Origin of the sequence: Pantoea sp. AS-PWVM4, from assembly GCF_000468095.1 — a bacterium.
GTDB lineage: Bacteria > Pseudomonadota > Gammaproteobacteria > Enterobacterales > Enterobacteriaceae > Pantoea > Pantoea phytobeneficialis.
In genome coordinates this window covers 57672-173014 of the sequence record NZ_ASZC01000016.1, presented here as the reverse complement: position 1 = coordinate 173014, position 115343 = coordinate 57672, and the positions used below count along the sequence as shown (strand labels likewise).

Genomic DNA, 115343 nt, shown 5'->3' with positions numbered 1-115343 from the left:
AGCAGTTTCCTCACCCAGTAGCGATTCGGATTCAATGCCGCCAGGGTAGTGACATCCAGCGGCTGCGGCTCGCCACTCATCTGTGCCGCCAGCACTTCTGCGGCCAACGGTGCGCTGCACAAACCGCGCGACCCCAACGCCCCCAGCACAAATAATCCCGGGTACAACGGCGCGGTGGCGATAGTTTCCCCGCGTGCCCGCTTTTCTGCCAGCGTGGCGTACTGCGTCAGGGTGGCGTCATAGTTCGGCGCGCTACCGACCATCGGTAGATGGTCACGCGTGGCGCATCGAACGCCGATACGCGCCTCGCTGCCGCTGACGTCGACTTTTTCAGGCCAGTCGACGCCAGGCAGGCAATTGATCAATCGCTGACGATTTTCCAATTGATCATCGGCACGGTAATCCGTCGCGGTATCGCCACGATGGTAGCTGGCCCCGATACAGTGGGTCGCATAATTTGGACTGACCGGCGTGAGATAACCGTCATAGCACAACACGCTGCGTAATGCGCCCAACGCCGGGTGGGTCGGCACATGGCTGACCTGGCCCGCCACCGCATACACCGGTAGATCCTGGCTCTGCTCAATATCCAGCAACGCGTGACCATTTGCCAGCACCACCTGTTGATGCCGGACATCGTGCTGTTCAGCAAAACTCAGTGTCCAGCCGTCATCCTGCGATGTCAGCCGGGTCACACGATGCAGCCAGTGCACGCGTAATCCCAGCATTTGCGCGTATTCAAGCAGGTTGCTGGTCAATTCTGACGGTGACAGCCAGCCACCGTGCGGGTAGTAAATACCGCCCATGCCCAGCTCAACGCCTGCCAGCGCTTCTGCTGCTTCCTTATTAACACCGTAAGCGATGTCGTGCGGTAGCCCCATACTCAGCATCTGAGCGATTTTGTCAGCACTTTTCTCGTCCCAACCGAGTTGCAGCACGCCGCTCCAGTCATGTTCGAACGCCACCGGCAGTGCATCATAGATACGGCGGGCAAAGCTGAATGCGGCGGGGAAAAAGTTAGCCAGCGCCGGATCATGCTGATTGAGCAGCGGATACAGCGCTCCCTGACGATTACCGGATGCACCCAGCGCGGCCGCGGCATCGGCACAATAAAGGGTGACGTGCCAGCCACGGCGCAACAGCGCCAGCGCCAGTACCGCGCTGGCGACGCCACCGCCAATCAACGCCACCTCCTGGCCCGCCGCCTGCGGGCGTGCATACCAGGGCTGGCGCTGAGGCAGGGCGGGGGCATCAGGGAGTTGGCCGGTCAGCATCTCGCGTTTATGACCAAAACCTTTGCGTTTGCTGACGTGAAAACCCGCCTCCTGCAAACCGCGACGCACAAAACCGGCCGAGGTGAAGGTCGCCAGCGTACCGCCAGGACGTGCCATGCGTGCCATCGCGGCAAATAATCCTGCTGTCCACATCTCCGGATTTTTCGCCGGGGCGAAGCCATCGAGGAACCACGCATCTACCTGACGATGCAGACTGTCATCAAAGGTATCAATTAGCGCGTTAATATCGCCTAACCACAGGTCCAGGGTGACCTCACCGCCGCCAAACAGCAGACGCTGGCAACCCGGCAATGGCGCGGGCCATTGCTGCTGCAACAGTTCGGCCCAGGGGTGAAGTTCTGGCCAGTGCGCATGCGCTGCGACCAGATCCTGCTGCGTCAGCGGGAATTTCTCACAGCTGATAAAGTGCAGGCGTTTCAGGTGGGCTGTTGGGTGCTGGCGGCGAAAATGGTCGAATGCTTGCCATAAGGTCAGGAAGTTAAGCCCGGTGCCAAAGCCGCTTTCCGCCACGATAAACAGGTCGCGATCGTGATCGTGGAAGCGTTGCGGCAGGCCATTGCCATCGAGAAACACATAGCGAGTCTCCTCCAGACCATTGTCGTTGGAGAAATAAACGTCGTCGAAGGCTTGCGAAACAGGTGTACCCTGTTCGTTCCAGTTCAGTTGTGCGTGTTCAACCGGGGATAACTTCAAGGGAAAGGCTCATTTTTCAGGCAGTGGCGTGATTTTAGCGAGTGCCGTCACATGACGCAAATTTACAAAAGGAAATGGCTGATCGGACTTGTTCAGCTTACAACTGTAAGCTAGAGTGCACGTCAATCCAAAAGAAGTGGAATGAGGACTATTTGAATGAAACGTGCAGTGATTACTGGCCTGGGTATCGTTTCCAGCATTGGTAATAACCAGCAAGAGGTGCTGGCATCTCTGCGTGAAGGCCGTTCTGGCATTACTTTCTCCGAAGAGATGAAAGAAGCCGGTATGCGCAGCCACGTATGGGGTAATGTAAAACTGGATACGAACGGGCTTATCGATCGCAAAATCGTGCGTTTTATGAGTGATGCCTCTATTTACGCTTACCTTTCTATGGCCGAAGCGATCAAAGATTCTGGCCTGACTGAAGAGCAGTATCAGAGCAACCCGCGCGTGGGTCTGATCGCCGGTTCTGGCGGCGGTTCTCCGCGTTTCCAGGTGTTCGGTGCTGACGCGATGCGTAGCCCGCGTGGTCTGAAAGCCGTTGGCCCGTACGTGGTGACCAAAGCGATGGCCTCTGGCGTTTCCGCTTGTCTGGCAACACCGTTCAAAATCCACGGTGTTAACTACTCAATCAGCTCCGCCTGTGCTACCTCGGCACACTGCATCGGTAACGCGGTTGAGCAGATTCAACTGGGTAAACAGGATGTGGTATTTGCTGGCGGCGGCGAAGAGCTGAGCTGGGAAATGGCCTGTGAGTTCGATGCGATGGGCGCACTCTCCACCAAATACAACGAAACCCCGGAAAAAGCCTCCCGTACTTATGATGCGAACCGTGATGGTTTCGTTATCGCTGGCGGCGGCGGTATGGTGGTGGTTGAAGAGCTGGAGCACGCACTGGCGCGTGGCGCGCATATCTATGCCGAAATCGTTGGCTACGGCGCAACTTCTGATGGCGCGGATATGGTCGCCCCGTCAGGCGAAGGCGCAGTGCGCTGCATGAAGATGGCGATGCAGGGTCTTGATACCCCGATCGACTACCTCAACAGCCACGGTACTTCTACCCCGGTTGGTGATGTGAAAGAGCTGGGTGCGATTCGTGAAGTGTTCGGTGACAACACGCCGTACATCTCCGCTACCAAAGCCATGACCGGTCACTCACTGGGTGCGGCGGGCGTGCAGGAAGCGATCTACACCCTGCTGATGCTGGAGCACAGCTTCATCGCACCAAGCATCAACGTGGAAGAGCTGGATGACGCGGCGAAAGGCATGAACATCGTTACTCAGCCGACGGAAAAAGCGTTGACCACCGTGATGTCCAACAGCTTCGGTTTTGGTGGCACCAACGCCACCCTGACGATGCGTAAATATCACGCATAAGATTCAGTATCTGAATGCCACGAGGGCCGGTTAATCCGGCCCTCGCTGTTTTGACATTCTCCGTTTCGCTTGCCACAATCTATCCCCTCATCGCGTAATACGTAAGCGTTCACGTTAACCAACGCACCCGTTTCTGTTAATCACAGAAGACGTGCGTGTGTCTGGTTTTCGCCTGCATGGCACGTCTCAGAACAAGGAGTTACGTCCATTATGTCTACTGCTGCCGATGCGCAGACGCAATCTGTGTTTCCTTTAGCCTGCACCTCCTTTGCGGTGTTTCTCACTTATCTGACGGCGGGGCTCGCGCTGCCGGTCATCCCGCTGTATGTCCACCAGGAGCTGGGCATGAACAACGTCATGGTTGGCGTGGCGGTGGGGATTCAGTTCTTTGCCACCTTGCTGACACGCAGTTTTGCCGGACGGCGGGCCGATCAGCACGGTGCCAAGCTCACAACCCAACATGGCATGATCGCCATTGCGCTGGTCGGCGTGGCCTATCTGGCGGCAGCGCTGTTGCCGGTGTCGCCGTGGGCAAAGTTTGGCCTGTTGGCGATTGGCCGTCTGCTGCTCGGTTTTGGTGAAAGCCTGCTGCTGACGGGTAATCTCACCTGGGGCATGGGATTGGTTGGCAGTCGGCGATCCGGACTGGTGATGTCGTGGAATGGTATGGCGATTTATGGGTCGCTGGCCGCCGGTGCGCCGCTTGGGTTGCTGGTTCATCAATATGCCGGATTTGCCGCACTGGGGGGGGGGCGCTGTTGTTGCCGTTACTGGCGCTGGCATTAAATAGCTGGATTGCCCCGGTACCGGTGATGGGCGGGGAACGACCTTCGCTGTTTAGTGTGGTGAAAACCATCTTTCAGCCTGGGCTGGCGCTGGCGTTGCAGGGCACCGGCTTTGCGGTGATCGGCACCTTTACCTCGTTGTACTTTGCCGCCCAGCAGTGGGGCAATGCCGGTCTGGCACTCACCGCCTTTGGTTGTGCTTTTGTGCTGGTGCGGGTGTTCTTTGGCGGCCTGCCGGACCGCCACGGCGGAGTGCGGGTGGCGATGGTCTCGCTGTTGGTTGAAGCCGCGGGTCTGACGCTGTTGGCACTGGCCGGACAGGGCTGGGTAGCCCTGCTGGGCGCTGCGTTAACTGGCAGCGGTTGTTCGCTGATCTTCCCGGCACTGGGTGTTGAGGTGATAAAACGCGTCTCACCGCAGATTCGCGGCACCGCGCTGGGTGGTTTCTCTGCGTTTCAGGATATCGCTTACGGGGCCAGCGGTCCGTTGACCGGTTTGCTGGCAACGGCGCTGGGCTACGGCTCGGTCTATGCGGCGGGTGCCTGTTGTGCGGTGCTGGGTATCGTGGTCACCTGGCGTTTTGCCCGCAGCGCGACAGCAGCGTAACCAGCTTGTCACAGGCGCTGACGATCTCGCCGGGCGTCAGCGCGGCAAAACCCAATATCCAACCCGGCTGCCGCGTCTGTCCGGCATAGAGCGGGGACAGGCGCGGCAGCAACAATCCCTGCGCTTGTCCCTGAGCGGTTAATGCTGCTTCATCCCCCTGCAATAACCGCACCGTCAGTTGTAAACCGCCCGCTGCTGGCAACGGTGTCAGCCAGGGGGCGCAGCGTGTGGTGAGTTGTTGCAACAGCACATCACGACGGCTGTGGTACAACTGGCGCATCAGGCGCAAATGGCTGGCGAAATGTCCCTGCTGGATAAATTCGGCGGTGATCGCCTGCGGAAGCAACGCGCTGTGTCCATCCAATACGCTACGCGCGCGGCCCAGCGCATCTACCAATGCAGGAGGCACCACCATCCACGCCAGACGCAGCGAAGGAAACAAGGTTTTGGAAAAGGTGCCAAGGCTGATTACCCGGCTATCCGCTTCCAGCCCCTGTAACGCGGGTTGAGGGCGTTCGTCGTAGTGAAATTCGCTGTCGTAATCATCCTCAATCAACCAGCTATCCTGCTGACGCGCCCAGGCCAGCCATGCAAGGCGGCGCGCCAGACTCATCGGTGTCCCGGTCGGATAATGGTGTGACGGGGTGAGATAGACCAGCTTTGCGCTGCCCTCGAGTGGCACGGCTCCGGCTTCATCCAACGGCATCGCCCGACAGCGGGCTCCGGCAGCGAGAAACGCATTCCGAGCACCGGGATAGCCCGGCTCCTCCAGCCAGACATCGTCGCCGCTATCCAGAAACATCAATGCCAGCAGTTGCAGCGCCTGTTGTGAGCTGGTCAGAATCAACACCTGTTCGGCGCTACAGCGTACTCCGCGTGACAGCGCCAGATAATCGGCCAGTGCCTGCCGCAGCGGAGCATAACCGCAGGGATCGCCATAGCCCATGACTTTGCTGGCGAGTGAACGTTGCACGCTGGCGCTGATACGCCGCCACTGCGTATGCGGAAAGGCGCGCAATTCCGGTGAACCAGCGGCAAAAGCGTGGGGAAAGGGCGGGTCCTGACAACCCCCGGTCGCCAGCACCTGGCTGCCGCGCGCCGAGAAACGCAGGCCGTTGCGCGGCTGGACGGTCGGTGCGCGCTGTGGCATGGCAATCGCGACAAACGTACCGCGTCCACTATGGCGTTGCAGATAACCTTCACTCTCCAGTTGGGCATAGGCGGCTTCGACCGTCACCCTGGAGAGGCCGAGGTCAGTGGCGAGCTGGCGGCTGGAAGGGACTTTCTGGCCGTAGCGCAGATGACCGCTGGCAATTGCCTGACGCAGCGTGCCACATAACCGATCGCGCAGACCGCCCTGGCTTTGATGGCTGAACAGGGTCAGCAGAGGTGAAGAGGTCATTGTGGTCTTATCGTCTGATGAAAAGTGGTATCAATATGCAGACCACTTTGCCTTACACTGAAGGAAATTCAAAGCAGGAGAATACGATGTCATCTGTCTTAGCCTTCCCCCCGGCCAGCCCCTCTGCCAGCCTGGCGTATCTGCAACATAAGCTGGCGTATTACACCGACGCCTGGGACTTAGCCGAAGATATGGCGAACGGTTGTGAGGCGATCGTGGTGTTTGATGCCCGATCGGATGCGGTGTATCAGGCCGGGCATCTTTGTGGCGCGATCTCGTTCCCGCACCGCACGATCAACGCCGCCACCACCGCGCATCTGGATCGGCAAAAAGTCTACATCACCTATTGCGACGGCATTGGCTGCAATGGCTCGACCAGGGCGGCGCTGAAGCTGGCGGCATTAGGCTTTCAGGTGAAGGAACTGATTGGCGGGCTGGATTTCTGGAAACGTGATGGTCACCCGATGGCATGGGGCAGTGCGCCGGGCGAATGGCCTGCGGCGGCACCGGCTGCATCGTGCGGCTGTTAAATCACAGAAAAACCCATAGCAGGAAAATAAACACCACCAGCGCCAGGCTCAGGGTCAACGCCGGGCGCTGCGCCAGCGGCGCAGGCAGTTGGCTAACCCACGGCGCCCAGATCGGTTGAGGGCGCAGTTCGCTGCCAGCCAGCGGCTGTTCCAGGTTTTTCTCGGCGCGACGGCTGAACAGCAGATTCAGTAAGTCCTGGGTTTGCGCCGGGGTCAGTACCATCTGCGGTGTGGCCTGGAAACGTTGTTGGCTGTAATCCTCCAGCAGGCGTTGTTCGCTGGGGGTTAACGGCTGTTTGAGCGAGCTTTCCAGCATGTGCAGCGTTGGTGCGCTCTGTTGGCTCAACGTTTGCCGCACCTGTAAATATTGCGTCAGCAGTGGGAAGTGACGTGACGGGATCGGGTCGCCACTCTTCAGATTCACCAGTTTCAGCACATCTTCCAGCACTTTAACCGGCGATTCGCCGGTACTGGCGGCAAGACGCGTTACTTGCTGATTCAGCGCCTGATGCTCAGCCGGCAGCAGGGTGCGATCGCTGCTGCGCGTTTGTTGCGGCTGCGGGATGGCCATCTGACCGTTTTGCAACATGGTCAGCACCTGACGCAATTGATCCGGCGACAACGCACTCAGCACCGTCTGATTAAACTGCTGGCGGATAAAGTCGCTCACCGCCTGACGGTTATTACCCTGCGGCAGTTTTTCCAGCAATTGTTGCAACAGCTGGCGCGTGGCGTGGCTGTCCTGCACTTGCGTCAGGCGGCTGTTGAGATGCTGCTCAGCAGCGGGAAAATGGCGCGATTGCAGTTCCGCATCATTCTTTACGCCAACTTCATGACGGACGCCAGCCCACAGTTCCGGGGCTTTCAGGGTGCTGAGCGACATGATACGCACAATCAGACGTTCCAGTGTGGTGCGCTGGGCAGGGCTTAATGGCTGCTCGCCAGCGGGGCCACCGGGACGGCCAGTTGCGTTGGTGAGAGGGGAACGATCGCCCGCGGGCACACCGGGACCGCTAATAGGTTGCATGGCGGAATCCTTGAAAACCGAGTCAGATCCGGGTGCGCCGGAAAAACGAGGCCATATGATAGCAAATGCCCCCGGGAAATCCACGGGGGCAGCAGAGGGCAGGGAATTATTTTACCTCGACCAGTTTCACACGTTTACGTCGCCAGCGTTTCCAGATGGGGGGAACGATCAGCACCGCCACGGCCAACACCAGCAGCACTTTGCAGATCAGGCTTTCCCACAGAATCGGCAGGTTGCCGTTGCTGATCGACAACGCGCGTCGCAGGTTTTGCTCCAGCATCTCCCCCAGCACAAAGCCAAGGATCAACGGTGACATCGGGAAATCCATCTTGCGCAGGATGTAACCAAAAATCCCCAGCCCCACCATCAACAGTAAGTCAAAGGTGGTACTGTGCACCGCATAGACGCCCACCGCGGAAATTGCCGCAATCGCCGGCACCAAAAACCACAGCGGAATGGTCAGCATGCGCGCGAACAGGTTAATCATCGGGATGTTCATAATCAGCAACATCACGTTGCCAATCAGCAGCGCGGCGATCAATCCCCAGACAATATCCGGCTGCTCGGTGAACATCGCCGGACCGGGGGTGATGTTGTACAACGTCAGCGCGCCGACCATCACCGCCGTGGTGCCGGAACCGGGAATGCCCAGCGTCAGCATCGGGATAAACGAACCGCAGGCCGAGGCGTTATTGGCCGCTTCCGGGGCGGCCACGCCGCGAATGTCCCCTTTACCAAACTGATCGCTGCCGCTGATCTTTTTCTCGGTCATGTAGGCGATGGCGCTGGCAATGGTTGCTCCGGCACCGGGTAACACGCCGACAAAGAAGCCGATAAAAGAGGCACGCAGGGTCGCTCCGGTCGACATCGCCGCCTCTTTCATGTTGAACAGCATCCGGCCGCTGGCGCGCACCATCTTCTGACCGCTGCTGGTGGATTCCAGCATCAGCAGAATTTCGCTCACCGAGAACAGGCCAATCACCACCACCACGAATTGAATACCGTCGGAGAGATGCACGCTGTCGAAGGTGAAGCGATAGACGCCGGTGTTGGCATCAACGCCCACTGTTGCCATTCCCAATCCCATCAACGCGGCGAGGAACGACTTCAGTGGGTTGTGGCTCATCATGCTGCCGAGGCAGGCGATAGCGAACACCATCAAGGCGAAATACTCCGCCGGACCAAAGGCCAGCGACCAGTTTGCCAGCAAAGGGGCGAACAGGATGATGCCGATGATGGCGATGGTGGAGCCAACAAACGAACTGACGGCCGAAATCGACAGCGCCACCCCGGCTTTGCCCTGTTGCGCCATGGGATAGCCATCCAGCGCAGTCATAATCGCTCCGGCATCGCCCGGCACATTCAGCAGAATCGACGAGATGCGACCGCCGTATTCACAGCCGATATACACCGTCGCCAGCAGGATCAGCGCCGATTCCGCCGGTAAGTGCAGGGCAAACGCCAATGGCATCAGAATCGCCACGCCGTTAATTGGCCCAAGTCCCGGCAGCAGTCCGACAATGGTGCCGATAAAGCAGCCGATCAGGGCGATCATCAGGTTTTCCGGCGTCATGGCGACGGCGAAACCCTGCATCAGAAAATACCAGGTATCCATCATAATCTCCCGTTAACTGAACCAACTGCCGACCGGCAGCGTGACATCCAGCAGATGATCGAAGGCGTAAAACAGCGCGATGCCCATCACGCCACCAGAAATCACCGCTGCCCACCAGCGTGCGCCAAACAGCAGACCGATGCCGAAGGTCAACAGGGTGGTGCAGAGGGCAAACCCCATACGTTCAAACAGCCAGCCATACAGCATCAACATCAGACACAGGACAATAAGTTTTCTCAGTGTGGCTGGCGCGGGCCAATGTATGGCATCCGGTTGGCGCAACAGCATCAACACCGAACACAAGGCCATCAGGCCGAGCAGCAGCATCGGGAAGGGGCGGGGCCCGACCGGTTCGTAGCTGTATTCGCTTTGAATCTGCCAGGCGATAAACAACCCGGCGATACACAGCAACAGCCAGACGGAGGCAAAAATACGATCGCTCATATTGCCCCCTTATTTCGCCAGACCGAACGATTTAGCCTGTTCACGATAGGTGGCGACCTGTTTTTTTACATACGCGTCTAACTCGCTGCCAAACATGTTGAACTCAAACAGGCCGCGCATATCACGCTGCTGCTGGAACTCTTTGGTGGTCACCAGCTTTTTGAACGCATCCTCCCACCATTGATAATCGGCATCGCTCACTTTTGGCCCCAGGTAGTAACCACGGATAATCGGCCATTCAACGTTGAAGCCCTGTTCTCTGGCGGTGGGGATTTGCGCCAGTTCGCCCGGCAAACGTTTGTCAGCCATCACGGCCAGAACACGCATTTTGCCACCCTGCAAATGGGGTACCATTTCGCTCATATCGCCGGAGACCACCTGGATATGGTTGCCGAGCAACGCCGTGACGGGCTCACCACCGCCTTCAAAGGCGACATAACGCATTTTGCGGGGATCGATACCGGCTTCACGCGCCAGCAGCGCGGTTTTCATCCAGTCCTGGCTACCAATGGAGGCGCCAGCGCCTACCACCACTTTGGTGGGGTCCTGTTTCATTGCTTCCATCAATTCACCGAGGGTTTTCCACGGCGCATCGTCGCGCACCGCGACCATGCCGTAATCGGTGCCAACCGCCGCCAGCCATTTCACGTCGTCCACCGAATAACGACCAAACTTGCCTTGTGACAGGTTAAGCAGAGACCCCCCTGAGTAGGCGACAAGGGTGCCCGCTTCTGCCGGACGCTGGGCAATGATGGCGTTATAGGCGACGGCACCCACGCCACCAGGCATATAGGTCACGCGCATTGGTGTGGTGATTTGCCCGGTTTCTTGCAGGGACACCTGCAACAATTTGCAGGTCAGATCAAAACCGCCACCCGGTTTCGCGGGGGCGATACATTCAGTGCGTTCTGGTGCAGCGGCAAAAACTGACGACATTGACAAGACCAGCAGGCCTGCGGTGAGGCTGGTGCGAATAGTATTTTTCATTGGTCGCTCCATAGTAGGTTTCAGAGTGTGATACCCGCCGAAGAATCGCGGTTAATGAATTGTTAAGGCCCGAGCCTTTCATTTACCTTTCATTCATCGGGAAAAATGGCGGGGTGTGACATGCGTCTCTTACTGGTGGAAGACACGGTTGAGCTGGCGGGTTGGTTGCAAAAAGCGCTGACGCAAAAAGGATTTGCGGTAGATTGGGTCGCCGATGGCGTGGCGGCAGATCATGTTCTGCAAACCGAAGAGTATGCGTTGGTGGTGCTGGATGTGACGTTGCCGCGGATGAATGGTCTGGAAGTCCTGGCGCGTTTGCGTCGACGTGAGCAGAAAGTGCCGGTTCTGCTGCTGACTGCCCGTAGCGCGTTGGCGCAACGGGTGCAGGGTTTGAATGCCGGTGCAGATGATTATCTCACCAAACCTTTTGAGCTGGATGAACTGGAGGCGCGCTTGCGCGCTTTGCTGCGGCGCGGCCAGGGGCAGTTAGCGCAATCACAGGTGATTGGTCAGTTGGAGCGGGATAACCAGGGCTGCTTCATGTTGAACCGTAAACCGCTGCGCCTGACGCCACGCGAAGCGAGTGTGCTGACGACCCTGATGCGCCGACCGGGTCATCCGGTATCCCGCCAACATCTGTATGAACAGACCTTTACGCTGTGTGATGAAGCCAGTCAGGAGTCGATTGAGTTATATGTCCATCGGGTACGCAAAAAACTGGCGGGCAGCGATGTGGCGATCGTGACGCTGCGCGGATTAGGTTACAGCCTTGAGTGCCAGCAATGCGGTTGATCCACTCGTTACGCGGCGAGTTGTTGTTGTGGCTGGGGGTCCCGCTGTTGCTGCTGTGGGGATTATCGGTCTACACCCACTATCAAAGCGCGTTGCATGCTGCGAATCAGGCTTACGACCGCTCCCTGCTGGCCTCGGCACGGACCGTTGCGGAACGGTTGGAAGTGCGGGAAAAGCGTATTCGCGTCGATGTCCCCTGGGTGGTGCTGGATAGCTTTGAACGCAATATGAATGACCAGTTGTTCTATCAGGTGATCTCGCCAGAGGGGGAGACGCTGTCCGGTTACGATGATCTACCCCCGTTACCCGCGACGGCCCCGCGCTCAGACGCTTTTCCGGCGCTGGTGCATTTCTATGACGCGCGTTATCACCTGCAACCGATTCGTGTTGCTGCCCTGTGGCAACCGGTTAGTGACGAGGGCGTGCAGGGCATGGCGCTGGTACTGGTGGCGGAGACGCTCAATTCACGCCATGCCTTTGCGGAAGGCTTGCTACGTACGGCGTTGATCAGCCAAAGCATTCTGGTGCTGATAACCTTGCTGTTGGCGGGGTGGCTCCTGCGCAAGGTGTTGCGGCCGCTGCGGCGCTTGTCGCGACTGGTGTTGCGGCGTGCTCCCGGTGAACTGACGCCGCTGCCGTCGCTGCTGCCGTGGTCGGAGCTACAACCGCTAATCATCGCCTTCAACCGTCATCTGGAGCGTTTACGCGGCCTGCTGGCACGCCAGGAACGCTTCAGCGCTGATGTTTCACACCAATTACGCACCCCGCTGACCATTCTGAAAACGCAGGTGGGGGTGGCGTTGAACAGTGACGATCCACAGCAATGGCGCGAAAGCCTGCAAGGCATGCGCCACACGCTGGATGACACCGTTCAGTTAACCGACCGGTTGTTGCAACTGGCGCAGATCAAGGCGCGCCACGGTGAAGATAAATCGATGGCGCGTGTTGAGCTGGCGGCGATTGTGCAGCAGGCGTGTTTTAGCGGCTATGCGGCGGCGCGGCATAAACAGATCGATCTGGGGTATGAAGGGGCCAGTCAGCTCGAGGTACAGGGCGACGTGTTGCTGCTGGCGGAGTTGTGCGCCAATTTACTGGATAATGCCATCAAGTACACACCGGCGCACGGCACCGTCACGGCAAGAATCAGTGCGATGGGGCTGGAGATTGAAGACAGCGGTCCGGGGATTGAGGAAGCGGACCAGCAGCAGGCGCTGCAACCGTTTTCCCGGTTGGATCATGGTCAGCAGCAGCCTGGTGCGGGGATCGGGTTGGCGTTGGTGAAGGATATCTGCACCTGGCACGGGGCGCAGTTGACGCTGGATCGTAGCCCGCAGTTGGGCGGGCTACGGGTGACCATCAGTTTCCGCTGACGGGTGGCGTCACGGCGCGGGCGCGGCGCAGTGGCGTACGCAGGCGTTGTGCCAGAATCACCCCCACCAGCGTCATGCCGCCGCCAATCCAGTGATACGCATGCAGTTGTTCATGCAGGAACAACACGGCAATGATGGCGGTGAACACCGGCACAAAATTCATAAAGATGCTGGTGGTGCTGGCGCCCAGACGCTGCACGCCGAGGATCCACAGGAAGGGGGCGATGATCGACGCGAACAGCCCGGCAAACAGCACCAGTGGGATATTGTGCGTGTTGAGTGACACATCGGGCGTGCGCAGAAAACCGGGCAACAGCAACAACACACCAAAGAAAATCTGCACATACAGGCTTTGCCAGGTGGGCAACGGGATCGCCCAACGTTTGGTGAGCACACCGTACAAGGCGTATGAGGTTGACGCCGCCAGCATCATTAACTCCCCGTTGCCGAGGCGCTGATTCAGCAGTTGCGCCGGATTTCCGGCGCTTACCAGCCACACCAGACCGACAAACGACAACAGCCCGCCAAACAAAATGCCGCGCGTCGGTGCCAGGCGCAACACCACCAGGCTGAGCAGAATGGTCAGCAGTGGGATAGTCGCGCCCAGAATCCCCATCATGACCGCCGACACGCTGTGCGCAGCATAATAGGCAAGGCTTTGATACAGCACCATGCCGAGCAGGCCGAGTATCAGTAAACGCCCGCTACTGGCAACAATCTGGCGACGATGACGCCAGACCCCCGGTAGCGCAAACGGGGTCAACACCGCCAGCGCCAGAATCCAGCGATAAAACGAGATCGCGGCAGGATCGATGCTACCGGCGGAGAGTTTGCTCACGATGGTGTTGATTGACCAAATCAACACCGCCACCAGCGGAAACAGAAAGTTCATCGTACAGCTCCTGAAAGTAAACGCGAACAGTTTACGTTTGACCGGTTTAGAACAGATAACTAAAATCGGACAAAAATCATTAATGACCGGACAGAATGAATTTACAGGTTGAGTATCAGCCACCCGTCGATGCCTCGCAGCTGCGCTACTTTATGCGTTTCGAACAGGCCAATGCTAAAACCGAATATCTGCCGCACGCCCACGCTTGGGGACAGGTGATTTTCGTTAAAAGCCATGTATTGGAGATGGAGGTGGAAGGGGAACGCCTGCTGACGCCAGCAGATATGCCGATCTGGATCCCTTCGGGCCAGCGCCACAGCAGCTATAACCATCGTCAGTCGCTGTTCCGCACGTTCAATCTGGCGGCGGATTTGTGCGACGGCTTACCCCAACAGGCCTGCCTGCTCAATGTTGATGCCATTGTTCATGCCATTATGGACGAGTTTGCCCGGCGTGAGCTGGAGCAGCCGCACAGCGCAGCAGACTGGCGTTTGTGTGAGGTTTTAGTGGATCGGCTACGTCTTGCGCCGGTACATAAAAGTTACCTGCCTGGCTCAAATGACAAACTGCTCGCCCCGATCCTGCACGCCTTGCAGGCACACCCCGGTGATAACACCACGCTGGCACAATGGGCGAAGCGCGTGTTTACCACCGAGCGTACGCTGGCGCGACGTTGTCAGCAGCAGCTGAATATGTCGTTTAGCGAGTGGCGGCAGCGCCTGCGTTTTTTACGCGCTATCACCCTGCTGGAGCAGGGCATCAGCGTGCAGGCCATCGCCCATGAGCTGGGCTACAGCTCCGCTTCGGCGCTGATTGTGATGTTTCAGCATCAGGCGGGCACAACACCGGATCGCTATCGCAGCCGGTTAGGTTAATCAAAGGCTTTGTGCCAGAATATGGCCCTTGCGAATTTACAGGACAGCCGTGGTGAAAATTCTCGTCGATGAAAATATGCCGTACGCCCGTGAACTCTTTAGCCGCACCGGTGAGGTGCTGGCGGTGCCGGGGCGTCCGTTACCGGAAGCCGAACTGGCGGATGCCAGCGGGTTGATGGTGCGCTCGGTCACGAAAGTTAATGCCGCGCTGCTGGCAGGAACACCGGTGAAATTTGTTGGCACTGCGACGGCAGGCACCGACCATATCGATGAGGCCTCACTGGCTGATGCAGGAATCGCGTTCTCGGCAGCACCGGGCTGCAACGCCATCGCGGTGGTGGAATATGTCTTCTCCTCGCTGTTGTTGCTGGCGGAACGTGATGGTTTTGCGCTGCGCGATCGTACCGTGGGGATTGTCGGTGTCGGTAATGTCGGTGGCCGCCTGCACAAACGTTTACAGGCCTGGGGGGTGAAAACCCTGTTGTGCGATCCGCCGCGTGCCGATCGTGGCGATGCGGAAGATTTTCGCTCGCTGGATGAGGTGGTGGCACAGGCGGATATCCTGACCTTCCACACGCCATTGTTTAAAGACGGTCCGTATAAAAGCTGGCATCTGGCCGATACTGCGCTGTTGATGGCGCTGAAACCCAACACCATCCTGATCAATGCCTGCCGTGGTCCGGTGGTGGATAACGCCGCGCTGCTGGAAGTATTGAAAGTACGACAGGATCTCAGCGTGGTGCTGGATGTGTGGGAGCCGGAACCGGAGCTGTCGCTGGACCTGCTGGATAAAGTTGATATCGCCACCGCCCATATCGCCGGTTATACCCTGGAAGGGAAGGCACGCGGTACCACGCAGGTGTTTGAAGCCTGGTGCGCATTCCTCGGTCAGCCGCAACAGGTGCCGTTGGATAGCCTGCTGCCTGCGCCAGAGTTTGGTCGCATTACCTTACATGGCAAGCTCGATCAGCCGACGCTGAAACGTCTGGTGCACCTGGTGTATGATGTGCGCCGCGATGATGCGCCGCTGCGTAAAGTGGCTGCGCTACCAGGTGAGTTTGACCGCCTGCGTAAGCAATATGAGGAGCGCCGCGAATGGTCGTCGTTGCAGGTGATCTGTGATGATGCAGAGGCGGCAGCGATGCTGAATCAACTCGGTTTCCGTGCCAGTTTGCAGCAGAGTTAAACTGTCCCTCGCGGGATAAATCTTAATTCCTGGGCGGTGAAGATCACCGCCTTCTGTTTTTATGTCATTGTCTGGAGTAAACCAACATGTCTGACGGCTGGAATATTGCGCTATTGGGCGCGACAGGCGCAGTAGGGAACGCTGTACTGGAACTGCTGGCGGAACGCCAGTTCCCGGTTGGTGAGATATATCTGCTGGCGAGCGAGAACAGCGCAGGCGAAACTCTGCGTTTCGAGGGGCGTTCGGTGCGGGTACAAGATGCGGCGGAATTTGACTGGTCGCAGGCGCAACTGGCGTTTTTCGCTGCCGGTCGCAGCGCCTCGGCGCGTTACGCCGAAGAAGCCGCCAGCCAGGGCTGCCTGGTGATCGACAGCAGCGATCTGTTCGCGCTGGAGCCGGATGTGCCATTGGTGGTGCCGGATGTGAATCCCCAGGTGCTGGCGGATTACCGCAACCGCAACATCATCTGTGTGGCGGATAGCCTGGTCAGCCAGTTGTTAAGCGCCATCAAACCGCTGGTGGATGCTGCCGGTCTGGGGCGTTTGCAGGTAACAAACCTGATGTCAGTCTCCAGCGATGGTAAGAGCGCGGTGGATGCGCTGGCGGGCGAGAGCGCGCGTCTGCTGAACGGCGTACCGGCGGATGAACATTATTATGGTCGTCAGCTGGCGTTTAACCTGCTGCCACAGCAGGTGGACAGCAACGGCAGCGTGGAGAGCGAACGTCGTCTGGTGGATCAGGTGCGCAAAGTGTTACAGGACGAAGGCTTACCGATTGCGGTGAGCAGCGTGCAGGCCCCGGTATTTTACGGCAATGCGCAGATCGTCCATGTGGAAAATCTGCGCCCTTTGTCTGCTGAAGAAGCGCGAGATGAACTGGCGCGTGCCGAGGATATCCGTCTGAGCGACGAAGGCGATTATCCGACTCAGGTGCAGGATGCGTCCGGCAACGGCGAATTGAGCGTTGGCTGCGTGCGTAACGATTACGGTATCCCTGAGCTGCTGCAATTCTGGTCAGTGGCTGACAACATCCGCTTCGGCGGCGCGCTGATGGCGGTCAAAACCGCTGAGAAGCTGGTGCAGGAGTATCTGTATTAATGTTGTCTGAAGGTAACACGCATAAGCTGGCGCTGGGTATTGAGTACGACGGCAGCCGTTATTATGGCTGGCAGCGGCAGCAGGAAGTGCGCAGCGTGCAGGAAAAGCTGGAAAAAGCGCTGTCGAAAGTCGCTAACCATCCGGTTAGCGTGTTTTGCGCCGGACGTACTGATGCCGGGGTACATGGCACCGGGCAGGTGGTGCATTTTGAAACCACCTCACAGCGTGCCGAGGGGGCCTGGACGTTGGGCGTCAATGCCAACCTGCCGCCGGATATCGCCGTGCGTTGGGTTAAAGCGGTGCCGGATGAGTTTCATGCTCGTTTCAGCGCTACAGCGCGTCGCTACCGTTATGTTATTTATAACCAGCGGCTGCGTCCGGCGATTTTGGGCAGCGGCGTGACGCACTTTTATCATCCGCTGGATGCAGAAAAAATGCAGCGCGCCGGACAATGCCTGCTGGGCGAAAATGATTTCACCTCATTTCGCGCCGTGCAGTGTCAGTCACGTACCCCGTGGCGTAATGTGATGCATCTTAACGTTACGCGTCAGGGACCGTACGTGATTGTGGATATCAAAGCGAATGCGTTTGTACACCATATGGTGCGCAACATCGTTGGCAGCCTGATGGAAATTGGCTGCGGTAATCAGCCTGAAACCTGGATGGCAACGTTGTTGGCCGCGAAAGATCGCACCCTTGCCGCAGCGACCGCCAGAGCCGAGGGGTTGTATCTGGTGGCGGTGGATTATCCGTCCCACTTTGCGTTACCTCAGCCTGCGCTGGGACCACTGTTCCTCGCGGATTAATTGTTACTCGAAGGATGTAAGGAGCCTGGCTTTATGGAGTTCATCCATTTTATCGTCGATTTTATTCTGCATATTGATGTGCATTTGGCCGAACTGGTGGCGCAGTACGGTATCTGGATTTATGCCATTTTGTTCCTGATTCTGTTCTGCGAAACCGGTCTGGTGGTCACGCCGTTCCTGCCGGGTGATTCTTTGCTGTTTGTTGCTGGCGCATTGGCCGCACTGCCGAGTAATGACCTCAATGTGCATATGATGGTGGCCCTGATGGTGATTGCGGCCATTCTCGGTGATGCCGTTAACTACACCATTGGTCGTCTGTTTGGCGAGAAGCTGTTCAGCAATCCCAATTCGAAGATTTTCCGCCGCAGCTATCTGGATAAGACCCATGCGTTCTACGAGCGCCACGGTGGTAAAACCATAATACTTGCGCGCTTTGTACCAATCGTGCGAACCTTTGCCCCCTTTGTGGCAGGGATGGGACACATGTCCTATCGTCACTTCGCGCTCTTTAACGTTGCGGGTGCGCTGCTGTGGGTGTTGTTGTTCTCTTACGCCGGTTACCTGTTTGGTGATTTGCCGGTGGTGCAGGAGAACCTGAAACTGCTGATCGTCGCGATTATCGTGGTGTCGATCCTGCCAGGCGTGATTGAAGTCTGGCGTCATCGTCGTCAGGCACGTCAGCAGAAATCCCAGTAAGCCCAAAACCAGATTTTTATCCACAGCGAGAAGCGGTTGTGGTTTAATGAGCGACATTTACGGCCTGCTGAAGGTGATTTCAGCAGCAATGAGAAGACTGGACCAGGTCGGTTTTAAACAGAAAGGTCATCAATGAGCTGGATTGAACGCATACTTAACAAAAGCAATATTACGCCGACGCGCCGCGCCAACATCCCGGAAGGGGTCTGGACCAAGTGCGACAGCTGTGGCCAGGTGCTGTATCGCGCCGAGCTGGAGCGTAATCTTGAGGTCTGCCCGAAGTGCGACCATCACATGCGCATGCACGCCCGTGAGCGCCTGCATAGCCTGCTGGATGAAGGAACGCTGGTAGAATTAGGTAGCGAGCTGGAACCCAAGGATCTGTTGAAGTTCCGTGACTCGAAGAAGTACAAAGATCGTCTGGCGGCGGCTCAGAAAGAGACCGACGAGAAAGACGCTCTGATCGTCATGAAAGGCCAACTGCACGGTATGCCGATCGTGGCTGCGGCGTTTGAGTTCTCCTTTATGGGCGGCTCAATGGGTTCAGTAGTTGGTGCGCGTTTTGTACGTGCGGTTGAGCAGGCGCTGGAAGATAATTGCCCGCTGATCTGCTTCTCCGCCAGTGGCGGTGCGCGTATGCAGGAAGCGCTGATGTCGCTGATGCAGATGGCAAAAACCAGTGCCGCACTGGCGAAAATGCAGGAACGCGGTCTGCCGTATATCTCGGTACTGACTGACCCGACCATGGGTGGCGTTTCTGCCAGCTTCGCGATGCTGGGCGATCTCAACGTGGCGGAACCGAAAGCGTTGATCGGTTTTGCCGGTCCGCGTGTTATCGAACAAACCGTACGTGAAAAACTGCCGCCGGGCTTCCAGCGCAGTGAATTCCTGATCGAAAAAGGCGCGATCGATATGATCATCCGTCGTCCGGAGATGCGCTTTAAGCTGGCCAGCCTGCTGGCGAAAATGATGAACCTGCCAGCGCCGCTGCAGGATGGTGATCAGCCGATTGCGGCTGAGCCGGAGAGCAACGAGGCCTGACAGGCAACGGAAAGGCGCAGAAATGCGCCTTTTCACCAATGCACCGTATAAAGTTAGTTAACGGGACACATGGACACTCTTCACCTTCCCCAAGCCACGTCGCCTTTAGCTACGTGGCTTCATTATCTTGAACACCTGCATTCTCAGCCCATTGAACTGGGGCTGGATCGTATTCAACGCGTCGCTTCACGTCTTGACCTGCTCAAACCCGCGCCATTTGTTTTCACCGTTGCCGGGACTAACGGCAAAGGCACCACCTGCCGTACGCTGGAAACCCTGTTGATGGCGGCGGGATACCGCGTGGGCGTCTACAGCTCACCGCATCTGGTGCGTTACACCGAGCGGGTGCGCGTCCAGGGCGCGGAGCTGGATGAAGCGTTGCACAGCGCCAGCTTTGCCGAGATTGAAGCCGGACGTGGCGATATTTCCCTGACCTACTTCGAATTCGGTACCTTATCGGCACTCAATCTGTTCCGTGCTGCCGGGCTTGATGTGGTGATCCTTGAAGTCGGTCTCGGGGGGCGGCTGGATGCCACCAATATCGTTGATGCGGATATCGCCGTTATCACCAGCATCGCACTGGATCATACCGACTGGTTGGGACCGGACCGCGAAAGCATTGGCCGCGAGAAAGCAGGCGTGTTTCGTGGTGGGAAACCCGCAGTGGTGGGTGAGCCCGATATGCCGCACACCATTGCCGAGGTTGCAGCAGAGAAGGGCGCGCTGTTGTTGCAGCGTAACCGTGACTGGCAATGGCAGCAGCAGGGCGAGAGCTGGAGTTTGCAGGATGCGCAGGGCGAATTGCGCGATCTTCCCCTGCCAAAGGTGCCGCTCCCCAATGCTGCCACCGCGCTTATTGCGTTGCGCGCCTCGGGTTTATCGGTAAGCGAAGCGATCATTCGCCAGCATCTGCCGCTGGCGATTTTACCAGGCCGTTTTCAGACGGTGAGCACCTCGCCGCGTGTGATCCTCGATGTGGCGCATAATCCCCATGCCGCTTATTATCTGGCTTCACGTCTGGCTGAATTGCCGCGTACCGGTAAGGTTCATGCGGTGGTCGGGATGCTGCATGATAAAGATATCGCCGGGACACTGGCGGCGCTGGCACCACAGGTGGATAGCTGGTACTGCGCACCGCTTGACGGCCCGCGCGGTGCGACGGCGGAGCAGTTGATTGCTCACCTGGCAAGCGGTGAGGCATTTGCGACCGTAGACTCAGCATGGCAGGCTGCGCGTCAGCAGGCCCGGCCCGAGGATGTGATTCTGGTGTGTGGTTCTTTCCACACCGTAGCACAGGTAATGGAATCGATGGCAGCGGAGAACGGCAGTGGCAAGTAAGTTTCAGAACCGTTTAGTGGGCACGGTAATCCTGGTGGCGGTTGGCGTCATCGTGTTACCAGGCCTGCTGGATGGCAAGAAAAAGCACTACAAAGAGGAATTCGCTGCAATTCCGCTGGTGCCAAAACCGGATGATCAACAGGACAGTGAGATGGTGCCCCCGGTGACGCAGTCGCTGCCGGCCCAGCCGCCGGAAGGCGCAGGTGCGGCGCAAAGCGAAGCCAGTGGTAAAACCACCACCCCGGTCGAGTCTGGCAGCGCGCAGCCAGTGGAGAACAACGAACCCACGGTAGTGACACCTCCGCCAGTGCACCAGAGTGCGCCGGTGCAGACTGCGAAACCGAAACCGGTCGAGCAACCTAAGCCGAAACCGGTGGAGCAGCCGAAACCAAAACCGGTTGAACCGAAGCCGGTCGAGCAGCCGAAGCCAGTAGAAACCGCTAAACCGGTTGAAACGCCGAAGCAGAGCGAAGCGGAAGCCCCGGCGGGCCAGGCTTATGTGGTCCAGCTCGGTGCGTTGAAAAACGCGGCTAAAGTGAATGAGATCGTCGCGCAGTTGCGTCTGTCGGGATATCGCGCATTTACCGTGCCATCCACGCCGGTTCAGGGGCAAATTACCCGCATCTACGTCGGGCCTGATGCCTCAAAAGCGAAGATGCAAGCCGCACTGGGTGAACTGAAAAACCTCTCCGGACTCGGTGGAGTGGTGAAACCCTACAGCACGCGCTAAACCGTTGATAAGCCGCGCCGATGGCTGAAAAAGGCGCGGCATAGCACGGAGTGTTCACCGTGATGTTGGCTAAAAAATTACTATATTTCAGTGGATTACAGCACTGAATTGTCTCAGGGCGAGGAAAGTTTTTTTCATCGCCCTTTTTATGGATGCAGAACCGGAAAACCCTACGCAAACGTTTTCTTTTTCTGTTAGAATGCGCCCCGAACTGGATGCAGGGGTGCAATCGCGCTGGCGCTGGAAGAGTTCATGATCTGGATTGATTACGTCATTATTGCGGTAGTTGGTTTTTCGGCCCTGGTCAGCCTGGTTCGTGGGTTTGTCCGGGAAGCCTTATCTCTCGTTACCTGGGGATGCGCGTTTTTTGTCGCCAGTCACTACTACGCCTACCTTGCAGTCTGGTTTACAGGTTTTGACGACGAACTGGTTCGCAACGGTATCGCTATCGCGGTGCTCTTCGTTGCCACCCTGATTGTGGGTGCCATCGTGAACTATGTGATCGGCACGCTGGTTGAAAAGACCGGTCTGTCGGGAACCGACAGGGTGTTGGGGGTCTGTTTCGGGGCGTTGCGTGGCGTGCTGATCGTTGCCGCTATTCTCTTCTTCCTCGATACATTCACCGGCTTCTCGAAAAGCCCGGACTGGCAGCAGTCCCAACTCATTCCCCAGTTCAGTTACATCATCAGGTGGTTCTTCGACTATCTGAAAAGCACGTCCAGTTTTTTACCCCGGTGACGCCATCGGGAGTGCGGCTAATGAGGAAATGACAACATGTGCGGTATTGTTGGTATCACCGGTTTTATGCCAGTAAACCAGTCGATCTATGACGCGTTAACGGTGCTACAGCACCGCGGGCAGGATGCCGCCGGCATTTGTACCATCGATGCGCTGAACTGCTTTCGTCTGCGCAAAGCCAACGGGCTGGTGAGCGATGTCTTCGAAGCACGCCACATGCAGCGTTTGCAGGGCAACATCGGGATTGGTCATGTACGCTACCCGACAGCAGGCAGCTCCAGCGCCTCTGAAGCGCAGCCTTTCTATGTGAACTCCCCTTACGGCATTACACTGGCGCACAACGGCAACCTGACTAACGCACACGAGCTGCGTAAACAGCTGTTCGAAGTGGGTCGCCGTCACGTCAACACCACCTCAGATTCCGAAATCCTGCTGAACATTTTTGCGCAGGAGCTGGACCGTTTTCAGCATTACCCGCTGGAAGCTGACAACATTTTTGCCGCAGTGGCTGCGGTGCACCAGCAGGTGCGCGGGGCTTACGCGGTAGTTTCGATGATTATCGGTCACGGTATGGTGGCCTTCCGCGACCCGAACGGCATCCGTCCGTTGGTACTGGGTAAACGCGTGATTGCTGATGGTCGCACCGAGTATATGGTCGCTTCCGAGAGCGTCGCGCTGGATACGCTGGGCTTTGAATTTATTCGTGACGTAGCGCCGGGCGAAGCGGTGTACATCACCGAGCAGGGCCAACTCTCGACCCGCCAGTGTGCTGAGAACCCGAAAAGCAATCCGTGTCTGTTCGAGTACGTTTACTTTGCGCGTCCGGATTCCTTCCTTGATAAGATCTCGGTTTACAGCGCGCGTGTCCGTATGGGCACCAAGCTGGGTGAGAAAATTGCTCGTGAATGGGAAGATCTCGACATCGACGTGGTGATTCCGATTCCGGAAACCTCAACCGATGTGGCGTTGGAAATCGCCCGTATTCTCGACAAACCGTATCGCCAGGGTTTTGTGAAAAACCGTTACGTGGGCCGTACCTTTATTATGCCGGGGCAGCATCTGCGCCGTAGCGCGGTGCGTCGTAAGCTGAACGCCAACCGTGCCGAGTTCCGTGACAAAAACGTGTTGCTGGTGGATGACTCCATCGTGCGCGGTACCACCTCCGAGCAGATTATCGAGATGGCGCGTGAAGCGGGTGCTAAGCGTGTCTATCTGGCTTCAGCCGCACCGGAAATTCGTTTCCCGAACGTCTACGGTATCGACATGCCGAGCGCAACTGAGCTTATCGCTCACGGTCGTGAAGTGGAAGAGATTCGCCAGCTGATCAAAGCTGACGCGCTGATTTTCCAGGATTTGGACGATTTGATTGAAGCGGTTCGCGAAGAGAACCCGGATATCGCACAGTTCGAGTGTTCGGTGTTTAACGGTGTTTATGTCACCAAAGACGTTGACCAACGTTATCTGGACTACCTCCAGTCACTGCGTAACGATGATGCAAAAGCCATTGCACGTCAGACTGAGGTTGAAGGTCTGGAACTGCATAACGAAGGTTAAGTTTTATTGCCCGTTTTTAATTGATGATTAAAAACGGGCATATTCCGCAAATAATTTCACTGCTAACATTTCTCACCTCTCTCCCGGGCGTTTAATTGCCGCCTGTCCGACTATTTATTCTTAATTGCAGTAGTAAAAAACTGATAAGCCTTGATTGGGGAATGACTAATTCCTGATTATTCTTTTTTCTTGCCCTGATTTTTAGTGATTGGTTTAATTAAAAAGTATACATTAATTTAAACATATCATTTTCATATTGTTAATAACTCAGAAGGAAATAGGTTTTATTTTCAGTTTCTTATCAGGATTGTTATGCCTTGTATTCCTAATTATCAATAGCATAAATGGTTAATGGCTGATTTTTGAGATTTTACTTGTCGATGTGCTTATGAGTGAGAAAAATAGCCTGTCCGCGGCGATTTTTCTCATCCATAATTATTCCGCGTAATCTCATTAACGATTTTTTCTCACTGCATTGAAAATTTGCTGCGGTAAAGCTCGAAATAAAACAGCGATTTTTATTCCGGGCGATATTTTTCAGGCGTTTTTCAATCACTGGGTAAATCTTAATGCAATTTAAAAAATTTAAGCTATCGGCTATTTATACTGCAATTTTTATGCAGCTATCAGTTTCGACATTGGGTATGCCCATTGTTGCTCAAGCGAGTACTCAGCAGGACATGAAGGTACAGTCCACGGTGCTGAAAGCGGGTGAGAGTGTCGCAGACGTAGCAAAACGCAATAAGGTATCTGTCGATCATCTGTGGGAAATCAACTCGTTTGCGTTCAGCGATAAAGCCACTTTCCTGGCGGCTTCTGCCGGTCAGGCTATCTGGATACCGGCTGGCAAAGCAGCAACCTTACCGTTGGAAAGAGCGACCCAGCAGGACACAAAAGCGAATAAATCAGCACAGCAGGCTGATGTTAAAGTAAATGACAAAACCACCGATGCACATCAGTTCGGTCAGAACCAGCTCAACTCGATGGCGGGCCAGCAAGCCGAATCCTGGCTGAACGGTTTTGGTGGGTCATCGCGTGTTTCCATCTCCTCTGATAAGAACTTCTCTAACTACAACTATGCCGGTGATGTGCTGGTACCGTTGTGGGACAGCCGTGATTTTATGATCTTCAGCCAGTTGGGTGCGCGTCATGCTGACGAACGTACCACCGGCAATATTGGCTTCGGTTCACGCTATTTTGTTGATGGCTGGATGCTGGGTAATAACGTCTTCTTTGATAACAATTTCAGCGGTAACAACCGTCGTATTGGTCTTGGTGCAGAGATCTGGACTGAAGCGCTGCGTCTGGCTGCTAACGGCTACTACGGACTTAACGGCTGGCATCAGTCTAAATTGCTGGCGGATCATGATGAGCGTCCGGCCAATGGCTGGGATATCGAATTGGCGAGCTGGCTGCCGATGTATCCGCAGCTCGGAGGTAAGGTTAAATACGAACAATACTATGGCGACAACGTGGCGTTGATGAGCCGTAGTAACCTGCAAAAGAACCCGTCAGCCGTGACGATGGGTGTGAACTGGACGCCGGTACCGCTGGTGACTGTTGACGCGGGTCATCGTAAGAGCATGCAAAGTGGCGGAGACACCACCGTTGGCCTGAACCTGAACTGGAACTTCGGTCAATCACTTGACTGGCACCTTTCGCCGGAAGCGGTGGCCGATCAGCGCAGCCTGGTGGGTTCACGCTATGAACTGGTATCACGTAATAACGAGATTGTGATGGATTACCGTGAGCAGACCGTGATTACCTTCTCACTGGCGAGCGCGATCAAAGGTGTGGAAGGCACTTCACAGCCGCTGGGTGTCAGCGTCTGGGCGAAGCATGGCTTGGGCAAAATTGTCTGGGACGATGCCGCATTGGTGGCGGCGGGCGGTAAAATTACCGGTGCCGGTACGAACTCAGCATTGGTGTTGCCATCGTATAAAGAAGGTGGGAACAACAGCTATAACCTGAGTGCGGTAGCTTACGACAGCAAAGGCAAGGCTTCTCCGCGTGCACAGGTACAAATCACGGTAGAAAAAACGGAGCAGATTCCTGAGCAGCCGGGCCAGCCGGATGCCGGACAGACCACTTTGACCCTCATCAATGGGCAACTTGTGGCCAATGGTACAAGTAAAACCGAGTTGGTGGTCGAGCTGAAAGATAAAGACGGCAAGCTTATTAGTGGCAATGCCGGTAATTTGCGTCTGGACGCGCAGATGCAGAATAAACTGACTCGTGCAGCTAATAGCGGTGTGACTGTCGGCAAATTCCGTGAAGAAGGTTCAGGGCGTTACGTGGTGGATCTGACCGCAGGTACTGAAGCCGGTGTAGTAATGCTGACGATGTATCATGGCAGCACGCAATTGGGTCAGCTGGAACTGACGTTGAAGGCGAAAGGATCTGAGGCGGGAGATGTTGCACAAATTAACTTCACTTCTATTGAAAATCAATTTGTTGCGGGTCAGAGCTTTACCTATACCGTAATTGCTACTGACAGCGAGGGTAAGCCCGTTTCAGGTGCAGCCCTTGAATTTAATGATCGAGAGGGAAATGCCATCATTGCTGATAATGGCGGCATAACGGACGCAGAGGGCAAAGTATCTTTAACTCTGATGAAAGAAAAAGCGCAACACTATAACATCGCCATTCGTGTTGCTGGCTCTGATAAATATTTGGTTGATAAACCTTATATGGTGATGGCAGATGTGGCTTCAGCGCAAGTTGCTCAGAGTGAGATCACGGCTGGAAAATTTAAAACAAATAATGGTGTAGTACAAATGATTACACCAGCAACCTTTACTGCCATAGTGCAGGATCGGTTCCAAAATCCACTTATTTATCAAACTGTCGTTTTTGAGGCGGAACAAAATGGTAATCAGATCAAAATTACAGCGAACGGCGCTGGTAAGACCAATGAACATGGTGAGGTGAGCGGAACCGTGACATTGCAGGTCCCTGTAGAAGAGACCACAGTAACCTATAACCTTTATGCCATGATTGATGGTAAGCGTGTTGAAGGTAATGTTAAACCAGTGACGATGGAGCGTGTAGCCAGTGAGCCTGCCAAAATTCGCTTCGAGAATAACGATCAGGTATTCGTTGTTGGCAGCGAAGCAAGCTTCCCGGTTGTTGTGACTGACAGCTATGGTATTCCGGTTCCAGATGCAACGGTTGAGTTCTTTAATCAAGCGAACAACATTATCGACAGGGTTAAAACTAATACACAAGGTCAGGCGTCTACCACGATGAGGATGCCAGAAAAAGAAAGTGTTGGAACTAATCTGATCCTTGGCGTTCGTGTTCAAGGCTATAGTGAAGTAATGCAACAAAGACCTTATATGGCGATAGCTGATATGGCTTCGGCACGAGTTGTAAGTGGTGAGTCCACACTGGGCACTTACAGAGGGGTAGGAACCGCTGGAGTAGAAACAGTGACACCAGCAACGTTTGCCATTGCTTTGGCGGATCGCTTCGAAAATGCATTGATTAACAAAACGGTAACTGTTGTAGCAGAACCAAGATCTAGTATCTTGCCGACAATTACTATTGTAAACAACAAGACCAATGGGGATGGTGTGGTCATTGGTGAGGCAACATTGTCTGGACATACTCAGTCGTCGAATGCTTATTACGACCTGTATGTCATGATAGACGGTAAACGTCTTGATGGTCCCAGCACTACGATGGAATTTACCAATGTCAATTAAATAGCAGGGGAGTCCACTCTTCTCCTTTAAGGCAACCACTCCGGTGGTTGCCTTTTTTCTGTTAGTAGCAATGAGGATATGCTGATTCTTGTTGTTATTTTATTAATGCAAAAGAAAAAATAAAATTATCGCCCATTGCATCATTATCAGCCTCGATAAGTTACTTTTATTGTAACCTGTTGGCGACTTCTTGTAGTAGATCATTTTTCCACTGGTTTTTTTCTTGATAAAGATATTAATGGTTCAGGTTTCAGGAGTGTGATATCGGGAAATCAGGAAATAAATTTCAGGATAAACTCATCATAAATTTCTGTGAAAAATCTCATTACCGTTTTTTGCGAACTGACCAGAGAATGCCCGGCGAAAAAAGCATAGGCGGAAAAATGATTGCCCTGTGCTTATTGATTACATGCGTCTTCACTTTGCTGGGTTTTTATTAAATGAGATTTAAGAAGTTTAAGTTTTCCGCTATTTATACCGCGATTTTTATGCAACTGGCTGCGTCAACAGTGGGTGTCACCGGAGTTGCTCATGCAAGGAGCACGCAATATCAGGATATGGCGGTTGAATCTACCGTACTCCAGCCTGGTGAGAGCGTGGCGGATATTGCCCGCAAAAATAACCTGATGGTTGATCATCTCTGGGAAATTAACTCCTTTGAATGGAGTGACAAAGCGGCTTTCCTGGCGGCAGGTGCCGGGCAAACCATCTGGATTCCGGCAGCTCCGGCCGTAAAAGCCTCCACGTTGCCGCTGGCGCACGCCACCGTACAGACACCAAAAACCAATAAGACGGATGTCAAAGCCAACGACAAAACCACCGATGCCCGCCAGTTCGGCCAGGACCAACTTAACTCGCTGGCCAGCAAACAGGCGGAAACCTGGCTCAATGGCTTTGGCGGCTCTTCCCGTGTCGCCATCAGCTCGGCGAAAAATTTTGCAAAATACAACTATGCCGGTGATGTGCTGCTGCCTCTGTGGAACAGTCGTGAAGATTTTATGATTTTCAGCCAGTTAGGTGTGCGTCACGCGGATGACCGCACCACAGGCAACGTCGGTGTTGGCGCGCGTTATTTTGCTGATGGCTGGATGCTGGGTAATAACGTCTTTTTTGATAACGATTTCAGCGGCAATAACCGCCGTATCGGTATCGGTGCTGAAGTCGGGACTGATGCCATGCGGCTGAACGCCAACGGCTATTTCAAACTCAATGGCTGGCATGATTCGCGGTTTATCGCCGACCATGACGAACGTCCAGCCAATGGCTGGGATATTGAGCTGTCCAGTTGGTTGCCGGTCTATCCGCAGCTCGGTGCGAAAGTAAAATATGAACAATATTATGGTGATAATGTTGCACTGATCAGCCGTGATCGTCTCCAGCATAACCCATCGGTCGCGACTGTCGGGGTAAACTGGACACCGGTTCCGTTGGTCACGATTGATGCGGGACATCGCATGAGTATGCAGCGCGGAGAGGACACCACCATAGGGCTGAACCTGAACTGGAATTTTGGCCGCTCTCTGGACTGGCATCTGTCACCAGAAGCCGTAGCAGCGCAGCGCAGTCTGGCCGGTTCGCGCTACGATCTGGTGTCGCGTAATAACCAGATCGTGATGGACTATCGCGAGCAGACGGTGATCACCTTCTCGCTGGCAAGTGCGATTCAGGGCGTTGAAGGCACGCAACATTCACTTGGCGTGAGCGTCTGGGCCAAACATGGTCTGGACAAAATTGTCTGGGATGACGCGGCTTTGGTCGCAGCGGGCGGAAAAGTTGTCGGTACTGGCGCCAATTCGGCGCTGGTGTTGCCAGCCTATAAGGAGGGTGCGGATAACCACTATACCCTGAGCGCCATCGCTTATGACAGCAAAGGGAAAGCCTCGCCACGCGCCCAGGTACAGATTACGGTAGAAAAAGCGGAGCAGACTCAGCCTGAACAGCCCGCCCAACCGGCACAACCCGATGCGTTAAGATCCACCCTGAAACTGGGTGCTGATGAGCTGATTGCTAACGGTACTGACCAGACCCATGCGGTGATTGATCTGAAAGACAAAAATGGCAATCCGGTCAGTAACGAAACGGATAATCTGCGTCTGGAAGCCACGTTGCTGGATACGAAAATGCGTGCCAGTTCCCGTGTGACCATCGGCCAGTTCCGTGAATTAGGTAAGGTGCAGGGCAACTACGTGGTGGATCTGACCGCAGGTCATGAAGACGGTATCGTGACGTTGACGTTGTATCACGGCAACCAACAGTTGGGACAACCGCAAACCCTGAAGTTAAAGGCCAAAGAAGCGGAAGTGGTTAAGGTGACCAACCTGGCATTTGTCAGCAAGGAAAACAGATTTGTCGCAGGCAGCAATGCCACCTTTACGGTGAAAGCCACGGATATTAATGGCAAACCGGTTAAGGATGCGATCATCACCTTCACCGACCAAAATGGCAAAACTATCGCTGCGGCGAATGACGGGAAAACTGATGCACAGGGTAACGTGTCAGCAACGCTGGTAGAGAAAAAAGCGGGTAACTACAGCGTAACCGTGCGTGTTGCGGGTGAGAAAAAACCGGTAGCAATGAAGCGTTTCACCGTCATAGCCGATGTCAATTCGGCTCAGATTTGGAAAAGCCAAACCACAGACGGAAAAATTAAAGCCGGGTCGGTTCAGATGAGTAAACCGGCTGGCTTTACCATCACGCTGCGCGATCGCTTCGAAAACCCGATTATTGGCGAGAAAGTGTCTGTGCTGGCGGTAGAAGATACTGCGGGTAAATTGGTCAATATCCAACTCCTCAACCAGAACAAGACCGATATAAAAGGTAACGTAAGCGGCTCTGCGGCGATTGCTACTCCGCACTATAAAACAACCACTTATACGTTGAAGGTGATGATCAATGGCAAACGTGTTGACGGTCCGAAACCTAAAATTATGTTTGTTCGCTGTTAATCAGCCCACGTCATTAAAGATGTTTTGATCCTGCAAGGTAATCGCTTCGGCGATTACCTTTTTTTGTTTTCTTTTCTCGCTGCGGGTTATGATTAGGGTTTACCTGCATAACAAGATCATTATGAAACGACTCATCATTGGTATTTCCGGTGCCAGCGGCGCCATCTACGGCGTGCGACTGTTACAGGTGCTGCAACCGCTGGCAGAGGTGGAAACCCATCTGGTGATGAGCCAGGCGGCACGGCAGACGCTGGCGCTGGAAACAGATTTTAATCTGCGCGATGTGCAGGCGCTGGCCAATGTGGTGCATGATGTGCGCGATATCGCCGCCAGTATCTCGTCCGGTTCTTTCAAGACCCTTGGCATGGCGATTCTGCCGTGTTCAATGAAAACCCTGTCCGGCATTGTGCACAGCTACAGCGATAGCCTGCTGACGCGTGCCGCCGATGTGGTGCTGAAAGAACAGCGCAAACTGGTGCTGTGTGTGCGTGAAACACCGCTCCATGTTGGACATTTGCGTATGATGACCACCGCCGCAGAACTGGGTGCGGTGATTATGCCACCGGTACCGGCGTTTTATCATCGTCCACAAAATATCGGAGAACTGGTGGATCAAACGGTCAACCGTGTGCTGGATCAGTTCGATATTGAGTTGCCACAGGATCTATTTACCCGCTGGCAAGGCGCTTAAATGGTGCAGTTGCGCACAAAATTGGTGCAAAATATCGCGTCCGATCACTCTTCGTGCATTTCATGCACCAAAAGTTAACAATGTCGCTTTTTCCTGCTCACTTCGCTGTTATATTTCCCTCACAAACTAAGTGCTTGCGCCCCTGGTGGACGCAGTATTTAGTGCGCCTGTACAGCGTTTCGCCAATTTGCATAACTGGCATGAAACATGCACATTAATCAGCGCAAACACATCACGCAGCACATAACAAAAAGCACTTCACTTGAGGGTTACCTATGAAAAAGCGAGTTCTGGCTCTTTCTCTGATGCTGGCCATGTCCAGCGCCGCGAGCGTGTTCGCGGCGGTACCGCATACGCTACGCATCGGGACTGACCCGACTTACCCGCCGTTTGAATCGAAAAACGCGCAAGGACAGTTAGTGGGTTTTGATATTGATATGGCTAACGAAATCTGTAAACGCATCAAAACCAAATGTACCTATGTAGAAAGTGATTTCGATGCACTGATCCCGTCGCTGAAAGCGAAGAAGATTGATGCCATCATCTCTTCTCTCTCCATTACTGAAAAACGTCAGGAAGAGATAGCTTTCTCTGAAAAACTCTATGCGGCCAACGCCCGTCTGGTGGCACCGAAAGGTTCAACCATTCAGCCGACTGTTGAATCGCTGAAAGGCAAAAACATCGGCCTGTTGCAGGGCACCACCCAGGAAACCTACGCTAACGAATACTGGCGCCCGAAAGGTGTAACGGTCACGCCGTACGCCAACCAGGACCTGGTCTACCAGGACCTGAACGCGGGTCGTATTGATGCGGCATTCCAGGATGAAGTGCAGGCGAGCGAAGGCTTCCTGAAGCAGCCGGTTGGTAAAAACTACGCGTTTGCTGGCCCGGCAGTAAAAGATGATAAAATCTTTGGTGTTGGCACCGGTATGGGCCTGCGTAAAGATGATGCAGACCTGAAAGCCGCTATCGATAAAGCCTTCGATGCGATGCGTAAAGACGGTACTTACGACAAGATTGCGAAGAAATATTTTGATTTTAATGTTTACGGTGACTGAGTAAAACCTGTCGACCAGACTGCCCGCCGCGTGCGGGCAGTGCTTCGTTAATTACCCCCACGACAGGATCAAATTCATGCTGTATGGCTATTCTGACGTCATTCTGAAAGGCACCCTGGTCACGCTGGAACTGGCGCTCAGTTCAGTGTTGCTGGCCGTTGTGCTCGGTTTAATTGGCGCTGGCGCCAAACTTTCCCGCAGCCGCCCTCTGGCGATGCTGTTCGAAGGCTACACCACGTTGATCCGTGGCGTGCCGGATCTGGTGCTGATGCTGCTGATTTTCTACGGTTTGCAGATCGCCCTGAATGCCCTGACTGATGCGCTGGGTGTGGCGCAGTTCGATATCGACCCGATGGTGGCCGGTATAATCACGCTGGGCTTTATCTACGGTGCCTATTTCACCGAAACCTTCCGTGGTGCCTTCCTCGCAGTGCCGAAAGGGCAGATTGAGGCCGCTACCGCCTTTGGCTTTACCGGTTCGCAAACCTTCCGCCGCATTCTGTTTCCGGCGATGATGCGCTTTGCGCTGCCGGGTATTGGCAACAACTGGCAGGTAATCCTGAAGGCGACGGCGCTGGTGTCGCTGCTGGGCCTGGAAGATGTGGTAAAAGCCACTCAACTGGCCGGTAAAAGTACCTGGCAACCGTTCTACTTCGCGATTGTTGCCGGAGTGATTTATCTGGTGTTTACCACGCTGTCGAATGGCGTGTTGTGGTGGCTTGAACGCCGCTACTCGGTAGGTGTGAAAAGGGCAGAGCTATGATCGATATTATTCACGAGTATTGGAAATCCCTGCTCTGGACCGATGGTTACCGTTTTACCGGTGTCGCCATTACCCTGTGGCTGTTGATTATTTCGGTGGCGATCGGCGGTTGCCTTGCGGTGCTGCTGGCCATTGCCCGCGTGTCACCTAATCGCTTCGTTTCCACCCCGGTGTGGTTGTTCACTTACATCTTCCGTGGTACGCCGCTGTATGTGCAGCTGCTGGTGTTCTACTCCGGTATGTATACGCTGGAAGTGGTGAAGGGCACCGAATTGCTTAATGCTTTTTTCCGCAGCGGTCTTAACTGTACTTTGCTGGCGTTTACCCTCAACACCTGTGCTTATACCACCGAGATTTTTGCCGGCGCGATTCGTGCCGTGCCGCACGGGGAAATTGAAGCGGCGCGTGCCTATGGCTTCTCCACCTTTAAATTGTATCGTTGCATCATTCTGCCGTCGGCGCTGCGCACTGCGCTGCCTGCGTATAGCAATGAAGTGATCCTGATGCTGCACTCCACCGCGCTGGCGTTCACCGCCACGGTGCCCGATCTGTTGAAAATCGCGCGTGATATTAACTCGGCGACCTATCAGCCGTTTGTTGCGTTTGGCATTGCCGCAGTGCTGTATCTGATTATCTCTTACGTGCTGATTAGCTTGTTCCGTATGGCGGAGCGCCGCTGGCTAGCGCATGTGAAACCCTCTTCATCGCATTGAGTAACCTATGTCTGAAAATAAATTAAGCGTTACCGAACTGCATAAGCGTTACGGTGAACATGAAGTCCTGAAAGGTGTGTCATTACAGGCAGATGCCGGGGACGTTATCAGTATTATTGGCTCGTCAGGTTCCGGGAAAAGTACCTTTCTGCGCTGCATTAACTTCCTCGAAAAACCGAGTGAAGGCACCATTGCCGTCAATAATGAGCAGATCAATCTGGTACGCGATACCGATGGTCAGTTAAAGGTGTCGAACAAAGAGCAGCTGCGTTCCTTGCGTACCCGCCTGACTATGGTGTTCCAGCACTTCAACCTGTGGAGCCATATGACGGTGCTGGAAAACGTCATGGAAGCACCAATCCAGGTTTTAGGATTGAGCAAAGCAGAAGCGCGCGAACGTGCCATTAAGTATCTCGATAAAGTTGGTATTGACGAGCGCGCCCGTGCGAAATACCCGGTGCATCTCTCCGGCGGTCAGCAACAGCGTGTGTCCATCGCCCGTGCGCTGGCAATGGAACCTGAAGTGTTGTTGTTTGACGAACCAACCTCAGCCCTCGATCCTGAGCTGGTTGGCGAAGTGCTGCGCATCATGCAGAAGCTGGCCGAAGAGGGCAAAACCATGGTGGTGGTGACGCACGAAATGGAGTTTGCCCGTCATGTCTCCAGTCATGTGATTTTCCTGCATCAGGGTAAAATTGAGGAGCAGGGCGCGCCGGATGAGGTGTTTAACAATCCAAAAAGCCCACGCCTGCAACAATTCCTGAAGGGTTCATTGAAATAATTGATCCCGCGTAGCGGCGCGATTTATCGCGCAGATTTTACCGGCAGTGCGCACGGAATTGCGCGATAAATCGCGCCGCTACCAGGGGTTATTATGTTTACGCCGCCGTATCCTCCAGCGCCTCCTGCAAGTCATACCAACGGAAGCCAAATCCCGACTCTTCCAGTCGTTTCGGCAACACATGCTGGCCGCCCAGTACCAAAACCGCAGACTCGCCCATCATTAGTTTGATGGCGCTGGCAGGCGTGCGCATAAAAGCGGGGCGATGCATCACATGACCCAGCGTGGCGGCAAACTGTTCGTTGCGCACAGCGTAGGGGGAGACCAGGTTAAAGGGGCCCTGTAACGGATTATCAATCAGCCACCAGATAGCGTTGACCAAATCATCAATATGAATCCACGGCAGATACTGCTTACCGCTACCAATCGGGCCGCCAACGCCGAGTTTAAACGGCAACTTCATCTTCGCCAGTGCACCGCCTTCTTTCGCCAGCACCACGCCAGTTCGCAGCAGGCATACTCGGGTACGTACACTCTGAGCCGCCTGGGCCAGTTGTTCCCAGCGGGCACACAGTGTATGGGTAAACTCTTCGTGTCCGGGATCATCCTCTGTAAGTACCAGATCGCCGGTATCACCATAGAATCCGGTCGCTGAACCGGAGATCAAAAATTTCGGTGGCTGGCTGCTGGCATTGATGAGAGCGACGATTCGTTCAGTAATCTGCCAGCGACTTTCACACAGCCGCTGTTTTTGTTCGGCGGTCCAGCGTTTATCAGCAATGGGTTCACCGGCAAGGTTAATCACGCCATCCACCCCATTTAAATCCTGCTGTTGCGCCAGACCGGACCAGATAGCGACGCGCGGATCCAGCTTTTCGCGCGCGGCGGCGACGTCGCGCGTGACCACGCTGACCTGCTGACCCAGTTGCAGCAGACGCGGGATCAGATGGCGACCAATTAAACCGGTGCCGCCAGTAATAAGCAGATGCATGTTGAGCCTCCTTGTGCTTGTTATGTGCTCAGTTTCAGCATAGAAGAGAAGCGTATAACTGGCGTGACCGCGCCGACGCTTACGATGAAAAATCCGCAGTCTTAACTGGTCTTACCGCCCCAGCAACTGGCCTGACTGCCATTGCCTAATGCGCGAAAAATCGGTAAACATGAAGCACTCCTGATGCATATCCGAGGCAGCCGATGAATTACCCGAACATGACGTTGTGGTCCGATGCTTCTTTCTTTAGCCCTTATGCCATGTCGGTCTACGTAGCACTGACCGAAAAGGGCATCCCGTTCACCCTGAAACGCGTTGACCTGTCGCGTAATGCGCAATGGGATGATGAGTATCGTGCGTTGTCACTTACCTGCCGGGTGCCGACCTTGCAGATTGACGATTTGATCCTGAATGAGTCCTCGGCGATTGCCGAATATCTTGAGGAGCGTTTTCCGGCACCGGAATATGAACGCCTGTACCCGCGCGATCGTGAAAAGCGCGCCCATGCGCGTGAGATTCAGGCGTGGTTGCGCAGCGATTTCATGGCGCTGCGTCAGGAACGTCCGACCGAGGTGTTATTTGCCGGCGAACGTTTTGCGCCACTGACACCGGCGGGTGAGCAGGCAGCCGAAAAGCTGATCAGCGCGGTGCTGCGTCTGTTGCCGGATGGGCAGCAGAATCTGTTTGGTGAATGGTCAATTGCCGATACCGATCTGGCGGTGATGATTAACCGTCTGGCATTGCACGGCGATCCATTACCGGTGAAGTTACAGCACTATGCCGAGTTCCAATGGCAGCGCGCTTCCGTGCAGCTGTGGCTGGCTGAATCAGGTAAACAGCGCTAAGCACGAAGAGGTCTTGCGATGGGGAAAAGAACCCTTTACCTTACCGCTCACTCTAATAAAGAACAGTAAACAGGCGCGTGCCCGGCACGCCTAAACAGAAAAGGGTTACGGATGGTGGATCAACCTGCAGCTGACGGTATCGAATGGGTAGATATCGTTAACGAAGAGAATGAAGTGATTGCACAGGCCAGCCGCGCACAGATGCGTGCACAATGCCTGCGTCATCGCGCCACCTATATCGTGGTGCACGACGGCATGGGAAAAATTCTGGTGCAACGTCGTACTGAAATCAAAGACTTCATGCCAGGCAAGCTTGATGCTACCGCGGGTGGCGTGGTGCAGAGTGGTGAGGATATGCTGGAATCGGCGCGGCGCGAAGCGGAAGAAGAGCTGGGTATCGCTGCGGTCCCGTTTGCTGAGCACGGCAAATTCTACTTCGAAGATGAACATTGCCGCGTCTGGGGCGGTTTGTTTAGCTGCGTCTCGCACGGTCCTTTTGCTATGCAGGAAGAGGAAGTGGATGAAGTATTCTGGATGACGCCGGAAGAGATCACCGCGCGTTGTGACGAGTTCACCGATGATTCACTGAAAGCCTTGTCGTTGTGGCTAAGTCGCAACAGCGACGCATAAAACAAAGGCGCCAACTGGCGCCTTTTGCATTAATGGGCTGGATGCGACTGACGCATGCGCTCACCTCGTCGCCGTAAGATCTCCATGACAATCAGCAGCACCAGCGACGCTCCAATCATCAGCGTTGCCGCTGCGGCAATGGTTGGATCAAGGTTTTCACGGATCCCCGCGAACATCTGAATCGGTAGCGTGCGCTGGCTTGGACTGGCGAGGAACAGTGTCACCACCACTTCATCGAATGAGGCGGCAAAGGCAAACAGCGCCCCCGAAAATACCCCCGGCGCAATCAGCGGCAGGGTGACTTTGCGAAAAGTCAGCAGCGGTGATGCCCCAAGGCTGGCAGCCGCGCGTGACAGATTGGTGTCATAGCTTTTCAGCACCGCGACCACGGTAATCACTACAAAGGGCACGCCGAGCAAAGTATGCGCCAGTACCAGACCGAGATAGCTGTTCAGCAATGACAGTCGGGCAAAGAAGAAAAACATCCCCACCGCGATGATTACCACGGGCGCCACCATCGGCGAAATGATGATCGCCATGACCAGACCTTTACCACGAAACTCACCCCGCACCAGACCCATCGATGCCAGCACGCCGAGGACGGTGGCGAGTAACGTCGCCAGCGGCGCTATCAGCAAACTGTTACCCAGCGCGCCCAGCCACTCCTGTGAATGGAAGAAGGTTTGATACCAGCGCAGAGAAAATCCGCTCAGTGGATAGCTGAGGAACGAGCTGGCATTAAACGACAGCGGCACAATCACCAGAATCGGCAGGATCAAAAACAGCAACACCGCCGCGCCATAGAAGTTGAAGAATGCGCCCCACAGGCGCAGCAGAGTAGAACCTTGTTGTTTCATCTTCGCCACTCCTTAACGCGCCGCCGCTTCAGCGGGGGTACGGGTAACACGAACATAGACGATGTACAGCAGCATCACGATGATCAGCAACTGGCTGCCGAGTGCAGCGGCCATGCCCCAGTTCATGGTGCTGTTCGTAAAGAAGGCCACAAAGTAGCTGACCATCTGGTCGTCGGGACCGCCGAGCAGCGCCGGGGTAACGTAATAACCAATCGCCATCATAAATACCAGCAGCGCACCGGCGGTGATACCCGCGAAGGTTTGCGGCACATATACGCGCCAGAAAGCGAGAAACGGATGCGCCCCAAGGGAGATGGCGGCACGCATGTAACTGGGTGAAATGCCTTTCATCACTGCATACAGCGGCAGCACAATAAACGGCAGCAGAATATGGGTCATCGAGATATAGACACCGAGGCGGTTAAACACCAGCGTCAGCGGATGATCGATCAGGCCAATCCCCATCAGCGCCCGGTTGATCAGCCCGCCCGATTGCAGCAGCACAATCCAACTGGCGGTACGGACAATCAGCGAGGTCCAGAACGGCAGCAGCACCAGAATCATCAACAGGTTGGCACGGCCTGATGGCTGCTTCGCCAGCCAGTAAGCGAGGGGATAGCCGATACCGACACACAACAGGGTCACCACCGTCGCCATCCATAAGGTGCGCAGCAGTACATTTACGTACAGCGCCTGGTCAGCGGGTTGACTGACGATAGCACCGGTTTTGGCATCGACTTTACGGTCAAAGGCCGACAGCAGATACAGGCTGGTCAGAGGTTTGGCGGCACGTTGCAGCGTGCGCCAGGTGGTGATATCTCCCCACAGTGGCTGTTTGGCAATCAGGGTGTTCTTCACATCAACACCATCGGCCGGTGCCTGACGTGGAACGGCCAGGATCAAGCGACGGTAGCTGGCATCTTCGTAGCTGAGACGCTTCGCCACACTGGCGATTTGTCCCTGATCGCGCGCGGCGATTAGCTCTTTCGCCAGCAGGGCATAAAGGTGTTCGTCCGGTAATGCATCTCCCGACCATGCCTGTAAGGCTTTGCTGGTTTGCGGCAACGCCTCTGGCAGTTCCGGGTTATTGATGCTTTGGCTGAGTATCGAACCAATCGGGAAGAGGAAGCAGACCACCACGAACACCAGCAACGGCGCAATAAGCAGCAGCGAACGCCGGGTTTTGGCAAACTCAGTGCGTTGCAGACGCTGGCGCAGCGTCGGTTCGTGCGCGTTGGGCGCCGATTGTGCTGGGGTATCCAACACGGGATTTTGGCTCATGGCCGGACTCCTTACTGATATTTCTGCACTCATTCGTAGCGGCGCGATTTATCGCGCAATGCTGTGCGTCGTGCCGGAAAAAACGCGCGATAAATCGCGCCGCTACGGGACTACTTACTTCGCGGCCCAGCTGTTAAAGCGCTGTTCCAGCTCTTCGCCATGTTCCAGCCAGAAATTGGCATCTACCTGTACCGATTTCGCCAGGTTATCCGGCGCGGTTGGCAGTTGCTTCAGACGGGCAGGTTCCAGCAGCGATCCGGCTTTAATATTGGTCGGACCGTAAGGGATATTTTCGGCGTAGACTTTCTGGTTTTCCGGCTGGTTAGCAAAGGCGATAAACTTTTCCGCCAGTGCCTTATGTTGCGAACCTTTGACGATGGCCCAGTTGTCGAGGTCATACAGGCCGCCGTCCCAGACGATTTTGAAGTTGTGACCTTCAGCCTGCGCGGTACCAACGCGGCCGTTGTAAGCGGAAGCCATCACCACGTCGCCCGATACCAGCCATTGCAGCGGCTGCGCACCGGATTCCCACCACTGAATATTCGGTTTCAGCTCATCCAGTTTTTTGAAGGCACGATCAACACCGGCCGGGGTCGCCAGCACTTTGTAGACATCTTCACGCTTCACACCATCGGCCATCAGCGCGATTTCGAGGGTATATTTGGCACTCTTACGCAGCGCGCGTTTACCCGGGAATTTCTTCACATCCCAGAAGTCAGCCCAGCTGGTCGGCGCGGTTTTCAGTTTGTCGGCGTCATAGGTCAGTACGGTCGACCAGACAAAAATCCCGGCACCGCATTCGCTCACGCTACCGGGAATAAAATCACTTTTTTTCCCCAGCTTGTTCCAGTCGAGAGTTTCGAACAGCCCTTCCTCGCAACCGCGTAGCAGTTCCGGCGTTTCCAGCTCCACCACATCCCAGCCGACCTGTTTGGTTTCGACCATCGCGCGGATACGTGCCATCTCGCCGTTGTACTCGCCCGCGTCAATGGTGCCAAGGCCAGCGGCAGTGAACGGTTTATAGAATGCTTTGTCCTGGGCGTCTTTATTGGTGCCACCAAAAGAGATCACAGTCAGGGTTTCTGCCTGTGCTTGCAGTGCTATGGTAGCGAAAATGAGTACAGCTAACTTTTTAACCATCCCACAACTCCTGAATTATTATTGATGTGCAGGCGAACCTGCGTGGTGTTTGCAATGCAGCTTTTATGCCAGGTAACCGGCGCAGCGCTGGAACGGAGCGATGCGCCGGGGGAGACTTAGTGTTTTGCCAGAATGCCGGTCAGCAGTTGCAAGGCACTGTCGAACTGCGCGTCCGGAATGGTGAGCGGATAGAGGAAGCGGATCACGTTGCCGTATACACCGCAGGTCAGCAGAATCAACCCCTGAGCCAGCGCCTGTTGCTGAATGGAACGGGCGATATCGGCAGACGGCTTGCCAGCCGCATCGTTAAATTCTGCGGCGATCATCGAACCACGGCCACGTACGTCAACCAGTGCGCGACAACCGGCACCCTGTAAGGTTTCGGTAAGTTTTGCGCCGAGCTGATTGGCACGCAGGCACAGCTGTTCTTCATCGATAACATCGAGCACCGCGTGTGCCGCAGCAATTGCTGGTGGGCTACCGGCGTAGGTGCCGCCCAGACCACCCGGTTGCGGGGCATCCATCACTTCGGCGCGACCGGCCACCGCTGACAGCGGCATGCCGCCTGCCAGGCTCTTCGCCATGGTGATCAGATCGGGTTTGACGTCGTAGTATTCACAGGCGAACAGTTTACCGGTGCGGGCAAACCCGCTCTGAATCTCGTCGGCAATCAGCAGAATTCCGTGCTGGTCACACAGCTTGCGCAGCGCGCTGACAAACTCTGGCGGCGCGACATTGAAGCCGCCTTCGCCCTGAATCGGTTCGAAAATAATTGCCGCCACCTGCTGTGGGCTGATATCGCATTTGAAAATCGCTTCGAGGCTTTCCAGTGCTGCGGCAACGCTGTGGCCATGCAGTGCGTTGGGATAGCGGGCGTGGAATACCGAGCTGGCAAACGGGCCGAAACCGGTTTTGTAAGGCACCACTTTGCCGGTCAGGGTCATGGTCATATGGGTACGGCCATGAAACGCACCGGTGAAGGCGATGATACCCGGACGTCCGGTGGCAGCGCGGGCAATCTTCACCGCGTTTTCCACCGCTTCTGCGCCGGTGGAGAAGAACGTGGTTTTGGCCGGACCGGCCACCGGTACACGTTCGTTCAAACGCTCGGCCAGGCTGATGTAATTCTCGTACGGGATGACCTGGAATGCGGTGTGGGTGAAGCAATCCAGTTGCTGCTTCACTGCTGCCATCACTTTAGGATGGCGGTGACCGGTGTTCAGCACCGCGATGCCAGCGCTGAAATCGGTGTATTCGCGGCCCTGATGATCCCAGAGCGTGGCGTTTTCCGCTTTCACGGCATAGAAATCGCACATCACACCGACCCCACGCGGGGTGGCGTTTAAACGACGTGCCTGTAATTCGCTGTTACTCATAGCTCAACCTCATCATGTGATTCGCCGGCTGATTTCACGCCGGAAAACTGCCCTGCTTGCTTTTTAGCGTTTTCAGGGTTTTATAATCCAGAGCCAGTTTTTTTTATTTTGAGGTACCAATTTTGCGCAGCTTACTGGGTGACCTGCTGTTTCAGCGTTTAAATCAGCTTTCCGGCGGCCCGTTGGCGAAGCGCCTGTACGATGTGTTGCAGGGGGCGATTCAGGAAGGGGCCATTGCCACCGGCGTGCGTTTGCCCGCCAGCCGTGACCTGGCGCGCGAGCTGTCGGTATCACGTAATACCGTGCTGGCGGCCTATGAAAAACTGCAATCTGAAGGGTATCTGGAGACGCGAACCGGAAGTGGTACCTTCGTCACCCTGGTGTTGCCTGAAGAGAGCTCGGAAGTGGCACCGGCACCCGCCATCAAACCGCGTGCGATGAGCAACATCCGCTTGTCACGACGCGGTACGCGGCTGCTGTCGCAAAGTGGGGCCGGGGCGTTCCAGTGGGGGGCGTTTATGCCGGGGGTGCCGGATGTCAGCTACATGCCACACGACATCTGGCGCAAAATCCAGTTGCGTATCAGCCGTCGTCTGCCGGTGGAATCCCTGAGCTACGCCAACCACGGTGGTTGCGTTGAGCTGCAACAGGCGTTGGCTGAGTACCTGCGGGTGATCCGTTCGGTCAACTGCACGGCAGAGCAGGTGCTGGTGACAGCCGGGACGCATCAGTCGCTCGATTTGCTGGCGAAGATGCTGTGCGACCCCGGCGATAGCGCGCTGGTGGAAGAACCGGGCTATTGGGGCATTCGCAATGTGCTGGCGGTTAACGGTATCGAGCTGATCCCCACCGAGGTGGACGAGCAGGGGTTGGTGCTGCCGCCGGAGCAGAGTGACCGACCTGCTCCGCGCCTGATTTGCGTGACGCCATCGCACCAGTATCCGCTTGGGGCGGTGATGAGCCTGCAACGCCGGCATGAGTTATTAAATCGCGCTAAAAGTACCGGTAGCTGGGTGGTTGAGGATGATTACGACGGCGAGTTTCGCTTTGCGGGTAGCCCGATTCCTGCGCTTCAGGGGTTGTCCCCGGATGCGCCGGTGATTTATCTCGGTACTTTCAGCAAGACGCTCTATCCGGGTATCCGCCTGAGTTACATGGTGGTCCCCAAACCGCTGGCGGCCCGCATGAAAATGGCCCACTCGGAGTTGTATCGTGGCGGCTACGGTCTGGTGCAACTGACGCTGGCGGAGTTTATTCGCGAAGGGCATTACGCTGCGCACGTCAGGCGCATGCGGCAGATTTACAGTCGCCGCCGCGCGGCGCTGGTGGCGTTGATCAGTGAAACGCTGGGCGCGTCCTGGGTGGTGCATCACAGCAACGCCGGACTGCACCTGATTCTCGGATTGCCGGAAAGTATCGACGATGTGGCCTTCAGCGCGGAGTTGGAGCAGAACGGCGTGTTAACGCGCCCGTTGTCGTCGTATTACCAGCGTGGCACGCTGCGTCGCGGGTTGCTGCTGGGCTACGCCTGTGTCGACGAAGCGCAGATGGCCACCGCCTTCGCGCCGATTCTGCAACGGTTGCAACATCACCTTAAAACCACGCCTGTTGCTCAGTGATGCGATGTTGCCCTGACACGGTGCAGGGCACGTTATCAGTGCAGTTGAGTTATCTTTAACATTTTCGCAACGTAAATTTTAAAAAGACAATAGAAAACAATAGCCTGCGATTTTTGATTCAGGCTAATTTTGTAGTTGAATTGTCAAATTTCTCTTGTGTTCCTGAAATGCGATGTGGTAGTGCTAAAAAAAGAGCCGCCAGCATGTGCATTTTCAACTTGTTCATGCAGGAACCGTGCCTGGATTACATTTCCTTCACGCATTACGAGAGAACGTCATGAGAAATTTCGTTAGTTTCAGGAACATAAAAAAGAGTTACGACGGCGATAAGCTGGTGGTGCGTAACCTCAATCTTGACGTGGAGGAAGGGGAGTTTCTCACGCTGCTTGGTCCATCCGGTTCGGGTAAAACCACCAGTCTGATGATGCTGGCGGGGTTTGAAACGCCGACTGATGGCGAGATTCTGTTGCGTGATAAACCGTTGCATACGTTGCCGCCGCACCAGCGCGATATTGGTATGGTGTTCCAGAATTATGCACTGTTCCCGCATATGACCGTGGCGGAGAACCTCGCGTTTCCGCTGTCGATCCGGCGTATGAACAAAGCGGATATCAAATCCCGTGTGGATCGCATCCTGGACATGATCAAGCTCACCTCGCTGGCGGATCGTTACCCGGCGCAAATGTCCGGTGGACAACAGCAACGCGTGGCACTGGCGCGCGCCCTGGTGTTTGAGCCGAAGCTGGTGTTGATGGATGAACCCCTCGGTGCGCTGGACAAACAATTGCGTGAACATATGCAGATGGAGATCAAACAGTTACACGATATGCTCGGCCTGACGATCGTCTATGTGACGCACGATCAAAGCGAAGCAATGACCATGTCCGATCGGGTAGCGGTGTTTAACGACGGTATGATCCAGCAGATGGACAGCCCGGATAAACTTTACGAGCAGCCGGAGAACGCCTTCGTTGCGCAGTTTATCGGCGAAAACAACAGCTTGCTGGCAACGCAGGTGACGCAGAACGGTGATTTCTATCAGGTTAAACTGGATGACGGTACACAACTGGATGCGTTAAAAGTGCGTCCCAGTTCACCGGGTAAAAAGATCCAGCTCAGCATTCGTCCGGAGCGCGTCAACGTCAATGCACCGGAGCAGGGCGATCAGATCGTGCAGGCGCAGATCCAGCAGTTTATTTATCTTGGCGACCATGTGCGGATGTTGACCAGCGTAGCAGGTCAGGGGAATTTTATGGTGAAACTGTCGCCATCGAAGATGGACAAGAGTTGGCAGCCGGGTGCACAGGTGACGCTGTCGTGGCAGCCGCAGCATCTGCGTGCGCTGGATGTGATGTTGCAATAATGCAGTAATGCGCGATAAATCGCGCCGCTACCAACGTTTTCCTGGCCGTAGCGGCGCGATTTATCGCGCAAAAAAAAGGCGTCCACGGGACGCCTTTAGCGTTTTAACCTTCAGCCTGCTGTGACTGAATCGCCGTCAGTGCGATGGTGTAGACGATATCATCTACCAGCGCACCGCGTGACAGGTCGTTCACCGGCTTACGCATCCCCTGCAACATCGGCCCGATGGAGATCAGGTCAGCGGAACGCTGTACCGCTTTGTAGGTGGTGTTACCGGTGTTGAGATCCGGGAAGATAAACACAGTCGCACGGCCTGCAACTTGCGAGTTCGGCGCTTTGGATTTCGCCACGTCTTCCATGATGGCGGCGTCATACTGCAACGGACCGTCGATCACCAGATCCGGACGTTTTTCCAGCGCGATACGGGTCGCTTCACGCACTTTCTCTACATCGCTACCGGCACCAGAGTTACCGGTGGAGTAGGAGATCATTGCCACGCGCGGATCGATACCGAAGGCTTTGGCCGAGTCGGCAGACTGAATCGCGATTTCTGCCAGCTGTTCCGGGTTCGGATCCGGGTTGATAGCGCAGTCTCCATACACCAGCACCTGCTCCGGCAACAGCATAAAGAACACCGAGGAAACCAGTGAGCTGTTCGGCGCGGTTTTGATCAACTGCAACGGCGGACGGATGGTGTTAGCGGTGGTGTGTACGGCACCGGATACCAGGCCGTCGACTTCGCCACTTTCCAGCATCATGGTGCCGAGCACCACGTTATCTTCCAGTTGCTCCTGCGCGACCACTTCGGTCATGCCTTTGCTCTTACGCAGTTCGACCAGGCGTGGCACGTAGTTCCCACGGACCACTTCCGGATCAACAATCTCGATACCTTTACCCAGTTCAACACCCTGTGCCGCAGCAACGCGTTGGATCTCGTCCGGATTACCCAGCAGCACGCAGGTGGCGATGCCACGTTCGGCACAGATTGCGGCCGCTTTCACGGTACGCGGTTCGTCGCCTTCCGGCAGTACGATGCGTTTGCCCGCTTTGCGTGCCAGCTCGGTCAACTGGTAGCGGAATGCTGGCGGTGACAGACGACGGCTGCGCTCTGACGTCGCCGTCAGCGACTCGATCCAGTCGTTGTTGATGTAGCTGGCAACGTACTCCTGCACTTTTTCGATGCGCTGGGTATCGTCAGCCGGAACCTCAAGGTTAAAGCTTTGCAGGCTGAGCGAGGTCTGCCAGGTGTTGGTTTTCACCATAAAGACCGGCAGGCCAGTCTGGAAGGCGCGTTCGCACAGACGACCAATACGTTCATCGATCTGATAACCGCCGGTCAACAGAATGGCACCGATTTCTACGCCATTCATCGCGGCCAGGCAGGCGGCAACCAGCACATCCGGGCGGTCTGCCGAGGTCACCAGCAGGGAACCCGGACGGAAATGTTCCAGCATATGCGGGATGCTGCGGGCGCAGAAGGTGACGGATTTCACCCGACGGGTGTGGATGTCGCCTTCATTGATGATGTCAGCGTTCAGGTGACGGGACATATCAATCGCACGCGTAGCGATCAGATCAAAGCTCCACGGCACGCAACCCAACACCGGCAGCGGGCTGTCAGCAAACAGCTGCTTCGGATCGATGTTGGCGATGCTGGCTTTGGAGGAGTCGTCAAAGATCTCTGACAGGTCAGGACGCGTACGGCCTTGTTCATCGACCGGGGCGTTCAGTTTATTGATGATCACGCCGGTGATGTTTTTGTTCTTGCTGCCGCCAAAGCTGCTTTGCGTCAGTTCGATACGTTCTTTCAGCTGCGCCGGTGAATCGTTGCCCAGTGCGGTCACAAACACGATTTCCGCATTCAGGGTCTTGGCGATTTCATAGTTCAGCGCAGAGGCAAACTGATGTTTGCGCGTCGGCACCAGACCTTCAACCAGCACCACTTCCGCGTCTTTGGTGTTTTCATGGTAGCGGGCGATGATCTCTTCCATCAGCACATCCTGCTGGTTAGAACCGAGCAGCGACTCAACGCGTGACATCAGCAGCGGTTCGGCGGCTGGGATGGAGGAGTTCTTACGAATGATGGTGGTGGTCTGGTCTGGCGTATCGCCGCCAGCGCGCGGCTGGGCGATAGGCTTGAATACGCTCAGGCGCACGCCTTTGCGTTCCATCGCACGGATCACGCCTAGGCTGACGCTGGTCAGGCCGACGCTGGTGCCGGTAGGAATGAGCATAATTGTACGAGACACGTTATATCCTCTCTGGTATTGCAATGGCTCAAAACAACTCCGTCAGCCTGAGCTGACGGAGAGAAGCATTTATGCGGTAAGACGCGCAGCGTCCTGGGCGATGACCAACTCTTCGTTGGTCGGGATGACCAGTGCCGGGCGAGTCCCTTCTTTGTTAATGAAGCCAGACTTGCCGAAACGCGCGGCCAGGTTACGTTCGTGATCCACTTCGAAGCCGATCAACCCCAGTTTCTGCAATGACAGTTCGCGTACCATCGCGGCATTCTCACCGATACCGCCGGTGAACACCACGGCGTCGAGGCGGCCTTCCATCAGGGAGGTGTAGCCACCGATATACTTCGCCAGACGATGACAGAACACGTCCATAGCGCGTTTAGCATCTTCTTTGGTGGTGTAGTTATCTTCGACATAACGGCAGTCGCTGGTGACTTCGGTCAGACCCAGCAGGCCGGACTCTTTGGTCAGCAGTTTGTTGATGGCATCCACGTTCATGCCGAGGGTGTCGTGCAGGAAGAATACGATCGCCGGATCGATGTCACCGCTGCGGGTACCCATCACCAGACCTTCCAGCGGCGTCAGACCCATTGAGGTATCAACGCACACGCCGTTGCGAATGGCCGAAACAGAACCGCCATTGCCAAGGTGGCAAGTGATCACATTCAGTTCTGTCACCGGTTTATCCAGCATTTTGGCCGCTTCCTGAGTCACATAATAGTGACTGGTACCATGCGCGCCATAACGACGTACGCCGTGCTCTTTATACAGTTTGTAGGGCAGGGCGTAGAGATAAGATTCTTCAGGCATTGTCTGATGGAAAGCTGTATCAAAAACCGCCACATTCTTATCAGACAGATGCGGGAAGTTTTTCATCGCTTCGTCGATACCAATCAGATGTGCCGGATTGTGCAGCGGAGCAAAGGAAGAAGCGTCTTTGATCCCCTGGATTACGGATTCATCAATCACAACGGATTGGGTCAGCTGTTCGCCGCCATGCACGATGCGATGACCGATTGCAGCGATTTGTGCCGACAGCTCTGGTTTTTGTGCCAGAATAGTTTTAACAATGAAGTTGAGGGCTTCGCTATGCGCGGCACCCGCACCCAGAGGGGCTTCCTGTTTGCTACCTTCCAGTTTCCACTTAATGCGTGCTTCGGGCAGATGGAAGCATTCAGCCAGGCCGGAGAGATATTCGTCGCCGCTGGCGGGGTTGAGGATGGCAAACTTGAGTGAGGAGCTGCCGCAGTTCAGAACCAGAACTAACTTCGTCGACATGGAAGTACCTATTGGTTAAATAGTGGCGAAAAATAACGCGATCAGACTAACAGCGTAGCCCATGAAAGCTGGTAAATTAATGATTAACATCATGCGGTAGTCAAAAAGAGACCGTTCCGCAAAAAATTTTGGTAATTTTACGCGAATTTTTGAAATCCGCTTAGCGAAACATGGCTCTAAACTGTTCTTTAATTGAGCAGTAGCTTCCGGTAATGTTGCTAAAACGGCGTCAGAATACTCAGTGTCACCCTTAAAGACAAAAACTTTTGAAGGATGTCACGTAAAGTTGTGTAGTTATCGGTTTATTTTAAATGTTGTAAGAATAGTTGAGGTCTATCATGGCGAATGACACGGGCAATCCTGGCTGGTTCGGCTTATTTCAGCGCGGACAGCATTACATGAAGACCTGGCCGGCTGATAAACGCCTGGCACCTGTTTTTCCTGAAAATCGGGTAGTGACGGCAACGCGTTTTTCTATTCGTTTTATGCCGCCATTGGCTATCTTCACCCTGACCTGGCAAATCGCGATGGGTGGGCAACTGGGACCAGCCGTTGCGACAGCATTATTCGCCTGTAGCCTGCCAATGCAGGGGCTGTGGTGGCTGGGCAAACGTTCGATGACACCGCTTCCGCCAACCTTACTGCAATGGTTCCATGAAGTGCGCGCCAAACTGGAAGAGGCCGGACAGGCGATTGCCCCGGTGGAAGGAAAGCCGACCTATCAGGCGCTGGCGGATGTGTTAAAACGCGCGTTCAAGCAACTCGATCGTACCTTTCTTGACGATCTTTGATCGCAGCGTCTTTTTAACTGCGACAGAATTTGCCGCTTATCCGGGGTCAAATCAAAGAAAAGTGGTGCGGACATACCCGCATCACTTCCGTTGTGCAATCATTTCTCCATTGGTTTAAATTTTAAACGGTCGCAATGACCCTGGAGAACATCATGGAAATGACCCACGCACAGCGGCTCATCCTGTCGAATCAATACAAAATGATGGCGATGCTTGAGCCGGATAATGCCGAGCGCTATCGTCGTTATCAAACCATCATCGAACGCGGCTATGGCCTGCAACTGCGCGAACTGGATAAAGAGTTTGGCGAGCTGAGTGAAGCAACTTGCCGCACCCTGATCGATATCATGGAGATGCACCATGCGTTGCATGTCTCCTGGTCCAATCTCAAAGAGGGTGCACAGATTGAGGAGCGTCGCCTTGCCTTTCTTGGCTTTGATGCCGCGACGGAAGCGCGCTATCTCGGCTATGTGCGTTTTATGGTTAACACCGAAGGGCGTTATACCCATTTCGATTCCGGTACCCACGGTTTTAATGCACAAACGCCGATGTGGGAAAAATATCAACGGATGCTGGCGTTGTGGCACACTTGCCCCCGTCAGTACCATTTAAGCGCGAATGAGATTGCGCAAATCCTCAATGCCTGAAGAAGGAGTAGCGAGTGACGTACAGAGGTTTTCTGTTTGATTTGGATGGCACGCTGGTGGATTCACTGCCTGCCGTAGAGCGTGCGTGGTCACAATGGGGCGCACGCCATGGGTTTACGGCAGACGTCATTCTGAACTTCATTCATGGCAAACAGGCAATAACGTCGTTACGTCATTTTATGGCGGGCCAGAGCGAGGAAGCGATTCAGGCGGAGTTTTTGCGTCTGGAAAGCATTGAAGCGTCAGATACTGATGGCGTTCAAGCCTTACCTGGCGCGCAGGTGCTACTGGCAACGCTGAACGAGCTGCAAATTCCGTGGGCAATCGTGACTTCGGGTTCGATTCCGGTTGCTCATGCGCGCCACAAAGCCGCCGGTCTGCCTGCGCCCGCGGTCTTTATCACGGCTGAGAATGTTAAACGCGGCAAGCCGGAGCCGGACGCCTATCTGCTGGGGGCTGAGCAACTGGGGTTAAGCGCGCGTGAATGCGTAGTAGTTGAAGATGCGCCTGCGGGCGTGCTGGCGGGACTGAATGCCGGAAGCGCGGTGATCGCCGTGAATGCCCCAGCCGATACTCCACGTCTCAGCGATGTAACTTTTTCGCTGACTACGCTGGAAGCGTTGGTGGTCACCGGTGCTGGGAAGGGCGGTTTTACCCTGTCGCTGAAAGCATAATTCGCAACGGCGCGATTTACCGCGCCGTGAATCACGCCGCTACAGCGGCGTTTCCTGCGAAATCTCGTCCAGTGACAGGCTAAAGCTGGGAATGAACACCTCGACAAAGTAATCCATTTCTGGCGAACGGCGTTGCGCCAGGGTTTTTTCAAGACGCGCTTTTGCCAGCAGGAATTCGTTGTTCCCGGCTGACAACTCCTCAAGACACTTCACGTACGCGCACAAGGCATCGGCTTGCTTCACTACCGCCTGTTCCGCTTCGCTATGCAGATGTTCGTCCAGTAATGGGCGGTAAGCATCCTGCAATTCAGGAGGCAGCATCTCAATCAGCTTTTGCTGTGCAATTTTCTCTATCTTCTTATATTCATGAGCGATTTGTGCGTTGTAATACTTCACCGGAGTTGGCAGATCACCGGTCAGCACTTCACTGGCATCATGATAAAGCGCCAGCATCGCAATGCGTTCAGCATTGAGATTACCGTTAAATTTTTTGTTCTTAATGATAGCCAGCGCGTGAGCAACCATCGCCACCTGAAGGCTGTGTTCAGAGACGTTTTCAGTGCGCACGTTACGCATCAGCGGCCAGCGGTTGATCAGTTTGAGACGGGAGAGATGGGCGAAAAAATGGCTTCGGGTCATGAGCGGTTCCTGTCGTACAACGGGGAGAGAGGACTCTCCCCGAAATACCACAACTATACGCGTCTGCGGTTACTGACGATACCCTTGCAGGAAGCGACCAAACTTGCTGATGGCCATTTCCAGATCGTCAACGCGTGGCAGGGTCACGATACGCACATGATCCGGCCACGGCCAGTTGAACGCGGTACCCTGAACCAACAGCACTTTTTCCTGTAGCAGGAAATCGAGCACCATTTTCTGGTCGTCGAACAGGTTGAACTTTTTCGCATCAATACGCGGGAACATATAGAGCGCACCCTGCGGTTTCACACAGCTGACGCCGGGAATGTCATTGATTAATTCCCAGGCGCGCTGACGCTGTTCATATAACCGTCCACCTGGTGCGATAAACTCACTGATGCTCTGGTAGCCGCCCAACGCCGTCTGGATTGCGTGTTGCGCCGGTACGTTGGCACACAGGCGCATTGACGCCAGCATCTCCAGACCTTCGATATAGCCTTTGGCATGCTTTTTGGGGCCGTTCAGCACCATCCAGCCCTGACGGAAACCGGCAACGCGATAGGTTTTTGACAGACCGTTAAAGGTAACGGTCAGCAGGTCCGGTGCCAGCGCAGCAATAGAATGATGCTGGGCTTCGTCGTATAAAATCTTGTCGTAGATCTCATCGGCAAAGATGATCAAATTATGCTGACGCGCAATCTCGACAATCTCCAGCAGAAGTTCTTTGCTGTAGACCGCACCGGTCGGGTTGTTCGGGTTGATGATCACAATACCACGCGTGCGCGGCGTGATTTTGCTGCGGATATCATCCAGGTCCGGGAACCAATCCGAAGACTCGTCACACAGATAATGAACCGCTTTACCACTGGAAAGCGAAACCGCTGCTGTCCATAACGGGTAATCAGGTGCGGGCACCAGCATTTCATCGCCGCTGTTCAGCAATGCCTGCATGGCTTGCACGATCAGTTCCGAAACGCCATTACCTATATAGATGTCTTCAACGGTCATATCGCGCATTTCGCGCGCCTGGTAATGCTGCATGATCGCTTTGCGCGCCGAGTAGAGACCTTTGGAGTCACAATACCCTTGTGCGCTGGGCAGGTTGCGGATCACATCAACCAGGATTTCATCGGGGGCTTCAAAACCAAACGGGGCAGGGTTGCCAATGTTGAGTTTGAGAACTTTGTTGCCTTCTTCTTCGAGACGTTTCGCCTCTTTCAGTACCGGCCCACGGATGTCATAGCAGACATTATCCAGCTTACCGGATTTATCAATTTGAAAATTCATCGCTACCGCCTTAACGGGCAGAGTCCATTTAACCTGCCACAAAAAACAAACCCGCCCAATTTACTCCTCTCCCCGTAACAAAAGAAGGGTCACCTCAGGTTTTGGCGTGTTTGGCAATTTTTCGAGCTAGTCCTGGGGGAAAAGATATCTTAGACTAATTAAGGTGGTTAAATTGTCCAGTAAAGTAAAGAAAGTTGAAATTTAATGCTGGTTGCGTTGAGGTGGTCTGTAAACACCTTAATCCAGATGATGAGGGTGTGATTAAAAAAAATTTATTCACAACTGCGGGATTGGATTATTAGCGACAGGATGAAATAGTTAAAAAATATTTGTCAGAAGATGAATAGTTAACCGTTATTGGCCCATCCTCTGCTGGCGTTAGAAAATGCACCTCATTCTCATCGAGTTTCAGTGGGCTAATTCAAAGATGGGCCTGGTTCAGATAGCCGCTGGCGGCCTGCGATAAAGAGCATTTACGCTGAAACTTAAGCTTTCCCTGACAAGTTTAGGAACCAGGAGGGCTTAAAAAATGAGCAGCATTGTGGCAGGATGTGCTGGAAAGGGGTTTTGGTCAAAAATTACAAGGTTTCTGATAAAAACATTTCCCTTTCTGGTGCAAAAATGATTAAGTATAATTTATTATTTGATGCAGTTTACCTCTTCGCATCATCATAACACGCAGTTATCATTTTTTGATCCGCAGCTCCTTTTTGCGGAAAACCAGGCAACTACACAGCTTCCTGCATTTGCGCGATTTACGCTTTCGGCCCGAGAAGTTGTTCTGTCTTATTGACGCCGCTGCTCTGTTTTCAGAGTGACGTAATCGTTGGTATCCGCCTGACACAGTTTTTCATGACAGTCTCCACACAGGGCTGTCATTAAGCACCATTACCTCTTATCCCAATGATGAGTAAGGTAATACACCAGGGTAGTAGTTTGTAAAAAATCTTATAAGTGAAGAAAAACATGACTAATGCAAATCGTCCGATACTGAATCTCGACCTCGATCTGCTGAGAACTTTCGTCGCCGTTGCTGACCTGAACACCTTTGCAGCTGCGGCTGCGGCCGTGTGCAGAACGCAATCAGCAGTAAGCCAGCAGATGCAGCGTCTGGAACAATTGGTAGGTAAAGAGCTGTTTGCCAGACATGGACGTAATAAATTGCTGACGGAGCATGGCATCCAACTGCTGGGCTACGCCAGAAAGATCCTTCGTTTCAACGACGAAGCTTGTACCTCTCTGATGTACAGCAATATTCAGGGCGTGCTGACCATTGGCGCTTCTGATGATACTTCCGACACCATCCTGCCATTCCTGCTTAATCGCGTAACCTCGGTCTATCCGAAACTGGCGATTGATGTTCGCGTGAAGCGCAATCCATTTATGATGGAAATGCTGAACCAGGGCGAAGTGGATTTGGTCGTAACCACCTCGAGTCCGGGTAACTTCACCCATCAGGTACTGCGCACGTCGCCGACCTTGTGGTATTGCGCGGCTGACTATATCTTCCAGCGCGGCGAAGCGATTCCTCTGGTGCTGTTGGATGAGCCCAGCCCGTATCGCGATATGGCGATTGACCATCTGAACGAAGCGGGTATCCCGTGGCGTATCTCTTACGTCGCTTCCACCCTGGCTGCGGTCCGTGCTGCGGTTAAAGCCGGGCTTGGGGTCACGGCGCGTCCGGTTGAGATGATGAGTCCGGAGCTGCGTGTGATGGGAGCGGCTGAAGGTTTGCCTGTGTTGCCGGATACGCAATATCTGCTGTGCCGTAACCCGGACAGCGATAACGAGTTGGCGCTGGCGATTTTCAATGCCATGCAATCCACTAACGATCCGTACAACCTGAGCGCGAATCCGGATGGTACGCTGCTGCTGGATGATGAAGAGTAATAACAATTTGAGCCGATAATCGTTCTCAAATAGAATATCGGTCAATTGTTAAAACATCGATAAATAAGCCTTAGCCTGGTTTTTACCGGCTAAGGCTTTTTTTGTGTCATTTTTGTTGGATATATCAGACGAAATTAGCACCAAATTATTCCCAGCCTTCCAAAAAAATGAAATGCATTCCATTTTTATGTTAAGTGGAACGCTTTTATCATTTCGTGCCATCTTCTCCTGGGCGTTTGCCTGTCCCTTTTGCCGATTTTTACAGCAAAAAGCACTGTTATGTGTTCTGGATCAAAAAAATAGCCCTGAAAAGGACAAGGAAATCCGGTTAATTCCTGTCAAAATATGATTGTTAAATGCACGATCCATGCATGTGAATTCCCGCTACACTGAAATTAACCTCACAAACTGAAGCGATTTAGCTGGCGCAACGGGCCTTGTATGTTAATAATATGCTGCGGATGTAAAATAATGTTTGGATACTTTTGTCAAAGTTGACAAAAGGTTATAGAAAGGAGTAAAAAACCCCATAAAATTGCTGCTTAATTGATAATGACAGCAAAGTTTATAAGGTTTTTTATCCTTCCCTTGAATCGATGTGGTGTGTTTGCTGCGACAGTGCAGGATGCCAGCGCCACTTTTGATGAGTAAGCAAAGAGTATGTCGACAACCACTGAAGTGATCGCTCATCACTGGGCATTTATTGTATTTATTGTTATCGCGTTCGGTCTTTGTGCCTTCATGTTGACCGGTGGCTGGTTGTTAGGTGGACGTGCCCGGGCGCGCTACAAAAACACCCCGTTTGAATCGGGTATCGACTCGGTCGGTGACACCCATATTCGCCTCTCCGCAAAATTCTATCTGGTTGCGATGTTCTTCGTAATTTTCGACGTCGAAGCCCTCTTTTTATACGCATGGTCGACCTCCATCCGCGAAAGCGGCTGGGTCGGCTTTGTCGAAGCCGCAATTTTCATTTTGGTGCTGCTGGCAGGCCTGGTTTACCTGGTTCGCATCGGTGCACTGGATTGGGCGCCTGCGCGTCGTCGCGTTGTCGTCAAATCAATCCCGATCAGTCACAGCCACACCAATCCTCATAAGCAGTAAAAGCGAGGCAATAAGATGGACTACACGCTGACACGCGTAGACCCAAACGGGGGCGATAACGATCGCTATCCGCTGCAAAAACAGGAGATTGTCGCCGATCCTCTGGAGCAGCATGTTCACCGCAGCGTCTACATGGGCAAACTTGAGCATGCCCTGCACGACATGGTGAACTGGGGACGTAAAAACTCTCTCTGGCCGTATAACTTCGGCCTTTCCTGTTGCTACGTGGAAATGACCACGTCATTTACTGCGGTGCATGACGTGGCGCGTTTTGGTGCGGAAGTTATGCGTGCCTCCCCGCGTCAGGCTGACTTCATGGTGATTGCCGGTACGCCCTTTACCAAGATGGCACCGGTGATTCAGCGTTTGTATGACCAGATGCTGGAACCCAAATGGGTGATCTCGATGGGAGCCTGTGCCAACTCCGGCGGCATGTATGACATCTATTCAGTGGTGCAGGGCGTGGATAAATTCCTGCCGGTGGATGTGTACATTCCGGGCTGCCCGCCGCGTCCGGAAGCTTACATGCAGGCGCTGCTGCTGTTACGCGAGTCCATCGGTAAAGAGCGTCGTCCTCTCTCGTGGGTGGTGGGTGATCAGGGTGTCTATCGCGCCAATATGCAGTCGGAGCGCGAAAGAAAACGCGGTGAACGCATTGCCGTCACCAACCTGAGAACACCCGACGAAGTTTAAGCTACCCGTACACGGATGGAGCCACGGCCGCAGCAGAACACCACAATTTAATGTGTGCCGCCATCCTGACGCCTTCTTTTGAGTGCCTGATTACAGGCCGGAATGGTGAGTAACGTATGACAGATTTAACCACGCAAGATCTCGCTCAGCCTGCATGGCAAACCCGGGATCACCTGGACGACCCGGTGATCGGCGAGCTGCGTAACCGTTTTGGGCCGGACGCCTTTACCGTTCAGGCTACCCGCACCGGCATCCCGGTGGTTTGGGTGAAGCGTGAACAATTGCTGGAAATTGTTGAATTCCTTCGTAAGCTGCCGAAGCCTTACGTCATGCTTTATGATTTGCATGGCATGGATGAGCGTTTACGTACCAACCGCGCCGGGTTACCTGCCGCGGATTTTTCCGTTTTCTATCATCTGCTATCTATTGAACGCAATCGCGACATCATGCTCAAGGTCGCGTTGTCTGAAAACGATATGCATTTGCCAACCATCACCAAAATTTTCCCGAATGCCAACTGGTATGAGCGCGAAACCTGGGAAATGTTTGGTATGACTTTTGATGGTCACCCGCACCTGACGCGCATCATGATGCCGCAGACGTGGGAAGGGCACCCGCTGCGTAAGGACTATCCGGCGCGCGCGACTGAGTTTGACCCCTTCACGCTGACCAAGCAAAAAGAAGACCTTGAGATGGAGTCGCTGACCTTCAAGCCAGAAGAGTGGGGCATGAAGCGCAGCACCGCCAATGAGGACTTCATGTTCCTCAACCTGGGTCCGAACCACCCGTCTGCACACGGTGCGTTCCGCATCATTCTGCAACTCGACGGTGAAGAGATTGTCGATTGCGTCCCGGATGTCGGTTATCACCACCGTGGTGCCGAGAAGATGGGTGAGCGTCAGTCCTGGCACAGCTATATTCCGTACACCGACCGTATCGAATACCTCGGCGGTTGCGTTAATGAAATGCCGTATGTGCTGGCGGTCGAAAAACTGGCGGGTATCACCGTGCCGGATCGCGTCAATGTGATTCGCGTGATGCTGTCAGAGCTGTTCCGCATCAACAGCCATCTGCTCTATATCTCGACCTTTATTCAGGACGTCGGCGCGATGACGCCGGTGTTCTTTGCCTTTACCGACCGTCAGAAAATCTATGACGTGGTGGAAGCCATCACCGGTTTCCGTATGCATCCGGCATGGTTCCGTATTGGTGGTGTAGCGCACGATCTGCCGAAAGGTTGGGAACGTCTGCTGCGTGACTTCCTCGACTGGATGCCTAAGCGTCTGAAAGAGTACGACAAAGCCGCGCTGCGTAACCGCGTGTTGATGGGGCGTTCACAGGGCGTTGCCGCGTACAACATGGATGAAGCGTTGGCCTGGGGCACCACCGGTGCGGGTCTGCGCGCGACCGGTCTTGATTTTGACGTACGTAAATGGCGCCCCTATTCAGGTTATGAACACTTCGATTTTGAGATTCCGGTCGGTGCGGGCATCAGCGATGCCTACACCCGCGTGATGCTGAAAATGGAAGAAATGTGGCAGTCGCTGCGTATTCTGGAGCAATGCCTGAAAAATATGCCGGAAGGGCCGTTCAAGGCGGATCACCCGCTGACCACGCCGCCGCCAAAAGAGCGCACGCTACAACACATTGAAACCCTGATTACTCACTTCCTACAGGTTTCCTGGGGTCCGGTAATGCCGGCCAACGAATCCTTCCAGATGATCGAGGCGACCAAAGGGATCAACAGTTACTACCTGACCAGCGACGGCAGCACCATGAGCTACCGCACCCGTGTGCGTACGCCGAGCTTCCCGCATCTGCAACAGATCCCGTCGGTGATCCGTGGCAGCCTGGTATCCGACCTGATCGTTTACCTCGGTAGTATCGATTTTGTTATGTCAGACGTGGACCGCTAATTATGCACGATCAAAAAATTGCCATCCAAACGATCGACCCTAATGAGGTCTTTGTGCTGAGCGAGGCAGAACACCACGCGATTGAGCACGAAAAACACCATTACGAAGATGCGCGCGCGGCTTCGATTGAAGCCCTGAAGATCGTGCAGAAACAGCGTGGCTGGGTACCCGATGGCGCGATTAACGCCATCGCTGAGGTGCTGGGAATTCCGGCCAGTGACGTGGAAGGTGTCGCTACCTTCTACAGCCAGATTTATCGCCAGCCAGTGGGCCGTCATGTGATTCGCTACTGCGACAGCGTGGTGTGCCATATCACCGGTTATCAGGGTATTCAGGCCGCTTTAGAACAAAACCTGCATATCAAACCGGGCCAGACTACGCCGGACGGTCGCTTTACGCTGCTGCCGACTTGCTGCCTGGGTAACTGTGATAAAGGCCCGACCATGATGGTGGATGAAGACACCCACGTTCATCTGACGCCGGAAGGTATCGCCACTTTACTGGAGCAGTATCAATGACCATCAAACAGATCATTCGTACTGCGGAAACGCATCCTTTGACCTGGCGTCTGCGTGATGACAAACAGCCGGTGTGGATTGATGAATATCGCAGCAAAAACGGTTACGTCGGTGCCGAAAAAGCGCTGAAAGGTATGAGCCAGGACGAAATCGTCGCAGCCGTAAAAGACTCCGGTCTGAAAGGTCGCGGCGGTGCCGGTTTTAACACCGGTCTGAAATGGAGCCTGATGCCGAAAGACGAATCCATGAACATCCGTTACCTACTGTGTAACGCCGATGAAATGGAGCCGGGCACCTATAAAGACCGCCTGCTGATGGAACAAATGCCGCACCAGTTGGTGGAAGGTATGTTGATCAGCGCCTTTGCGTTGAAAGCTTACCGTGGCTACATCTTCCTGCGTGGTGAATATATAGAAGCAGCGGCCAACCTGCGTAAAGCGATTGCCGAAGCCACCGAAGCGGGTTTTATCGGTAAAAACATCCTCGGCACCGGCTTTGATTTCGAGCTGTTCGTGCATACCGGGGCAGGCCGCTACATTTGTGGTGAAGAGACAGCGTTAATCAACTCACTGGAAGGGCGTCGCGCTAACCCGCGTTCCAAGCCACCGTTCCCGGCCAGCGCCGGTGTGTGGGGCAAACCGACCTGTGTTAACAACGTTGAGACGCTGTCAAATGTGCCTGCCATCTTCCTCAATGGGGTGGATTGGTACAAGAACATCTCAAAAAGTGAAGACACCGGTACCAAAATGATGGGCTTCTCAGGCCGCGTAAAAAATCCGGGTGTCTGGGAATTGCCGTTCGGTACTACCGCGCGTGAAATCCTCGAAGACTATGCAGGTGGCATGCGCGATGGCCTGAAGTTCAAAGCCTGGCAGCCAGGTGGCGCAGGGACCGACTTCCTCACCGATCAGCATCTCGACCTGCCGATGGAATTTGCCAGCATTGGTAAAGCCGGTAGTCGTCTGGGAACCGCGCTGGCGATGGCGGTGGATCATGAGATCAACATGGTCTCGCTGGTGCGCAATCTGGAAGAGTTCTTTGCTCGCGAATCCTGCGGCTGGTGTACGCCATGCCGTGATGGTTTGCCGTGGAGCGTGAAGATCCTGCGCGCACTGGAGCAAAAGCAAGGTCAGCCGGGTGATATCGAAACCCTGCAACAACTTTGCCGTCAGCTTGGCCCAGGTAAAACCTTCTGTGCGCATGCGCCGGGTGCCGTCGAGCCGCTGCAAAGCGCGATTAAATATTTCCGTGAAGAGTTTGAAGCCGGCATTGCGCCGCAGGTGTTTGGCAATACCCGCGCTATTGGCGGTATTCAGCCCAACCTGCTGAAAGCGCGCTGGTAATCAGCCGCCGTACACGGATAACCCTGTGGCGAGAGCATCGCGGCGGGGGAAAGAAAGAGATGTTTAACGCTCGTCTTCGGACGGGCCTTACGGAAGCATATTCACTATGGCTACAATCCATGTAGACGGTAAAGAGTATGATGTGAACGGGGCGGACAACCTGCTACAGGCTTGTCTCTCCCTGGGCCTTGATATTCCTTATTTTTGCTGGCATCCCGCGCTGGGAAGCGTAGGTGCCTGCCGCCAGTGTGCGGTAAAGCAATTCCAGAATGCCGAAGATACTCGCGGCCGCCTTGTTATGTCCTGCATGACACCGGCGTCAGACGGCACTTTTATCTCCATCGACGATGGCGAAGCGAAAGAGTTTCGTGAAAGCGTGGTGGAGTGGCTGATGACCAACCACCCGCACGACTGCCCGGTGTGTGAAGAGGGGGGTAACTGCCACCTTCAGGATATGACGGTGATGACGGGCCACAGCTTCCGTCGCTATCGCTTCACCAAACGCACCCACCAAAATCAGGATCTCGGCCCGTTTATTTCGCATGAAATGAACCGCTGTATCGCCTGTTACCGCTGCGTGCGTTACTACAAAGATTATGCCGACGGCAAAGACCTTGGCGTCTACGGCGCGCACGACAACGTCTACTTCGGTCGCCCGGAAGATGGCACGCTGGAGAGCGAATTCTCCGGTAACCTGGTCGAAATTTGTCCGACCGGGGTGTTCACCGATAAAACTCACTCCGAACGCTACAACCGTAAATGGGACATGCAGTTTGCTCCGAGCATCTGCCAGCAGTGCAGCGTCGGTTGTAACACCAGCCCGGGTGAACGTTATGGTGAACTGCGTCGCATTGAAAACCGTTACAACGGCACGGTGAACCATTATTTCCTGTGTGACCGTGGTCGCTTTGGTTACGGCTACGTCAACCGCAAAGATCGTCCTCGTCATCCGGTACAGTTGCGCGGTAATGACTGGGTCACGCTGAATGCCGAACAGGCGGTGAACGCGGCGGCAGATGTGCTGCGTCAGGCGAAAAAAGTCATTGGTATTGGTTCACCGCGCGCCAGCATTGAAAGCAACTTTGCGCTGCGTGAGCTGGTGGGTGCAGAAAACTTCTCCACCGGTATGCCCGCTGGTGAGCAGACGCGTCTTGAGCTGATGCTGAAAGTGCTGCGTGAAGGCGGCATCTACACTCCGTCTCTGCGAGAAATTGAAAGCTACGATGCGGTGCTGGTACTGGGTGAAGATCTCACTCAGGTCGGTGCGCGTGTCGCACTGTCCGTGCGTCAGGCAGTTAAAGGTAAAGCCCGCGAAATGGCGGCGGCGCAGAAAGTCGCTGACTGGCAGATTGCGGCGATCCTGAACATTGGTCAGCACGCCAAACATCCGTTGTTTGTGACCAACGTTGATGAAACCCGTCTGGATGATATCGCGGCATGGAGCTACCGTGCACCGGTGGAAGACCAGGCGCGTCTTGGTTTTGCTATCGCGCATGCGTTGGACGAATCCGCGCCAGCCCCTGGCAACTTTGACAAAGCTCTCGACGGCAAGCTGGACGTCGTGGTGCAGGCGCTGGCAGGGGCGAAAAAGCCGCTGATTATCTCCGGTACCCACTCGGGCAGCACCGCCATGATTGAAGCGGCGGCTAACGTCGCGAAAGCGCTAAAAGCGCGCGGCGCGGATGTCGGCATTACCTTGCTGGCGTCAGCGGCAAACAGCATCGGTCTTGGATTGATGGGTGGAGCATCGCTGGACAGCGCGCTGGAGCAACTGAGCAAAGGCGAAGCGGACACTCTGGTGGTGCTGGAAAACGACCTTTACCGCCACGCGCCAAAAGCGACGGTGGACGCCGCACTGGCTCAGGCAGCCAACGTGATTGTGGTCGATCATCAACGCACCAGCACGCTGGAAAAAGCTAACCTGGTGTTCTCTGGTGCCAGCTTTGCGGAAAGCGACGGAACCTCGATCAACCACGAAGGCCGCGCACAGCGTTTCTTCCAGGTTTTCGACCCGGCCTACTACGACAACAGCGTGGTGATGCTGGAGAGCTGGCGCTGGCTGCACTCGCTGCACAGCACGGTTGAAAGCCGTCAGATTGACTGGACGCTGCTTGATCATGTGATTGATGCTGCGGTGGCTGCTCTGCCTCAACTGAAAGGTATCAAGGACGCGGCACCGGATGCCAGCTTCCGTATTCGTGGACAAAAACTGGCGCGTTCACCGCATCGTTATAGCGGCCGTACCGCCGCGCGTGCCAACATCAGCGTGCACGAACCGCGTCAGCCGCAAGATAAAGACACCATGTTCGCCTTCTCGATGGAAGGTAACAACCAGCCAGGTGCGGCCCGTTCGCAGATCCCGTTTGCCTGGGCGCCAGGCTGGAACTCACCGCAGGCATGGAACAAATTCCAGGCCGAAGTGGGCGGTAAGTTGCGCAATGGTGATCCGGGTGTGCGTCTGTTTGAAGCTACGGAAGGTACATTGCCGTGGTTCAGCGCGATTCCGGATAGCTTCGTTAGTGGCAGCCAGTGGCGTGTCGCCCCTTACTATCAACTGTTTGGTAGCGAGGAGATGACCCAGCGTTCTCCGGTGTTCCAGAAACGTATGGCTCCGGCCACGCTGGTCATTAACCCGGCCGATGCGGAAAAACTGGGCGTCAACAATGGTGCCGCCGTTGAGCTGGTGTGTGCCGGTGAAACGCTGCGTCTGCCGGTGCGATTCTCCAGTGCGTTGCAGGCGGGGCAGGTAGGTCTGCCGCTGGGTATGCCGGGCGTGCCGCCGTTCCTCTCCGGTGCGCAAATTGACAAATTGCAGGAGGCGGCGCAATGAGCTGGCTGACACCGGACGTTATTGACATCCTGATTAGCATCGTCAAAGCCATCGTCATCTTGCTGGTGGTGGTGGCCTGCGGTGCCTTCATGAGTTTTGCCGAGCGTCGTCTGCTCGGCCTCTGGCAGAACCGTTACGGACCAAACCGCGTAGGTTGGGGCGGTTCGCTGCAATTAGCAGCGGATATGCTGAAAATGTTCTTTAAAGAGGACTGGGTTCCGCCCTTTACCGACCGCTTTATCTTTACCCTGGCCCCGGTGATTGCGTTTGTTTCGCTGCTACTGGCTTTCGCCATCGTACCGGTATCGCCCACCTGGATGGTCACTGACCTGAACATTGGTCTGTTGTTCTTCCTGATGATGGCCGGTCTGGCGGTGTATGCGGTGCTGTTCGCGGGCTGGTCGAGTAACAACAAATACTCGCTGCTCGGCGCGATGCGTGCTTCCGCACAGACCCTGAGCTACGAAGTGTTCCTCGGCCTGTCGCTGATGGGCGTGGTGGCACAGGCAGGTTCCTTCAATCTGAACGCTATCGTCGAAAGTCAGGCGCATTTGTGGAACATCATTCCGCAATTCTTTGGCTTCCTGACCTTCTGTATCGCGGGCGTTGCGGTGTGTCACCGTCACCCGTTTGACCAGCCGGAAGCAGAACAGGAACTGGCCGATGGTTACCACATCGAATACGCCGGGATGAAGTTCGGTCTGTTTTTCGTGGGTGAATACGTGGCGATCACCACCGTATCAGCGCTGATTGTGACGCTGTTCTTCGGTGGCTGGCACGGACCGTTCCTGCCGCCGTTCATCTGGTTCGCTATTAAGACCGCGTTCTTCATGATGATGTTTATCCTGATTCGTGCTGCGCTTCCGCGTCCACGCTATGACCAGGTGCTGTCGTTCGGCTGGAAAGTGTGTCTGCCGTTGACGCTGTTGAACCTGCTGGCGACCGCCGCAGTGATTCTGTCTGCGCAGTAAGGGGTTTTGAGATGACTTTAAAAGATATTGTCGTTGGCTTCGGCACGACAGTGCGCAGTATCTGGATGATAGGCATGCATGCCTTCGCCAAACGCGAAACCCAGATGTACCCGGAAGAGCCGGTCTACCTGCCGCCGCGCTACCGTGGCCGTATCGTGCTGACGCGCGACCCGGACGGTGAAGAGCGTTGCGTTGCCTGTAACCTGTGTGCGGTAGCTTGTCCGGTAGGCTGTATTTCGCTGCAAAAAGCCGAAATGCAGGATGGTCGCTGGTATCCGGAATTCTTCCGCATCAACTTTTCACGCTGCATCTTCTGTGGTCTGTGCGAAGAAGCCTGTCCGACCACCGCTATCCAGCTGACCCCGGATTTCGAACTGGGTGAGTTTAAGCGTCAGGATCTGGTGTACGAAAAACAGGATCTGTTGATCTCCGGTCCGGGTAAATATCCGGAGTACAACTTCTACCGCATGGCGGGTATGGCAATTGACGGCAAAGGCAAAGGCGACGCGGAAAACGAAGCCAAACCGATCGACGTCAAAGGCTTGTTACCTTAAGGAGCCAGCTATGGAATTTGCGTTTTATCTTTGCGGTCTGGTGGCGGTGTTGACGACGCTACGCGTCATCACCCACACCAACCCGGTACATGCACTGCTGTACCTGATTGTTTCGTTGCTGTCGATTGCTGGCGTGTTCTTCTCAATGGGCGCGTACTTTGCCGGGGCGCTGGAAATTATCGTCTACGCCGGTGCCATTATGGTGCTGTTCGTGTTCGTGGTGATGATGCTGAACCTTGGCAAATCCCAGCAGGATCAGGAGCGTGAGTGGCTGAAGCCGTCGCTGTGGATTGGTCCTGGCATCGTATCCCTGCTGCTGCTGGTGGTGATGATTTATGCCATCAGCACCGCGCACGATCAGGGCATTGATGGCACTGTCATTGACGCCAAAGCCGTGGGTATCAGCCTGTTTGGTCCTTACGTACTGGCGGTGGAGCTGGCATCCATGTTGCTGCTGGCCGGTCTGGTTGTTGCCTTCCATATTGGACGTGAAGAGCGTCAGGGCGAGGTGCTCAGCAATCGCCCGGCTGAGGCGCAAGGGAATAAGGAGGAGCACGCATGATCCCGTTACAACACGGCCTGATTCTGGCTGCTGTGCTGTTTGTTCTCGGCCTGACCTCACTGGTGCTGCGCCGTAACCTGCTGTTTATGTTGATTGGTCTGGAGATCATGATCAACGCCGCCGCGCTGGCGCTGGTGGTCGCAGGGAGCTACTGGGGGCAAGCCGACGGTCAGGTGATGTATATCCTGGCAATCAGCCTCGCGGCGGCGGAAGCCAGTATCGGTCTGGCACTGCTGCTCCAGCTCTATCGTCGTCGTCAGACGCTGAACATTGACACTGTGAGCGAGATGCGCGGATGAATCTTCTCTACTTAACTGTTTTATTTCCGCTGATTGGCTTCCTGCTGTTGGCATTTTCCCGTGGTCGCTGGTCGGAGAACCTGTCTGCCGCTGTGGGGATGGGATCAGTCGGTCTGGCTGCCCTGACCACGATTTTTGTCGGCATGGATTTCTTCAGCCAGGGACAGCAACCGTTCACTCAGGCGCTGTGGACCTGGATGCAGGTTGGTCACTTTGACATCAAGGTCAATCTGGTGCTGGATGGCCTGTCGCTGACCATGCTGTCAGTGGTGACCGGTGTGGGTTTCTTCATCCACATGTTCGCGTCCTGGTACATGCGTGGTGAAGAGGGCTACTCACGCTTCTTCGCCTACACCAACCTGTTTATCGCCAGCATGGTGGTTCTGGTACTGGCCGATAACCTGATGCTGATGTACCTCGGCTGGGAAGGGGTGGGGCTGTGTTCCTACCTGCTGATTGGTTTCTACTACAGCAACCCGGAAAACGGCAAAGCGGCGATGAAAGCCTTCATCATTACCCGTGTGGGTGATGTTTTCCTCGCGCTGGCGTTGTTCATTCTCTACAACGAACTTGGCACGCTGAACTTCCGCGAGCTGATGGAGTTGGCTCCGGCCCACTTCGCCGCCGACAACCATATGCTGCAATGGGCAACCTTGCTGCTGCTGGGTGGTGCGGTTGGTAAATCTGCCCAGTTGCCGTTGCAAACGTGGCTGGCGGATGCGATGGCCGGTCCGACGCCGGTTTCAGCGCTGATCCACGCCGCGACGATGGTTACTGCGGGTGTCTACCTGATTGCCCGTACGCATGGCCTGTTCCTGCTGACACCTGACGTGCTGCATCTGGTCGGTATTGTGGGTGCCATCACCCTGGTGCTGGCGGGCTTTGCTGCGCTGGTGCAAACCGACATCAAACGCGTGCTGGCATACTCCACCATGAGCCAGATTGGCTACATGTTCCTGGCGCTTGGCGTGCAGGCGTGGGATGCGGCGATTTTCCACCTGATGACCCACGCGTTCTTCAAAGCGTTGCTGTTCCTGTCATCCGGTTCGGTAATTCTGGCCTGCCATCACGAACAGAACATCTTCAAGATGGGCGGCCTGCGTAAGAGCATCCCTCTGGTGTATACCTGCTTCCTCGTGGGGGGCGCCGCACTGGCTGCGCTGCCGCTGATTACCGCAGGTTTCTACAGTAAAGATGAAATCCTGTTTGGTGCGCTGGCGAATGGTCACATCAATCTGATGGTGGCGGGTCTGGTGGGTGCGTTCCTGACCTCAATCTATACGTTCCGCATGATTTTCATCGTGTTCCACGGTGAAGAGAAAATCCATGCTCATGCCGGTAAAGGTATTACTCATCATCTGCCGCTGATTGTGCTGCTGGTGTTGTCCACCTTCATTGGTGCGTTGATTACACCGCCGCTGGCGGGTGTGTTGCCGCAGAACGAATTTGGTGAAGGCGGCAAAGTGGCACTGGAAATCACCTCTGGCGTGGTGGCGATCGTCGGCATTCTGATTGCTGCTGCGTTGTGGCTGGGCAAACGTCAGCTGGTTACCAGCGTTGCCAACAGCGCGCCGGGCCGTTTCTTTGGCACCTGGTGGTTTGCCGCCTGGGGCTTCGATTGGTTATACGACAAAGTGTTCGTTAAACCTTTCCTCGGCATTGCGTGGTTACTGCATCGTGATCCGCTGAACTCGCTGATGAATTTGCCAGCCCTGATTTCGCGCATTGGCAACAAAGGTCTGGTGGTCAGCGAAAACGGTTATCTGCGCTGGTACGTGGCGTCGATGAGCGTCGGTGCCGTGGTAGTGCTGGCGCTGCTGCTGGTGATCTAACAAGATTGATGGGCGGGGTGAGGGTTTCTTCACCCCAGTCGAGAAAGTAAAAATTGCCTGATAAAGGCAGAAAAAAGGGAAGTATGCCGTGTTATTACCTTGGCTAATAATCATACCTTTTCTCGGTGGCTTGCTGTGCTGGCTGGCTGAGCGCCTTGGCGCGAAGGTGCCGCGTTGGATAGCCCTGATCACCATGGCACTGACGCTGGTGATTTCGTTGCAACTCTGGTTGCAGGGTGGCTATTCACTGACGCAGGCGGCTGGCATGCCGCAGTGGCAATCCACCTTCTCCGTACCGTGGATTCCGCGTTTTGGCATCAATTTCCATCTGGCGATTGATGGTCTGTCGCTGCTGATGGTGGTGCTGACCGGTCTGCTCGGCCTGATGGCGGTGCTATGTTCGTGGAATGAAATTGAGAAGTATCAGGGCTTTTTCCACCTCAACCTGATGTGGATCCTCGGTGGCGTGATTGGTGTGTTCCTCTCCATCGACATGTTCCTGTTCTTCTTCTTCTGGGAAATGATGCTGGTGCCGATGTACTTCCTCATCGCGCTCTGGGGTCACAAAGCGTCAGACGGTAAAACCCGTATCACGGCAGCGACCAAGTTCTTCATCTACACCCAGGCATCCGGTCTGGTGATGCTGATTGCTATCCTGGCGCTGGTGTTCGTGCACTACAACGCGACCGGCGTCTGGACCTTCAGCTACGAAGAGCTGCTGAAAACCCCGATGTCCCACACCGTGGAATATCTGCTGATGCTGGGCTTCTTTATCGCCTTCGCCGTCAAAATGCCGGTGGTGCCGTTACACGGCTGGTTGCCAGATGCGCACAGCCAGGCACCTACCGCAGGTTCGGTCGACCTCGCCGGGATTCTGTTGAAAACCGCAGCCTATGGTTTGCTGCGTTTCAGCCTGCCGTTGTTCCCGCACGCGTCGGCAGAATTTGCTCCGATTGCCATGTGGCTCGGCGTGATTGGTATCTTCTACGGTGCCTGGATGGCGTTCGCGCAGACCGACATCAAACGTCTGATCGCTTATACCTCCATTTCGCACATGGGCTTTGTGCTGATTGCCATCTACACCGGCAGCCAGTTGGCGTTCCAGGGTGCGGTGGTACAGATGATTGCCCACGGCCTGTCCGCCGCGGCGCTGTTTATCCTGTGCGGCCAACTGTATGAACGCCTGCATACCCGTGATATGCGTCAGATGGGTGGCCTGTGGTCACGTATCAAATGGATTCCGGGCCTGTCGTTGTTCTTTGCCGTGGCTAACCTCGGGATGCCGGGCACCGGTAACTTTGCCGGGGAATTTATGATTCTGACTGGCAGCTTCCAGGTGGTGCCGGTGATTATCGTGATTGCCACCTTTGGTCTGGTATTTGCCTCGGTATACTCGCTGGTGATGATGCAGCGCGCGTACTACGGCGAAGCCAAATCACAGGCCCCACTGCCAGGGATGTCACCGCGTGAGTTCATTATGATTATAGTTTTGGTGGTGTTGCTGGTTCTGCTGGGGGTTTATCCGCAGCCGATTCTTGATACCTCCCATGCTGCAATGAGCAATATTCAGCAGTGGTTTACCGCTTCAATTTCAACTACAAGGCCGTAATTCGCCATGACAATAACTCCTCAACAATTGATCGCGTTACTGCCGCTGTTGATCGTCGGATTGACGGTGGTGGTTGTGATGCTGTCCATTGCATGGCGACGCAACCATTTTGTAAATGCCACGCTGACGGTCATTGGTCTTAACCTGGCGCTGCTTTCTCTGTGGTTTGTTGCCCATGTCGGGGCAATGGATGTGACGCCGATGCTGCGCGTTGATGGTTACTCCATCTTCTACACCGGACTGGTGATGCTGGCGAGTCTGGCGACCTGTACTTTCGCCTACCCGTGGCTGGCCGGTTTCCCGGACAACAAAGATGAGTTCTATCTGCTGGTGCTGATTGCCGCGCTGGGCGGTATTGTGCTGGCCAGCGCCAACCATCTGTCGGCGCTGTTCATCGGTATTGAACTGCTGTCTCTGCCGCTGTTTGGTTTGATTGGTTACGCCTTCCGCCAGAAACGTTCGCTGGAAGCGGCACTGAAATACACCATCCTGTCAGCCGCAGCCTCATCGTTCCTGTTGTTTGGTATCGCATTGATTTACGCTGATTCCGGCAGCCTGAGCTTTGTGCAGTTGGGTAAAAGCCTGAATGACAGCATGATGCAGCAGCCGCTGCTGCTGGTCGGCCTCGGGATGATGATTATCGGTCTTGGCTTCAAACTGTCGCTGGTGCCATTCCATCTGTGGACGCCGGATGTCTATCAGGGTGCGCCCGCTCCGGTATCCACCTTCCTCGCGACCGCCAGCAAAATCGCCATCTTTGGCGTGATCATGCGTCTGTTCATGTACGCGCCGGTGACCGACAGCGAAGCGGTACGTACCGTGTTGGGTGTGATTGCCTTTGTTTCGATTCTGTTCGGTAACCTGATGGCGATTTCGCAGAGCAACATCAAACGTCTGCTCGGTTACTCCTCCATCGCTCACCTCGGTTATCTGCTGGTGGCGTTGATTGCGGTGAAAACGCATCAGCTGTCGCTGGAAACCGCTGGCGTCTATCTGGCCGGTTACCTGTTCAGCAGTCTTGGCGCGTTCGGTGTGGTCAGTCTGATGTCCAGCCCTTACCGTGGCCCGGATGCCGATACTCTGTACTCCTACCGTGGCCTGTTCTGGCATCGTCCGATTTTGTCGGCGGTGATGACCATCATGATGCTGTCACTGGCCGGTATCCCGATGACACTGGGCTTTATTGGTAAGTTCTACGTGATCGCTTCCGGTGTGAACGCCCATCTGTGGTGGCTGACGGGTGCGGTGGTGGCAGGTAGCGCCATCGGCCTGTACTACTATCTGCGCGTGACTGTCAGCCTGTACCTCAGCCCGCCAGAGCTGCATACCCGTGATACCCCCGCGAATTGGGCATTCACCGCCGGTGGTGTGGTGGTACTGATTTCCGCGATTCTGGTGTTGCTGCTGGGGGTTTATCCGCAGCCGCTAATCACGCTGGTACAGATGGCTCAGCCGCTGATGTAACCTTCGTATTGTTGCTTCAGACAAATCAGGCCTGCGGGCCTGATTTTTTTTGCCCGCTATCTGACAATTTTGCCGCGTGTTGCTAGTTTTTAAGCAGTGTTCACTCGTCGCGCAGAGGCCTTGTGATCAAGTTAATATTTTTGCTCACCGGTGCTCAGGTGATCCGCAGACGCTGGTACTGGCTGGCTTTAGTGGGTTCGGCCTTGCTGATTTTGTCTGCATTAATCCTCTATGACATCAGTAGCGACGGCCTGCTTTCGGTGCCGCTGGATCTGCTGGCGATATTTTTTATCATCGAAGGTCTGGTGCAGATGACATTCGCGTTTATCCGCGAAATGCGTATTGACGGGCTGACCCTGCTGAAAGCGCTGGGATTATGGTTTATCGGTTTTCTGATCCTCAATATTCCCCAGGACAACAATGATGTTTCGGCAGTGCTGTTTGGCATCGCGTTTATGGTTGATGGCCTGTTTCGTATTGCGGCTGCTGTGATATTGCGTGGCTGGCGCTGGCGTAAGCAGTGCCTGACCGGGGTTGTCGAGTGGTTTATCAGTATTCTGATCCTCAGCGACTGGCCGTTTCATCATCACATCGCCGTGCCCCTATGTTTCGCGTTGCTGTTGCTGAGTATCGGTACCACGCTGCTACAGATGGCACGACAGGCGAATTTGTTGACCGATAACAGCACCGTCACCACGCTACCGCTGTTTAAAGTCGGGGGATTGCGGCAATGGCACAGCAGCCAATACGTCCATCCGCCATTTCCTCACCGACCACCCGCTCAGCCATTAAAAGTCTACGTCTGGACCCCGTTGGGATCAGGCAGGCTGCGCGAGAGTTACCAGCTAATCAATCGTTATATTGCCGCCGTCGATCAACATGGCGTGATATCAACCGGCCATGCGGCGATGGAAGCGGGCGAGGATCTGTATATCAGCCACTATCCGCTGGATGATATTGATCGCGACAGCAGTAACTTCCGCGCGGTGCTACGTTCCGGGGAACACAATGATGTAGCCGGACGTTTCCTTGCCTCCCTTACGCTGGAGGTCGCTGACTGGTGCGCCCCCGATAAACAAATTCTGTTTACCCATTATAATTTCAAGGCATTACATAATTTCTGGCACAGTTACCGCCTGGACAGTACCTACAACCTGACCGCGCGCAACTGTTCTTCCGCCGTGATTCAGGCATTAGATGTCGCGATTGAGGGCGTCCTCGCCAGAAAACCCTATGCCGGATTGCGACTGTTCAGCGATCCCAACTTTTGGTTATTGGGGGTCGTACGCGGCAGGGCGGAGGAGATGACCTGGACGCCTGGCCTGGTGCTGGATTATGTCCGGTTGCTGCACCGTGTCATTGAGCCACAGCCCAGCTCGCTCTGGCCGGTTCGTCTGTGGCGTAGCCTGTGCTTACGCCATGCGTTATGGCAGCAAAAACGGACGCCATCGCGCAGTGTGATCAAATGACGCGAAACAGCGTAATGATCCTTGTCGCGATCACTATCTTTGGTCTGACTTATGGTTTAAGCGCACCACTGATTGCACTCAGGCTCTCGGCGGCTGGCTATAGTGAAACGCTGATTGGCATCAATGCGGCGATGCATGCGGCAGGCGTGCTGATTATCGCCCCGGCCTTGCCAGCACTTTGCCGCCGTTTTTCGCCGCAAGCATTGCTGATCACCGCACTGCTGGCCTCAATGCTGCTGTTAATCTTTTTTCCTTTGTTACCCATTGCCAGCAGCTTCTTGTTGCGGTTGCTGCTCGGTATGGCTTCCGAAGTGATTCTGGTGGTCACGGAAACCTGGCTCAATCAACAATGCGTGGAAAGCAATCGCGCGAAGATGCTGGCAACCTACACCGCGATGTTATCGGCAGGGTTTGCGCTTGGTCCTTTTATCTTGACCTTGCAGGGCAGCGGGGATGGCGCGTTTATTACCGGGGCCGCCTTGTCTGCCATTGCCGCGCTGGCGCTGCTCGGCAGCGGTAAACTGCGTTTCAGTGCGGAACAGGGGGTGTCACGGAGTTTCTCACGCTGGTTGCGATTGTTACCTCTGGCACTGTCGGCGACCATCCTCAACGCGGCTCTGGAAGCGGCTGGTATGAATCTGCTGGCACTTTACGCCATCAATCTTGGCTGGTCTGAAGCGCAGGCGACATCCTTGATCACCATTCTACTGGTCGGTGCGATCCTGTTGCAGTTGCCGATCGGTTGGCTGGCCGATCGTATGGATCGCCATCATCTGATTGTCTGGCTGGCTGCGTTGTCGACCCTGGGGGCGCTTGCCTGGCCGCTGGCATTGCAATCGTTGTGGCTGGCGCGTTTGCTGTTGTTCTGCTGGGGCGGGGTATTTGTCGGCATATATACGGTGATCATCACGCTGGTGGGACAGCGCTTTCAGGGTTCGGAACTGGCGGCAGCCTATGCGGTGCTGTCGGTGGCGTGGGGTATTGGCGCCTTTGTTGGCCCGGCATTGGGGGGATTAGCGATGTCACTCACGCTGCATGGCCTGCCGTGGATGGCGGCGCTATTGTGCGCCTTCTTTACCGGTTTCGCCTTACAACAACGACGTTGTTGATTTATTTTTCGGCTTCATAAAACCTGCGCGATAAATCGCGCCGCTACGGAAGGAAATGATCATGGATATTAACTGGCTGGATATTCATCACCGCGATTTAACAGTGCCACAACTTTATGCGTTGCTGGCGTTGCGCAGTGAAGTCTTTGTAGTGGAACAAAATTGTCCTTATCTCGATGTCGATGGACAGGATCTGGTAGCGGAAAATCGCCATCTGCTGGGCATGCTGGGTGACGAATTGGTGGCGTATGCACGTATTTTATCGCCTACTGATGCGCAAAGTCCGGTGAAGATTGGGCGGGTGATTGTTTCCAGTCGCGCCAGGGGAATCAATCTCGGCAATCGCTTGATGACGCAGGCTTTGCAGAGCTGCCAGCAGCACTGGCCGCAGCATTCGCCGTTCCTCTCAGCGCAGGCGCATCTGCAATCGTTCTATGCCGGGCATGGCTTTGTGGCGGTGAGTGATATCTATCTCGAAGACGATATCCCGCATATTGATATGTCGCGCACAACTTCGTAGCGGCGCGATTTCCAAAAATAATGGCGAGGTTCTCACCTCGCCATGTTTATCAGCCCGGCGTCATCTGCCGATCGTCAACGTATTTACGCTGATCCGGCGCTGGCGGGAAGTATTGATACAGCCAGGTTTCGCTCAGTGTCTCGTCTTTGGTACGCAGGAACAGACGCATATCCACCGGCTTGGTGGAATCGCTGTTGGGGTACCAGTCAAACAGGATGCGGTAGCCATCGATCGGCTCCACATACAAAATCTCGACCTGCTTGATGGTGCCCGCTGACACGGTAATCACCGGTTCGATCCCCTTCGGTGCAGCGGCTTTGAGATCGCCCCCGACGAAATCGATGGCAAAGCGACGGCTCCACTGCTCCGGGAAGTGCTCTCCTGGCGCCCAACCTTCCGGGAAACCGCCAATGCCGGAACGGGTGGCATCCACACGCGCCAGACCGCTACGCACCGGTGGCAGGCCGCTCCAGTAAAGTTTGTACTGGAAGTTGAACTCGCTACCGGCTTTCACCGGTTTTTCCGGTTGCCAGAAGCACACCACGTTATCCAGCGTTTCGCCGGTGGTGGGGATTTCCATCAGGTTGATGGCCCCTTTGCCCCATTTGCCAATCGGCTCAACCCACAGGCTTGGACGTTTGTCGTACCAGCCAATCACATCCTGATAATCCTTAAAGTCGTGATTGAGCTGCAACAGACCAAAACCGCGCGGGTTCTCATCCTGATAAGCGTTGAACTGCAAACGCTGCGGGTTGTTCAGCGGGCGGGCAATCCATTCACCGTTGCCGGTCCACATTGCCAGACGGTCAGAGTCGTGGATTTGCGGGTGGTAGGTGTTGCACATGCGGCGTTCGTTGGTGCCACAGCTAAACATACTGGTCATCGGCGCGATACCCAACTGACGGATATCATTGCGGGCAAACAGGTGGTTTTCCACCTCCATCACCACGCGTTTGGCTTCGCAGTGGATGGTGAATTTATACGCACCGGTCACGCTGGCACCGTCCAGCAGGGCATACACCACAAAGGTAGTGTCTTCGGCTTTCGGGGTTTCAAACCAGAAGGCGGTGAAATCCGGGAATTCTTCATGACCGTTGCTGAAGGTGTTCACCGCTACGCCACGGGCGGACAGGCCGTACTGGTAGGTTTCATCCACGGCGCGGAAGTAGCTGGCACCGAGGAAAGAGACGATGTCGCGGCGCGCCAGTTCCGGTTTCTTAAAGGCGCGGAAACCGGCAAAGCCGAGATCGGTTTTGCCAACCAGTTGTTTGGTATCAACGTTGGCGTCGTTGTAGTTAAACAACTCCGGGCGGAAGTGGATTTCACGCGCTTCACGGCTGGCGGCATCCACGGAGAACATCTGGATACGGCGTTTAAAACCCATACCAACATGGAAGAATTGTACATCCAGTTCGCGGTTGGGGATGTTGTTCCACAGCGAATGGTTGGCGTCATACTGAATGGCGTTATAGGCCTGTGGCGTCAGATTGGCCAGGGTGTCCGGTAGCGGGCCTGGCGCGCCGCCCCAGGGTTGCTTCGCCAGTGCGGCAGCTTTCTTTTTCAGTACATCGAAATCGAAGCGAACCGCAGTACCGTCGGCAATGCCATCTGCGGCCCAGGCGGACTGTGCAAACAGCGTGGACAGACCCGTCATACCACTCAGGGCAGAGAGGGCCATGGACGCTTTCATAAACTTTCTACGATTCATGCCAGAAATCTAATCCTTAGCTGCTCGGGTTTAAGGTGACTGCCGTGCATCATGCACGCATTTCAGACCTGATAGCGTCAGGCTACAGGGGGTTACGACAGTCGCCGAATGAAAAAATTCAGTCCGAAGAAATTTATCAGATAAATCATAGAAGCGAAGCAGATTTCATATCTTTACCCTTTGCCGACGAAACTCGGGCGATTCCTGGCCGTTGCTTGCCCCGAACGGGCGTTTAGTGACTATAGTTAACCGACAGGTAAGTTAAATACATGGAGGAACTACGTAATGTCATCCACCGATCAATTTGAAACCCGTCTTGATGATGATTTGGCTTTGCTGACCGAAACGCTGGAAGAGGTGTTGCGTTCGTCCGGCGATCCGGCTGATCAAAAATATATCGAACTGAAAAGCAAAGCGGAGCAGGCGCTGGAAGAGGTGAAGTCTCGCGTCAGCCAGGCGTCCGACAGCTACTACTATCGGGCAAAAAAAGCTGCTTACCGTGCCGATGAGTATGTGCACGACAAACCCTGGCAGGGCATTGGTATTGGTGCCGCCGCCGGTCTGTTCTTAGGATTGCTGCTGGCCCGCCGCTAATCATTATCGGGCGCGTACTCATCGCGCCCGTCCTCCCCCTGAAATACCCCAAACCGCATCGACAGCGATTGTGTTTCTCTCGCCCGCTTTCTACATTAAACCGACAGGGATAAAGGAGAATTAACGTGATACGAGTTGAAATGCTCTCGACGGGCGATGAAGTGTTACACGGGCAGATTGTCGATACCAACGCCGCCTGGCTGGCTGATGTGTTATTCCAGCATGGCTTACCCATGACCAGCCGCAGCACAGTAGGCGATGCACTGCCATCGCTGGTGGAGGCGCTACAGAGCCGCAGCCAGGTTGCTGATGTGCTGATTGTGAATGGTGGCCTCGGCCCGACCAGTGATGATCTCAGCGCGCTGGCGGCAGCAACCGCCAGCAACAGTCATTTGGTGCTGCATCAGGAGTGGCTGGAAAAGATGGAGGCCTGGTTTGCCGGTCGTGGGCGAGTCATGGCTCCGAGCAACCGTAAACAGGCGGAGATCCCCGCCAATGCGGAATTGATCGATAACCCGGTGGGTACCGCTTGTGGTTTCGCGCTGCAACTCAATCGCTGCTGGATATTCTTCACCCCGGGTGTACCTTCCGAGTTTAAGGTGATGGTGGAGCAGGAGATCCTGCCGCGTCTGAAAGCGCGTTTCGACCTACCCGAACCGCCTCTGTGCCTGCGTCTCACCACTTTCGGGCGCGGAGAAAGTGATATAGCGGCGGAACTGGAGCCGCTAGCCCTGCCGGAAGGCGTGGTGATGGGGTATCGCTCCTCAATGCCAATTATTGAAATTAAACTGACCGGCCCGGCCAGCCAGCGGGTGGCGATGGAACAGGTGTGGCAGCAGGTCAAACTGCTGCTGGCGGAATGCACCATTTTTGAAGGGACAGAAGGATTACCGGCGTGGCTGGCGCAACAACTGGCGGCGCGTGAATTGACGTTGGCAGTGAGTGAATCCTATACCGCCGGATTGCTGCAATGGCAACTGGCATCAGCCGAGGTGCCGTTGCGTGCCGGTAATGTGTTGCCGGAACAGACGGAAAGCCTGGAGCAGCAGGTGCAGCGCCTGCGTGAGTTCGCGGCTCAGCAGCAGGCTGAGGTAGGGCTTGCGGTCGGCACGCTGCGCGAAGGAGAGGTGGCGATCTCATTGCACACCCCGGAGGCCAGCTGGGGCCAACTGGTGAAGTTCAACCACGGACGCCATAACCGCGAGATCCGTCAGAAAGTGGTGGCGATGATGGCTATGAATATGCTGCGCCGCTGGTTGCATGGCAGCGAAGTCAGCACCGGACACGGCTGGATTGATGTGCTGGAAACGGTGAGGCTCTAGCCAAAACAGGCTCGGTTGTAGCGGCGCGATTTATCGCGCGGCTTTTTCCGTCAGGCGCACGGATTGCGCGATAAAGCGCGCCGCTACAGCTCGATCTCAATCTCGCCGTTGGCTTTACAGCAGCAGGGCAGAAACTCGCCCTGCTGAATAAACGCCAGCGGTGTCTCGGCGTACTGCACTTCACCTTTCAGCAAACGCATACGGCAAGAACCACAGTAGCCTTCACGACACTGATACTCGACGCAGACATTATGCGCTTCGAGGGTTGCCAGCAGATTGGGATGATCTTCTGCGCACTCCAGTCGGGTGCCGGAGCTACGCAGAATAACAACGGAACGGCTCATACTTAGAGTTGGAAGTCGTTAAAGTCGTCTTCGCCCACTTCCGAGTCAATCTGGCCGACCAGATAGGAACTGACTTCAACTTCCTGCGGTGCCACCTGCACGTTGTCAGACACCAGCCAGCTGTTGATCCACGGAATCGGGTTCGAACGGGTCTGGAATGGCAGGTCAAGACCGACCGCCTGCATACGGATGTTGGTGATGTACTCGATGTACTGGCACAGAATGTCTTTGTTCAGGCCAATCATTGAACCGCCGCTGAACAGATATTCTGCCCACTCTTTTTCCTGTTCGGCTGCTTTCTTGAACAGGTCATAGCATTCGTCACGGCACTCGGCTGCAATCTCTTTCATCTCCGGATCATCTTCGCCAGTACGCATCAGGTTCAGCATATGCTGGGTGCCGGTCAGGTGCAGCGCTTCGTCACGGGCGATCAGACGGATGATTTTGGCGTTACCTTCCATCAGCTCACGCTCGGCAAAGGCAAACGAGCAGGCGAAGCTGACGTAGAAGCGAATCGCTTCCAGCGCGTTGACGCTCATCAGGCAGATGTAGAGTTGTTTCTTCAGCGAACGCAGGTCCACGGTCACGGTTTTACCTGCGACCTGATGGGTGCCTTCACCCAGCAGATGCCAGTAGTTGGTCATCTCAATCAGATCGTCGTAATACTTGGAGATATCCTGCGCACGGGCAAGGATCTGCTCGTTTGTGACGATATCGTCAAACACCAGCGCCGGATCGTTAACGATATTGCGGATGATGTGGGTATAGGAACGTGAGTGGATGGTTTCAGAGAACGCCCAGGTTTCCACCCAGGTTTCCAGCTCCGGGATGGAGATCAGCGGCAGCAGCGCCACGTTCGGGCTACGACCCTGGATCGAGTCCAGCAGCGTCTGATATTTCAGGTTGCTGATAAAAATGTGTTTTTCGTGATCCGGCAGCGCCTGATAGTCGATGCGATCGCGCGACACGTCCACTTCTTCCGGACGCCAGAAGAAGGAGAGCTGCTTCTCAATCAGCTTTTCAAAGATGTCATATTTCTGCTGATCGAAACGGGCAACGTTAACCGACTGACCGAAAAACATCGGCTCTTTCAGTTGGTCATTCTTGGTTTGTGAGAATGTGGTGTAAGCCATAGGGATGTCCAAATGTGGGCGGAGCCGCAGCTCCGCCTCTGATTAAATCTTACAAGCGCCGCTTTCGCAGCCGTCGTCCTGAATGGAGGGGGCCAGATCGTCCTGTGCATCCTCAGCACCGTCACGGGTGTTTTGGTAGTACAGGGTTTTCACGCCAAACTTGTAAGCGGTCAGCAGATCTTTCAGCAGCTGCTTCATCGGTACTTTGCCGTTAGCAAAGCGGCTCGGATCGTAGTTGGTGTTCGACGAAATCGCCTGGTCGATAAACTTCTGCATCACACCAACCAGTTGCAGGTAACCATCGTTAGACGGCATTTCCCACAGCAGTTCGTACTGATCTTTCAGACGCTCATACTCCGGCACCACCTGGCGCAGGATACCGTCTTTCGACGCTTTGATACTGATGTGGCCGCGCGGCGGCTCGATGCCATTGGTGGCGTTCGAAATCTGCGATGACGTCTCTGACGGCATCAGCGCCGACAACGTCGAGTTACGCAGACCGTGCGTTTTGATCGACTCACGCAGCGTTTCCCAGTCGAGGTGCAGCGGTTCGTTGCAGATGCTGTCGAGATCCTTTTTATAGGTATCGGTCGGCAGAATGCCCTGCGCATAAGTGGTTTCGTTGAACCACGGGCAGGCACCTTGTTCTTTCGCCAGCTCGTTCGACGCCTTCAGCAGATAGTATTGAATCGCTTCGAAGGTTTTATGCGTCAGGTTGTTGGCGCTGCCATCAGAGTAACGCACGCCGTTTTTCGCCAGGTAGTAGGCGAAGTTAATCACGCCGATACCCAGGGTACGGCGGCCCATCGCACCGCGTTTCGCGGCCGGAATTGGGTAATCCTGATAGTCGAGCAGGGCATCCAGCGCACGTACCGCCAGAATCGCCAGCTCTTCCAGATCGTCGAGGCTATCAATCGCGCCGAGGTTGAACGCTGACAGCGTACACAGGGCGATTTCACCGTTTTCGTCGTTAACGTCGTCCAGCGGCTTGGTCGGCAGGGCGATCTCCAGGCACAGGTTAGACTGACGTACCGGCGCGATGGACGGATCAAACGGGCTGTGGGTGTTGCAGTGGTCAACGTTCTGGATGTAGATACGGCCAGTGGAGGCACGTTCCTGCATCATCAGTGAGAACAGATCAACCGCTTTGACACGCTGTTTACGAATGCTGTCGTCTTTTTCGTAGGTGGTGTACAGACGCTCGAACTGGTCCTGATCGGCGAAGAACGCGTCGTACAGGCCGGGTACGTCAGACGGGCTGAACAGGGTGATGTCTTCACCTTTCAGCAGGCGTTGATACATCAACTTGTTGATCTGCACGCCGTAGTCCATATGACGCACGCGGTTGCCTTCAACACCACGGTTGTTTTTCAGCACCAGCAGGCTTTCCACTTCCAGATGCCACATCGGGTAGAACAGGGTAGCGGCACCACCGCGCACGCCGCCCTGCGAGCAGGACTTCACGGCGGTCTGGAAGTGTTTGTAGAACGGGATACAGCCGGTATGGAACGCTTCACCACCACGGATCGGGCTACCCAGCGCACGAATGCGACCGGCGTTGATACCGATACCGGCGCGCTGCGAAACGTATTTCACAATCGCGCTGGAGGTGGCGTTAATGGAATCCAGGCTGTCGCCGCACTCGATCAGCACGCAAGAGCTGAACTGACGGGTCGGGGTACGTACGCCAGACATAATTGGCGTCGGCAGCGAGATTTTGAAGGTCGAGACTGCGTCATAGAAACGTTTGACGTAATCCATACGTGTATCACGCGGATAACCTGAGAACAGGCATGCTGCGACCAGAATGTACAGGAACTGCGCGCTTTCGTAGATTTCACCGCTAACGCGGTTCTGCGCCAGGTATTTACCTTCCAGCTGCTTGACGGCGGCATAGGAGAAGTTCATATCGCGCCAGTGGTCGATAAAACTGTCCATCTGCTCGAACTCTGCTTTGCTGTAGTCTTCCAGCAGATGGCGATCGTATTTGCCCATCTCGACCATTTTAACCACCTGATCGTAAAGCGCTGGCGGCTCAAACTGGCCGTAGGCTTTCTTACGCAGGTGGAAAATCGCCAGGCGTGCGGCAAGGTACTGATAATCCGGGGCATCGCGAGAAATAAGGTCTGCAGCGGCCTTGATGATGGTCTCATGAATATCTGAAGTTCGAATCCCATCATAGAACTGAATGTGGGAACGCAGCTCAACCTGTGACACTGAGACGTTGTTCAGACCTTCGGCTGCCCAGTCCAGTACCCGGTGAATTTTGTCGAGATCAATGCGCTCCTGGCGGCCATCGCGTTTAGTAACGAGCAGACTTTGGTTCATGTCGCGTTTTTACCTTTGCGTGAGTATCCAAAAATTAAAAGAAACCCCGGTTTATACACAGCATATTCATTGTGAATAATGTTGTGGATAAACACTACATCTAGGGGCTGAAGGGGGAAGTCATAACTACATGGAGGCATATTTTAGTATTTTAACGCGGGTTAACAAGAGGAAAAAATGATGTATCGAGGGGTTGTAATTTTTGCGAAATTTCTTAGGCCTTGTCTTATAAGGCCCGACCCCGTGTCAACCAAATTGGAGATTTTTTTCAGAACTTGATCGAGCGCGTATTTCTTATGCAATCCTCTCCGGCAAGCCAAATTTCTGGTGAAAAAATGGCAGCATAAGCTACGCACAGTCGGACTTTTCTGGTTTTTCTTATGAAGTTTTTATGAAATCAAGATGCAGTTTTGTGCGATGAATCGCACCGCTCCGACGTGTACACCCATTCGTAGCGGCGCGATTTATCGCGCACTTCTTTTACAACCCCGGCGCTTTCCACATCGAAGTCGTTAGCCCGTTATCCACTAACGCCAGCTGATCCGCATACACTTTCTGCCACACGGTCTTTTGCTGTTGATACAAAGCATGGTTAGTCGCATTGGGGGTAAACTCCCGCTCCCAGCGCACCAAATCACGCCCCGTCTCCGCCAGATTGGGGTACAGCCCGGCTCCCACCCCCGCCGCAATCGCACAGCCCAGCGCGGTGGCCTCTTTGACCTGGGGCACTTTTACCGTCAGGCCGGTGACATCGCTCAGGATTTGACTCCACAGCTTGCCTTTGGCACCTCCACCAGCAAACACCAAATGCGGCGCACGGACGCCGGAAAAGGCAGCCACCTGGTCGAGGTTACAGGCTGAGACAATGGCGGCATTCTCCTCTAACGCGCGGAACAGGGTTTGTTTATTACAACGTTCAGGGTCAATAGAAAGGTTAATAAAGGAGGGGGCGGCGTGATACCACTTGTTGAAGTGCATGGCGTCGGAGAACACCGGCATCACTCCCCAGGCACCTGCCGGAACGCGCGCCGCCATCTCTTCCAGCAGGCTGTAACAATCGACACCCAACCGCTCTGCCAGCAATTTTTCTTCGCTACAAAAGGCATCGCGAAACCAGCGCATGGTCAGTCCGGTAAAAAAGCTGATGGCTTCAGCCTGCGCCATCCCCGGAATGACGTGGGGGTTGATGCGAATATTCATCGCCGGATCGACCTGTGGCTGTGGCAGGTTCACCACCTGTTGCCAGAATGTGCCGCCCAGTACCGCTGTTTCTCCGGCGTTGACGACACCCAGTCCCAGGGTGCCGAGCTGGACATCACCGCCACCCACGGCGACGACCGTCCCTTGCCGCAGCCCACACGCCTCGGCTGCTTCGGCGGTGATCGCTCCGATCGGTGTGCCAGTCTCCGCTACCGGTGACAGGAGATCGCCGCGCAGACCCGCCATCTCAAGCAGATCGGGACGCCAGTTGCGGGTGTATAAATCGAGCAAACCGGTGGTACCGGCATTGGAAGGATCAACGGCCAGTTCGCCGCTCAGGCATTTCGCCAGCCAGTCGCTGATCATCGTCAGCGTGGAAGCCTGACGATAAATATCCGGTCGATGGTGTGCCAGCCACAGCAAACGCGGCATCGCGCCAAGCGCCAACGTCTGACCGGAACATTGGTAGATCTCCCGCTCAAACTCGCCATGATGGATCTCTTTCAGTTCGCTGACTTCGCGACTGGCACGGGCATCGACGTTGGCACAGGCCCAGATGGCGTCACCGGCCTTGTTATACAGCACGATACCTTCACGCATTGAGCAACAGGCCACGCCACGAATCGCACTGGCAGGCAGTTGTGCCTGGTGCAGCGCCTGGCGAATGCACTGGCAGGCGAGTTGCCAGTTCTTTGCCAGATCAAACTCCATCGAACCGGGCACATCGGGCAAGGCAAGGTGCTGCCATTCCGCTTGTGCGACGGCAACCTGCTCGCCTTGCAGGTTAAAAATCACGGCTCGAATGCTGCCGGTACCGGCGTCGAGCGCCATCAAATGCGGGGCGTGGGATATCGTCATCTCAGTAACTCCTGCAAAAATCTGACCGGATCGACCCCGCCGCAGGGCTACGACAATAACGCCAACATCGCGCGGGCTGTTCCCTCTTCAGTCACCAGAGCGTTAATGCGTTTGCCTTTCAGCGCGGCAATAATCGCTTCGGCTTTCTCTGCACCACCGGCCACTCCGACCACGGTGGGGATTGTCGCCAGCTCGTCAGGGCTAACGGCAATCAATTCATCATGGATGGGCATCGCTTCAGCCAGTTGCCCGTCATGACACATAAAGTAGCCGAGGATGTCGCCCACCGCGCCTTTACGGCCATACATCAATTGCTCACCTTCGCTGATATACCCCGAGCGCAAAATCGTCGCCTGCTGACGTTGACCGATCGCCCCGATGCCGACGATCGCCACATCAGCGGCACAGGCGGTCAGCATTACGTCCTGTACGCTGCGCTCGAGGCGCAGAATTTGTGCGACGCTGGCACTGGAAGCGCGCAGCGGCGCGGGGATAATACTGATGCCGCACGCCGGATCTAACTGACCAATCCCGGTCATATAAGGCCCTACGCCGCCGGACAGCGTCACCATGCGGATCTGCTGCGAGGCGATAAAACCACTCAGATGTTGCAGCGTGTTCATGCTGGTTTCGCCAAATCCCACCGCCAGCAGTTGCTGCGGCTGGAGTAGCGACATCAGCATTTGTGCTGCCCCCACGCCCAGTCGCTGACTGAGGTTGGGGCTATCGAGCTGCGGCAGCACCCGGACCTGCTTAAGGTTAAATCGCTCAAGCAGCGCATGTTCCAGCGCCAGACAGCCCTCAAAACGGGAGTTGATCTGGACGCGGATCACGCCCGACTGACGGCCTTTTTCCAGCAGGCGCGACACTTTCAGGCGCGTCAAACCGAGCCGCTCACCAATTTCGTTCTGTGTCAGTCCGTCGTGGTAATAGAACCAGGCGGTACGCGCCAGTAGCTCTTCTTCACTCATACTGTGTTCCACAGTCAGACCCGTTGCCGGGTTAAGATCGCTTTTCATGATGAACACTTTATAAAAAGTAAATCAATTGTTCGTTCGGAGTCGTAAAGAAAATGTGACCTTGCTGGCAGTTCGCTCAACAAGTCAGCCACAATCATACGCGCCATCATGGCGAAATAACAATCTGTGACCGCTGCGAGAGTTTTATCGAAAAAGCTTATCCAGGATTGTGAACATAATGTGTTTTAAAAATCATTTGTTCGTAACGGGAGTCGTGATGGGGCAAAGCAGCCTGCTGTTGCAAATCACCGGAGTGAGTAAGGCCTTCTCCGGCGTGCCGGTATTGCGGGGCATCGATTTTCAACTGCATGCAGGGCAAATCCATGCGCTGCTGGGGGGGAATGGCGCAGGCAAATCAACGCTGATGAAGATCATCGCCGGAATTGAACAGCCGGATAGCGGCATAATCCTGCTCGCCGGGCAGATTCTTCCCCTGATGACCCCCGCCAAAGCGCATCAACGCGGCATTTATCTGGTGCCGCAGGAGCCGTTGTTGTTTCCCAGTCTGACGGTGCGGGAAAACATCCTGTTTCGCCTGCCGCGTGCGCAGGCCGATCAGCAGAAACTGCAACGTTTACTCGGTCAGATGGGCAGCACGCTGCCGCTGGATGCGCAGGCTGGCTCCCTGGCCGTGGCTGACCAGCAGCAGGTCGAGATTTTGCGTGGTCTGATGCGTGACGCCCGGGTGGTGATCTTCGATGAACCCACCGCCTCACTCACGCCGGTAGAAACCGATCGGTTGTTTCGTTTGATCCGCCAGCTCGCCACGCAAGGCGTTGGCGTGGTGTTTATTTCCCACAAGCTGCCGGAAATCCGCGCGCTGGCACATCAGGTTAGCGTAATGCGCGATGGTTGCGTGGTGCTGTACGACAACATTGACGTCCTTAATGATGACGCGCTGGTGGCCGCGATGATGCCACCAGAACGACAGCCGCCGCTCAGTGCGGAACAGCAACTGTGGTTGCAGGCAGGTAATTCGCCATCGGGCCGCAAAGGTGAGGTGTTGTTGCAGGTGGAGGCTTTGAGCGGTGAAGGCTTTCGCGAGATCTCTCTCCAGGTGAAGGCGGGAGAGATCCTCGGGCTGGCAGGCATTGTCGGTGCCGGACGCACCGAGCTGGCGGAAACCCTGTATGGCTTGCGCCCGGCCAGCAGTGGATCGGCGCATTTGCAGCAACAATCGCTGCTGGCAATGTCGCCGGCGCAACGGCTGCGCGCCGGGCTGGTTTACCTGCCCGAAGATCGGCAAACCTCCGGCCTCTACCCGGATGCTCCGCTGGCGTGGAACGTTACCGCGTTAACCCTGCCGCGCCGTAACTGGTGGCTGCGACCTGCGCAGGAGAGGGCGGTACTGACGCGTTACCAGCGAGCGCTGGGCATCAAATTTAGCCGCTGTGACCAACTGGCGCGCACCCTGTCCGGTGGCAATCAGCAAAAGCTGCTGCTGGCAAATTGCCTGGAAGCGATGCCAAAAGTCCTGATCGTCGATGAACCGACGCGCGGGGTGGATGTGGCGGCCCGCGCTGACATTTATCAGCTACTGCGCTCGGTAGTGGCGCAGCAGATTGGTTTGATCATCATCTCCTCGGATCTGGATGAAGTGGCGCAACTGGCGGATCGCGTGGTGGTGATGCATCACGGCGAGTGGGTCGGCGAATTAACGCAGTCGGCGGTCAGCGCTGAAAATATTATCCAGATGGCCTGGGGACGTCACGCTCAGGCGGCAGGAGAACATTGATGCTGAAATATCTGCAAACCCACCGTGAACTGAGCACGTTGCTGGCGATCCTGCTGTTGTTTCTGCTGCCGTGGCTGCTGGATCGGCAAGCTGCCAGTCTGCAACTGGTGGGAATGATTTTTGGCAGTGCGCAGATCGCCATCCTGTTGGCAATGGGGGCGACGCTGGTCCTGCTGACGCGCAACATTGACGTCTCCAGTGGTTCCACTATGGGGTTGTGCGCGGCGGTGCTGGGCATCCTGCTGAATCAGGGGATGGCGCTGCCACTGGCCTGCTTACTGACGCTGGCCAGCGGTATGCTGGCCGGGTTGTTTAACGGCGTGCTGGTGGTTGGGTTGCGCATACCGGCAATTGTCGCCACGCTCGGTACCCTCGGGTTATACCGTGGCCTGATGTTGCTCCTGACCGGCGGGAAATGGATTGAAGGGCTGCCCGAGCAATTGAAAACCCTGGCCGTACCGCTGTTTGGCGGCCTGTCCCCGTTGGGGATCATGGTGCTGCTGATTGCCGTGGTGATGATGGTATTCCTCGCCCGCAGCGCGGCAGGTCGTAACTTTTACGCTACTGGCGATAACCTGCAAGGGGCGCGTCAGTTAGGCGTACCGGTGCATCAGGTTCGCCTGCTGGCGTTTACCGTCAACGGGGCGATGGCGGCGCTGGCCGGGATGGTGTTTGCCGCACAAATTGGCTTTGTACCCAATCAAACCGGCACCGGCATGGAGATGAAAGCGATTGCCGCCTGCGTGCTCGGTGGCGTAAGCCTGCTGGGAGGTTCCGGCACCTTGCTGGGAGCGGTACTTGGCGCGTGGTTCCTGACGCAAATCGACAGCGTGCTGGTGTTGCTCAGGCTGCCCGCCTGGTGGAACGATTTTATCTCTGGCCTGGTGTTGTTGCTGGTGCTGGTGATTGATGGGCGTTTACGTCAGGCGCTGGCGCGCCGTTTACATCGTCAGCGCTATGCGCGTTTTTTAACGCCCCCGGTGCGAAAAAAAAGCGCAGCTAAAGCCACCTCGACATCGGCGACGCGCCGGGGAGCGACGGAATGAAACGCTATCTGAACTGGGAAGGGGCGCTGGCGCTGCTGTTGGTTCTGGAGATTTTGCTGTTCGGCTGGGCCAACCCCCGGATGTTGAATATCGACACCTTACTGTTCAGCACCAGCGATTTTATCACCGTCGGCATTGTGGCGTTGCCGCTGACGTTGGTGATTGTCAGTGGGGGTATCGATATCTCCTTTGCGGCGGTCACCGGCTTGTGTGCCATCGCCCTCGGCATCATGTTGCAGAGTCACTGGCCGTTGCCTGTCGCCTTGTTGTGCACGCTGCTGCTCGGCAGCCTGTGTGGATGGCTCAATGGTGCCCTGATTCTGTGGACCGGCGTCAATCCGCTGGTGATTACCCTGGGCACCCTTTATCTCTACGGCGGCGGCGCGTTGCTGCTCTCTGGTCTGGTCGGGGCGACCGGTTTTGAAGGCATCGGAGACTTTCCGGCGACCTTTACCGATTTAGCCAATCTCACCCCGCTCGGTATCCCCATGCCCTTGCTGATATTTACGCTGTTGTGTCTGGTGTTTTGGTTGCTGATGCATCGCACCCGTACCGGGCGTTATGTGTTTTTGCTGGGGCAGAACCTGCGTGCGGCACGGTACGGCGCGCTGCCGGTGAATCGCACCTTGTTGCTGCTCTACAGCCTGGTTGGCCTGGCATCCGCCATCGCGGCGGTGGTGATGAGTGCCTATTTTGGCTCGGCGCGTGCCGATCTCGGCGCCCCCTTGTTGATGCCTGCTATCACCGCGGTGGTGCTGGGCGGGGCAAATATTTACGGCGGAGCAGGTTCGGTGCTGGGCACCGCATTGGCGACGCTGGTGATTGGTTTTTTGCAGCAGGGCTTGCAAATGGTGGGAGTGTCGAGTCAGGTCAGCAGTGCGCTTGCGGGTGCCTTGTTGATTCTTGCGGTGATCGGACGCTCCTGGAGCCTGAATCCAGGCATTGTGCGCCAGCTTAGCCGGCGCTTGCGTGCACGCTTCACGCGGGAACGCACATCTTACCAGGAGTAAAAATCATGAAAATGCAGCGTTTATCACTGGCGCTTTGCTGTGTGCTCGGCGTGAGCTTTAGCGTGCAGGCAGTCGAGCGAATCGCCTTTATCCCGAAACTGGTGGGCGTGGGTTATTTCACCAGCGGTGGCAAAGGTGCCACGGACGCGGGTAAGGCCCTCGGGGTAGATGTGACTTACGACGGCCCGACCGAACCCAGCGTCTCCGGCCAGGTTCAGATGATCAACAACTTCGTCAATCAGGGTTACAACGCCATTGTGGTGGCGGCCGTTTCACCGGACGGGCTGTGTCCGGCATTGAAACGCGCCATGCAACGTGGCGTGAAGGTGCTGACCTGGGATTCCGATACCAAACCGGAATGCCGCTCGATTTACATTAATCAGGGCACACCGACACAATTGGGCGGCATGCTGGTGGATATGGCGGCCAGCCAGGTGAAGAAGGACAAAGCGAAGGTGGCGTTTTTCTACTCCAGCCCAACGGTGACGGACCAAAACCAGTGGGTTAAAGAAGCCAAAGCGAAGATTGCCAAAGATCATCCGAATTGGGAGATCGTCACCACGCAGTACGGTTATAACGATGCCACCAAATCGTTGCAAACCGCCGAGGGTATTCTGAAATCCTGGAACGATCTGGATGCGATTATCGCCCCGGATGCCAATGCGTTACCGGCAGCGGCGCAGGCGGCGGAGAACCTCGGGCGCAAAAATGTCACCATTGTCGGCTTCAGTACGCCGAACGTGATGCGGCCTTATGTCAAACGCGGTACGGTGCAACAGTTTGGCCTGTGGGACGTGGTGAAGCAGGGCAAAATCTCTATCGCGGTTGCCAACCAACTGCTGAAGGGCAACCTTAATCCGGGCGATACCCTGGAGGTGCCCGGCGTGGGGAAAGTGACAGTCTCAGACAACAGCGTGCAAGGCTACAATTATGAGGCCAAAGACAACGGCATCGTGCTGTTGCCGGAGCGGGTGGTATTTACCAAAGACAACATCGATAACTACGATTTTTAAGGAGCAGGCGAATGGAAGTCACTTTGGTTGAGATTAACGTCAAACCTGACTGTATCGACGAATTTCTACGGGTTTTTCGCGAAAATCATTTAGGGGCGGTGCAGGAGCCGGGCAACATGCGTTTTGATGTGTTGCAGGATAGCAACGTGCCGACGCGTTTTTTTATTTACGAAGCTTACGCCAATGAAGCGGCGGTGCTGGCGCATAAAAAAACACCGCACTATCTCGCCTGTGTCGAAGCGCTGGAGGCGCTGATGTCCGAGCCGAGAAAGAAAACGGTGTTTAACGGGATATTCCCGGCCTAGTTTGTCTTACGCGCGATAAATCGCACCGCTACAGGGCTGAGAACAAATTGTAGCGGCACGATTCATCGCGCAAGGTGCCATTACATCTGACGATGCGTATGCACCATATAATTCACATCCACCCCGCGTCCCAGGCGGAACTGGTTGGTCAGCGGGTTGTAATGCAGACCAATCATCCCCTGTTCACGCAGCGGGGTTTCATCCACCCAGTTCAGCAACTCGGCTGGACGGATAAATTTCTTCACGTCATGGGTGCCGCGCGGCACCATGCGCATCACATATTCGGCACCGAACACCGCCAGTAGCCAGGCTTTGGGGTTGCGGTTAATGGTGGAGAAGAATACTTCGCCGCCTGGTTTCACCAGTTGCGCGCAGGCCAGCACCACCGAACGCGGGTCGGGCACATGCTCCAGCATCTCCATACAGGTGACAACATCATATGCACCGGCGTGACTGGCGGCGTGATCTTCCACCGTTTGCTGGACGTAATTGACGCTGACACCGCTTTCCAGCGCATGCAGACGCGCCACTTCCAGCGGTTCTGCCCCCATATCTAACCCGGTGACATCGGCACCTTCACGCGCCATGCTTTCTGCCAGAATGCCGCCACCGCAGCCGACATCCAGCACCTTTTTGCCAAACAGGCCGTTGCTGTGCTGGGCAATCCAGCCAAGACGCAGGGGATTAATCCGGTGTAACGGCTTGAATTCACCCTCTAAATCCCACCAGCGCGATGCGACTGCCTCAAACTTGGCAATTTCGTTGTGATCGACGTTCTGGCGGCTTTCCTGCGGTTGTTCATTCATTGAATCATGACTCCAGACAAAATGTGGCTTCAGTATAAACGCTTAAGCGCGGCCTGCGCACCTCTCAGAACGAAGGAAAAGCCGCATTAAACCGCGCTTAACATTCACCCCATGTAAGCAATGTGATATACTTTCGCACCTTTGAATTCCGGGATTATGTAGAGGGATAGCGGCTCCATGAGCGACCTTGCGAGAGAAATTACACCGGTCAATATCGAAGAAGAGTTGAAAAACTCGTATCTCGATTACGCCATGTCGGTCATCGTTGGCCGAGCCTTACCCGATGTCCGTGACGGCCTGAAGCCGGTGCACCGCCGTGTGCTTTTTGCCATGAGCGAACTGGGTAACGACTGGAACAAAGCCTATAAAAAATCCGCCCGTGTGGTCGGTGACGTTATCGGTAAATATCACCCCCACGGTGATTCCGCCGTCTACGACACCATTGTCCGTATGGCGCAGCCGTTCTCCATGCGTTACATGCTGGTTGACGGTCAGGGTAACTTCGGTTCCATCGACGGCGACTCCGCCGCAGCTATGCGTTACACCGAAGTGCGTATGGCGAAGATTTCCCATGAGCTGCTGGCTGACCTGGAGAAAGAAACGGTCGACTTCGTGCCGAACTACGACGGCACCGAGCAGATCCCTGAAGTCCTGCCGACCAAAATTCCTAACCTGCTGGTGAACGGTTCGTCCGGTATCGCCGTAGGTATGGCGACCAACATTCCGCCGCACAACCTGACGGAAGTGATTAACGGCTGCCTCGCCTTTATCGACGATGAAAACATCAGCGTTGAAGGGCTGATGGAGTACATTCCGGGACCCGATTTCCCGACCGCCGCCATTATCAATGGTCGCCGTGGTATCGAAGAGGCTTACCGTACCGGTCGCGGCAAAATCTACATCCGCGCCCGTGGCGAAGTGGAAACCGATGCCAAAACCGGCCGCGAAACCATCATCATTCACGAAATTCCCTATCAGGTGAACAAAGCGCGCCTGATCGAGAAGATTGCCGAGCTGGTGAAAGAGAAGCGTGTTGAAGGCATCAGCGCGCTGCGTGATGAGTCTGACAAAGACGGCATGCGTATCGTCATCGAAATCAAACGCGATGCTGTGGGTGAAGTGGTTCTGAATAACCTCTACTCGCTGACGCAGTTGCAGGTTTCGTTCGGCATCAACATGGTGGCGCTGCATCAGGGCCAGCCGAAGATCATGACGCTGAAAGGGATTCTGGAATCCTTTGTCCGCCATCGTCGTGAAGTGGTGACGCGTCGTACCATTTTCGAACTGCGTAAAGCGCGTGACCGTGCCCATATCCTTGAAGGTCTGGCGATTGCGCTGGCCAACATCGATCCGATTATCGAGCTGATCCGTCGCGCGCCGACCCCGGCAGAAGCGAAAGCCGGATTGATCGCTCAGGCGTGGGATCTCGGCAACGTGGCTGCCATGCTGGAGCGTGCTGGTGATGACGCGGCGCGTCCGGAGTGGCTGGAAGCAGAATTCGGTATCCGTGACGGTCAGTATTACCTGACGGAACAACAGGCTCAGGCGATTCTGGATCTGCGTTTGCAGAAACTGACCGGCCTGGAGCACGAGAAGCTGCTTGATGAATATAAAGAGCTGCTCGACCAAATCGCGGAATTGATCCACATCCTGCAAAGCGCTGAGCGCCTGATGGAAGTGATCCGCGAAGAACTGGTGGCGATGCGCGATCAGTTCGGTGACGAACGTCGTACCGAAATCACCGCCAACAGCGCCGATATCAACATCGAAGACCTGATCAATCAGGAAGATGTGGTAGTGACGCTGTCGCATCAGGGTTATGTCAAATACCAGCCGCTGTCGGACTATGAAGCCCAGCGTCGTGGCGGTAAAGGCAAATCCGCAGCCCGTATTAAAGAAGAAGACTTTATCGACCGTCTGCTGGTGGCTAACACCCACGACACCATTCTGTGCTTCTCCAGCCGTGGCCGTCTCTACTGGATGAAGGTCTATCAGTTGCCGGAAGCCAGCCGTGGTGCGCGTGGACGTCCAATCGTCAACCTGCTGCCGCTGGAAGCCAACGAGCGTATCACCGCCATTCTGCCGGTGCGTGAATACACCGAAGGCTTCAACATCTTTATGGCGACCGCTGACGGTACCGTGAAGAAAACGGCGTTGCAGGAGTTCAGCCGTCCACGTAGTGCCGGCATCATTGCCATCAACCTGCGTGAAGACGATGAGTTGATCGGTGTGGCGCTGACGAACGGTAGCGACGAAACCATGCTGTTCTCAGCCGCCGGTAAAGTGGTGCGCTTCGCCGAGTCGGCAGTGCGTGCAATGGGACGTTCTGCTTCGGGCGTTCGTGGTATCAAGCTGGCCGAAGGCGACAAAGTGGTGTCGCTGATTGTGCCGCGTGAAGAGGGTGCCATCCTTACTGTGACGCAGAACGGTTACGGTAAACGTACCGCCAACAGCGAATACCCGACCAAATCCCGTGCCACGCAGGGTGTGATCTCGATTAAGGTCACCGAACGCAACGGACCGGTGGTCGGTGCGGTGCAGGTGGAAGACAGCGATCAGATCATGATGATCACCGATGCCGGTACCCTGGTGCGTACCCGCGTGTCGGAAGTCAGCGTGGTGGGTCGTAACACCCAGGGTGTGATTCTGATTCGTACCGCAGAAGATGAAAACGTAGTGGGTCTGCAACGCGTTGCTGAACCGGTGGAAGAAGAAGAACTGGATTCCATCGACGGCAGTGTGGCGGAAGGCGATGACGATATCACGCCGGAAGTCGATAACGACGATGACGCGCCAGATGCGGATGAAGAAGAGTAATTCGTAATCTTGAAAATCAACGGCAGGTCAGGGCAACCGACCTGCCGTTTCTTTTTCAGAGTTTTCGCCACCAAGAGCGCTTTGACTGGCTTTTAAGGGATGATAAAGCTAGTGTTTCGCCATGATTATTGCCGTGAGTTGAGCCTGTTTTGAAATATCTCGTCTCGTTTCGCACCACGCTGCGCATTTCGCGCTACCTGTTTCGCGCGCTGGCGCTGTTGCTCTGGTCGCTGGGTGCGCTGCTGACCACTTTTTACATCATCAATGTGCTGCACGAGAAAGAGAACGCGGTTCGTCAGGAATTCGATATCAACTATGGCCAGGCGGAGTGGTATGTGCGCCATTCGGCGGATGTGATGCGTGAACTGAAATACATCACGGAAAATCGCCTGACCAGCAGCGCCAGCGGCCTCGATGTACTCAACGGCATCCCGACCAGTAAAGGTACGCTGCCGCAATTTACCCCGTTATTTTCCGACGGTGATTGCACCTCGATGAGCAGCACCTGGCGCAATTCTCTCGACTCACTCAGTTACTACATCAACTACTGGAAAAGTAACTTTGCTTCGGCCTATGAGCTGAACCGGGTGTTCTTTATCGGCGGAGAAAATCAGTGTCTGGCGGATTTCACCATCGGTAGCAATACGATGGATCGCGAACGCAGCCTGAAGATACTGCGCGAGCGTGTGCTGCACTATCGCAGCAGTAACGAAGACGAACGCCGTAATCCGATGTACTGGATCACCGAAAGCTCGCAGCCAGGTGTTGGCAGCTTCTACATGGTGATGCCGGTCTATGTCGCCAACAAGCTTCAGGCGTTACTCGGGGTGGAACAAAATATCCGGCTCGATGAGTTTATTCAGCCAGGCGGCCTGCCGCTGGTGGCGACCATCACCGATGATAACTACCGCCCGCTGCTGAGCTCGCGTCGCGGGGGACCTGGCTACTCGCTCGACGATCTTCCTGATGACAAAACATGGTTCGGCTATCTCGACGGCTACCGCCAACTGGTGTTGAAGAAACCGCTGCCGCCTTCTGACCTCAATGTGGTGTGGTCACTCTCCACCGATGTGCTGGTCGATCAGCTAAAACTGATGCTGATTAATGCGCTGTTGCTGAATATTTTCAGCGCATTGCTGCTGTTTACCCTCGCCTGGGTGTTTGAACGCCGGATGTTTTTACCGGCGGAAGACAATGCGCATCGGCTGGAGGAGCATGAGCAGTTCAACCGTAAAATTGTCGCCTCGGCGCCGGTTGGCATCTGTATTTTGCGCACCAGCGACGGCACCAATATCCTGAGTAATGAACTGGCGCATAACTATCTGACATTGCTGACTCAGGAAGATCGACAGCGTCTGAACGAGATCATCGGCGGGCAGCAGGTGAACTTTGTTGACGTGCTGACCGGCAGTAACACCAACCTGCAAATCAGCTTTGTCCATTCACGCTACCGCAACGAAAACGTCGCCATTTGCGTGCTGGTGGATGTCTCAGCGCGTGTGCGCATGGAGCAGTCGTTGCAGGAGATGGCGCAGGCGGCGGAACAGGCCAGTGCATCGAAATCGATGTTCCTTGCCACCGTCAGCCATGAATTACGTACGCCGCTGTACGGCATCATCGGCAACCTTGATTTGTTGCAAACCAAAGCACTGCCGAAGGGGGTTGATTCTCTGGTCACGGCGATGAACAACTCCTCCAGTCTGCTGCTGAAAATTATCAGCGACATTCTCGACTTCTCGAAAATTGAGTCGGAACAGCTGAAAATCGAACCGCGTCCGTTCTCGCCGCGTGAAGTGATCAACCATATCGTCGGCAACTACCTCTCGCTGGTGGTTCGCAAGCGGTTGGCGTTGTATGTGTTTATCGAAAACGATGTACCGCTGGCGTTGGAGGGGGATCCGCTACGCCTGCAACAGGTGATCTCCAACCTGTTAAATAACGCCATCAAGTTCACGCATACCGGTTGTATCATCCTGCATGCTTACCAGCACGAAGGGTATCTGGCATTCCGCGTGCGTGATACCGGTGTCGGAATTCCGGCCAAAGAGGTAACACGTTTGTTCGATCCGTTCTTCCAGGTCGGCAGTGGCGTGCAGCGTAACTTCCAGGGGACTGGCCTCGGACTGGCTATCTGCGAAAAATTGATCAACATGATGGATGGCGATATCGAGGTGGATTCCGAGCCAGGCATGGGCAGTCAGTTTGTGGTGCGTATCCCGATCTACGCCGGGCATCAGCCACCGCCACCGTTGCTGGAGGGGCTGGAGGAAAAAGCGATCTGGCTCGATTTGCGTAATGATTACCTCGCCAGCTTCCTGCTGCGACTGCTGCAACAACAGGGGATGCAGGTGGCGCGCTATCAGGGCCGGGCAGGGAGCGATGATGTGATGATCAGCGATCATGATGATGCGCCAGGCCACAGCCTGCGAGCCCGCATTCGCATCAGCGGGGAACATATTGATATGCCGCAGGAAAGCGAGCCGGGATTATGGCTGCACAGTAGCGCCACGCTGCATGAATTGCCGGTGCTGCTGGGACGTATTTATCGCATTGCTATCGACAGCGAAACCTCCGCACCACTGGCGTTGCCGGGGGCTGTGGCGGAACAGGCCAGCTATGAAGACATCATGGTGCTGATTGTCGATGACCATCCTATCAACCGTATGTTGTTGTCAGAACAGCTGGGTACGCTGGGCTATCAGGTGAAAACCGCGCAGGATGGCGTTGATGCATTGAATGTACTGAGCCGTAACCATATCGATATCGTGTTAAGCGATGTGAATATGCCGAATATGGATGGTTATCGTCTGACGCAACGTCTACGTCAGTTGGGACATGCGTTCCCGGTGATTGGCGTCACGGCGAATGCGTTGGCAGAAGAGAAACAGCGTTGTATGGAGGCGGGGATGGATAATTGTCTGTCCAAACCGGTGACGCTGGATGTGTTGAAAACCACGCTGGCGATCTATGCAGAGCGGGTGCGGAAGACGCGGGAAGGCTGACCTTCATTCCCGATGCATAACGGCGCGATAAATCGCGCCGCTACGGGATAGTCTTATCAAGAACACGCGGTGCGTTAGCACCGCCTGCCAGGGATTACTCTTTATCGACCTGCGTGGCGCTGACCGAAGAGAGATAATTCAGCAGCGCGATATCGTTATCCACGCCCAGTTTCATCATCGCCGACTTCTTCTGGCTACTGATGGTTTTGATGCTGCGGTTCAGTTTCTTGGCAATCTCGGTGACCAGGAAGCCTTCAGCAAACAGACGCAAAACTTCGCTCTCTTTAGGTGACAGGCGCTTGTCGCCGTAACCACCCGCGCTGATTTTTTCCAGCAGCTTGGCGACGCTTTCCGGCGTGTACTTCTTGCCTTTTTGCAACGCGGCCAGTGCTTTGGGCAGGTCAGTTGGTGCACCCTGTTTCAGCACAATCCCTTCGATATCGAGATCCAGCACGGCACTCAGGATCGCCGGGTTATTGTTCATGGTCAGAACGATAATCGAGAGATCCGGATAGTGACGTTTGATGTATTTAATCAGGGTGATACCGTCGCCGTACTTCTCGCCAGGCATGGAGAGGTCAGTGATCAGGACATTGGCATCCAGTTTGGACAGGCTGTTAATCAGTGCTGTTGAGTCTTCAAACTCACCTACAACGTTGACCCATTCAATCTGTTCCAGAGATTTACGGATACCAAACAGAACAATTGGATGGTCATCGGCAATAATTACATTCAAGTTATTCATCTTATGGGTTACCTTGCTGCAGCAGTTGATTGACGTAAGTGTCAATGTCACTGGTGGTATTTTTAATGGTTGAATCGTCACATACTTTAATGTGCTGTTCTAACTCTTCACAAAGCTGTTTACCTGGAACCAGATTTAGCATGGCAAACACGCCTTTCAGGCGATGCGCTGTCTGAGCAAGCGAGGGGTAATCCTTCTCCGCCGCCTCAGTATACAGTCTCTTGACATCAGGCGGTACTGTCTCGGTAAACAGCTGAAAATAGCCTCCGCTTAGTAGCGGTGTGGCAGTCTCATCTTCGTTATTCTCCTCCATCAAATCATGGGCCAGTTGCTTCTCGATCAGCGCCAGTAGTGCATCCAACAGCGCATTGCTGAGATTAAAATTGACACGGAACTGCTGATCATTGATTGCGTGGTGACCCATTTCGTCACCGGCCAGTAACAACGCCCAACCACTCAGTCGGGCCGGATCGTCAGTGACCAGCACATCATGTTCCTGCCCTGACAAGCGTTCGTCAGAGGTCAGGCATTTCGCCCCCCAGTTCTCCAGGTGGCGGCAAACAATTTTGTGCACATCTTCCATCGCGATATCCACCAACACGCTGACGCTTTCCAGCAGTTTCTCTTCCTGCTCGGTTTGCTGCTCCAGCGCCAGCGGTAGTTGAATATTGTAACGCGTACCAATATCCGGTTTCGCCACAATCTCCAGGGTGCCGCCCATCTGCTTGCACAGCTGTTTACACAGGAAGAAGGCCATCCCCGATGCCTGACCAAAGCGGTCCTGGGTGGTATCGCCCAGGAACGGGAAATCGACATTGGACAACTCATCGACGGTCAGTCCCGAGCCGGTGTCCACCAGTTGCAGCAGGATACGGTCTGCTTTGCCTTCGCTGGCTTTGATCTCCAGCGAGATCTTGCCCCATTGCGTGGTGGTCAATGAGTAATGCATCAGGGTGGTCAGCACTTTTCGCAGTGCCCGACGATCGCCGAAGCGCATTTCATCATTGGCGAGGTGATTATTCACGACCAACGCCAGTCCTTTGCGGCGCAGCAGCGGCAGACTCTCCAGCGCGATCTCATCTAACAATTCTTGCAGGTTAAAACGGCTGGCATCCGGTGACCAGTCATGTGCTTCCAGACGATTAAGCAGCACGATGTCATCCACCAGACGTGCCAGACCCTGACTTTCGTCGAGCAGGTCAAGCACGCTTTCATCATCGTCACGCTGGCTGAGTTGCACCAGTTGCATCACCATACTTTCCAGTGGGCGATGTAGCGCATGGCCGAGGTTATGCATCAACTGCTGGCGCATCTGGTGGTTACGATCCAGTACCTGCTGGGCTTTTTGCAGCTTTTTGTTCACCAACAGTTCGCGATCCTGATCGCGCATCATAAACAGTTGGGTATGTGGCGACAGCACGCTGCGGGCATGGCGGATCTCATACACTTCGTTATTGATCGTGGCCTGTAACACGCCCTGATGCTGATCTGACATATTGATGATTTTTTGCAGATTCAGATGTGGCAGCAGATGTTCGGCGATTTTGTTGCTGAGGAGCGTGCGGTTAGTCGCGAAGTCATACACCAGCAGTCCGACCGGCAGACTGGCGACAATCTCCTCATTCAACATGCGCAGCGAGTCCAGCTCAGCGCTTTGGTTCTCATTCGGGCGCAGTGACTGCTGGCGCAGCAGGGTGATCCCCGCAATCGACAGCAGGAACAGCACCAAATTGATCAGCAGCGGCCACAGCAGATTACGCAGGGTATCCAGCGCCAGACTGGTGAGCGGCACACGATAAACCAGTTGCAATGAGGTGCTGGGCAGCGAGGCGGCAATCTCCAGATTCGGGTTTACCAACGAAACATGCGTACTTTCGCTGGATTCGTCATCGGTGCTGCTGGTCTGAGTCGCATCCTGACGCAACTGGAAATTCTCCAGCGGCATGCTGCGTGGAATAAGATCATTCACCGGTAAATCAAAAGCCACGACCGTCGCTAAATGGCCCGGCTGATTAAAGGTGGTGCGCAGAGTGAAGTAATGATCGTTCTGCCAGGCGAAATGACGCAGGGGCGAAAAGCTTTCGCGCTCATCCAGCGCATTGGCCTGTTGCAGCATCTCAGCACGGCGACTGTCCACCAGGGAATTGATGGCGCTTTCTTTATACCGTGTCGCCATGTCTTTCAGCGGCAGGGTAGAGATCATGATCAGACTATTATCCTGACCATTGAGGAAGTACATCGACCAGGTTGGATTCTCTGCGCCCCACAGGGTGTCGAGGTAGTTGGACATGCGCATGGTCATGTCCAGCGTGCTACTGTCGTGAGAACCAAAAATCAGCGCTTCGGTTTTACGGCGCGTTTTTTCCAGATAATAGACATCCGGGCGCAGACGGGTTTCCTGCAAACTGCTGTTCGGCGCAGAACCGGCCGCACTGGTCGCAAGGTTTTCATAGATCTGCCAGGTGGCGAAGCGATAGGCATCGATGCGTTTCTGCATGGCGCGGGCCAGATCGGTCATGGCGTAGCGTTTTTCTGTCACCCAGGCGTTGACGCTGTTGTGGACCATTGCGCCCAGCGCCAGAAAAAGCACCAGGTTGAACACCACAAAAAAGCGGGTCACATTGCCGGATGTCAGAGGGAATTTGTAAGGCAGCATAGCGTCTCAGGCACCTGAAATTATCGCGCAACCAGTCGGGCACTGGCAGCCACGGCCAGCAGCAGCAGGGCGATAAGCAGAAATGCGCCGCTCAGGCTGATCCACTGGGATATCAATCCGATCAAAGCCGGACCTGAAAGAATACCTGCATAGCCTAAGGTTGTCATGGCGGAAATCGCCAGATTTGACGGCATATCGTGTTGATTTCCTGCCGCATTGAACAACATTGGCACCGTATTGGCGAGGCCGAAGCCGACCAACAGAAATGCCAGCAGCGCCATTAACGGCCAGGGGATCAACACCGCAAGCGTCATCCCTGCGGCGGCAGCCAGCGCACCGCCCAGCATCACCGGGTAACGACCACAACGCTGAATAATCTTATCGCCAGTGAAACGCCCCAGCGTCATGGCGACAGAAAACACCGCGTAACCCAATCCGGCCAGGCTGGTTGTCATCTCCGGACTTTGTAACAACAGCAACGCACCCCAGTCGAGAACTGCCCCTTCCGCCAGAAACAGGATAAAGCACAGCAAGCCGAGAAACGCCACCCAGCCGCGCGGACGAACCAGCCAGGGTTGATCGGGTTGATGCAGGCGGGTGGTCATCATGCCGGGTTGGCTGCGCAGCAACAGCAACACCATCACCAGCATCACCACACCAACGGCAGCCAGCGGCGACAAACTTGCGCTCATCAGCAGACTCACCGTCCCGGCCCCCAGAATGCCTCCCAGGCTAAAGAAGGCGTGGAAGCCGGACATCATCGGACGGCGCGCAGCCTTTTCGACCTCAACCGCCTGATAGTTCATTGCCACGTCGAGCGTACCTAACCCGGCACCAAACAGCATCAACGTCAGCGCCATCAATAAAGTGTGGTGGGAGGTTGCCAGCAGCGGCAACATCGCCAGCACCAGCGCTGTGGAGCACAGCATCACCCGTTTACAGCCGAAACGAGCCACCAGTTTGCCGGTGACCGGCATGGCGGCCAGAGAACCAATACCCAGGCACAGCAATAATGCACCCAGCATACTGCCGGATAAATGCAGGCGGTCGCGGGCGAACGGCACCAGAGGAGCCCAGGCTGACATGCCAAGACCATTGATCAGGAAGACGGTGCGGGTTGACCAGTGCAGATGGCGTGCGTCTTGTGGCTGTTGTGCGGCGTCCAGTGCTGTCATGAGGTTATTATCTTTCTCTATATAAAAGGGCGATTTTAGCATCAACTCGCCGCAACAGCAGGTGCTGCGCGGGTTTAAAGACCCGTACCGTGCCATCGAAAATCAGGATTAAGAGGGCATTTTACCGACTTTTACGACGCTGCATTTTTTTTCCAGAACTTTCCTGGAGTCGGGGAAGCGAGTTGATTGAACTTAACTCAAATTATCTAACGTAGATTCAAAAGGTTAGCTGAAAAAGCGCAGGGTGGTCAGAAAGGAATTTGTGATATCTGTCACGAGTTGATGAGAAACTTGCCTGAGCGCTGCCCTGTTGCTGACCGGGAAATAATGGCTTAAGTCCTGGTCGTGATATGGCTAGTTTATTTTGGCACTGATTATCTGTGACGCCGAAGCTACTATAAATAAAAACGGCTATAAACCAATCATTAGGGGTTGGTTTAACTCGCTGAATAAATTCGAAGAAGTAATCCGTAGACGTTAATATTGCAGTCCGCAAATAATTCCAATTAACTTTGTTACGGGCGGAAATTAACATTCCGCTTTTTTATTTTATTATTAAACAAAATGTGCGGAATTAAGCAATTAATGTGATTTCAGGATTGCCTTAATTGTACCCAGTCAACTAAGTTTACGGAAAATGACAAATTGAAGTGAAATTCGGATAAAAAAATGCCGGACAATCATGTCCGGCGGGAATTTAGGGTAAACATCTCATTCGGGGTGAATGAAGGTAATAATGAAATAAATGATGATAGCGGGGGTAATTGTATTCTCTGATGGCTGAAAAGTTTTATCATTCAGTGCTGAAAGGTGACGCTGTTCATTTTATTGATTTTAAAGGATAAAAAATCGGTTTATCAATACGTGCTATATTTTTTACCGATGCGTGCTGATTATTAGTTCCCCTAAATTTACATTTAGAAATATCTATTTAATACAATGAAACACTTTTGGAAATTTAGTATCATTTTCATGATAGATTATTGCCCGGTATAAAATAACAATGGATTGCCGGCTGATTTTTATTCGCTCAGCTCGCAGTGGCATAAATAAGGCACATTACAGAGGGTAATAAAATGAAACTTCGTGTTCTCTCCCTGATGATTCCTGCGCTTCTGGTAGCAGGCGCTGCAAATGCAGCGGAAATTTACAATAAAGATGGCAACAAATTAGACCTCTACGGCAAAGTTGACGGTTTGCACTATTTCTCCGACAACGACAGCAGTGACGGTGACCAGTCTTACTTGCGCTTCGGTTTTAAAGGTGAAACTCAGATCACCGACCAACTGACCGGTTATGGTCAGTGGGAGTACCAGGCTGCGCTGAACACCACTGAGTCACAAGGCACCGCTAACAGCTTTACCCGTGTTGGTTTTGCTGGTCTGAAATTCGGCGACGCCGGTTCATTCGACTACGGTCGTAACTACGGCGTGCTGTATGACATCGGTTCATGGACCGACGTCCTGCCAGAGTTTGGTGGTGACACCTACGGTGCGGACAACTTTATGTTCCAGCGTAGCAACGGCCTGGCGACCTACCGCAACAGCAACTTCTTCGGCCTGGTTGATGGCTGGAACTTTGCTGTGCAGTATCAGGGCAAAAACGATAACCCGACTGAATCTTCATCTGGCCGTGATGTACTGGGTGAGAACGGTGACGGTTACGGTCTGAGCACCACCTATGATATCGGTGCTGGCTTCGGTGTTGGTGCTGCGATGATGTCGTCTGACCGTACCAACAACCAGAACGGCGGTTCTGCGGGTATCCTCGGTCGTGGCGATCGTGCTGATGCCTACACCGGTGGTCTGAAATATGACGCCAACAACATCTATCTGGCGGCAATGTACACCCGTTCCTACAATGCGACCCGCTTCGGTTCCAGCGATGCTTCAGCTTATGGCTACGCCAACAAAGCGGATAACTGGGAATTGGTTGCACAGTACCAGTTCGACTTCGGTCTGCGTCCGTCTCTGGCCTTCGTCTCCTCTCGTGGTAAAGACATCGAAGGTTATGGCAGCCAGAACCTGAAAAAATATATCGACGTAGGCGCGACCTACTACTTCAACAAAAACATGTCCACCTATGTTGACTACCAGATCAACCTGTTGGACGACAACAACTTCACCCAGGCCGCCGGTATCAACACCGACGACATCGTAGCACTGGGCCTGGTTTACCAGTTCTAAGAAGTGTTGTGGAGCGTGGCCTCGTGGTCACGCTCCGGTTTTTAGCAGTGTACTCAATGCCGCGCGTAACATCCCGATCGTATCCAGTACCGACTCACCCAGTTGCACCTGCACAATCGCACCTTCCACCAGCAACACAATCTGACCGATCTTATCCCGCTGTTCAGCGCTAAGTTTCTGCCCGATCGCTGCCGCCATCTCTCTTTTATGGCCAATAATCAGAACATTGGCTTCTGGCAGGCTATCCCCCAGCTCTGCTGCGCTGTTGATAAAGGCACAGCCACGGAAATCCGCTTCATTAAACCAACTAAGCAGGGCGTCGGGCAGGGCGTCCACCAATTCTGGCTGCTGCGCCAGCGCTGTGCTAAAGGCGCTCATCCAACGTTGATGGCGCTGTTGCAGGAACGCCAGAATCAGCGCGTTTTTGGCTGGAAAGTGGCGGTAAAAAGTCACTTTGGTAACGCCTGCTTCAGCAATCACCTTATCAATGCCAGTGGCGCGGATGCCCTGCTGATAAAACAGACGTTGGGCGGTGTTGAGAATGCGATCGCGGGCGGAGGCCTGCGGATCGAAGATCAGGGGTGCGAGCATAATGTCACCGATAAAATGGGGTAGACAGAATTGTCTACATACGGCAGGATGAATCAAGTAGACAGGTCTGTCTACATACAAGGAGACGATGATGCTGATTCCCCCGTTTAATGAACAGAGCGCCATGCAAAAAGTCCGCATGGCAGAGGATGCCTGGAACAGTCGCGACGCGCAGCGAGTCGCACAGGTTTACAGTGAAGACACGCGCTGGCGCAATCGCAGCGAATTTGTCAATGGCCGCCCCGAAGTGGTGGCGTTCTTACAACGCAAGTGGGCTAACGAGCTGGAGTATCGACTGATCAAAGAGTTATGGGCCTGGCATCATGACCGGCTGGCGGTGCGGTTTGCCTATGAATGGCGTGATGATAGCGGCAACTGGTTCCGCAGCTTTGGCAATGAGAACTGGCACTTTGGCGCAGATGGACTGATGATCACGCGCTACGCTTGCATCAACGATTTGCCGATTGCTGAATCTCAGCGGCTGTTCCACTGGCCATTGGGACGACGCCCGGACCAACATCCGGGCCTGAGTGAATTGGGTTTATAGCGGCGTTTATGGCATGGCACGCCATTTTTTGGCTTTGGGTGCCTGCTGTAATTGAGGCTGAGTCGGGGGCATACTGCCTTCCAGTGCTACTCCCGCCAGCGTGAATGCTGAGAAGCTCAGCCACTGCTGCCATTTATCCTGTGGTGTTTTTGCCTTTTCCATTTTACTGCCTCGCTGATATTCAACTCAGCGTCAACGATGCAGAATTCGTGCCACAGCACCGCTCTCAGCGCCACGCGCGCCATCCTGGCTTTGCTACACTGCGCCAGCGCTGAAGCGGTGCAACGCGGGTCTTTCTGGTGCAAAAATTTAACGCCCGCGCAGATGACGATGGCGATAGTGTTGCCAGCATTTCAGGCTGCTGTAGAAAAACAGGCCAGCGGCCACGACAAGGATTGCATAGATCATCTGACGCTCCGGTCTTCGCGGTTGTGCAGGAACGGGTTATCCTGCGGTAGCCTGTCACCGACTTCAAGCGACTTTAGCCTGATTTACAAGCGAGTTATGCTTTGAAATAGACATTATTAAAGCGTTACAGATGAGGATTAGATGCGTTTTGAGAATATTCTGCTGACCTGTCTGGTTGTGGTCGGGGTAAGCGGTTGCGACCAAACCGCCAGCCGGGCAAGCCTGGTGCTGGAAGGTAAAACCATGGGTACCGTATGGCGTGTCAGTGTTGCCGGTGTGGATGAACAACGTAAAGCAGCACTTCAGCAAGCGATACAGCAGCAGCTTGACCATGATGATGGTGAACTCTCCACCTGGAAAGCGGATTCGGTGTTGTCGCGCTTCAATCAGTATCAGGGCACAGATCCACAGCCGGTCAGTGCCGATATGGCGGATATTGTGACGGAGGCCTTGCGTATTGGACAAAAAACCGCAGGTGCTATGGATATCACCGTCGGACCACTGGTGAATTTGTGGGGGTTTGGTCCGACTAAGCAACCGGCGCATACGCCGTCAGACGCCGCAATCGCAGCAGCGAAAGCGCTCACGGGTTTGCAACATCTGCGTGTGATTCAGGCGGTTAACGGCCAGTGGCTGCAAAAAGATCTGCCGGGTTTGTATGTTGACCTGTCCACTATGGGCGAGGGTTACGCTACCGATCATCTGGCGCGCCTGATGGAGCAGCAAGGGATCACCGATTATCTGGTATCGGTAGGCGGCGCGGTGCTGAGTCGGGGTCACAATGCACAAAACCAGCCGTGGCGGGTGGCGATCCAGAAACCCACCGATCGTGAAAATGCGGTGGAGGCGCGGGTCGATTTGCAAGGCCACGGTATCAGCACCTCCGGCAGTTATCGCAACTATTATGAACTGGATGGCAAACGTATTTCTCATGTTATCGATCCCAGTACCGGTCGACCGATTGAGCATAAACTGGTGTCGGCAACGGTGATTGCCACCACTGCGTTGGAGGCCGATGGCTGGGATACCGGCTTGATGGTGCTGGGCACTGAACGCGCGAAAGCGCTGGCGCTGAAGGAGCACCTGGCGGTGTATCTGATCACCAAACAGGGCGACGGTTTTACTCACTGGATGTCGCCCCAATTTAAATCCTTCCTGATTTCCGTGGATGACCACCCATAACGGAGGCGCAGATGCTGGATCTGTTTAGTGAAGAAGCGCCGTGGCAGGAGCCGCTGGCAGAAGGGGCGGTGATTCTGCGTCGCCGCGCGCGTGATCAGGCGGATGCGCTGCTGGCGGAAATATATGCTATCGCCGCGCAGAATCCGTTTGCCCATCGTATTACCCCCGGTGGACACCGTATGTCGGTGGCGATGACCAATTGCGGTGATTTAGGCTGGTCAAGCGACTCGCGTGGTTATCAATATACCGAGCAGGACAACCATAGCGGTCATAAATGGCCGCCAATGCCCTCCCTGTTCCGCGAGCTGGCGCAACAGACGGCGCAGGAGGCGGGATTCAGTGGTTTCAATCCTGATGCATGCCTGATCAACCGTTATGAACCGGGGGCAAAACTGACGTTGCATCAGGATAAAGATGAGAAGGATTTGCGACAGCCGATCGTGTCCGTGTCGCTCGGGTTGCCTGCCGTTTTCCAGTTCGGTGGTTTTGAGCGCGGCGATGCCACGCAACGCGTACTGTTGGAGCATGGCGATATCGTGGTGTGGGGCGGTCCGTCGCGCCTGCGTTATCACGGCATCCTGCCGCTCAAGCCCGGCGTTCATCCGCAGGCGGGCGCCTTCCGCTACAACCTCACATTCCGCCGTGCGCATTAATTCGTAGTGGCGCGATTTATCGCGCTACTACGGACCTGGCAGAGGCAAGGGTGGGTTGAGAATTATTCTTGCTATCATTTGACGCACCATTAAACTGCTAGCTGCTTTTTTACTTGCTGGAACCTTTTAATGGCTCTGCTTCAGGTTGTTTATCGCCAGTTCCGCTGGCCTTTTATTGGCGTCATCCTTCTTACTTTACTCAGCGCCGCGCTTGGCATTGGCATGATCGCCTGGATCAATAGCGAGCTGATCACGGCCGTGAATACCTCGGTTGGTGTATTGCCAGAATTCCTCCTGCAACTGTTTTTGCTGATGGCGGTGACGCTGGGCTCACAGCTTTCGTTAACGTTGCTCGGGCATCAGTTTGTCTGGCGTCTGCGTGGGGAGTTTATCAAACGTATTCTCGACACCCGCGTGGAGCGTCTTGAACAGATCGGCAACGCACAACTGTTGGCCGGGCTGACCAGTGACGTGCGCGCGATTACTATCGCCTTTGTGCGCCTGCCTGAACTGATTCAGGGCATCATTATTACCCTCGGTTCTGCGCTATATATGGCGTGGCTCTCACCCAAAATGCTGCTGGTGACGTCAGTGTGGTTGGTGGTGACTCTGGTTGGCGGCTGGCTGCTGGTGTCTCGCGTGTATCAGCATATGGCGAAGTTACGTGAGGTGGAGGATGACCTGTATCGCGACTATCAGACCATCATTGAAGGGCGTAAAGAGCTACAGCTGAACCGCCAACGCGCGCAATTGATTTACGACAACGTCTATCAGGAAAATGCCAATAGCTATCGTCACCATATTGTGCGTGCCGATACATTCCACCTGAGCGCGGTGAACTGGTCAAACATTATGATGCTTGGCGCGATTGGCATCGTGTTCTGGATGGCTAACGGTCTTGGCTGGGCCAATACCGCCGTGGCCGCCACCTATTCATTGACGTTGCTGTTCCTGCGCACGCCGCTGCTGGCGGCAGTGGGGGCGTTGCCGACCTTGCTCAGCGCGCAGGTGGCGTTCCGCAAACTCCATACCTTTGACCTCGCCCCCTATGAGGCGGAATTTAAAAACTTGCCTGCGATTGGTGACTGGCAAACGCTGGAACTGCGCGATGTGCGCTTCCATTATGGCGAACATGGCTTCGAAGTGGGGCCGATTAACCTGACTTTACGACGTGGCGAGCTGGTGTTTCTGATTGGGGGTAACGGCAGTGGTAAATCGACGCTGGCAATGCTGCTCACCGGCCTGTACCAGCCACAATCTGGCGCGCTGTTGCTGGATGGTAAGGTGGTTGACTGGCATAACCTGGAGGCGTATCGCCAGCACTTCTCCGCGGTATTCACAGATGTGCATCTGTTTGATCGCCTGATCAACCGGGCAGGCAAGCCCGCCAATCCGGCATTGGTGCAGCAGTGGCTGGAACGCCTGAAAATGCAGGATAAATTGAAGCTGGCAGGCAACAAGGTGTTGAACCTGCAACTGTCGAAAGGGCAGAGCAAGCGTCTGGCGCTGCTGTTGGCCGCGGCCGAGGAGCGTGACATCCTGCTGCTTGATGAATGGGCAGCCGATCAGGACCCGCACTTCCGTCGTTTCTTCTATCGTGAATTGCTGCCGTGGTTACAGGAGTCGGGCAAGACGGTGTTCGCCATCAGCCATGACGATCACTACTTTATCCATGCTGACCGTCTGCTGGAAATGCGTGATGGCAAACTGAGTGAACTGACCGGCAGAGAACGTGAAATGGCGACGCTCGATGCGGTAAAACGTACCGATACCGGCCATTAACGCCAACTGGCAAAGCTTAGCGGAAAGGGTTATTGGTCAGCGGAGACGGAGCGCGCTAAGTTAACCACCAGCAGAGACTTCGGTTTCTGCCTCCCTGGAACATTTTCTGTCGTCTTGTGTTGTTACCGGCTCTGGAGGGTTCTGAGCCGGTTTTTTATTGCCCGGCAAGCGGGTGAGTCACCAGCGTGATAATGCGTTGCGCTTCACAACAAAAACGCGCCTGCAAAGCAACGTCCTGATCAAATCCATTACCAAAATCGGCGGTTAAGCGCAGTACGGCGCTACCGGTGGTCAGATCGGCCTCGCACAGTGCGGCCTGCAAGAAATCCATTGGCTGATGTAACTGCGGCCACAGCGCTTTGTAAAGACTCTCCTTCAGGGAAAACAGCAGCGTCGCCCCTTGGGCAAAAGGAAGCGCCAGTTGTTCCAGCAACTGGCGTTCCTGGGTGTTCATCAGCATTTCTGCCGTTTCCCGGGCAGTATCGTTGCTCATCACCTGTTCCACATCCACCCCGACACACAGCGGCTCTCGCGTGGCCGCCATCACCACCTGATTATGGCTGTGCGATAGCGAAGCCTGAATGCCAGCAGGCCAGCAGGGGGAACGATCCGCCGCATTACGCAGCACGAAGCCCTCCACGCCCAATTGCAGCAACACTTCACGCGCCAGCCAGCGGCTGGCGAGGTGTTCCGACTTACGTTTGACCACAGCGTTTGCCAGCGCAGCGGGTAGGGGGAGTTGCCAGCGCTGATGCAGATCGGCCTGCCAGTGCTGTTGCTCGAATTGACACCCGGCCAGCAGCAGAGATCCAGACGTTAAACCGGCAGCAGTGAAAAAAGGTGAGTCTGGGAGGGCAAGCGGTGAGGAGAAGGTAAACATAGAGAATCACGGCTGACGGAAAAAGCTATTTAATCAGTCAGCCGGAGAGAGGGCAAGCTCAGCGCTCACCGTCTTTAGTCATTGGGGGGAATGGCAAAACTCTTGATCGATACCACAAAATGCTGATGGCCTTTGCTGATGCGCGCTCCGCGATCGCACCAGCGAGACGCCAGGCGGAAGAAATCGTCGCTACCGATATCGTAAGCCAGTTCGACTTTGCTGATACCGGAGTGCAGGAGTTCTTCAGCGTCCTGCAGGTTTTTTGCTTTGATGACCATATCGGTTTTCCATCGAAAAACAGGAAGCTATAAGGTAGGGGATGTCTGTGACAGTTTTGTTTCAGTCAGATGAATTGCTGTCACAATCTGCCAAAAGTGTGATCCTGGTCCATATTGATTGCTTACGGTAACTGACTGATGTTTTGGGTAAAAACATTGTTAAAACTGATTTTTTTCTGATAAAGCTTAAGCAGTTCCCCAACAGGAGGTTGAGATGACAGTACCCCGGCTTACTACCCCGCGTTTGCTACTTGAACCCTTACAAAGCGACGATGCTATCCAGATACAACAGGTTTTTCCGCGCTGGGAAATTGTGCGTCATTTAACCAATGCGGTGCCCTGGCCCTATCCGTCGGACGGCGCCCGTTTTTTCGTTGATCAGGTCGCGTTACCGGCTATGGTCGCGGGACAGGCATGGCACTGGAGCTTGCGTCATCGCTCGGATGCGGATCGGCTAATCGGCCTGATCTCGTTACGCGCAGGCGAGGAAGATAACCGTGGTTTCTGGCTGGTACCGGAGTGGCAGGGGCAAGGATTGATGAGTGAAGCCTGTACTCTGATAACAGATTTCTGGTTTCAGACCCTGCAACAACCCCGTTTACGCGTGCCAAAAGCGATGGATAACCAGGCGTCACGACGGATCTCGGAACGCAGCGGGATGCGACTGATTGAAACCTTCAGCAAAGCCTTTGTTGGTGGAGAAATGCTGGCGGGCAATTGGGAAATCACGCGCGAGGAATGGCTGGCGCAACGCCCGTCGTTATGAGCGACTCTCGCGGCGGGTGAATAGCCACATCATGTAGGGGGCACCGAGCAAGGTAGCAACCAACCCTGCCGGAAGTTCCTGTGGTGCCAGCAGGTTGCGCCCGATCCAGTCGGCCACCACCATCATCAGTGCGCCGCAGGGAATGGCCAGCAGTAACTGCTGGCCGGGGCGACGGGCACCCAGCAGGCGGGCAATATGCGGGGCGGTCAGACCAATAAAGGATATCGGACCGACGGTAAGCGTAGCCCCTGCTGTCAACATGGCGATCAAACCCAGCGTGAGCAGACGTGTCTGCGTCAGCGCGATACCCACCGCACTGGCACAGGTGGGGCCGAGCGGCAGAATCATCATCCAGCGACGGAACAACCCCGTCAGCACGCTGAGCGTCAACGCCAGCAGTAGCGCGGTTACGGCATCGCCAGGCATGATGGTGTAGGTTGAACCAGAGAGCCAACTCAATAATGTCACGGCACGTTCGTCTCCGGAGGCGATGATGGTTGCCACCAGGGCCTGGAACAGCGCGCTGATGGCGACGCCGACCAACAGCACGCGATCGGCTGCGAAATGGTGACGACGCGAGAAAGACAAAATCATCAGTAGCGCCAGCAGTGCCCCGGCGCTGGTAACGGCAAAACGCAAACTGTGCGACACCTCGCCGGTCACCAGGGTTAATGCCAGCATTCCCAACGCCGCCCCGGCACTGACCCCCATCATCTCCGGGCTGGCCAGCCGATTACCACTAAAGCGTTGTAGCAGCACCCCTGCCGCAGCCAGCATCATCCCGGCGGCACAAGCCGCCAGAGAGCGTGGCCAGCGCCAGGGCAGCAGTGGCGACAGCGGGGACAGTGACGCCATGCTCCAGCCGTTGGGCGCGCGGCCAAAAACCAGCGAGAGCAGGAGAGTCAGCACCAGTAACAGAAACAGCGTGAGGCTAAGCAGATACAATCGACCATCCGCAACCTGTGCCCCCTCAACGGCAGCATTAACCGAGCTGAACGGTACTGACGGGGTGCGCATTCTGAGCAGCAACCAGAGGATTAGCGGTGCGCCAAACAGCGCGGTTGCGGCACCGGTTGGCACCAGTTCCCCCAATGCGTTGGCGAACGGTTGCACTGCCTGATCGGTGGCCCACAGTAATAGCGCGCCACATATCGGGGCCAGCAGTAATCGCTGTGCCAGACGGCGGGCACCGAGTAACTGTGCCAGCGCCGGCGCAGCCAACCCGACAAAGCCAATCACTCCCACGGCACTGACTACTGCGGCGGTCAGCAGGACTGCCAGTGAAAATCCGACCAGCCGCATGTAGCGACTGGGCAAGCCGAGACTGCTGGCGTGCATATCTCCTAACCCCAGCAGTTGCAACGGACGACATAACATCAGCGCCAGCAGCCAGCCGACCAACAATTGTCCACCGAGCAAACGGACATTGCCCCAGCCCTGCTGCACCAGTGAGCCGGCTCCCCAGATAAATAAACTGTGCAAATACGGGGCGTATAACAATTGCAGCACCGTGATTAACGAGCCACAGAATAAACTCACCACCAGCCCGGCAATGGCGACCCTGGAGGGTTACAGCCCACGCGAGGCCGCAAGCGTCAGTACCAGCACGGCAGCGATAAGCGCACCGGCGAGGGTGATCCAGGAACTGGCTGCCAGCCAGTGCGGGAGAAATACGGTGGTCAATGACAGGGCAAGTTGTGCCCCGGCGGCAACGCCAAGTGTCATTGGCTCAGCCAGTGGATTGCGCAGCGTTTGCTGAAACAGTAAGCCTGCCAGCCCCAGCGCGGCACCGCATAACAGGCTGATTGCCAGACGAGGCAGCCAGCTCTGCAATACCAACAACCGGTGAATATCAGGGTTTGCCGTCCAGGGGAGCAACGCGCGCCACTGTGCTACGGGTAACAATTGTGTCAGGTTGTGCAGGCTCAGTAGCACAGCCAACAATAACGCGATAGCTGACCCGCGCTTCATGCTGCCAGCACCGCGGATAACTGTTGGGCAAAACGAATCGCAGAAGGCAGCATGCCAAAGCCCCAAAACGCCGGTAATGCTGCGCGATGGCCGGCCTGTACCGCAGGCAAAGCCTGCCATAGCGCATTGTCTGTCAGGCCGTGCGTCATATTGGTGGGTAACGGGGTAAAATAAAGGATCCGCGCGTCATCCCTCACTGCCAGACTATCCAGCCCGGTGACGCTAATCCCCCAGTAATCGGTCGTCTGGTGCCAGCCGTTAGTAAGCCCTAAAGCATCCAGCACATCCTGAAACAGGCTGTGCTGACCATAGATACCGATATGGCGCGCATCGAAAAAGCGGATCAGGAACAGGGGGATATCTGGTTGTCGCGGCTGGGTCACTGGCTGCAACGCGTTTGCCGCCTCAGCGATTAACCGTGCCGCCGCAACCTGTTGCTGACACAATTCACCCAGTTGATGGGTTGCCGTAATGGCGTGTTGATACGGAGTGCCACTGTCACTGTAAATGGCAAAGGCGCGTACCGGTGCGATACGCTCCAGCATTGCGCGCTGTGACTCCTGGCTGGAGTTGATCAGGATATAGTCCGGTGCCAGTTGTTGTAGCCACTCCAGATTGGGTGCCAGGCGCAATCCAACATCGGGAACCTGTGCCGGGATTACCGGGGTCACCACATTGTCGTGGTAACCCGCGATCTCGGCGACGCCAACCGGGACCACCCCGATGGCCAGCAGCGTTTCCACCAGTCCCCAGTCGAGTACCACTAAACGGGGAGCGGGCAGAGAAGACGCACCAACCCGACACGCCATACCCGCTAGCGGGAGCAAGGCGATCGTTTGCAGAAAAGTGCGTCTTCTCATCTCATTACCAGCGGTAGCGCGCCGTTGCCAGCACGTCAGCACCTGCGGCATAGGTGCAGGTCGAGGCGCTGTAGCAAGAGGCAACATAGTGACGGTCCAGCAGGTTGCTGGCATTCAGGCTGAACAGCCAGTGCGCACCGGTGTCGTAGTGGATACCGGCATCCATCACCGTCGCCGAGGCTACACGAATGGTGTTGGAGGTATCTTTACTGGCCCCGATATAACGCACCCCGGCATTGATACCAAAGCCCTGCAATGCGCCTTGATGGAAGGTGTAATCCAGCCAGGCAGAGGCGGTATTGCGCGGCATTCCCCACAGACGTTTGCCTTGCATCGAGGTTGTGCCGCCGTCCAGCGTGGTGGCGCTGTCGTTGGAGTCGATGGTGACGGCATTCAGCCAGGTATAGGCGGAGATCAGCGTCAGGTTTGTCGTCAGGTTGGCGTGAGCCTCAACTTCAACCCCTTTTGACCGGACTTTACCTGCCTGAGTATCGTAGCCTGAGTGCACAGGATCGCTGGTCAGTACGTTCTTCTCGGTCAAATCAAACCATGAGGTAGTGATAAAGCCGTTGAAGCCAGTTGGCTGATATTTCACCCCCACTTCATATTGATTAGCGGTGGTCGGTTGCGCCATACCGCCGCCATACAGGGTACCCACCTGCGGGATGAAGGATTTGGCAAAGCTGGCATAGGGCGCGATGCCATTATCAAACTGATATACCAACCCGGTACGCCAGGTAAAGGCACGGGCGGATTGTTCGGTGGAAGAGTCAGTCACCGGATTGACATCATCCGCATGAGCCCAATCCTCGCGGATACCCAGCAGGTAGCTCCAGTTGCCCAGGCGCATCTGATCCTGGGTATATACGCCCAGTTGTTTCTGGCGAATATGGTCGTCCGAACTGGTGGCTGGCATGGCGATGTCGCTGTATTGCGGGGCGAAGGCATCAATGGTTGACGCGGCACCTAAACCGACGGTTTCGCGATACAGCACGCGTTGGAAATCGACGCCTGACAGCAGTTGGTGCGACAGCGCGCCAGTATTGAACTCCGCTTCTAACTGATTATCAACGGACAGCGTTTTCGCCTGTTCGTGGTTAAAGAAGGCGTAGCGATTTAATACCCGGTCAGAGCCGCTGGCGTAGCCGTTGGTGAAGACATTCTCAAGGTTATCTTTCACGTCGCTGTAATGCACATTTTGCCGCATCATCAGGCTGTCGTTCAGACGATGCCAGAATTCGTAGCCAACCGAGAACTGGGTGCGTGAATGGTGATCAAAATTGGCATCGCCAAGGTTGGTCTGCGGTGAGATTTTCCCATGTGGGCCGCTGTACACGCTGCCAACTGCCGGGACAAAGTTGTAGTAACCCACATCCGGATCACGTTGATACTTCGCCAGCAGCGTCAGTGAAGTATCGTCATTCGGCTTCCAGGTGATGGCTGGCGCGACATACACATGCTTCTGGCGGGTGTCATCCACCTGGGTTTTGCTGTCGGTGGCGCTGGCCGTCAGGCGATAGAGCAGGGTGCCGTCATCGTTGGCCTTACCGCCAACGTCAAAGCCGGTTTGCAGATGGTCATGGTTGCCTGCGGTGACAAACACCTCATGTACTGGCGTCTCGGTGGGTTTTTTGCTGGTCAGATTGACCACCCCGCCCGGATTCACCTGGCCGTACAGCACCGAGGCTGGGCCGTGCAGCACTTCAATGTTGCTAAAACCATAGGTGTCATAATTGGCGATGGCATAGCCGAAGCTGCTGTCGCTCGGCATGCGAGCACCGTCAAGGAACTGTTCCAGATAGAAACCGCGACTGAACATATACCCGGCGCCACTGCTGGATGCACCACGAATCTCTGAAACCACGCCGGAGGTATAACGCAGCGCTTCTGCGGCGGTTTGTGCGGCCTGCAAATCCATCTGCTTACGCGTCACGCTGGATACTGATTGCGGCACCTCAATCTTCGGGGTGGCGGTTTTGGTGGCACTGGTGGTGCTGGTGGCGACGACGCCACTGCCATCCATGTGCTGTAGCGGGTTATTCTGCGCGTTGGCGGTCACCACCATTTGCTGATCGGCGGCACTGCTTCTGCATGCGATTAGCATTAACGCCATCATGCTGAGTGCGAAAGGCGCTTTGCTCATGCCTGTCATTTTGCACATCAATTTTCCCTATCTTTGAATAAGTTAAAGAAATGCTCACCATTAAAAAGTGCATACTGGATAAGGCTTTTTTGACTCGCGTTACGATAAGGAAAGGGCAGCGTAACGGGTAATCCCGACCAGGAGAAGGCGAATGATAATGATTTTATTTCTTATTAAAAGATGGCGAATGTCTGCTAATCTGTGTCTTTATAACTAACCCTGAAAATGCGACAAAGGTTGTCGCAAACGACAAATCGTTACGCGTTTTTCAGGTATCCGGCGAGAGGGGTGATGGAAGGTCAGATTCCGCAACTGAAGCCTGAGATGCTGAGTGCAACCTCGGTACCTACTGCGGTTTCCTATTTTTATGCCCGTGAGCAGGCGCAGGCCTGGCACTCCCACGCAACGGTACAGTTGACCTGGTGCAGTCGTGGTGCCATCACCATTCACACCGCGCAGGCAAGCTGGACGCTGCCACCCTGGCGTGGACTATGGATCCCTTCGGGGCTGCCACATCAAACCCATGCTCAGGCGGGGACGCAAACCCATAATCTCTACCTGTCTGAAACCGGTGAGAAGAAATGTATCGCAGCAGTGTGCCCGCTGCGGGTGACGCCCCTGGTGCATCAGTTGGTCAACGAACTCAGTGCGCAGCACCCGGCGCGCAATGCACTGATTCTGCCGCTGCTATGCAATGAATTAAGCCAGGCCCCTGCCGCCACGGTGGGGTGTCTGCCGGTGGTGACCGAGCCGAGATTGCTGGCGCTCACCGGGATGCTGACCACGCACCCCGCTAACCACCAAACGCTGGCAACCCTGAGCCTGCGTGCTGGCACGACGTCACGCACCATTGCCCGTTTGTTTCGCCAGCATACGGGCCTGACATTTGCGCAGTGGCGGCAGCAGTTAACCATCATGACCTCCATCAATCAGCTATCCCAGGGAGTGTCGGTGGAAGAGATCGCTCAACAGCAGGGGTATTGCAACGGCAGCGCATTGATTGCCATGTTCAGCAAGGTGCTGGGCATGACGCCACAACGCTATTTTGCGCTCAGGAGTTAATGTGCTCCTTGCAGTAGCGGCGTTTCCAGCTTGCTGGGGTCAGCCCGGTATGTTTACGAAAAATCTGACGAAAGTAGCTGGTGTCGTTGAATCCGCACTGCCGTCCCACCTCAGTTAATGACAGCGAATTATTGATCAGCAACTTTTCCGCCATCAGAACGCGCTGGCGGTGGAGGGCCTCCGTCAGCGTCAGGCGAAAGGTGCGGCGATAGACCCGCCCAAGATAATCCGCGTTGCAGTGCAACTCTTTTGCCAGTGATGATGTGGAAAGCGGCAGGTGGAATTGCGTGCGGATGATCTGATTGGCTTTCCACGCCAATGCCAGGCCGGGACTGTCATTG

The 115343-nt window shown here is 55.0% G+C and carries 94 protein-coding genes and 2 pseudogenes (2 of these 96 cut by a window edge); 62 read left to right on the top strand and 34 right to left on the bottom strand.

Annotated elements, in window-relative coordinates; translation table 11 throughout:
• A protein-coding gene (mnmC, locus tag L579_RS15370) for a bifunctional tRNA (5-methylaminomethyl-2-thiouridine)(34)-methyltransferase MnmD/FAD-dependent 5-carboxymethylaminomethyl-2-thiouridine(34) oxidoreductase MnmC (RefSeq protein ID WP_021185118.1) crosses the window boundary here: on the bottom strand, positions 1–1988 show its 5' portion. The gene continues 28 nt to the left of window position 1, outside the view; only the first 1988 of its 2016 coding nucleotides appear in the window; its start codon is at positions 1986–1988; its stop codon lies beyond the left edge, outside the window.
• A gap of 156 nt (positions 1989–2144) precedes the next feature.
• On the opposite strand from mnmC, the gene fabB reads away from it, so the two are divergent.
• Complete coding sequence (gene fabB, locus L579_RS15365; protein WP_021185117.1) at positions 2145–3365, top strand: beta-ketoacyl-ACP synthase I; 1221 nt, start codon at positions 2145–2147, stop codon at positions 3363–3365.
• A 210-nt stretch (positions 3366–3575) separates the two neighbouring features.
• Positions 3576–4756, top strand: a pseudogene (locus L579_RS15360) (MFS transporter).
• On the opposite strand, the gene L579_RS15355 reads toward L579_RS15360, so the two are convergent.
• On the bottom strand, positions 4719–6158 hold the full coding sequence (locus L579_RS15355) for a MocR-like pyridoxine biosynthesis transcription factor PdxR (protein WP_021185116.1): 1440 nt from the start codon (positions 6156–6158) through the stop codon (positions 4719–4721). The pseudogene L579_RS15360 and the gene L579_RS15355 sit on opposite strands and share 38 nt — an antisense overlap.
• An 86-nt stretch (positions 6159–6244) precedes the next feature.
• On the opposite strand from L579_RS15355, the gene L579_RS15350 reads away from it, so the two are divergent.
• Positions 6245–6688 carry a rhodanese-like domain-containing protein gene (locus L579_RS15350; protein WP_036626826.1) on the top strand — a complete coding sequence of 148 codons (444 nt, stop codon included), beginning with the start codon at positions 6245–6247 and terminating at the stop codon, positions 6686–6688.
• A gap of 1 nt (position 6689) precedes the next feature.
• Here the strand turns inward: L579_RS15350 and flk are convergent, their stop codons facing one another.
• The 4 genes from flk to L579_RS15330 all read right to left on the bottom strand — a co-directional run bounded on the left by flk (position 6690) and on the right by L579_RS15330 (position 10761).
• Complete coding sequence (gene flk / locus L579_RS15345; protein WP_021185114.1) at positions 6690–7715, bottom strand: flagella biosynthesis regulator Flk; 1026 nt, start codon at positions 7713–7715, stop codon at positions 6690–6692.
• 106 nt (positions 7716–7821) lie between these two features.
• On the bottom strand, positions 7822–9330 hold the full coding sequence (locus tag L579_RS15340; protein ID WP_021185113.1) for a tripartite tricarboxylate transporter permease: 1509 nt from the start codon (positions 9328–9330) through the stop codon (positions 7822–7824).
• 12 nt (positions 9331–9342) lie between these two features.
• Positions 9343–9774 (bottom strand): tripartite tricarboxylate transporter TctB family protein, encoded by a 432-nt coding sequence (locus L579_RS15335; protein ID WP_021185112.1) that lies wholly within the window; start codon positions 9772–9774, stop codon positions 9343–9345.
• 9 nt (positions 9775–9783) lie between these two features.
• Positions 9784–10761 (bottom strand): Bug family tripartite tricarboxylate transporter substrate binding protein, encoded by a 978-nt coding sequence (locus L579_RS15330; protein WP_021185111.1) that lies wholly within the window; start codon positions 10759–10761, stop codon positions 9784–9786.
• Between the two features lie 120 nt (positions 10762–10881).
• Here L579_RS15330 and tctD point away from each other — a divergent pair, with 120 nt between their 5' ends.
• Positions 10882–11553 (top strand): transcriptional regulator TctD, encoded by a 672-nt coding sequence (gene tctD / locus L579_RS15325; protein ID WP_021185110.1) that lies wholly within the window; start codon positions 10882–10884, stop codon positions 11551–11553.
• On the top strand, positions 11544–12923 hold the full coding sequence (locus tag L579_RS15320; protein WP_021185109.1) for a sensor histidine kinase: 1380 nt from the start codon (positions 11544–11546) through the stop codon (positions 12921–12923). The genes tctD and L579_RS15320 overlap by 10 nt, the downstream gene beginning before the upstream one ends.
• Here the strand turns inward: L579_RS15320 and L579_RS15315 are convergent.
• On the bottom strand, positions 12910–13815 hold the full coding sequence (locus L579_RS15315; protein ID WP_021185108.1) for a DMT family transporter: 906 nt from the start codon (positions 13813–13815) through the stop codon (positions 12910–12912). The two genes, L579_RS15320 and L579_RS15315, sit on opposite strands and share 14 nt — an antisense overlap.
• Before the next feature lie 95 nt (positions 13816–13910).
• On the opposite strand from L579_RS15315, the gene L579_RS15310 reads away from it, so the two are divergent.
• The 17 genes from L579_RS15310 to hisP all read left to right on the top strand — a co-directional run bounded on the left by L579_RS15310 (position 13911) and on the right by hisP (position 34534).
• A complete protein-coding gene (locus L579_RS15310) occupies positions 13911–14690 on the top strand; it encodes an AraC family transcriptional regulator (protein ID WP_021185107.1) in 780 nt (259 codons plus the stop codon).
• Positions 14691–14742: 52 nt separating this feature from the next.
• Positions 14743–15876, top strand: coding sequence for a 4-phosphoerythronate dehydrogenase PdxB (pdxB, locus tag L579_RS15305; RefSeq protein ID WP_036626822.1), 1134 nt, complete (start codon positions 14743–14745; stop codon positions 15874–15876).
• An 86-nt stretch (positions 15877–15962) separates the two neighbouring features.
• On the top strand, positions 15963–16973 hold the full coding sequence (locus tag L579_RS15300) for an aspartate-semialdehyde dehydrogenase (RefSeq protein ID WP_021185105.1): 1011 nt from the start codon (positions 15963–15965) through the stop codon (positions 16971–16973).
• Positions 16973–17779, top strand: a complete 807-nt coding sequence (gene truA, locus L579_RS15295; RefSeq protein ID WP_021185104.1) for a tRNA pseudouridine(38-40) synthase TruA — start codon at positions 16973–16975, stop codon at positions 17777–17779. The genes L579_RS15300 and truA overlap by 1 nt, the downstream gene beginning before the upstream one ends.
• 33 nt (positions 17780–17812) lie before the next feature.
• Positions 17813–18475 carry a DedA family protein gene (locus tag L579_RS15290; protein WP_021185103.1) on the top strand — a complete coding sequence of 221 codons (663 nt, stop codon included), beginning with the start codon at positions 17813–17815 and terminating at the stop codon, positions 18473–18475.
• Positions 18476–18607: 132 nt separating this feature from the next.
• Entirely contained in the window at positions 18608–19516 is a 909-nt protein-coding gene (gene accD, locus L579_RS15285) for an acetyl-CoA carboxylase, carboxyltransferase subunit beta (RefSeq protein ID WP_013509914.1), read from the top strand.
• A gap of 69 nt (positions 19517–19585) precedes the next feature.
• Entirely contained in the window at positions 19586–20854 is a 1269-nt protein-coding gene (gene folC / locus L579_RS15280) for a bifunctional tetrahydrofolate synthase/dihydrofolate synthase (protein ID WP_021185102.1), read from the top strand.
• Positions 20844–21584, top strand: a complete 741-nt coding sequence (gene dedD, locus L579_RS15275; RefSeq protein WP_021185101.1) for a cell division protein DedD — start codon at positions 20844–20846, stop codon at positions 21582–21584. The genes folC and dedD overlap by 11 nt, the downstream gene beginning before the upstream one ends.
• A 252-nt stretch (positions 21585–21836) precedes the next feature.
• Entirely contained in the window at positions 21837–22322 is a 486-nt protein-coding gene (cvpA, locus tag L579_RS15270) for a colicin V production protein (RefSeq protein ID WP_013509911.1), read from the top strand.
• A gap of 36 nt (positions 22323–22358) precedes the next feature.
• A complete protein-coding gene (gene purF / locus L579_RS15265) occupies positions 22359–23876 on the top strand; it encodes an amidophosphoribosyltransferase (RefSeq protein ID WP_021185100.1) in 1518 nt (505 codons plus the stop codon).
• Between the two features lie 569 nt (positions 23877–24445).
• Positions 24446–27583, top strand: coding sequence for an inverse autotransporter beta domain-containing protein (locus tag L579_RS23040; protein WP_081692787.1), 3138 nt, complete (start codon positions 24446–24448; stop codon positions 27581–27583).
• Between the two features lie 440 nt (positions 27584–28023).
• Positions 28024–30528: an inverse autotransporter beta domain-containing protein gene (locus L579_RS15255; RefSeq protein ID WP_081692786.1), complete on the top strand. Its 2505-nt coding sequence runs from the start codon at positions 28024–28026 to the stop codon at positions 30526–30528.
• Positions 30529–30649: 121 nt separating this feature from the next.
• Complete coding sequence (locus L579_RS15250; RefSeq protein ID WP_021185096.1) at positions 30650–31219, top strand: UbiX family flavin prenyltransferase; 570 nt, start codon at positions 30650–30652, stop codon at positions 31217–31219.
• A gap of 275 nt (positions 31220–31494) precedes the next feature.
• Positions 31495–32277: a lysine/arginine/ornithine ABC transporter substrate-binding protein ArgT gene (argT, locus tag L579_RS15245; RefSeq protein ID WP_021185095.1), complete on the top strand. Its 783-nt coding sequence runs from the start codon at positions 31495–31497 to the stop codon at positions 32275–32277.
• A 76-nt stretch (positions 32278–32353) separates the two neighbouring features.
• Positions 32354–33040 (top strand): histidine ABC transporter permease HisQ, encoded by a 687-nt coding sequence (locus tag L579_RS15240; protein WP_021185094.1) that lies wholly within the window; start codon positions 32354–32356, stop codon positions 33038–33040.
• The gene (locus L579_RS15235) at positions 33037–33753 is read left to right on the top strand and encodes an ABC transporter permease (RefSeq protein ID WP_021185093.1); all 717 of its coding nucleotides are present in this window, start codon (positions 33037–33039) and stop codon (positions 33751–33753) included. The genes L579_RS15240 and L579_RS15235 overlap by 4 nt, the downstream gene beginning before the upstream one ends.
• Positions 33754–33760: 7 nt before the next feature.
• A complete protein-coding gene (gene hisP, locus L579_RS15230; protein ID WP_021185092.1) occupies positions 33761–34534 on the top strand; it encodes a histidine ABC transporter ATP-binding protein HisP in 774 nt (257 codons plus the stop codon).
• A gap of 97 nt (positions 34535–34631) precedes the next feature.
• Here hisP and L579_RS15225 read toward each other — a convergent pair whose 3' ends face one another.
• Complete coding sequence (locus L579_RS15225; RefSeq protein ID WP_021185091.1) at positions 34632–35525, bottom strand: TIGR01777 family oxidoreductase; 894 nt, start codon at positions 35523–35525, stop codon at positions 34632–34634.
• A 203-nt stretch (positions 35526–35728) separates the two neighbouring features.
• Here L579_RS15225 and yfcF point away from each other — a divergent pair, with 203 nt between their 5' ends.
• Together yfcF and yfcD are read left to right on the top strand one after the other, a co-directional pair.
• The gene (yfcF, locus tag L579_RS15220; protein WP_021185090.1) at positions 35729–36370 is read left to right on the top strand and encodes a glutathione transferase; all 642 of its coding nucleotides are present in this window, start codon (positions 35729–35731) and stop codon (positions 36368–36370) included.
• 111 nt (positions 36371–36481) lie between these two features.
• A complete protein-coding gene (gene yfcD / locus L579_RS15215; protein ID WP_021185089.1) occupies positions 36482–37000 on the top strand; it encodes an NUDIX hydrolase YfcD in 519 nt (172 codons plus the stop codon).
• Positions 37001–37029: 29 nt separating this feature from the next.
• Here yfcD and L579_RS15210 read toward each other — a convergent pair whose 3' ends face one another.
• The 4 genes from L579_RS15210 to L579_RS15195 all read right to left on the bottom strand — a co-directional run bounded on the left by L579_RS15210 (position 37030) and on the right by L579_RS15195 (position 41654).
• Positions 37030–37857 carry an ABC transporter permease gene (locus L579_RS15210; RefSeq protein ID WP_021185088.1) on the bottom strand — a complete coding sequence of 276 codons (828 nt, stop codon included), beginning with the start codon at positions 37855–37857 and terminating at the stop codon, positions 37030–37032.
• Between the two features lie 12 nt (positions 37858–37869).
• The gene (locus L579_RS15205) at positions 37870–39138 is read right to left on the bottom strand and encodes an ABC transporter permease (protein ID WP_021185087.1); all 1269 of its coding nucleotides are present in this window, start codon (positions 39136–39138) and stop codon (positions 37870–37872) included.
• 114 nt (positions 39139–39252) lie between these two features.
• Positions 39253–40278, bottom strand: a complete 1026-nt coding sequence (locus tag L579_RS15200; protein ID WP_021185086.1) for an ABC transporter substrate-binding protein — start codon at positions 40276–40278, stop codon at positions 39253–39255.
• Between the two features lie 116 nt (positions 40279–40394).
• Positions 40395–41654, bottom strand: a complete 1260-nt coding sequence (locus L579_RS15195; protein ID WP_021185085.1) for a 4-aminobutyrate--2-oxoglutarate transaminase — start codon at positions 41652–41654, stop codon at positions 40395–40397.
• Positions 41655–41776: 122 nt separating this feature from the next.
• Here L579_RS15195 and L579_RS15190 point away from each other — a divergent pair, with 122 nt between their 5' ends.
• Positions 41777–43273, top strand: a complete 1497-nt coding sequence (locus L579_RS15190) for a MocR-like pyridoxine biosynthesis transcription factor PdxR (RefSeq protein WP_021185084.1) — start codon at positions 41777–41779, stop codon at positions 43271–43273.
• 277 nt (positions 43274–43550) lie between these two features.
• Positions 43551–44636, top strand: a complete 1086-nt coding sequence (locus L579_RS15185; protein WP_021185083.1) for an ABC transporter ATP-binding protein — start codon at positions 43551–43553, stop codon at positions 44634–44636.
• Between the two features lie 103 nt (positions 44637–44739).
• Here the strand turns inward: L579_RS15185 and pta are convergent, their stop codons facing one another.
• Together pta and ackA are read right to left on the bottom strand one after the other, a co-directional pair.
• The gene (gene pta, locus L579_RS15180; protein ID WP_071783596.1) at positions 44740–46884 is read right to left on the bottom strand and encodes a phosphate acetyltransferase; all 2145 of its coding nucleotides are present in this window, start codon (positions 46882–46884) and stop codon (positions 44740–44742) included.
• 69 nt (positions 46885–46953) lie between these two features.
• Positions 46954–48156: an acetate kinase gene (ackA, locus tag L579_RS15175; RefSeq protein WP_021185080.1), complete on the bottom strand. Its 1203-nt coding sequence runs from the start codon at positions 48154–48156 to the stop codon at positions 46954–46956.
• Between the two features lie 338 nt (positions 48157–48494).
• Here ackA and yfbV point away from each other — a divergent pair, with 338 nt between their 5' ends.
• The 3 genes from yfbV to L579_RS15160 all read left to right on the top strand — a co-directional run bounded on the left by yfbV (position 48495) and on the right by L579_RS15160 (position 50268).
• Complete coding sequence (yfbV, locus tag L579_RS15170) at positions 48495–48947, top strand: terminus macrodomain insulation protein YfbV (RefSeq protein WP_036626815.1); 453 nt, start codon at positions 48495–48497, stop codon at positions 48945–48947.
• 152 nt (positions 48948–49099) lie between these two features.
• Positions 49100–49594: a YfbU family protein gene (locus tag L579_RS15165; RefSeq protein ID WP_021185078.1), complete on the top strand. Its 495-nt coding sequence runs from the start codon at positions 49100–49102 to the stop codon at positions 49592–49594.
• A 14-nt stretch (positions 49595–49608) separates the two neighbouring features.
• Positions 49609–50268 (top strand): sugar phosphatase, encoded by a 660-nt coding sequence (locus L579_RS15160; protein WP_021185077.1) that lies wholly within the window; start codon positions 49609–49611, stop codon positions 50266–50268.
• 39 nt (positions 50269–50307) lie between these two features.
• Here the strand turns inward: L579_RS15160 and yfbR are convergent, their stop codons facing one another.
• Together yfbR and L579_RS15150 are read right to left on the bottom strand one after the other, a co-directional pair.
• Complete coding sequence (gene yfbR, locus L579_RS15155) at positions 50308–50907, bottom strand: 5'-deoxynucleotidase (protein WP_021185076.1); 600 nt, start codon at positions 50905–50907, stop codon at positions 50308–50310.
• Between the two features lie 69 nt (positions 50908–50976).
• Positions 50977–52194: a pyridoxal phosphate-dependent aminotransferase gene (locus tag L579_RS15150; protein WP_013509888.1), complete on the bottom strand. Its 1218-nt coding sequence runs from the start codon at positions 52192–52194 to the stop codon at positions 50977–50979.
• A 966-nt stretch (positions 52195–53160) separates the two neighbouring features.
• Here L579_RS15150 and lrhA point away from each other — a divergent pair.
• The 17 genes from lrhA (at position 53161) to L579_RS15065 (ending at position 72877) form a co-directional block, all read left to right on the top strand.
• Positions 53161–54084 carry a transcriptional regulator LrhA gene (gene lrhA, locus L579_RS15145; protein ID WP_007889314.1) on the top strand — a complete coding sequence of 308 codons (924 nt, stop codon included), beginning with the start codon at positions 53161–53163 and terminating at the stop codon, positions 54082–54084.
• Positions 54085–54744: 660 nt separating this feature from the next.
• On the top strand, positions 54745–55188 hold the full coding sequence (locus L579_RS15140; protein WP_021185075.1) for an NADH-quinone oxidoreductase subunit A: 444 nt from the start codon (positions 54745–54747) through the stop codon (positions 55186–55188).
• A gap of 15 nt (positions 55189–55203) precedes the next feature.
• Positions 55204–55881: a NuoB/complex I 20 kDa subunit family protein gene (locus L579_RS15135; RefSeq protein ID WP_013509885.1), complete on the top strand. Its 678-nt coding sequence runs from the start codon at positions 55204–55206 to the stop codon at positions 55879–55881.
• A gap of 116 nt (positions 55882–55997) precedes the next feature.
• Entirely contained in the window at positions 55998–57797 is a 1800-nt protein-coding gene (gene nuoC, locus L579_RS15130) for an NADH-quinone oxidoreductase subunit C/D (RefSeq protein WP_021185074.1), read from the top strand.
• A 2-nt stretch (positions 57798–57799) separates the two neighbouring features.
• Positions 57800–58315, top strand: coding sequence for an NADH-quinone oxidoreductase subunit NuoE (gene nuoE / locus L579_RS15125; RefSeq protein ID WP_013509883.1), 516 nt, complete (start codon positions 57800–57802; stop codon positions 58313–58315).
• Between the two features lie 2 nt (positions 58316–58317).
• Positions 58318–59658, top strand: a complete 1341-nt coding sequence (nuoF, locus tag L579_RS15120) for an NADH-quinone oxidoreductase subunit NuoF (RefSeq protein ID WP_152521892.1) — start codon at positions 58318–58320, stop codon at positions 59656–59658.
• Positions 59659–59764: 106 nt separating this feature from the next.
• Positions 59765–62488 carry an NADH-quinone oxidoreductase subunit NuoG gene (gene nuoG, locus L579_RS15115; protein WP_021185072.1) on the top strand — a complete coding sequence of 908 codons (2724 nt, stop codon included), beginning with the start codon at positions 59765–59767 and terminating at the stop codon, positions 62486–62488.
• Positions 62485–63459, top strand: coding sequence for an NADH-quinone oxidoreductase subunit NuoH (gene nuoH, locus L579_RS15110; RefSeq protein ID WP_021185071.1), 975 nt, complete (start codon positions 62485–62487; stop codon positions 63457–63459). Before nuoG ends, nuoH begins: the two co-directional genes overlap by 4 nt.
• A gap of 11 nt (positions 63460–63470) precedes the next feature.
• A complete protein-coding gene (nuoI, locus tag L579_RS15105; RefSeq protein WP_013509879.1) occupies positions 63471–64013 on the top strand; it encodes an NADH-quinone oxidoreductase subunit NuoI in 543 nt (180 codons plus the stop codon).
• Positions 64014–64023: 10 nt separating this feature from the next.
• Positions 64024–64575, top strand: coding sequence for an NADH-quinone oxidoreductase subunit J (gene nuoJ / locus L579_RS15100; RefSeq protein WP_013509878.1), 552 nt, complete (start codon positions 64024–64026; stop codon positions 64573–64575).
• On the top strand, positions 64572–64874 hold the full coding sequence (nuoK, locus tag L579_RS15095; protein WP_013509877.1) for an NADH-quinone oxidoreductase subunit NuoK: 303 nt from the start codon (positions 64572–64574) through the stop codon (positions 64872–64874). The genes nuoJ and nuoK overlap by 4 nt, the downstream gene beginning before the upstream one ends.
• Entirely contained in the window at positions 64871–66706 is a 1836-nt protein-coding gene (gene nuoL / locus L579_RS15090) for an NADH-quinone oxidoreductase subunit L (protein WP_021185069.1), read from the top strand. Before nuoK ends, nuoL begins: the two co-directional genes overlap by 4 nt.
• 88 nt (positions 66707–66794) lie before the next feature.
• Positions 66795–68315, top strand: a complete 1521-nt coding sequence (nuoM, locus tag L579_RS15085) for an NADH-quinone oxidoreductase subunit M (RefSeq protein WP_021185068.1) — start codon at positions 66795–66797, stop codon at positions 68313–68315.
• A gap of 6 nt (positions 68316–68321) precedes the next feature.
• Positions 68322–69779 (top strand): NADH-quinone oxidoreductase subunit NuoN, encoded by a 1458-nt coding sequence (gene nuoN / locus L579_RS15080; protein ID WP_021185067.1) that lies wholly within the window; start codon positions 68322–68324, stop codon positions 69777–69779.
• 122 nt (positions 69780–69901) lie between these two features.
• Positions 69902–71248, top strand: coding sequence for an HdeD family acid-resistance protein (locus L579_RS15075; protein WP_021185066.1), 1347 nt, complete (start codon positions 69902–69904; stop codon positions 71246–71248).
• Positions 71245–72357 (top strand): MFS transporter, encoded by a 1113-nt coding sequence (locus L579_RS15070; RefSeq protein WP_036626863.1) that lies wholly within the window; start codon positions 71245–71247, stop codon positions 72355–72357. Before L579_RS15075 ends, L579_RS15070 begins: the two co-directional genes overlap by 4 nt.
• A 61-nt stretch (positions 72358–72418) precedes the next feature.
• Complete coding sequence (locus L579_RS15065) at positions 72419–72877, top strand: GNAT family N-acetyltransferase (protein WP_021185064.1); 459 nt, start codon at positions 72419–72421, stop codon at positions 72875–72877.
• Positions 72878–72926: 49 nt separating this feature from the next.
• Here the strand turns inward: L579_RS15065 and L579_RS15060 are convergent, their stop codons facing one another.
• Positions 72927–74585, bottom strand: a complete 1659-nt coding sequence (locus tag L579_RS15060; RefSeq protein WP_036626809.1) for a glucan biosynthesis protein D — start codon at positions 74583–74585, stop codon at positions 72927–72929.
• Positions 74586–74870: 285 nt separating this feature from the next.
• Between L579_RS15060 and elaB the strand changes: the two genes are divergently transcribed.
• Positions 74871–75179 carry a stress response protein ElaB gene (gene elaB / locus L579_RS15055; protein WP_013509869.1) on the top strand — a complete coding sequence of 103 codons (309 nt, stop codon included), beginning with the start codon at positions 74871–74873 and terminating at the stop codon, positions 75177–75179.
• A gap of 125 nt (positions 75180–75304) precedes the next feature.
• Entirely contained in the window at positions 75305–76501 is a 1197-nt protein-coding gene (locus tag L579_RS15050) for a nicotinamide mononucleotide deamidase-related protein YfaY (RefSeq protein WP_036626806.1), read from the top strand.
• 83 nt (positions 76502–76584) lie between these two features.
• Here L579_RS15050 and yfaE read toward each other — a convergent pair whose 3' ends face one another.
• The 5 genes from yfaE to lsrR form a co-directional block, all read right to left on the bottom strand.
• Positions 76585–76845 carry a class I ribonucleotide reductase maintenance protein YfaE gene (yfaE, locus tag L579_RS15045; protein ID WP_021185061.1) on the bottom strand — a complete coding sequence of 87 codons (261 nt, stop codon included), beginning with the start codon at positions 76843–76845 and terminating at the stop codon, positions 76585–76587.
• Between the two features lie 2 nt (positions 76846–76847).
• Positions 76848–77978 (bottom strand): class Ia ribonucleoside-diphosphate reductase subunit beta, encoded by a 1131-nt coding sequence (nrdB, locus tag L579_RS15040; RefSeq protein WP_021185060.1) that lies wholly within the window; start codon positions 77976–77978, stop codon positions 76848–76850.
• Positions 77979–78020: 42 nt separating this feature from the next.
• Positions 78021–80306: a class 1a ribonucleoside-diphosphate reductase subunit alpha gene (nrdA, locus tag L579_RS15035; protein WP_021185059.1), complete on the bottom strand. Its 2286-nt coding sequence runs from the start codon at positions 80304–80306 to the stop codon at positions 78021–78023.
• A 480-nt stretch (positions 80307–80786) separates the two neighbouring features.
• The gene (gene lsrK, locus L579_RS15030; protein ID WP_021185058.1) at positions 80787–82364 is read right to left on the bottom strand and encodes an autoinducer-2 kinase; all 1578 of its coding nucleotides are present in this window, start codon (positions 82362–82364) and stop codon (positions 80787–80789) included.
• Positions 82365–82411: 47 nt separating this feature from the next.
• Positions 82412–83383, bottom strand: a complete 972-nt coding sequence (gene lsrR / locus L579_RS15025; RefSeq protein WP_021185057.1) for a transcriptional regulator LsrR — start codon at positions 83381–83383, stop codon at positions 82412–82414.
• A gap of 217 nt (positions 83384–83600) precedes the next feature.
• Between lsrR and lsrA the strand changes: the two genes are divergently transcribed.
• The 5 genes from lsrA to lsrG are packed head-to-tail and all read left to right on the top strand — an operon-like array spanning position 83601 to position 88492.
• Positions 83601–85118, top strand: a complete 1518-nt coding sequence (lsrA, locus tag L579_RS15020) for an autoinducer 2 ABC transporter ATP-binding protein LsrA (protein WP_021185056.1) — start codon at positions 83601–83603, stop codon at positions 85116–85118.
• On the top strand, positions 85118–86164 hold the full coding sequence (gene lsrC / locus L579_RS15015) for an autoinducer 2 ABC transporter permease LsrC (RefSeq protein WP_021185055.1): 1047 nt from the start codon (positions 85118–85120) through the stop codon (positions 86162–86164). The genes lsrA and lsrC overlap by 1 nt, the downstream gene beginning before the upstream one ends.
• A complete protein-coding gene (gene lsrD, locus L579_RS15010) occupies positions 86161–87174 on the top strand; it encodes an autoinducer 2 ABC transporter permease LsrD (protein WP_021185054.1) in 1014 nt (337 codons plus the stop codon). Before lsrC ends, lsrD begins: the two co-directional genes overlap by 4 nt.
• 5 nt (positions 87175–87179) lie before the next feature.
• Positions 87180–88187 carry an autoinducer 2 ABC transporter substrate-binding protein LsrB gene (gene lsrB, locus L579_RS15005; RefSeq protein ID WP_021185053.1) on the top strand — a complete coding sequence of 336 codons (1008 nt, stop codon included), beginning with the start codon at positions 87180–87182 and terminating at the stop codon, positions 88185–88187.
• Positions 88188–88198: 11 nt separating this feature from the next.
• The gene (gene lsrG / locus L579_RS15000) at positions 88199–88492 is read left to right on the top strand and encodes a (4S)-4-hydroxy-5-phosphonooxypentane-2,3-dione isomerase (RefSeq protein WP_021185052.1); all 294 of its coding nucleotides are present in this window, start codon (positions 88199–88201) and stop codon (positions 88490–88492) included.
• A gap of 80 nt (positions 88493–88572) precedes the next feature.
• Here lsrG and ubiG read toward each other — a convergent pair whose 3' ends face one another.
• Positions 88573–89298: a bifunctional 2-polyprenyl-6-hydroxyphenol methylase/3-demethylubiquinol 3-O-methyltransferase UbiG gene (ubiG, locus tag L579_RS14995; protein ID WP_021185051.1), complete on the bottom strand. Its 726-nt coding sequence runs from the start codon at positions 89296–89298 to the stop codon at positions 88573–88575.
• A 177-nt stretch (positions 89299–89475) separates the two neighbouring features.
• Here ubiG and gyrA point away from each other — a divergent pair, with 177 nt between their 5' ends.
• Both gyrA and rcsC read left to right on the top strand, forming a co-directional pair.
• Positions 89476–92115, top strand: a complete 2640-nt coding sequence (gyrA, locus tag L579_RS14990; RefSeq protein WP_021185050.1) for a DNA topoisomerase (ATP-hydrolyzing) subunit A — start codon at positions 89476–89478, stop codon at positions 92113–92115.
• Between the two features lie 149 nt (positions 92116–92264).
• A complete protein-coding gene (rcsC, locus tag L579_RS14985; protein ID WP_021185049.1) occupies positions 92265–95117 on the top strand; it encodes a two-component system sensor histidine kinase RcsC in 2853 nt (950 codons plus the stop codon).
• 94 nt (positions 95118–95211) lie between these two features.
• Here rcsC and rcsB read toward each other — a convergent pair whose 3' ends face one another.
• The 3 genes from rcsB to L579_RS14970 are packed head-to-tail and all read right to left on the bottom strand — an operon-like array spanning position 95212 to position 99693.
• Positions 95212–95862, bottom strand: a complete 651-nt coding sequence (gene rcsB, locus L579_RS14980) for a response regulator transcription factor RcsB (protein ID WP_013509853.1) — start codon at positions 95860–95862, stop codon at positions 95212–95214.
• 1 nt (position 95863) lies between these two features.
• Positions 95864–98515, bottom strand: coding sequence for a phosphotransferase RcsD (gene rcsD / locus L579_RS14975; protein WP_036626860.1), 2652 nt, complete (start codon positions 98513–98515; stop codon positions 95864–95866).
• 23 nt (positions 98516–98538) lie between these two features.
• Positions 98539–99693 (bottom strand): MFS transporter, encoded by a 1155-nt coding sequence (locus L579_RS14970; protein WP_021185047.1) that lies wholly within the window; start codon positions 99691–99693, stop codon positions 98539–98541.
• Between the two features lie 1076 nt (positions 99694–100769).
• Here L579_RS14970 and ompC point away from each other — a divergent pair.
• Entirely contained in the window at positions 100770–101879 is a 1110-nt protein-coding gene (gene ompC, locus L579_RS14965) for a porin OmpC (RefSeq protein WP_021185046.1), read from the top strand.
• A gap of 27 nt (positions 101880–101906) precedes the next feature.
• On the opposite strand, the gene L579_RS14960 is transcribed toward ompC, so the two are convergent.
• On the bottom strand, positions 101907–102470 hold the full coding sequence (locus tag L579_RS14960) for a TetR/AcrR family transcriptional regulator (RefSeq protein ID WP_021185045.1): 564 nt from the start codon (positions 102468–102470) through the stop codon (positions 101907–101909).
• Between the two features lie 91 nt (positions 102471–102561).
• Here L579_RS14960 and L579_RS14955 point away from each other — a divergent pair, with 91 nt between their 5' ends.
• The gene (locus L579_RS14955; protein ID WP_021185044.1) at positions 102562–103017 is read left to right on the top strand and encodes a nuclear transport factor 2 family protein; all 456 of its coding nucleotides are present in this window, start codon (positions 102562–102564) and stop codon (positions 103015–103017) included.
• Positions 103018–103023: 6 nt separating this feature from the next.
• On the opposite strand, the gene L579_RS24050 is transcribed toward L579_RS14955, so the two are convergent.
• Positions 103024–103179, bottom strand: coding sequence for a hypothetical protein (locus tag L579_RS24050; RefSeq protein ID WP_021185043.1), 156 nt, complete (start codon positions 103177–103179; stop codon positions 103024–103026).
• 387 nt (positions 103180–103566) lie between these two features.
• Here L579_RS24050 and apbE point away from each other — a divergent pair, with 387 nt between their 5' ends.
• From apbE to L579_RS14940, 3 genes are all read left to right on the top strand, one after another.
• Complete coding sequence (gene apbE, locus L579_RS14950; protein WP_021185041.1) at positions 103567–104607, top strand: FAD:protein FMN transferase ApbE; 1041 nt, start codon at positions 103567–103569, stop codon at positions 104605–104607.
• 11 nt (positions 104608–104618) lie between these two features.
• Complete coding sequence (alkB, locus tag L579_RS14945) at positions 104619–105260, top strand: DNA oxidative demethylase AlkB (protein ID WP_021185040.1); 642 nt, start codon at positions 104619–104621, stop codon at positions 105258–105260.
• 129 nt (positions 105261–105389) lie between these two features.
• The gene (locus tag L579_RS14940) at positions 105390–107042 is read left to right on the top strand and encodes a multidrug ABC transporter permease/ATP-binding protein (protein WP_021185039.1); all 1653 of its coding nucleotides are present in this window, start codon (positions 105390–105392) and stop codon (positions 107040–107042) included.
• A 154-nt stretch (positions 107043–107196) separates the two neighbouring features.
• Here L579_RS14940 and L579_RS14935 read toward each other — a convergent pair whose 3' ends face one another.
• Both L579_RS14935 and L579_RS14930 read right to left on the bottom strand, forming a co-directional pair.
• Positions 107197–107922: a 4'-phosphopantetheinyl transferase family protein gene (locus L579_RS14935; protein WP_021185038.1), complete on the bottom strand. Its 726-nt coding sequence runs from the start codon at positions 107920–107922 to the stop codon at positions 107197–107199.
• A 74-nt stretch (positions 107923–107996) separates the two neighbouring features.
• Positions 107997–108200, bottom strand: coding sequence for a hypothetical protein (locus L579_RS14930; RefSeq protein WP_013509840.1), 204 nt, complete (start codon positions 108198–108200; stop codon positions 107997–107999).
• A 214-nt stretch (positions 108201–108414) separates the two neighbouring features.
• Here L579_RS14930 and L579_RS14925 point away from each other — a divergent pair, with 214 nt between their 5' ends.
• Positions 108415–108966, top strand: coding sequence for a GNAT family N-acetyltransferase (locus L579_RS14925; RefSeq protein WP_021185037.1), 552 nt, complete (start codon positions 108415–108417; stop codon positions 108964–108966).
• On the opposite strand, the pseudogene fhuB reads toward L579_RS14925, so the two are convergent.
• The 3 genes and pseudogenes from fhuB to L579_RS14910 all read right to left on the bottom strand — a co-directional run bounded on the left by fhuB (position 108961) and on the right by L579_RS14910 (position 113958).
• Positions 108961–110937, bottom strand: a pseudogene (fhuB, locus tag L579_RS14920) (Fe(3+)-hydroxamate ABC transporter permease FhuB). The gene L579_RS14925 and the pseudogene fhuB sit on opposite strands and share 6 nt — an antisense overlap.
• The gene (locus L579_RS14915) at positions 110934–111797 is read right to left on the bottom strand and encodes an ABC transporter substrate-binding protein (protein ID WP_036626799.1); all 864 of its coding nucleotides are present in this window, start codon (positions 111795–111797) and stop codon (positions 110934–110936) included. Before L579_RS14915 ends, fhuB begins: the two are co-directional and overlap by 4 nt.
• Positions 111798–111801: 4 nt before the next feature.
• Complete coding sequence (locus L579_RS14910; RefSeq protein WP_021185035.1) at positions 111802–113958, bottom strand: TonB-dependent siderophore receptor; 2157 nt, start codon at positions 113956–113958, stop codon at positions 111802–111804.
• Positions 113959–114231: 273 nt separating this feature from the next.
• On the opposite strand from L579_RS14910, the gene L579_RS14905 reads away from it, so the two are divergent.
• Positions 114232–115002, top strand: coding sequence for an AraC family transcriptional regulator (locus L579_RS14905; protein ID WP_051337978.1), 771 nt, complete (start codon positions 114232–114234; stop codon positions 115000–115002).
• Here L579_RS14905 and L579_RS14900 read toward each other — a convergent pair.
• Positions 114992–115343 carry the end of a helix-turn-helix domain-containing protein gene (locus tag L579_RS14900; protein WP_021185033.1) on the bottom strand. 467 nt of this gene lie beyond the right edge of the window, so only the last 352 of its 819 coding nucleotides appear in the window; its start codon lies beyond the right edge, outside the window — the gene reads right to left on this strand; its stop codon occupies positions 114992–114994. The two genes, L579_RS14905 and L579_RS14900, sit on opposite strands and share 11 nt — an antisense overlap.

Excerpts from the sequence above, each read along its gene's own strand:
- L579_RS15290 (WP_021185103.1), top strand. The coding sequence starts at position 17,813 with ATGGAGTTCATCCATTTTATCGTCGATTTTATTCTGCATATTGATGTG.
- nuoC (WP_021185074.1), top strand. The coding sequence starts at position 55,998 with ATGACAGATTTAACCACGCAAGATCTCGCTCAGCCTGCATGGCAAACC.
- nrdA (WP_021185059.1), bottom strand. The coding sequence starts at position 80,306 with ATGAACCAAAGTCTGCTCGTTACTAAACGCGATGGCCGCCAGGAGCGC.
- accD (WP_013509914.1), top strand. The coding sequence starts at position 18,608 with ATGAGCTGGATTGAACGCATACTTAACAAAAGCAATATTACGCCGACG.
- lsrA (WP_021185056.1), top strand. The coding sequence starts at position 83,601 with ATGGGGCAAAGCAGCCTGCTGTTGCAAATCACCGGAGTGAGTAAGGCC.
- L579_RS14910 (WP_021185035.1), bottom strand. The coding sequence starts at position 113,958 with ATGTGCAAAATGACAGGCATGAGCAAAGCGCCTTTCGCACTCAGCATG.
- L579_RS15250 (WP_021185096.1), top strand. The coding sequence starts at position 30,650 with ATGAAACGACTCATCATTGGTATTTCCGGTGCCAGCGGCGCCATCTAC.
- ubiG (WP_021185051.1), bottom strand. The coding sequence starts at position 89,298 with ATGAATGAACAACCGCAGGAAAGCCGCCAGAACGTCGATCACAACGAA.
- L579_RS23040 (WP_081692787.1), top strand. The coding sequence starts at position 24,446 with ATGCAATTTAAAAAATTTAAGCTATCGGCTATTTATACTGCAATTTTT.
- lsrC (WP_021185055.1), top strand. The coding sequence starts at position 85,118 with ATGCTGAAATATCTGCAAACCCACCGTGAACTGAGCACGTTGCTGGCG.
- L579_RS15150 (WP_013509888.1), bottom strand. The coding sequence starts at position 52,194 with ATGAATTTTCAAATTGATAAATCCGGTAAGCTGGATAATGTCTGCTAT.
- L579_RS15070 (WP_036626863.1), top strand. The coding sequence starts at position 71,245 with ATGACGCGAAACAGCGTAATGATCCTTGTCGCGATCACTATCTTTGGT.
- gyrA (WP_021185050.1), top strand. The coding sequence starts at position 89,476 with ATGAGCGACCTTGCGAGAGAAATTACACCGGTCAATATCGAAGAAGAG.
- L579_RS15330 (WP_021185111.1), bottom strand. The coding sequence starts at position 10,761 with ATGAAAAATACTATTCGCACCAGCCTCACCGCAGGCCTGCTGGTCTTG.
- flk (WP_021185114.1), bottom strand. The coding sequence starts at position 7,715 with ATGCAACCTATTAGCGGTCCCGGTGTGCCCGCGGGCGATCGTTCCCCT.
- L579_RS15165 (WP_021185078.1), top strand. The coding sequence starts at position 49,100 with ATGGAAATGACCCACGCACAGCGGCTCATCCTGTCGAATCAATACAAA.
- nuoK (WP_013509877.1), top strand. The coding sequence starts at position 64,572 with ATGATCCCGTTACAACACGGCCTGATTCTGGCTGCTGTGCTGTTTGTT.
- L579_RS14955 (WP_021185044.1), top strand. The coding sequence starts at position 102,562 with ATGCTGATTCCCCCGTTTAATGAACAGAGCGCCATGCAAAAAGTCCGC.
- L579_RS14940 (WP_021185039.1), top strand. The coding sequence starts at position 105,390 with ATGGCTCTGCTTCAGGTTGTTTATCGCCAGTTCCGCTGGCCTTTTATT.
- argT (WP_021185095.1), top strand. The coding sequence starts at position 31,495 with ATGAAAAAGCGAGTTCTGGCTCTTTCTCTGATGCTGGCCATGTCCAGC.
- L579_RS15195 (WP_021185085.1), bottom strand. The coding sequence starts at position 41,654 with ATGAGTAACAGCGAATTACAGGCACGTCGTTTAAACGCCACCCCGCGT.
- L579_RS15255 (WP_081692786.1), top strand. The coding sequence starts at position 28,024 with ATGAGATTTAAGAAGTTTAAGTTTTCCGCTATTTATACCGCGATTTTT.
- ompC (WP_021185046.1), top strand. The coding sequence starts at position 100,770 with ATGAAACTTCGTGTTCTCTCCCTGATGATTCCTGCGCTTCTGGTAGCA.
- L579_RS15235 (WP_021185093.1), top strand. The coding sequence starts at position 33,037 with ATGATCGATATTATTCACGAGTATTGGAAATCCCTGCTCTGGACCGAT.
- apbE (WP_021185041.1), top strand. The coding sequence starts at position 103,567 with ATGCGTTTTGAGAATATTCTGCTGACCTGTCTGGTTGTGGTCGGGGTA.
- lsrR (WP_021185057.1), bottom strand. The coding sequence starts at position 83,383 with ATGAAAAGCGATCTTAACCCGGCAACGGGTCTGACTGTGGAACACAGT.
- L579_RS15225 (WP_021185091.1), bottom strand. The coding sequence starts at position 35,525 with ATGCATCTGCTTATTACTGGCGGCACCGGTTTAATTGGTCGCCATCTG.
- nuoE (WP_013509883.1), top strand. The coding sequence starts at position 57,800 with ATGCACGATCAAAAAATTGCCATCCAAACGATCGACCCTAATGAGGTC.
- L579_RS15135 (WP_013509885.1), top strand. The coding sequence starts at position 55,204 with ATGGACTACACGCTGACACGCGTAGACCCAAACGGGGGCGATAACGAT.
- L579_RS15210 (WP_021185088.1), bottom strand. The coding sequence starts at position 37,857 with ATGAAACAACAAGGTTCTACTCTGCTGCGCCTGTGGGGCGCATTCTTC.
- cvpA (WP_013509911.1), top strand. The coding sequence starts at position 21,837 with ATGATCTGGATTGATTACGTCATTATTGCGGTAGTTGGTTTTTCGGCC.
- nrdB (WP_021185060.1), bottom strand. The coding sequence starts at position 77,978 with ATGGCTTACACCACATTCTCACAAACCAAGAATGACCAACTGAAAGAG.
- L579_RS14915 (WP_036626799.1), bottom strand. The coding sequence starts at position 111,797 with ATGAGAAGACGCACTTTTCTGCAAACGATCGCCTTGCTCCCGCTAGCG.
- nuoI (WP_013509879.1), top strand. The coding sequence starts at position 63,471 with ATGACTTTAAAAGATATTGTCGTTGGCTTCGGCACGACAGTGCGCAGT.
- L579_RS14970 (WP_021185047.1), bottom strand. The coding sequence starts at position 99,693 with ATGACAGCACTGGACGCCGCACAACAGCCACAAGACGCACGCCATCTG.
- lsrB (WP_021185053.1), top strand. The coding sequence starts at position 87,180 with ATGAAAATGCAGCGTTTATCACTGGCGCTTTGCTGTGTGCTCGGCGTG.
- L579_RS15205 (WP_021185087.1), bottom strand. The coding sequence starts at position 39,138 with ATGAGCCAAAATCCCGTGTTGGATACCCCAGCACAATCGGCGCCCAAC.
- L579_RS15335 (WP_021185112.1), bottom strand. The coding sequence starts at position 9,774 with ATGAGCGATCGTATTTTTGCCTCCGTCTGGCTGTTGCTGTGTATCGCC.
- rcsB (WP_013509853.1), bottom strand. The coding sequence starts at position 95,862 with ATGAATAACTTGAATGTAATTATTGCCGATGACCATCCAATTGTTCTG.
- L579_RS15315 (WP_021185108.1), bottom strand. The coding sequence starts at position 13,815 with ATGAACTTTCTGTTTCCGCTGGTGGCGGTGTTGATTTGGTCAATCAAC.
- truA (WP_021185104.1), top strand. The coding sequence starts at position 16,973 with ATGTTGTCTGAAGGTAACACGCATAAGCTGGCGCTGGGTATTGAGTAC.
- hisP (WP_021185092.1), top strand. The coding sequence starts at position 33,761 with ATGTCTGAAAATAAATTAAGCGTTACCGAACTGCATAAGCGTTACGGT.
- L579_RS14960 (WP_021185045.1), bottom strand. The coding sequence starts at position 102,470 with ATGCTCGCACCCCTGATCTTCGATCCGCAGGCCTCCGCCCGCGATCGC.
- L579_RS15185 (WP_021185083.1), top strand. The coding sequence starts at position 43,551 with ATGAGAAATTTCGTTAGTTTCAGGAACATAAAAAAGAGTTACGACGGC.
- nuoL (WP_021185069.1), top strand. The coding sequence starts at position 64,871 with ATGAATCTTCTCTACTTAACTGTTTTATTTCCGCTGATTGGCTTCCTG.
- yfaE (WP_021185061.1), bottom strand. The coding sequence starts at position 76,845 with ATGAGCCGTTCCGTTGTTATTCTGCGTAGCTCCGGCACCCGACTGGAG.
- L579_RS15065 (WP_021185064.1), top strand. The coding sequence starts at position 72,419 with ATGGATATTAACTGGCTGGATATTCATCACCGCGATTTAACAGTGCCA.
- nuoN (WP_021185067.1), top strand. The coding sequence starts at position 68,322 with ATGACAATAACTCCTCAACAATTGATCGCGTTACTGCCGCTGTTGATC.
- nuoG (WP_021185072.1), top strand. The coding sequence starts at position 59,765 with ATGGCTACAATCCATGTAGACGGTAAAGAGTATGATGTGAACGGGGCG.
- L579_RS15340 (WP_021185113.1), bottom strand. The coding sequence starts at position 9,330 with ATGGATACCTGGTATTTTCTGATGCAGGGTTTCGCCGTCGCCATGACG.
- alkB (WP_021185040.1), top strand. The coding sequence starts at position 104,619 with ATGCTGGATCTGTTTAGTGAAGAAGCGCCGTGGCAGGAGCCGCTGGCA.
- L579_RS15140 (WP_021185075.1), top strand. The coding sequence starts at position 54,745 with ATGTCGACAACCACTGAAGTGATCGCTCATCACTGGGCATTTATTGTA.
- L579_RS15355 (WP_021185116.1), bottom strand. The coding sequence starts at position 6,158 with ATGACCTCTTCACCTCTGCTGACCCTGTTCAGCCATCAAAGCCAGGGC.
- ackA (WP_021185080.1), bottom strand. The coding sequence starts at position 48,156 with ATGTCGACGAAGTTAGTTCTGGTTCTGAACTGCGGCAGCTCCTCACTC.
- lrhA (WP_007889314.1), top strand. The coding sequence starts at position 53,161 with ATGACTAATGCAAATCGTCCGATACTGAATCTCGACCTCGATCTGCTG.
- yfbV (WP_036626815.1), top strand. The coding sequence starts at position 48,495 with ATGGCGAATGACACGGGCAATCCTGGCTGGTTCGGCTTATTTCAGCGC.
- elaB (WP_013509869.1), top strand. The coding sequence starts at position 74,871 with ATGTCATCCACCGATCAATTTGAAACCCGTCTTGATGATGATTTGGCT.
- L579_RS15060 (WP_036626809.1), bottom strand. The coding sequence starts at position 74,585 with ATGAATCGTAGAAAGTTTATGAAAGCGTCCATGGCCCTCTCTGCCCTG.
- L579_RS14930 (WP_013509840.1), bottom strand. The coding sequence starts at position 108,200 with ATGGTCATCAAAGCAAAAAACCTGCAGGACGCTGAAGAACTCCTGCAC.
- L579_RS15200 (WP_021185086.1), bottom strand. The coding sequence starts at position 40,278 with ATGGTTAAAAAGTTAGCTGTACTCATTTTCGCTACCATAGCACTGCAA.
- L579_RS14905 (WP_051337978.1), top strand. The coding sequence starts at position 114,232 with ATGGAAGGTCAGATTCCGCAACTGAAGCCTGAGATGCTGAGTGCAACC.
- L579_RS15320 (WP_021185109.1), top strand. The coding sequence starts at position 11,544 with ATGCGGTTGATCCACTCGTTACGCGGCGAGTTGTTGTTGTGGCTGGGG.
- L579_RS15240 (WP_021185094.1), top strand. The coding sequence starts at position 32,354 with ATGCTGTATGGCTATTCTGACGTCATTCTGAAAGGCACCCTGGTCACG.
- L579_RS15310 (WP_021185107.1), top strand. The coding sequence starts at position 13,911 with ATGAATTTACAGGTTGAGTATCAGCCACCCGTCGATGCCTCGCAGCTG.
- L579_RS15350 (WP_036626826.1), top strand. The coding sequence starts at position 6,245 with ATGTCATCTGTCTTAGCCTTCCCCCCGGCCAGCCCCTCTGCCAGCCTG.
- L579_RS15300 (WP_021185105.1), top strand. The coding sequence starts at position 15,963 with ATGTCTGACGGCTGGAATATTGCGCTATTGGGCGCGACAGGCGCAGTA.
- tctD (WP_021185110.1), top strand. The coding sequence starts at position 10,882 with ATGCGTCTCTTACTGGTGGAAGACACGGTTGAGCTGGCGGGTTGGTTG.
- lsrD (WP_021185054.1), top strand. The coding sequence starts at position 86,161 with ATGAAACGCTATCTGAACTGGGAAGGGGCGCTGGCGCTGCTGTTGGTT.
- yfcD (WP_021185089.1), top strand. The coding sequence starts at position 36,482 with ATGGTGGATCAACCTGCAGCTGACGGTATCGAATGGGTAGATATCGTT.
- yfbR (WP_021185076.1), bottom strand. The coding sequence starts at position 50,907 with ATGACCCGAAGCCATTTTTTCGCCCATCTCTCCCGTCTCAAACTGATC.
- L579_RS14925 (WP_021185037.1), top strand. The coding sequence starts at position 108,415 with ATGACAGTACCCCGGCTTACTACCCCGCGTTTGCTACTTGAACCCTTA.
- nuoJ (WP_013509878.1), top strand. The coding sequence starts at position 64,024 with ATGGAATTTGCGTTTTATCTTTGCGGTCTGGTGGCGGTGTTGACGACG.
- L579_RS24050 (WP_021185043.1), bottom strand. The coding sequence starts at position 103,179 with ATGGAAAAGGCAAAAACACCACAGGATAAATGGCAGCAGTGGCTGAGC.
- yfcF (WP_021185090.1), top strand. The coding sequence starts at position 35,729 with ATGAATTACCCGAACATGACGTTGTGGTCCGATGCTTCTTTCTTTAGC.
- folC (WP_021185102.1), top strand. The coding sequence starts at position 19,586 with ATGGACACTCTTCACCTTCCCCAAGCCACGTCGCCTTTAGCTACGTGG.
- lsrK (WP_021185058.1), bottom strand. The coding sequence starts at position 82,364 with ATGACGATATCCCACGCCCCGCATTTGATGGCGCTCGACGCCGGTACC.
- L579_RS14935 (WP_021185038.1), bottom strand. The coding sequence starts at position 107,922 with ATGTTTACCTTCTCCTCACCGCTTGCCCTCCCAGACTCACCTTTTTTC.
- purF (WP_021185100.1), top strand. The coding sequence starts at position 22,359 with ATGTGCGGTATTGTTGGTATCACCGGTTTTATGCCAGTAAACCAGTCG.
- nuoH (WP_021185071.1), top strand. The coding sequence starts at position 62,485 with ATGAGCTGGCTGACACCGGACGTTATTGACATCCTGATTAGCATCGTC.
- lsrG (WP_021185052.1), top strand. The coding sequence starts at position 88,199 with ATGGAAGTCACTTTGGTTGAGATTAACGTCAAACCTGACTGTATCGAC.
- fabB (WP_021185117.1), top strand. The coding sequence starts at position 2,145 with ATGAAACGTGCAGTGATTACTGGCCTGGGTATCGTTTCCAGCATTGGT.